Here is a 96,115-nt window from a genome sequence, read left to right as displayed (position 1 = left end):
CGCCACCGCCAGCTTTACCGCCGCCGCTGTCCTCGCCACGATCGGCGTTGCGACGCTGCGGCACGTGCGCGAACCGCGTGCCCTGTTGTTCGCCAGCGTGCCGTTGCTGTTCGCGTTTCACCAGTTTTCGGAAGGACTCGTGTGGCTGTCGCTGGAGGGGCGGCTCGGGCGCTATGCGGTCGATCACAGCGTGTTCCTGTTCACGTTTTATGCGATCGGGATCCTGCCGCTGCTGATGCCGACCGCGGTCGCGCTGATGGAGCCACGAGGGTGGCGGCGCCGCGTGATCGTCGGGTTGACCGGCGTCGGCGCATTGGTGTTCGTATGGGACATGGCGGGGCTGGTGATCGCACCGACTTGCGCCGTCATCGACCAGCATTCGATCGCCTATAGCAACCCGGTGACGAGCCGGCTGTGGGTGTCGCTGCTGTATATCCTGGCAACGTGCGGCGCGCTGCTGCTGTCGACCCACCGCGTGGTGCGGGGATATGGCGTGCTCAACGTGATCGGGCTGACGGTGGTACATCTGGTGAAGGGCTATGCCTTCGCCTCGGTGTGGTGCTTTTACGCCGCGGTGCTGAGCGTGGTGCTGTATCGGCAGTTCCATCGGCAGGACATCCATGTCGCAGCGCCGAATGGGGCCGGCGCGCCCGGGCGGCCGTTCGTCCTGTCCTGGCTGCGGTAAACTTGGGCGGGGGGATACGATCCAGCGATTGATTGCAGGATCGCTTTGTAAGTCTTTATAATACAATGTCTCTGAGTGATATTGTACGTAACCCTACAGTGACTGGGATGAGTCATTGTGTTGTTTCTTGAAAATGCAAACTATGCTATCAAGATTGAGTAAGTAAGCCTCCAGTATCCTGGTATAAAAAGGAGATCTGAATCTCCTGCAGGAGAGGTTGGAATCGGATCGGTCATCGTCACGGAATCCCGTGACTTGGCCGGATTGATCAGACCAGCTGCCTGGGGGGGTGTTGAATGAAGCCGCTTGTCGTCGTGAACGTATCCGAATTGAATTCGGTTGATGACCCCTTCATCGACTTGTCGGCCCTGGAGGATCGTACGGTTCTGTGGCGACGGTTCTCGGGGCTTCCGCGTAATATGCTGGAACACAAGATCCAGCGTCCGCGGATCTCCCGATATCGCGCGGCTTTCGAGGCCGTATATGCCGCACGAGGTTCTGCCGCGATTATCTCGCACATGCCGCGCATGACCAATGCAGTCGCCGCGCACGGCGGGAAGAAACTGCCGCCGCATCTGGCCTTCGCGTTCAATTTCACCGACCTGCCCGCACAGGCGGAGCGGAGCAAGATGGCGGAGCGCTTCGCGCGGGTCGATCAATTCTGCGTCTATACGCAGTTCGAAGCGGATATGTATGCGAGCGCCTTCGGGATCGATCGCGCGCGCTTTCAGCCCGTGACCTGGACACAGGACCGGCCGGTGCTCGCCGCCGATGCGGTCTTGCCGGAGCGTCCCTATGTGGTCGCGATCGGCGGGGAAGGGCGTGATTTCAGGACGCTCGTCGCGACGGCACGCGCCTTGCCAGAGGTCGCCTTCCTCGTCATCGCCCGCCCCCATCCCGCGCTGGTCGATGTCCCGTCCAACATGACCGTGCGCTACAACGTGCCGCTCTCGGAATGCTGGGCGCTGGCGGCGGGGGCGGAGATGCTGCTGGTGCCGCTGCTCGGGCCGGAAACCTGCTGCGGGCATATCACGATCGTCAGCGCCCGCCTGCTTGGCCTGCCGATCATCACGAGCGTGTCGCGCGGAACCGCGGAATATACGGAGGATTTCGCGGGGACCGTGCTTGTTCCCGCCGGGGACACGGAGCGGCTCCAGGAAGCGATCCTGGCGATCCACGAGGATCCTGACGCGGCGCATGCGCTGGCTTCGGTCGATGCGGTTCGCGCCGGTGGGGAATATAGCCGGGCGCAGTGGACGCGCTATGTTTCAGATTTTTTGGAGCGCGTGGCGTGAGGGGGCTGCTGGGGCGATCGCGGCGCTGAAGGGGGGCATGTCTTCGCCCCGGTTTGCGGCTTTGATGCAATGAAACTTGCCGCAACGGGCAGCGTGTCATTTGGGAGCGTCAAGCAGCCCAGTTTTTGGGAACATTGCCCGGTCGCCCCTGCCGGCGAGCAGGCCGGCGATGGCAATGTCTTCGTCGAGCGTTTCCCAATGCAGGCCGTGCTGGCTGATCTGGACCGTGCCGAGATCGGCCGGGCTGGCACCGAACAGCTGCGGAAACCAGGCGAGCGGCATGCCGAGCGTGCGGTCGTCATCGAGCTCGAACCACATCTAATCTGCGTCGAAGCCGACTTCGGTCCCCTTCGGGGAAATAGTCATGCCATGCGCTTGCTACCTCGGCGCAGCGATCGGCAGCGACGCGGCTGAGCATCGCTAGCGTCTGCCTGGAGGCGGGGATTAGCTTGCGCTAATCCCGCGCCCGGCGCGACTTACTCCGCCGCAACTCCAGCCCGCGAGAACATGTCCACCGCGTCCGAGTCCTCGTTCGCGAACACCATGCCCGATGGGCCGGCCTTGGCCTTCTGGCGCTTGTCGAACCCGTCCCACACCTCGTTCCAGTTGCCGCGCGTCGCTGCCTTCGAATATTCCGTCGCGCGCTGTTCGAAGAAGTTGGCGTGCTCGACCCCGTTGAGCATCGGTGCGAGCCACGGCAGCGGATGTTCGTCGATCATGTAGATCGGCTTCATGCCCAACTGCCCCAGCCGCCAGTCGGCAATGTAGCGGATGTACTTCTTGATTTCCTTGGGCGTCATGCCGTTGACCGGGCCCATTTCGAACGCGAGGTCGATGAAATTGTCCTCGAGCCGGACGGTGTGCTGACACATGTCGGCAATGTCGTCGCGCACCGACTTGGTGAGGCAGTTCCGCTCCGCGCAGAAGGCGTGGAACAGCTTGATGATGCCCTCGCAATGCAGCGATTCGTCGCGGATCGACCAGGTGACGATCTGCCCCATGCCCTTCATCTTGTTGAAGCGCGGGAAGTTCATCAGCATCGCGAACGACGCGAACAGCTGCAACCCTTCGGTGAAGCCGCCGAACATCGCGAGCGTCTTGGCGATGTCCTCGTCCGAATCGACGCCGAACGTCTGCAGGTAATCGTGCTTGTCCTTCATCTCGCTATATTCGAGGAAGGCGCCATACTCGCTCTCGGGCATGCCGATCGTGTCGAGCAGATGGCTGTAGGCGGCGATATGCACCGTCTCCATGTTGCTGAACGCCGCCAGCATCATCTTGATCTCGGTCGGCTTGAAGATGCGGCCGTACTTCTCGTGATAGCAATCCTGCACCTCGACGTCCGCCTGGGTGAAGAAGCGGAAGATCTGCGTGAGCAGGTTGCGCTCATGGTCGCTGAGCTTCTGCGCCCAGTCGCGGCAATCCTCGCCCAACGGCACTTCCTCGGGCATCCAGTGGATCTGCTGCTGGCGCTTCCAGAAATCGAACGCCCAGGGGTATTCGAACGGCTTATACTGCTTGCGGGCTTCGGTGAGGGACATGGGGGCTACTCCGGAACGCTGTATTTGAAAGGAAAAACGGCACGGGACAGCGGCATCAGCCGCCCGCCCGCTGAATGAGAAATCCGCCGGTCAAGCCAATCGCGAGCAAGGCATAGGCGGTTGCGCCCAGCCATTGGCCGCGCTGGCGCGTGTACCAACCATTGCGATACGTCATCACTTGCCGGTCGATCAGGAACCAGGCGACGATCGCGATCGGGATGGCCGCAAGATAGTCGAGCGCGTGCAGGATGCCAACCGAAGGGGTGCCGACTCGGTGCGCAATCGCGTTGACCACGTAAACCCCCATCCAGTGATTGAGGTAGAGCGGATAGGAGATCGCCCCGACGAACACGCCGAGCGGCGGGCGTTTGCCCGGAACCGCGGCCGCGAGAACCACGGCCACCGCCAGGAGCGCCCGGACCTGATGCACCGGGAAATACGCCGCGGCGATGAAGAGAATGACAGCCGCGATCGCCGCAATCATTGGACCCCGATAGGTCGCGTTCCATGCCACACCTGCTGCGTTCGTACCATAATCACGATTAACGACTGCCGCGAGGACGCCGAGCGCGATTGGCGCGAATACCGATTGCACGGCGAGCAGCAACGCAGCGACGATCACCCACGTCCAAAGCTGCTTGCCCCATTGCCACACGAGCATCAGCAGCGGCGCAAACAGGTAGAACTGCTCTTCGACCGAGATGCTCCAGAAGTGATTTCCGGTGCCCTTGAGCGGCATCTCCCCCAGCGCGCGCGGGAAGACCGTCCAAGTGATATGGGTGAACGTCGCGTCGTAGAACAGATACTTGAGCCAGTTGGTGTCGATTCCGTGCGCCGCCGCCGCCGTCGCGTAGAGCAGGATCATCGTCGCAAAATACGGGCACCAGATTCTGGTCGCGCGGTTGTAGAAGAAGCGCGGAAGCTCTGCCCATTCGGTCTGGAGCAGGATGCCGCCGATCAGCCATCCGCTGAGCGCGAGGAAAACGCCGACCGCGAGACTGCCGTCGATCGGCCCCGGAAACCGGAAGCCCGCATGGACCAGCACAACGATCGACGCGAGGATGAAACGCAACCAGTCGAATACAGGATAGGCTGCGATCTTGCGGTGTTCGGGATTGGCGGCAGTGGCCGCAAGCCCTGGCGTTTGCGGCTGAATAAGCGTGTCGGTCAAGGGGTTACACTCCAGCGCAGCATGGCAGTCGCCGACATCAGTAGCACTACGCCCAAGGACATCGCCATAATTCCCATCATTCGAAACGCGTAAACGCGGGCCTCGCTCGCTGGCCGCAGCAGGGCAAGGAGAAGCCCCGCGCCAATTAGCGTGAACAGCGCCGCAACCGCGAACATGATGCCGATCGACAGGGTCACTGCAGCACCCGCCGTGCATCGATTCCCGCAGGCATGCGTTGGAGACCCGCAATCACACCACAGGAGCTACCATCATGGTCGACGCATCGCAGATTCAAGAACATGCCGAAGTCATCGGCGCAGACGGCGTCCATGTCGGCACGGTCGACCATGTCGAGGGCGGCCGGATCAAGCTGACCAAGAAGGACTCGGGTGCGCAGGTCAAGGAAGGCACGACCAGCCACGAAGGGCATCACCATTACATCTCGCTCGGCCTGGTCGCGGACATCGAGGACGGCAAGGTCCGCCTCAGCGCGAACGCCGACGTCGCGGTGACGTTCGAAGAAGAAAAGTAATCCGGCATCCGGAGCGCCCTGCGCGCCGTGACCGATACAGGAGAGGGCGTCGCTCATGCGGCGCCCTCTTTTTTGCGAAGGACCACGGTGAGGTTGGGGCCGAGCGGCGCGCGAAAGCCGTACAACCGGCACAACAGTGCCTCGAACCCACGACGTAGCAGGCTGCGTGCTTTCCAGGCGAGGCCGCGATCGGGGATCGCGCTGCTGTCGGCACGGACGATGTCTAGGACTGTGCCGTGGACGAATTGCGTCATGATGGACGCCGACAGCGTCGAGACATGCGTATAATCCCCCGCCTGGTACAGCCCGGACAAAAGGCCTTGCCCATTGGGAAAGCGGACCACGCAATGACCGCCGGGGCGAAGCAACGCGCCGATCTGATCGAGCATCGTGCGGATCGCGTCGAACGAGAGATGTTCGAACACGTCGAACGCCGCGATCACGCCGAAGCGCGCGCGATGTGTCGCTACTGACTGCGCAAGGTCGACCGGCAGGACCTCAACGCCACGGTTCGCGGCGGAGGCCTGGCCCTGCTCCGACAATTCTGTTCCGCACAGCAAGGCGCCCTGCGCCTTCGCCCAGGCAAGGAAGCTGCCGTTGCCGAACCCGATTTCGAGGACGTGCTCGCCGGTCACCGGAACGCCGCGCATCTCGAGGTCGAAATACGCGCGGTCCGTCTGGTCGAGGGTCATGAACTGATCCTCGCTCCAGCCTTTCCAGGCCTCATAGCCATCATAAGCGGTCGTAGCGGACATGGTGGGCCCCCTCGGTCTCGCCGGCACGAGGGCCGTCGTGAACGGACCGGGCAACGGGCGTATGGTTGGTGTCGTGCCGACAACAGGATACGCGCGTCGTTGCAGACCCGACCGCGAGGGGCCGGTACAGTGCAAAAGTAGAGCCGCCGTACGGGACGCGTCGCGCGCACCGCAAGCGGAGGATCGGTATGTCCATCGCGGCCCAACCGATCGTTGTCGACGCGTAACGGATCGCGCGAGATCGCGCCACCCGTCTTGCATCGTGAGGATCTGAACGTCGGGCACGGCGGCTTTTACCTATTCGAGACTGTAGGTTGTCGGGGGCGCGACCGATCCGGTCCGGGAAAGGTGCCACCCGACACCCCCGCTATCGCATCACTGGCAGGCGAGACACTCGTCGTAATCGGTGGTCTCGAATTCGTATTGCGGCTTCTCGATCGTGTTGTCGTTCTCGACCCCGCCCGCGAAACCGGCGCGCTGCACCGACTTGGAGCGCAGGTAATAAAGCGACTTGATTCCCAATTCCCACGCGCGGAAGTGGAGCATCAGCAAGTCCCACTTCTCGACGTCGGCCGGGATGAACAGGTTGAGCGAGGTCGACTGGTCGATATAGGGCGTGCGGTCCGCCTGGAGCTCGAGCAGCCAGCGCTGGTCGATCTCGAAGCTGGTCTTGAAGCAATCCTTTTCCTCGACGTCGAGGAACTCGAGATGCTGGACCGACCCGCCCTGTTCGAGGATCGAGTTCCAGATCGCATCCGAATTCTTCGACTTGGCGACCAGCAGCTTTTCGAGATACGGATTCTTGATCGAGAACGAGCCGCTGAGCGTCTTGTGGGTGTAGATGTTCGCGGGGATCGGCTCGATGCACGCCGAGGTGCCGCCGCAGATGATGCTGATCGACGCGGTCGGCGCGATCGCCATCTTGCAGCTGAACCGCTCCATCACGCCACGATCCGCCGCGTCGGGGCAGGGCCCACGCTCGACCGCGAGGTGCATCGACGCTTCGTCGACCTGCGCCTTGATGTGCTTGAACATACGGAGGTTCCACGACTTCGCCATCGCGCCCTCGAACGCCAGACCGCGCGCCTGGAGGAACGAGTGATAGCCCATCACGCCGAGACCGACCGACCGCTCGCGCATCGCCGAATAAGCGGCGCGCTCCATGCCGGGTTCGGCGCGGTCGATGAAGTCCTGCAGGACGTTGTCGAGGAAGCGCATGACGTCCTCGATGAAGCCCTTGTCGTCCTTCCACTGGTCCCACGTCTCGAGGTTGAGCGACGACAGACAGCACACCGCGGTGCGCTCGTTGCCGAGATGGTCGGTGCCGGTCGGCAGCGTGATCTCGCTGCACAGGTTGGACGTCGACACCTTGAGCCCGAGCTCGCGGTGGTGGCGCGGCATGCCCTTGTTCACGTGATCCGCGAAGACGATGTACGGCTCGCCGGTGGCAAGCCGCGTCTCGACCAGCTTCTGGAACAGCGAGCGCGCATCGACGGTAGCGCGGGCAGAGCCGTCCTTGGGGCTCACCAGCGTCCATTCGCTGCCCTCGCGGACCGCTTCCATGAACGCGTCGGTGATCAGCACGCCGTGGTGGAGGTTGAGCGCCTTGCGGTTGAAATCGCCCGAGGGTTTGCGGATCTCGAGGAATTCCTCGATCTCGGGATGCGACACGTCGAGATAGCAGGCCGCCGAGCCACGCCGCAGCGAGCCCTGGCTGATCGCAAGCGTCAGCGAATCCATCACGCGGACGAACGGGATGATCCCCGAGGTCTTGCCGTTGAGGCCGACCGGCTCGCCGATCCCGCGGACGTTGCCCCAATAGGTGCCGATCCCGCCGCCGCGCGACGCGAGCCAGACATTCTCGTTCCACGTATCCACGATCCCGCCGAGGCTGTCGGGGACCGAGTTGAGGAAGCACGAGATCGGCAGGCCGCGCCCGGTACCGCCGTTCGACAACACCGGCGTCGCGGGCATGAACCACAGGCGCGAAATATAGCCGTAGAGCCGCTGCGCATGCGCTTCGTTGTCGGCATAGGCCGAGGCCACGCGGACGAACAGGTCCTGGAACGTCTCGCCCGGGAGCAGGTAGCGGTCGCGCAGCGTTTCCTTGCCGAAATCGGTCAGCAGCGCATCTCGCGAATGGTCGACTTCGACCGGGTACAGCTGCACGTGGACTTCCTTGGAATCGCCGCGCGCCGCGAGCTTGCGATCTGCGCCGTTGCGATCAGTGTCCTGGGCAGCTGCCTGTGGCGCCTGAACGCTTGCTGCGAGCGCCTCGATCATGTCGGTTGCCATATCCGTCTTCACTTCCTCGGTATCCCGAAAATCCATTGTCTCGCCCCTGATGACATCTCGAAGTACCGGAATCGGACACGATATTCGTTCCCGATCCGTTCGATCTTCGTTCGACTCGGGGGACGAGCCCCCTCGTTAGCATTTCAGGGGCGATCGGTGAGAACAAAAACTGACCACTGCCGCATCCGCGATGCCGGTCGGGTCTCCTGTACGATATAAGGTCGTACGCTTCGTTCTACCAGTTGTTGGGTTCGCCCCCGAACCTTACCCCTACAGATTGTGCCGATCCCGTCCATCACGCAAGACGGTAAATGACATTTCGGGGACTCGGCTCGTCGCTAAAACTCGTCCGTTGGCGACTCTTTGCGATGCCGTGGGAGGAGCGACGCGCGGTCAAAGCTGGCGTTGCAGAAAGGCAAGAGACCGAACCGGGAACGTGACATTTATTTCACGCCGCGCGGTCAACCGGCGCCGTCGGCCGCCACGGGAAGCGTGATGCGCACCGCTAGCCCGCCGATCGTCGCCGTGTCGAGTGTCAGCGTGCCGCCATACAGGGTTGCGAGCTCGGCTGCGATCGACAGGCCGAAGCCGTGGCCGTCGCCGCGTTCGTCGAGCCTCTGCCCCGCGGACAACGCCGCGGCGCGGGTCGTTTCGGGGATGCCGGGGCCGTCGTCCGCGATCGTCAGCGTGGCGAATCGGTCACCTTGCGACCGGTTTGCTGTCACCACGATGCGATTCGTTGCCCAGCGCCATGCGTTGTCGAGTAGATTGCCGACCAGCTCGTCGAGATCCTGCCGGTCGACCGCCACCGCGAGCGCGGGGTCGATCGCGACTTCGGCGGTGATTGCGCGTTCGGCATGGATCCGCGCAAGCGCCGCCGCCAGATCCGCGACGACCGGGGCGAGCGGGGTCGCAACCCGCGCGGCCGCACCCGGGGTCGCGGCGCGGGCGCGGCCGAGGTGGTGCCGCACCGCCTGATCGATCCGGGCGATCTGTGCCGCGAGCGACCCGTCCGAATCGAGCGGGCGGACCGTGAGCGCGAGCGTCGCGAGCGGGGTCTTGAGCCCGTGCGCGAGATTGGCGACATGCCCGCGCGCATTGGCGAGCGCGGCGGCATTCTCCTCCAGCAGCGCGTTGATCTCGGCGGCGAGCGGGGAGAGCTCGCGCGGTTGGTCCGCGGGAATCGTGGTTGCCCGCCCACCGCGCACCGCCGCGAGGGCGGTCCGCATCCGACCAAGCGGAGCAAGCCCGACGCGCAACTGCACCAGCGTCGCGATGCCGAGCGCTACGCCAAGCAGCAGCAACGACCCGAGCAGTGGCGCCATCGCGGCGCGCAGCGGTCGTTCGACGATCGCGCGCGGCGCAGAGGCCGTGATGCGGACCTGACCGGCGGGCGTGGCGAGCAGCAGGCTGCGCGCGTGCCGCGACCCGTGCTGGTCGCGCCAGTCGAGCGCACGGGTATGATCGTTAGGGCGACCGTGCCGGCGTGGCGCGTCCGGGCCGTCTCCCGGTGGCGGTTCGGGGAGGGACGGGGGAAGCGCTGTCCACGGCGCGCGCATCGCATCGACGTTCGGGGCGGCGGGAGAGGCGATCGTCTTCCCCGCCGCATCGATCCGCCAGCCCCAGCCGCTTGCCGGGTCGGCATAAGGCGCGGCGAGGATCAGGCGATCGCGGTCGATGCTGCCGTCCGGGCGCACCGCCTGTTCAAGGATGGCGATCTGCGAATCGAGCCGGTCGTCCAGCCCTTGCATCACGAACCGGTCGAGCACCGCGCCGATCGTCAGCGCGGCAAAGGCGAGCGCCGCGAGTGTTGCGACAAGCGCGGTGACGAGCAGGCGCCCGTAGAGTGAGCGGGGCAGGAGGGTCATGCTTGCCACCGGGCGGCGGCGACATGACGGCAGTCGGGGGAACTAAACGTCGCGCTCACGCCGCCACGATCCGATAGCCGCGCCCGCGGACCGTCTCGATCAGGTCCGCGCCGATCTTCTTGCGCAGCCGTCCGACGATCACCTCGAGCGAGTTCGAATCGGGGTCCGCGTCGCCTTCGTAGATATGCTCCATCAGGTCGAGCCGTTCGACCACCACACCCTTGCGCAGCATCAGCGTCGAGAGCACACGCCATTCGAGTGCGGTGAGGCGGAGCGGGAGCCCGTCACGCTCGACCTGCCCGGTCTGCGCGTCGAACGCGATCGGACCACACACGATCCGCGCCGCGGCATGCCCCGCCGAGCGTCGCACCAACGCGCGCAGCCGCATGACGAGTTCCTCGATTCGGAACGGCTTGGTCAGGTAATCGTCCGCGCCCGCGCGAAACCCCGCGACCTTTTCGGACCAGCCATCGCGCGCGGTGAGGATCAGCACCGGCAGCGCGCGCCCGGCGGCACGCCATTCCTCGAGCACGGTAATCCCCGATTTGCGCGGCAGCCCCAGATCGAGCACCGCCGCGTCATAGGTTTCGGTATCGCCGAGATGCGCGCCGTCCTCGCCATTCTCCGCGATATCGACCGCGAAATGCTCCGCGCGGAGCGCCTTGGCGGTGGCCTCTGCCAGCGCGGCGTCGTCCTCGACCAGCAGGATACGCATAAGGCGGCTCTTTCGTAGGCGGTGGCGCGACAGGATGCCGCGACAAGATCTGGCTAGCTTCGGGGATCCGGCTAGCTTGCGGGTCTAAACCCAAACTGAACCGCAAGGTTCAGTGGGCCGGTGGGACGACTCGGTAGAAGGCTGGACACCAACCCAAGGAGTTTACCGATGATTGAAGACACCACCACCACATCGCGCCGCAAGATCTCGCCGCGGGGTGCCCTGATCGCAGCGGCTTTGCTGGCCGTCGGCGTCGGCGGCGGTGCGACCGTCGCGCAGATGACGACGCCCTCTGTCGAAATGGCACCGATCAAGCCCGTCGCGATCCGGTCGCTGACCGATACCGGCAGCGTCGTCACGGTGCGCGGCAAGGTCGCTGAAGTCTATGGACCGATGTTCATCCTGGCCGATGGCAGCGGGCGTACGCTGGTAGAAGGCGGACGGCAGGTCGATGGGACCAGCCTGATCGGCGTTGGCCAGACGGTCAGCGTTCAAGGGCGTTTCGACCGCAACATGCTTCACGCGTCGTTTTTGGTCGGCGCAGACGGCAAGGTGACCGCACTTCGCCCGATGCCGCCGCGCGGCGGCCCCGGTGGTCCCGGCGGCCCGCGTGGCCCGCACGGACGCGGGGGACCGGATGGTCCCGGTGGACCGGAGGGTCCCGATGGTCCTGACGGGCAGAATGGCGCCCCGCCGCCGCCGCCGGTTGTAGCGCCCGCCGCAACGACCGCTGGCGGAACGACCCCGACCGCGCCTGCCGTCGCGCCGACGACCGCAACCGCAGCCAAGTGACCGAACGGGCCGCGCGATTCCATCGCGCGGCCTTTGGTCGTATCGGTTGCGGAAATGGCCTGCGGCGCGGAATTACCCCGCCTTGCGCGCTGCCTGGGGCACGCCAGGCGGCGTGAGTCGTTCGAGATTGAACGTCTCGGCGAATTCCAGTCCGGCTCGCCCGTCCGAAGCCCAGCGCAATTTGGCAGGGAACATCTGGTCCTCGATCAACTCGATCAGCACGTCCAGATCGATCGACGCTTCATCGACTTCGATCCCTTCGATCATCACGCCGGTCGACGAGATGTTGCGGATCCGCACGTCCCCGCTCGCCGCGCCCGCCTCAATGCGGGCGTTGCGCAGCATTGCGGTGCGCGGGTTGCGCGTGATCTGGTAGCCGCTTGCGGTCGCCATTCCGCCACCGACCTCGAGTTGCAGCAAGACGTCCGCCGCGCGGGTCGGCTTGCCGTAGACGTAGCCCTGGATATGGCTGCACCCCAGATCGCGGATCAGCGTGATCTCGTCGTGGTTCTCGACCCCTTCCGCAGTCGTATCCATGCCCAGCGCATCCGCCAGCGAGACGATCGCGCGGATGATCGCGGCGTTGCGATTGCCTGCGATGGTCGCGCCCTTGACGAAACTCTGGTCGATCTTGATCTTGTCGAACGGCGCTTTCTTCAGATAGCCGAGCGACGAATAGCCCGTCCCGAAATCATCGAGCGCGAGCCGCACTCCGCACCCTTTAAGCGTCTTGAACATCTGTTCCGACGCGGCGCTTTCGTCGAGGAAGACACCTTCGGTGATCTCCAGCTCGAGCCGATGCGGCGCGATTCCCGATTTTGCGAGCGCCGAGGTGACCAGTGAGGGCAGGACCGGATTGGCGAACTGGATCGGCGAGACGTTGACCGCGACGCGCACGTCGCCGGGCCAGCCCGCCGCCTCGCTGCACGCGGTCCGCAGTACCCATTCGCCGATGCTTTCGATCAGGCCGCAATCCTCCGCCACCGGGATGAATTCGGCCGGACTGACGAGCCCGCGGGTCGGATGCTCCCAGCGCAGCAGCGCCTCATACCCGACGATCCGTTCGGAGCGCGTATCGACCACCGGCTGATAGGCGAGATAGAATTGGTTGCCGACCAGCGCCCGGCGCAGATCGTCCTCCAGCTGCTTCTTGCTTTGCGCGCCGATCAGCAATTCGTCGCGGAAGAAGCGATGGATCCCGCGGCCATCGCCCTTTGCGGCATACAGCGCGAGATCGGCATTGCGGATCAGCGTCTCCGAATCGGCGCCGTCCTGCGGCGCGACCGCGACTCCGATCGAGCAGCCGATGCTGATCGCCGAGCCCTCGATCGAATAGGGTTGCGACAGGTCGAAGATCACCCGGCGTGCGAGCTCGCCGAGTTTGTCGCGGTCGGCATGGCCGGGCATGATCACCTGGAATTCGTCACCGCCGAGCCGCCCGACCAGTCCCGCATCGCCGATCGCGCGTTGCAACCGCTGCGCGACCTGCTTGAGCAACGCATCGCCCATCTGGTGGCCGAGCGTGTCGTTGACCGACTTGAAGCGATCGAGGTCGAGCAGGAACAGGCTGATCATCCGCTGCGACATCGCTGGCTGCGCCAGCATCTGGTCGAGCGCGAGGCGCAACCGTTGGCGGTTGGCGAGGCCGGTCAGCCCGTCGAACAAGGCGAGCCGCGTGATCTCGGCGTCCGCACGGCGGCGTTCGGTCAAGTCGGTGCCGCTGCCGACGAAACCGAGAAAGATGCCGTCCTCGTCGAAGATCGGTCGGCCCGACATCGACCACCAGCGTTCGAGCTTGGCGCGACTGACCGGGCGGACCGAATAGTTAGAAAACGCTGTGCGCGACGAGAGGTGGAACGCGATCGTCCGCTCTGTCTCGGTCAGCGCGCCGTCCATCCGGAACAGCTGCGACAGCGGCTCGCCGATCGCGGGGGTATCGGGCAGGTCGAGTTCGAGCGCGACCTTGCTGGTCAGATAGGTGACCTCACCTTCGGCATTGGTCTGCCAGAACCATCCGCTCGAATGTGTTTCGAATTCCGCGACGAGCCGCGTCGCCATCCGGCCCTGCGCATTGTCGAGATCGCGCTGCGCGACCGTGCTGCGTTCGAACAGGACAAGCCGGTAGGCGACGGTGGTCAGCATCAACAGCACGCCGACGCCAATCCACCATCCCATTCCGAACCGGTCCTGCACGCCGAGCGTCGCCAGCAAACCAGCGCCAAACCCGATCGACGCCGCGCGCACGGGATACAATGCGACGATCATCACGATCATGGTGGCGAACGTCATGACGTAATTCGCCATCCGCGCCGGCCCCGGCGGGAGCAGGCTGGTCGCGAACAGCAGCGCCAGTACCGAAGCGCCGCCGAGCGCGGCGGATAGGGTCGCCAGGCGAATCTTGACATGCGGTTGCCAGCGTCGCGACGTCGTATGTCGCAGCGTCGCGATCAGCAGCATTCCCGAAATCGCGAGGACCAGCCCGGCGACGATCGCCGCGATCATCACCCCGGTCGCATGCAGGGTCGACGCGGTCCAGGCCAGCAGCGACGACGCCACGATCGTCGTCACCAACGCGAAGGGCCAAGTCGCGGAGAGCAGCCGCAACTGGCGACGCAGCGCATCGCGATGCGCTTCCGACGCGAGCGCGCTGGGGGACAGATCGATCCACAGCGCGACGAACGCGACGCGGAGCGCGCGAAGAGGGGTTGTACGGATACGCATCGCACCGATTCGTAGCCCACGACCCTTACACTTTGCCTTGAAGGAGGTGGTTAACGAACCCGTCGTTCGAAGTCCGCGACTTGGCGCGGCCGCTCGCGCGGCATAAGGCAGGGCAAACGCCAGTACGGGAAGCGCTCATGACCACGATTATCCGTGAAGCCGATCTGATCGAAAGCGTCGCCGACGCGCTGCAGTTCATCAGTTTCTATCATCCGATGGACTATATCCGCGCACTGGGCGCGGCGTATGAGGCCGAGCAGGGCCCCGCTGCCAAGGACGCGATCGCGCAGATTCTGACCAACTCGCGGATGTGCGCGGAGGGTCATCGCCCGATCTGCCAGGATACCGGGATCGTCAACGTCTTCGTCAAATGGGGGATGGACTGCCGGCTCGACGATACCAGCCGCTCGCTCCAGCAGGTCGTCGACGAAGGCGTCCGGCTTGCGTATCTCAACCCCGAGAACAAGCTGCGCGCGTCGATCCTCGCCGACCCCGCCTTCACGCGGCGCAACACCAAGGACAATACGCCGTCGGTGCTCCACGTCGAGCTGGTGCCGGGATCGCGCGTCTCGGTCGATGTCGCGGCGAAGGGCGGCGGGAGCGAGAACAAGTCCAAGTTCAAGATGATGAACCCGAGCGACTCGATCGTCGACTGGGTGCTCGAGATGCTCCCGCAGATGGGGGCTGGCTGGTGCCCGCCGGGGATGCTCGGGATCGGGATCGGCGGGACCGCGGAGCATTGCATGCTGCTCGCCAAGCAGGCGCTGATGGAACCGATCGACATGGGGCCGTTGAAGGTGCGCGGGCCGAAGACCGACATCGAGGCGTTGCGGATCGAGATTTTCGACAAGGTCAACGCGCTCGGCATCGGCGCGCAGGGGCTGGGCGGGCTGTCGACCATCCTCGACGTCAAGATTATGGACGCCCCGTGCCACGCCGCGGGCAAGCCGGTCGCGATGATCCCCAATTGCGCCGCGACGCGCCACGCGCATTTCGTGCTCGACGGCAGCGGGCCGGCGTATCTCGAAGCGCCCAAGCTCGATGAGTGGCCCGACGTGCACTGGGTGCCCGACCAGGCCGCGATCCGCGTAAATCTCGACACGCTGACCCCGGCCGACGTGCAGGGTTGGAAGCAGGGCGACCGGCTGTTGCTCAACGGCAAGATGCTGACCGGCCGCGATGCCGCGCACAAGCGGATCAAGGACATGCTCGACAAGGGCGAGCCGCTGCCGGTCGCGTTCGCGGGCCGAGTGATTTATTATGTCGGGCCGGTCGATCCGGTCGGCGACGAGGTGGTTGGCCCGGCTGGTCCTACGACCGCGACGCGGATGGATTCGTTCACGCGGATGATGCTGGGGCAGGGCCTGCTCGCGATGGTCGGCAAGGCCGAGCGCGGGCCCGATGCGACCAAGGCGATCGCCGAGGGCAAGAGCGCGTATCTGATGGCGGTCGGTGGCGCGGCGTATCTCGTCGCGCGCGCGATCAAGGGCTCGAAGGTCGTCGGGTTCGAGGATCTCGGGATGGAGGCGATCTACGAGTTCGAGGTGGTCGATTTCCCGGTGACGGTCGCGGTGGATTCGTCGGGCGCGAACGTCCACCAGCTCGCACCACTGGTGTGGAAGGACAAGATCGCGCGGGAAGGGCTGCTGGTCGGCGCCTGAGGGGCGCTTCCGTAACCCGTTCGGGCTGAGCGTAGTCGAAGCCCTCGCATCACAGGCTTAAGCCAATGGTGTGAGGAGCCCTTCGACTGCGCTCAGGGCGAACGGGTTGGAAGGGATCGGGTCCAACCAGGCCCTAGGCGCTAGTCGGCGGCCTTCTTGGCAGCCGGCTTCTTCGCGGCGGGTTTTTTGGCCGCGGGTTTCTTGGCGGGCGCCTTCTTGGCCGGGGCTTCGGCATCGACGGTTGCCTTAGCCGCGACCTTCTTCGCCGGAGCCTTCTTGGCCGCCGGTTTCTTCGCCGCCGCCTTCTTCTTGCCCTTGGTCGGCGGTGCCGCCGCCGCACGCGCGTCGATCAGCTGCGCGGCTTCCTCGAGCGTCAGCGCATCCTTCTCGATCGACTTGGGCAGCGTCGCATTGGTCGTGCCGTCGGTGACGTACGCGCCGTAGCGGCCCTCCATCAGCTTGATCTCGGCCTCGCTGCGCGGATGCAGGCCGAGCACCTTGAGCGGTGCCTGCGCGCCGCGCTGCGGACGCCCGCCGCCCGCCGCGGCTTCGGCGAGTTTCACCACCGCTGCGTTCATCCCCGTCTCGAACACGTCGTCGGTCGAGGTCAGCCGCGCATATTTGCCCGCGTGCTTGAGATACGGGCCATAACGGCCGATCGCCGCCGTGATCGGTTCGCCGGTTTCGGGATGCGTGCCGATGGTCCGCGGCAGCGACAGCAATTTGAGCGCCCATTGCAGATCGAGCTCGCCGATATCCTTCGGGATCGACGCCATCTTGCGCGTCTCGCCCTCGCCGATCTGGATATACGGTCCGAACCGCCCCGATTTGCGCTCGACCGGCAGGCCGGTCTCAGGATCGTTGCCGAGCGTTTCCGGCCCCGTGTCGACACCCTCGCCGTCCGCACCCGGCTGGCCGAAGCGGCGGGTGTATTTGCACTCGGGGTAATTGGAGCACGCCACGAACGCGCCGAACTTGCCGCCGCGCAGCGCAAGCTGCCCCTGGCCGCAATTCGGGCACAGCCGCGGGTCGCTGCCATCCGCCATCGGCGGGAAGAGATAGGGCGCGAGGAACTTGTCGAGCTCGGCGGTCACCTCGGACGGCTTCTGCTCCATCACCTCGGTCGTCCGCGGCTTGAAGTCCTTCCAGAACGCCTCGAGCACCGCCTGCCATTCGGCACGCCCGCCCGAGACTTCGTCGAGCTCGTCCTCTAGCCCCGAGGTGAAGTCGTAGCTCACGTATTTCTCGAAGAAGCGCTCGAGGAACGCCGTCACCAGACGCCCCGATTCCTCCGCGAAGAAGCGGTTCTTTTCGACCCGGACGTACTCGCGGTCCTTGAGCGTCTTGATGATCGACGCATAGGTCGACGGACGCCCGATCCCGAGCTCCTCCAGACGCTTGACCAGCGACGCTTCCGAAAAGCGCGGCGGCGGCTGGGTGAAATGCTGTTCGGCGGTGACGCCCTTCTTGGCGGGCGCATCGCCTTCGCGCAGGCGGGGCAGGCGCTTGGCGTCTTCGTCCTGCGTGTCGTCCGAGCCTTCCTCGTACAAGGCGAGATAGCCCGGGAACAGCATCACCTGACCGGTCGCGCGGAGCGCGGTGTGGCCGGTACCATCCGCCATCTCGACCGTGGTGCGCTCCATCCGCGCGGACGCCATCTGGCTCGCGAGCGCACGCTTCCAGATCAGGTCGTACAGCCGCGCGTGATCCCCACCGCCGGCCTTGTCCTTGCCGAAATCGGTCGGGCGGATCGCTTCGTGCGCTTCCTGCGCGTTCTTCGCCTTGGTCTGGTAGACGCGTGGCTTGTCGGGGACATAGCTCGCATCGTAGCGGTTCGCGACCGCATGGCGCGCGGCCGAGATCGCGCTCGAATCCATCTGCACGCCGTCGGTCCGCATGTAGGTGATCGCGCCGTCCTCATAGAGGCCCTGCGCGATCCGCATCGTGTGATCCGCCGAGAAGCCGAGCTTGCGCGACGCTTCCTGCTGGAGCGTCGACGTGGTGAAGGGCGGCGGCGGATTGCGCGTTGCGGGCTTCACCTCGACCGACTGGACCGTGAAATGTCCGCTTTCGACCGCGGCCTTGGCGCGGTTGGCCATGCCTTCCTCACCGATCGACAGGCGATCGAGTTTCTTGCCCTCGAAGGTGACGAGCCGCGCCTGGAACGGCGTGCCGTCCTGCTCCATGTCGGCGATGACCGACCAATATTCCTGCGGCCGGAACGCTTCGATCTCGCGCTCGCGGCTGACGATGAGGCGCAGCGCGACCGACTGCACGCGCCCCGCCGACTTGGCGCCGGGCAGTTTGCGCCACAGCACCGGCGAAAGCGTGAAGCCAACCAGGTAATCGAGCGCACGGCGCGCACGATAGGCGTCGATCAGATCGGTATCGAGCTCGCGCGGATGCTTCATCGCATCGGTGACGGTCGCCTTGGTGATCGCGTTGAAGGTGACGCGCTGGACGTCCTTGGGCAGCGCCTTGCGGTTCCGCAGGACTTCCTGAACGTGCCACGAAATCGCCTCTCCCTCGCGATCCGGATCGGTCGCGAGGATCAGGCGGTCGGCGGTCTTGGCGAGATCGGTGATCGCCTTGAGCTGCTTGGTCTTGTCCGCGTAATTCTCCCACTCCATCGCGAACCCCTCGTCCGGGTTCACCGATCCGTCCTTGGGCGGCAGGTCGCGGACGTGGCCGTAGCTCGCGAGCACGCGGTAATCCGAACCGAGGTATTTCTCGATGGTCTTCGCCTTGGCGGGCGATTCGACGATGACAAGCTGCATGGGGGTCTATTGCGTCCTTACGTGTACGCGCGAGGATGGAGAGGCGGATCGGTGGCCGTCAAGCAACCTGTAACCGGGACGTATGACCGCGTCGGCGACTTGCCAAGTGTCGGGACGGTCAAAGCAGCGCCACTCGCCCGCCCGCATGCCGTTCCAACCGCCCGGCGAGTTCGAGTTCGAGCAGTACGGTCTGGACGATCGCGGGCGATGCGCCCGATTGCCGAATCAGCTCGTCGATCGCGACAGGCACCGGGCCGAGGAGGCCGATGATCGCGCGGCGGTCCGCATCGCTGGCGTCCTCCGGGGGCGGTGCGCGGAAGGCGCTGTTCGGGCTTTCTACCATGCGCCCGTCGATCGGCCGGATCGTTTCCAGCACGTCCGCGGCCGATTGTATCAGAGTCGCGCCGTCTCGGATCAGCCCGTTGCACCCCTGCGCGCGCGGATCGAGCGGGCTTCCGGGGACCGCCATCACCTCGCGCCCGAACTCTCCGGCAAGCCGTGCGGTGATCAACGAGCCGGATCGGGGCGCGGCTTCGACCACTACCGTCCCGAGCGCCAGCCCGGCGATGATGCGGTTGCGGTACGGGAAGTGCCGTGCGCGGGGTTCGGTGCCCGGGGGTTGCTCGGCGATCAGCAGGCCTTCGGTTGCGATCTGCTCCTGCAACGCTGCATTTTCGGGCGGATAAACCACGTCGATCCCGCCTGCGATCACCGCGATCGTCCCCGTCGCGATCGACCCGACATGCGCCGCGGTATCGACCCCGCGCGCCAGTCCCGACACGACGACGACCTGCTCGCGGCCGAGCTCCGCCGCCAGCTGGCGCGCGAACCGGCACGCTGCAGCCGAGGCGTTGCGCGCGCCGACCATCGCGACCGGCGTCCGCGCGACCAACCCGGTGTCGCCGCGGACGATCAGCGCGGGCGGGGCATCGTCGAGTTCCGCCAGCAATGCCGGATAGTCGGGCTGGCCGAGAAAGAGATGGCGCGCGCCGAGGCGTCGCACCGTTGCCAGTTCGCGTTCGGCGAGCGCCACCGGGGCAACCGCGGGCGGCTTCCCCCCGCCGCGCGCGGCGAGCTGCGGAAGCGCGGCGATCGCGGCATCGGCCGAACCGAAGCGCGCGATCAACTGAGCGTAGGTGACGGGGCCGACCTGTGCGGTCCGGATCAGACGGAGCCGCGCGATGGCGTCGCCGCTGCTCCGGTCCGGATCAGCCACTTTTCTGGCCGACGCGGGGTTCGGTGCCGCTGATCAGCCGATCGATATTGCTGCGATGCTTCCACAACACGAGCAAGGCGAGCGCGAGCAGCAGCAATACGATGTCGAACTTGGAGAAATAAGCCGCCGACAACGGCGCGCTGACCGCCGCGCACATCCCCGCCAGCGAGGAGATGCGCACCAGGGCAAGTAGCGCGATCCACACGGCGGCGAACACCACGCCGACCGGCCAATGCAACGCGAGCACGATGCCGAGCAGCGTCGCCACGCCCTTGCCCCCGCGAAAGCCGAGCCACACCGGATAAAGGTGCCCGAGGAAGACCGCCGCCGCAGCGACCACGCCGTTCCCGCCGAGATACGCATCAGCCAGCCAGACCGCGAAGAAGCCCTTGGCGGCATCAAGGAACAGCGTCGCCGCCGCCAGCCCCTTGCGCCCCGTGCGCAGCACGTTGGTGGCGCCGATGTTGCCCGATCCGACCTGTCGCAAGTCGCCCGCACCCGCCATCCGCGTCAGCAGGACACCGAACGGGATCGAACCAAGCAGGTACCCGATCACCAGTGCCGCCAGCGGGGCCATCCACAGATATTCCGTCCGCACTCTTGGTTCGCCCCCTCGTTTGAAGCACCCCTATCAGGATGCGGCCCAGGACCCAACCCAGGCGCGCGCACCATGGTTTTGTAATTTCCGGTCCCGCGGCTAGGAACGGCGTGATGGATGCACGACCTGTTCTGTTCTTCGATTCCGGTGTCGGCGGATTGTCGGTGCTGGGGGCCGCCCGCGCGCTGCTGCCGGCGATGCCGGCGGTCTATGTCGCGGACTCGGCGGGGTTTCCGTACGGCACCAAGAGCGAGCAGGAAATTGGCGCGCGGGTTCCGGCGTTGCTCGGGCGGCTGGCGGAGCGGTACCGCCCGCGCTTGATCGTGATCGCGTGCAACACCGCGTCGACGATCGCGCTGGCGGCGGTGCGCAGCGCGCTCGACTTGCCGGTGGTGGGGACGGTCCCCGCGATCAAGGTCGCCGCGCTGCACAGCGCGACTCGCGTGATCGGCGTGCTGGGTACCGATGCGACCGTGCGCCAGCCTTATGTCGACGATCTCGCCGCGCGGTTTGCAAGCGACTGCCACGTGCTGCGGCACGGATCGGCGGACCTCGTCTCGCTGGCCGAAGCCAAGCTCCGCGGCGAGGCGACCGATCCCGCGCGCTATGCCGCGATCCTCGACGGGTTGTTCCGCCAACCGGAAGGCGCGCGAATCGACACGATCGTCAACGCCTGCACGCACTTCCCGCTAGTCGAACGCGAGTTGCAGGCCGCAGCCCCACATCCGGTGCGCTTTGTCGACGGTTCGGACGGGATCGCGCGGCGGATCGCGTTTCTAACGCGAGGGCAGCTCTGGCCCGACGCGCCACGCCCCGGCCTTGCCGTCTTTACCGGCGGGGCGCCGCAATCGCCAAGTCTCGTCGCTACACTGGCGCGTTACGGTCTGGGGACAGTCGAGACTTTGTAGGTTGTGGCGACGATCAGCGCGTCGATCAGACTGATCGCGCGAAGGCGCTGGAAATTGGCGGGCACGCGGTCTATTTGGGCCGCATGGACATGGAAACATCCGCGCGCGGAGTCGATTATTCGCGCATTTTCGCGCAAGCCATCGATCGCCTCCATGTCGAAGGCCGCTACCGCGTCTTCATCGACATCCTGCGCAACAAGGGTGCTTTCCCCAACGCGCGCTGCTTTGCCGGGCATAACGGGCCCAAGCCGATCACGGTGTGGTGCTCGAACGACTATCTCGCGATGGGGCAGCATCCCGCGGTCATCGGCGCGATGGAAGAGGCGTTGCACGACGTCGGTGCGGGTTCCGGCGGAACGCGCAACATCGGCGGCAACACGCATTATCACGTCGATCTCGAATATGAGCTTGCCGACTTGCACGGCAAGCAGGGCGCTTTGCTGTTCACCAGCGGCTATGTCTCGAACGAGGCGACGCTGGCGACGCTCGCCAAGATCCTGCCGGGCTGCATCATTTTCTCGGACGAACTCAACCACGCCTCGATGATCGCAGGGATCCGAAATTCGGGGTGCGAGAAGCACGTCTTCCGCCACAACGACCTGGCACATCTCGAGGAACTGCTCGCGTCGGTCGACCCGACCACGCCCAAGCTGATCGCGTTCGAGAGCGTCTATTCGATGGAAGGCGACGTCGCCCCGATCGCCGAAATCTGTGATCTGGCGGACAAGTATAGCGCGCTGACGTATCTGGACGAAGTCCATGCCGTCGGCATGTACGGCCCGCGCGGCGGCGGCATTTCGGACCGGGAGGGCATCGCCGACCGGCTGACGATCATCGAGGGCACGCTCGGCAAGGCGTTCGGCGTGATGGGCGGTTATATCGCGGCGGATCAGACGATCGTTGACGTGATCCGCTCCTATGCGCCGGGGTTCATCTTCACCACGTCGCTGTCGCCGGTCCTCGTTGCGGGAGCGCTGGCGAGCGTGCGGCATCTCAAGGCGTCGAGCGTCGAGCGTGATGGTCAGCAGCGTGCTGCGGCGGCGCTGAAGGCGATGTTCGCGGAAGCCGGGTTGCCGGTGATGAACTCGACCACGCATATCGTGCCGCTGATGGTCGGAGACCCGGTCAAGGCCAAGAAGATCAGCGATATCCTGCTTGCCGAATACGGCGTGTACGTCCAGCCGATCAACTACCCGACCGTCCCGCGTGGCAGCGAGCGGCTGCGCTTCACACCCGGCCCGGCACATGACGCAGGCATGATGCGCGACCTGACCGATGCTCTGGTGGAGATCTGGAGCCGGCTGGAGTTGCGCAAGGCTGCGTGATTGGCGGGAAGCTACCGTCTCTTACTCGTTCGTCATCTCCGCGGAGGCGGAAATCCATACTGGCGAGCGGCTGTAACGGCCCGGCGCTGCCCCAATGGATTCCCGCCTTCGCGGGAATGACGATTGTGGGGGGCGGGTCCCGCTGCCCCGGACGTCGCTGGACTTCGTCCCGGCAGGCGGAACCGCTTTTTGATCAACCCGTTACGTTTCCGTCATTAGAGAGGACGCGTAATGGGTAAAGGCTGTATTCTGTGGCTGATCGGGGTGCCGATCCCGGTGATCATCGTGCTGTGGTTGCTCTTCGGCCATTGAGCCCGATCCCACCCTCGTCGGCGAAGCCGGGACGACGCGGGAGTGACGTCAGCCCAACGCCAGCAGCAATGTGAGCCCGCCCAGCCCGAGCGACAGCGGCAGGCGCAGGCTCATCCACCACGCAGGCACCAAACCCTGCCGTGAAAGCGTCAGATCGACCCCGAGCGCGCTGATCAGCGCGACGCCGAGCACCACCAGAGATGGCCCGGGCCACGGCGTGCCGATCGCCCAGGGGATCGCGCTCGCAAGCGCGATCAGCGACGGGACCACCGCCGCCACCCAAATCCACTCGGGCTGCTTGGGTGCAGCTGCCGCGATCCCCCACCACAATCCGCCAAGGAAACTCAGGATCAGCGCGGCATAGGCATAGCCGAGCGCGATCGCCGAAAAGTGCAGGGACGTGTCGCCACCGAACACCACCGCCACCGCCGCGAGTTGTGGCAGCAGCCCGGCGAGGCCGAGCCAGCGGGGCAAGACGGGCGGGGTTGCGTTTGGCGTCATCGTCGGCCCCTCATACTCTGCCCCTCATACTCTGCTAAGCGAAGCACTCCACGCGTACCCGCGGCGCAGCGACGCAAACCGCCCGATCAGTCCATGTTCGCGCGCGGTCGCGCGGACCGCGTCGGGGAGGGCTGCGCGCGGCGTGACGTCGAACTTGGCCAGCCAGGCAAACAGCATCACCTGGAACGGGCGCGGCAACCCCTCCTGCTGGCCGAAATCGACGATGTCGAGCCGCCCACCCGGCGCAAGCTTGCCTGCCGCTTCGCGCAAAGCGCCCTGCCAATCGGGAATCATCGACAGCGTATAGCTCTGGAACACGCGGTCGAATGCCTGCACCCCGAACAGCGCGGTCGAGTCGAACGCAGTCGCGTCGCCTTGTGCGAGCTCGATCCGGTGCGACAACCCAGCCGCAGCGATCTTTGCGCGTGCGGTCTCCAGCATCGCGGATGAGATATCGATCCCGAAATAGCGCGCGTTGGGATAGGCACGCGCGGCTGCGATCAGGTTGCGACCGGTGCCGCACCCGACTTCCAGCACCAGCCCGCTTGGTGGCGGCGCGATCCCGGCGATCAGCGCGTCGCGCCCCAGCAGGTAATATTTGCGCGTCAGGTCATAGATATGGCGCTGCGACCGGTAGATCGCATCCATATGCCCCGCGTGGCCGGTCGGCTGGGTCACGCCAGGACGTAGAGGTGAACGCCGCCATAGATCGAGGAGCGATCGCGTTTGGTATAATCCAGCGAGTCCTCGGTGCGATAATCCCACTTCGCCAGAATCGCGTCCGGCACGCGGCCGGGCAGGATCGTCGCAATGCCGGCGGTGCGGAACAGCACGCGCGACCCCGGCTTCGCGGTCCGCGTGATCTGCGTCCACAAATCGGTGAGCTGCTCGTCGGTCATCCAGTCCTGGGCATCGAGCAGGATGTAACGATCCTGCGAGGCATCGTCCTGCGCGCGGAGATGTTCGGTGAAGTTGACGTGGCGGACCTCGATCCGCTCGGCGCGATCGACGATCTCGGCATAATGGTCGCGCTGCAGATAGGGCGGAAGAGGCGCGGACTCGCCTTTGCCATAGCCACGCCCGAACGCCTGCCAGGCAAAATAATTGTCCTTGATGTCGAAATCGCAGGCGAGCTTCTCGAGCCGAGCGCGTAGAACCACCGCCATCTTTTCGTCACCGGCCAGCGCTTCATACTGCGCAGGTGGAATGCCAAGGCCGAACAGCGACGCGGGATGGTCGGTGATCCACTTGACCACCGCCTTGTCGAAGAACGGCGCCAACTCGCGGTCAAAGATCTCGCGCTGTTCCTCGATCGACTTGGCTTCGAGCAGCACCTTGGGGTTCACGCCGTTCAACCGCGCGAGCAGATGCGCCACACCGATGAAATTACCGAGCAACCCGCGCTTGTAGACGTTCTTCGAAAACCCGCCGATCCGGCGGCGTCCGATCATGTCGCGGCCTTCCCAGTAAGCGAGCGTCGTCTCGTCGAGATGCGGGCGGATATAGGTGCGATACGCCATCACGTTCGCGCGAGAATTGGCGGTGGCGAAGAAGCGGTGGAACGCCTCGTAGCTCGGCAAATGCCGCGCTGCGACAAGCTTGAGCTTGTTGAGCGCGATGTGCGCGGTGTTGAGGTCGACCGCGGTGATCGCCTGCGGGTTGGCGGTCAGGTACGACAGCACGTTGCATCCGCCCGACGCGATCGTGACGATGCGGCAGTCCGGCGTGATCGCGAGCGCTTCCATGTCGACCGCGGGATCTTCCCAGATCTGCGCATACACCAAGCCGCGAAACGCGAAAGTGAACGCACGTTCGAGCAAGCCCTGCTTGGACAGATGGTCATGCCGATGCACCGCGTTGCGCACGGCGGTATTCTTGGAAGCGGACGTCTTGGGGGATCGAAGCGCGATGGCCATTTCAACACTCTCCTGCCGGATCGCGCGGCATAATGGCGCACCGGGCGGCGCCAACGCCGTTACGACGATCGGGTGACGCTTCCATGACGATATTGCGGGGGATTGGGAAGGACCTGCCGACAAAAGGAGGTCGGCAGGTCCCTTACAATCAACCATTCGCCGCAAAGGAGGGGATCCAGCGAACGGGTACACGCATCGGCTCGTCGCCTAGCACATCAATATACGAACGATTCCGGCTGCGGATGCGTCCGAACCATGCTTTTTTTAGGGAAGCATAACGGTGTCGATCACATGAATCACACCGTTCGACTGCATCACGTTGGCGATGGTGACTCTTCCGCTGTGACCCTTGGCATCGGCAATCGTGTAGCTCTTGCCCGATTTTGCGAAGGTCAACGTTCCACCTTCCACCGTGGTGTAGGTCGCCTTGCCCATGTTCGCCTTGATTTTGGACGCGATGTCCGCCGCGGTGATCTTGCCGGGAACGACATGGTAGGTCAGCACCGACGTCAGCATCGCCTTGTTCTCGGGCTTGAGCAGCGTATCGACGGTGCCGGCGGGAAGTTTGGCGAAGGCCGCGTTGGTCGGCGCGAATACCGTGAAGGGGCCGGGGCCCGACAGCGTGTCGACCAGGCCGGCGGCTTTGACTGCAGCGACCAGCGTGGTGTGGTCCTTGGAATTGACGGCATTCTCGACGATATTCTTGTTGGCGTACATTGCTGCACCGCCAACCATCGGGTTGGTCGCCGCGCTCGCGAACGATGCTCCGCTGATGGCGACGGCGGCCGCGACGAGGGCGCTTGGAATGATGCGGTTCATGACTGCTCTCCTGTTTTCGCGTCCTTGGCTGGACACGCAGGAGATACGGCGATCGTTACGGGGCGGATGCGCAATTAAATCTCGCGCGACGTTACACCGGCGCGAGTGCACCCGTTGCGACGACCGGTCCGGTCGGCAGTCCGGTCTTGGAGCCGCCCAGCGGTTCGATCGAGACGGCCAGCGTCGCACCTGCCGCCAGATGACGGCGCAGTATCGGACTGAGCGTCAACGCGGTGCCGCCACGGTCCTGCAACAGACCCAGCGAGCGCGGCGTGCCATCTGCCGGGATCACCCACAGTTGCGCACTGCGATCGGCGCGGGCCAGCGTCGACTGGGTCAGGCGGATCGTACCGCTGCCCTGGTCGTAGACTACCGTCATCGGCAGCGCCTTGGTATCTGGCTCGAGCGACGCGACGAGCGTCGGCTGCGGCGCGGTGACGGGCACGTTCTGGCGCGGCTCCGGAACGGTCGGGAGTGGAATCGGCCGGAGCAGCAGGATCATCAGCAACCCGACCGCCGCGATGCTCGACAGCGCCGCCAGCGATGGCCACAGGCGACTGCCGCGCGGTTGGGCGTGAACCACGGTTGTTGCCCCGGACAGCCGGTCGATCGAGCGTTCGATGCGCGGGAAGATGTCCGGTGCCGCCAGTGCCGGCCAGAGATCGAACAACTGCGAAAGATATCCGCGCCATTGCTCGACCGCGCGGGCAAAACCCGGTTCCGACAGGACACGGCGCATCGCATGCGCACGCTCGTCGCCGTCCAGCACGCCCAGCGCGAGCTCGGCGGCCGTCATGTCGGGACCTTCGTCGCCCGGAATTTCGAGGTGTCGCGAGTCGGTCATCGCTCGAGACACTCGCGCAACCGGGCGAGCCCACGACGTACCCAGCTCTTCATCGTGCCAAGCGGGATATTCTGGCGTTCGGCCAATTCGGCATAGGTCACACCGTCGAAGAAGGCAGTGTGGATCGCGCTACGCTGCCGCTGTTCTAGCAGGTCGAGGCATTCCTGAAGCAGGTGGCTTTGCTCGTCGTGGAGCATCGTCTCGCTGACGAGAGGGGCCTTGTCGAGGATCTCCGGCGCGTCCTCGATCGGGGTCGAGCGGCGGACGGTCTGCGCGCGCTGCCAGTCGATCGCGCGGTTGCGCGCGATCGTGGCGAGCCACGTGATCGGGCTGGCGCGCGAGGGTTCGTACGCCCCGGCCCGCTTCCAGATCGTGAGATATACGTCGTGCAACACGTCTTCCGCTGCCTGCCTTTCGCCGCAGATACGGTAGCAAATCCCGAAAAGCTTCGCAGACGTCAGGGAATACAAATCCCGGAATGCGACACGGTCTTCTTCACCGGTCCGTACCAGCGCCTCGACCAGCCGCGCCCGCGCCATCGCCTCGGGCGATTCGCTGCCCGGCCGTGGTGCCGGGGCGGAGGCTGCTGCAGCATCGGGCGGGAAATCCGTCACGTCCAACGGCGTAGCCCGGCAACACGCGCGCGGCAATCGCCTGTCCCGTCGATTTGGGCGAATTGTTTCAGGAATCGTGGTTCGCTGTGGCAATTCGACGGTCGCGGCGGTATGGGCGCGGTCATCCAACCTGCCCCTATGGGCTCTTTCTTGGGAGCGCGTGCCGCTTTGCGCATCGCCATCGCATCCGATCATGCCGCCTTTGCGCTCAAGCAGGGGCTGGCCGGCTGGCTTGCCGACTTGGGCCATGACGTGCTCGACCTGGGCCCCGACAGCGATGCGCGCGTCGATTATCCCGATTACGGTTTTGCCCTCGCCGCCGCGGTTGCGGACGGGCGTGCCGAACGCGGGATCGCGCTGTGTGGTTCGGGGATCGGGATTTCGATCGCGGTCAACCGCAACCCGGCGGTGCGCTGTGCGCTCGTGTCCGAGCCGTTGTCCGCCGCGTTGGCACGCGAACACAATGATGCCACCGTCATCGCGATGGGCGCCCGCCTCGTCGGCGAGGATATGGCCCGCGCTTGCATCTCCGCTTTTCTTGCCACCGCGTTTGCCGGTGGCCGTCATCAACCCCGCGTCGAGAAACTCGGCGCCCCCGTTTTCGTGAAAGAACCGGCATGAGCACCAACCCCAACCAGCTTCACGACGTCCAGCCCGACGGCTTCTTTACGCAGGGCCTGACCGATGCCGACGCCGCCGTCTTCGGCGCGATCGCGCAGGAACTGACGCGCGAACAGACGCAGATCGAGTTGATCGCGAGCGAGAACATCGTCTCCAAGGCGGTGTTGCAGGCGCAGGGATCAGTGTTCACCAACAAATATGCCGAGGGCTATCCGGGTAAGCGCTACTATCAGGGCTGCGCGCCCTCCGACGTGGTCGAGCAGCTCGCGATCGACCGCGCCAAGGCACTGTTCGGCTGCGCCTATGTCAACGTTCAGCCGCACTCCGGCGCGCAGGCGAACGGCGCGGTGATGCTCGCGTTGGTCAAGCCGGGCGAGACGATTCTTGGCATGAGCCTCGATGCAGGCGGGCACCTGACGCACGGGGCGCGCGCTGCAATGTCGGGCAAGTGGTTCAATGCGGTGCAATATGGCGTCGATCCGGTCAGCCACCTGATCGACTTCGACGAGGTCGCGGCGCTGGCGCGCGAGCACAAGCCTAAGCTGATCATTGCGGGCGGCTCGGCCTATCCGCGCCAGATCGATTTCGCCAAGTTCCGCGCGATCGCGGATGAGGTCGGCGCGTATTTTCTCGTCGATATGGCGCATTTCTCGGGGCTGGTCGCGGCCGGGCTGCATCCGTCGCCGCTGCCGCACGCGCATGTCGTCACCACGACCACGCACAAGACGCTGCGCGGTCCGCGCGGCGGGATGATCCTCAGCAATGACGAGGCGCTCGGCAAAAAGTTCAACTCGGCGGTGTTCCCTGGGCTGCAGGGTGGCCCGCTGATGCACGTCATTGCCGCCAAGGCAGTTGCGTTCGGCGAGGCGCTCCAGCCCGGCTACAAGAGCTACATCGCCGCGGTGATCGAGAACGCCAAGGTCCTCGCCGCCACGCTCAAGGAGCGCGGTGCGGAGGTCGTCTCGGGCGGCACCGACACGCATCTCGCGCTGATCGATCTCACCCCGCTGGGCGTGACCGGCAAGGACGCCGACGAGGCGCTCGAGCGCGCGGGCATCACCTGCAACAAGAACGGCATCCCCAACGATCCGCTTCCGCCGACCAAGACCAGCGGAATCCGCGTCGGCTCGCCTGCCGGCACGACGCGCGGGTTCGGCCCCGCGGAGTTCCGCGAGATCGGCAACATGATCGCCGACGTGCTTGGTGGCTTGCGCGAGCATGGCGAGCAGGGCGACCCGAAGGTCGAGGCCAATGTCCGCGAGCGTGTCCGCACCTTGTGCGCCCGCTTCCCGATCTATCCCGAGGGTCTGTGATTGCGCTGTCCCTTCTGCGGCCATGAAGACAGTCAGGTAAAGGATTCGCGTCCGACCGAGGATGCAGGCGCGATCCGGCGGCGGCGGCAATGCGAGGGCTGCGGCGCGCGCTTCACCACGTTCGAGCGAATACAGTTGCGCGAGCTGACCGTGGTGAAGAGCGAGGGCGCCGGTTTGAAGCGCGAGCCGTTCGACCGCGAGAAGCTGCTGCGCTCGGTCTCGATCGCGGCGCGCAAGCGCCCGATCGAGGCGGTGCAGCTGGAGAAGCTGGTGTCCGGGATCCAGCGCCAACTGGAGACGCTGGGTGAGAACGAAGTGCGCTCGGGCCGGATCGGGGAGATGGTGATGGAGGGGCTGAAGGGGCTCGATTCGGTCGCCTACATCCGGTTTGCGAGCGTCTACAAGGACTTCCGTGAGGCTCGCGACTTCGAGGAGTTTGCGGGGACTGTGAGCGAGGTGGGGAAGGGGTAGGAGCGGAGCGTTTGCCTCTGGTTCCCCCCCCCCTCGTTTCACACACCTCCGTTCGTCCCGAGTAGCCATCGAGCTTGTCGAGATGGCGTATCGAGGGATAGGGCTGCGCAATGAGCTTCTGGGTCTACATACTGCGCTGCGCCGATGGCAGCTACTACACCGGTCATACCGACAATCTCGAGCAGCGCATCGGGCAACACAATGCGGGCGCGATAGAGGGCTATACGCATGACCGGCGACCCGTAACACTAGCGTGGTCACAGGATTGCCCGTCGCGGATCGAGGCGCTTGAAGCGGAGCGCCAGATCAAGGGCTGGACCCGCGCCAAGAAGGAAGCTCTGATGCGTTCGGACTGGCAGGCGCTGCACGAGGCCGCGATACCGCCCACGGAGAGGGCCCTTCGACTTCGCTCAGGGCGAACGGAAGAAGTGGAGAGCGTAACGAAAACGGATGAACAGGTGGACGCCGTTCCGTTGGACACTCCTCCATCCGTTCGTGCTGAGCGAAGTCGAAGCACCGCCCCAGGCGGAACGCCCAAAACCGCGCTCGCCCCACCCCCCGTCCTTGTCCTCGTTCGCCCCCAACTCGGCGAGAACATCGGCAAGGCGGCACGCGCGATGCTCAATTTCGGGCTGACCGAGATGCGGCTCGTGTCCCCACGCGACGGCTGGCCCAACCCGAGCGCAGGCCCCGCCGCGTCGGGCGCGGATATCGTGCTCGAACAGGCGAAGGTGTTCGAGACGGTCGCCGACGCGATTGCGGATTGCGCGCACGTGTATGCGACCACCGTGCGCAAACGCGGCGTGACCAAGCCTGTCGTTACCCCCGAAGCCGCCGCGCAGGCGATCCACGCCACTGCAGGGCGCTCCGCGATCCTGTTCGGGCCTGAGCGGTCCGGGCTCGAGACCGACGATGTCGCGGTCGCGCGGAGCATCATTACCGTGCCGATCAATCCCGAGTTCGGCTCGCTCAACCTCGCGCAGGCGGTGATCCTGGTCGCCTACGAATGGTCCAAGGGCGTCGCGCTCGCGAGCCCGCCCGAAGTCGACATGCCGCTCCCGGCACCGCAGGAGGAGCTCGACGGGATGATCGCGCAGCTCGATGCGATGCTCGAGGAAAGCGACTTCTTCTTCCCGCCGGCGCGCACGCCGGTGACGCGGCGGACCTTGCGGACGTTGCTCACCAAGCCCGGCTGGTCGACGCAGGAAGTGCGGACGATGCGGGGGGTGCTCAGTTCGCTCGCCGGGAAAAAGCCGCGGACGTAAGCGAAGGCCGTCGTCCCGGGCTCGTCCCGGCAAAGAGACTTCTTCTTAGCGCCTTTGCGCCTTTGCGAGAGTATCTCTTCTCGGGCGTTCGAGAAGAAGAGTTTGATCTCGCAAAGGCGCAAAGGCGCAAAGGCGCTAAGCAAGGGTGGAAGGGTGTTTTGCGCTGCGCGCGGATGTCTATTGCCGCGCTCAGCGCCGATCGAAGGCCGCCAGTTCGTACGCGATCGACGCTTCCACCAGCCGCTCCCACAAATCCGCTACGACCGCCTCGGGCACGCCTGCCGCACGCGCTTCGGCGCAGGCGTTGGCAATGACCTGCGCCTTGCGCGCCTCGTCGCGCACCGCGCCGCGTTCGGGTTTGATGCGGGCGGCGGCGTCCATATAAGCGAAGCGCCGCGCAAGCAGCGCCACGAGCTCGCGGTCGAGCGAGTCGACGCCTGCACGCACCTCGATCATCGTCGTGCAGTCGGGGCCGGGGAGGATCGGATCGGTCATACCAAGCCCTTGGCGCGGTCCGCGCAACGTGTCCAGCGACTCGGGCCACCTTGACTCCTGCGCGATCCCCGGCTAACCGCCCGACCTCGCAAAAGGCCCCGCACCCCGGTGAAGCGGTGGCCCCGACCAGACCCTCGGGTCAGGCGGAGCGATGACCGGGTATCGATCAGCAAAGCGTACCCCGCGGCGTTGGTCTTGTTATTGGCACTTGCAAGGAATTCATCATGTCGAAGCGTAGCAGCGCAAAGTACAAGCTCGATCGCCGGATGGGCGAGAACATCTGGGGTCGTCCCAAGTCGCCCGTCAACAAGCGCGAATACGGCCCCGGCCAGCACGGCCAGCGCCGCAAGGGCAAGGTCTCCGACTTCGGTATCCAGCTCCGCGCCAAGCAGAAGCTCAAGGGCTATTATGGCGACGTGACCGAGAAGCAGTTCCGCGCCTGCTACACCGAAGCAGCCCGCATGAAGGGCGACACCGGCCAGAACCTGATCGGCCTGCTCGAGCAGCGTCTCGACATGATCGTGTATCGCGCGAAGTTCGCACCGACCGTCTGGGCGGCACGTCAGCTCGTTTCTCACGGCCACGTCCGCGTCAACGGCGTGAAGTGCAACATCGCATCGCGTCGCTGCTTCGTGGGTGACGAGATCACGCTGGGCGACAAGGCCAAGGAAATGGCGCTGGTGCTCGAAGCGCAGCAGCTCGCCGAGCGCGACATCCCCGATTACGTCGCACCGGACGGCGCGGCCAAGGTCACCTTCACGCGCGTTCCGTCGCTCGACGAAGTGCCATACCCGGTGAAGATGGAACCGAACCTGGTGGTCGAATTCTACTCGCGCTGATCTTCTGATCTGTGGCGACGGAAAGGGCGGTCCCGCTGGGGCCGCCCTTTTTCGTTGCGCTTCCTTTCCCCCTCCCCGTTCGCCCAGAGCGCAGTCGAAGGGTCGCCCGCAAGACAGGCTAAGGTTCGTGGAGAGGAGGCTTCGACTGCGCTCAGCCCGAACGGAGTGGGGGTGGGGGTAGCTAGGACAAGACCCGCTACTGGATCCCCATCGTTGCGCGCAGGAACATGTCGCTGCGGTCGAGCAGCGTCGTCCGGGCTTCGCTATCGTCGAGCGAATGCGCGAGCCCCTTGAATTCCACCAGTTCGACTTTCTTCCCCGCCGCGCGCAACCGGTTCGCCATCAGGCGGGATTCACCGATGCCGACATTCTGGTCGAGGTCGCCGTGGAACATGAGCACGGGCACGGTGATCTTGTCGGCGTTCTGCGCGGGCGACCCCTGGCGGACATGCGGCCCCTTGCCAATGAAGGCGTCGACCAGATTATAGTCCATGTACGTGTCATGCTCGTGCCGCAACGTGTCGAGATCGGTCACCGGCGCGATCGCGACGATCGCCTTGAACAGCGTCGGGTCGAGCACCGCCGACTGCAACGCGGCATAGCCTCCGTAGGACCAGCCGACGATCGCGAGCGTCGACGGGGCGGCGACCCCTTCCTTGACCAGCCAGCGCCCACCGTCGTTGACGTCGCCGATCGCGGTCCGCCACGCTTTGAAGCCGTTCTCGCTGAACCAGCTGTCGCCATACCCCGCCGACCCCCGGTAATTGGGTTGGAGCACCGCGTAGCCACGCGCGGCGAAGAATTGTGCGAGCCAGTCGAACCCCCATTCGTCGCGCGCGCTCGGACCGCCGTGCGGCATGACGATCGCGGGGATGTTCTTCCCGGTGCTGCCGACCGGCAGTGTGAGATAGGCGGGGATCGGCGTGCCGTCCGCTGCAGGGAAGGTGATCGCCTTGACCGGCGCGAGCGTGACGCCGTCAAGCGGCGGACGCGAGCGGAGCAGCCCGTCCAGACGCCGCGTCTTCTTGTCGAACAGGGCATAGCCGCCGGAGTCGATATCGCTGCCGGTCCACAGCAGCAGCTTCGATTCGTCCGCGCTTGCATCGACGAAGCGGACGAGCGGCGTCTTGGGGAGCGCCTTGGCGAGACTTGCGCCGAGCTTCTTCAATTCCGGATCAAAGAATTCGACCTGCCGCTTATCGGTGGCATAGGTAGCGCCAACGACGCGGTGCTGCCGTCCGACCTGAATCAGCCCGTCGACATCGACGTCGGGTCGCGCGAACACCAGATCGCGTTTGAGGCTGCCATCCAGTGCGATCTTGAACAGCGCCCTGCGTCCGTCCTGCACATCAAAACCGTACGTGACGTTGAGCGCCGGATCGACCGCATAGGGATCGAACCCTCGCCCACTTTGTGAGTCGCGCGTGACGGTGCTGAGCGGAAGCCAGGTGCTGACGCCGGGCTTGCGATATTGGTAGAGCGTCCTTGTGCCGCTGTACCCTTCTCCTGTGGTCGGCTGCAGGCCCATGATGCGGACGTGCCCCTGGCCATCGGCGATGTATTCGCGCGCGGTGGATCGTGGTTTCTCGACCGTCTGCCGTCGGAGTGTGACAGGGTCGACCTGTTCGACGCCCATGCCCGGGTTTTCCACTGCAAGGAGCGCTCCGGTGCTGGTTGTCGCAAGGAACTGACGCGTCATCAACACGGTGCTGCCCTCCGCATTGCCCTGCCAGTCGATGATGCGGCCGCCATTCTGCATGGGGCCGGACGCATCCATACTCGTCCGCGCGCTCAGCAGCTTGAGATCCTTGCCGTCCGCGCCGAGCGTCACGATGCGGTTGAAGCCGAGCATGTCCCGCACGCCTCCCGTGATGACGCTGAATCCGCAGATCAGCCGGCTGTTATCGGACCATTGGCAGTAATCGAGATGTTCCTTGTCCCCGTTTGACGCGAGCACGGTGACTGGCGGCGTCTCTGCTACGATCGTGAACACCATCGCGCGATAGCCGCGCCCGGCGTCCGCTACGACCGCGACGAAGCGCTTCCCATCGGGCGACAGGCTGATTTGCTGGATTTCGTCGCGCGCCCCAAATTTCTTTGCCGCCTCGCTCGCGGCCTGCAGCGGCGTTGTGGCAGACGCCAGCAACGTTGCCGCGATAAAGTATTTATGCATCCCTACATCTCCCCCGCGGCGGACAATAGCAGGCAATTTCGGTCCGCCAACCCGCCTGCCGGTCGTGTTGCGCCCGGCACGGGAGGCTGTCAGAACGGCGATCAAGCAACAGGGGGTGACGTGCCGGTGAAGAGCTTCGAAACACTTGGATTTGGCGTTATGTTGGTGTTGCTGCCGCAACAGCTTGCCGCCCAGACGACCAAGCCCGCACCCGCGATTTCGGTCGAGACGCTCAAGGACGTGACCAAGACGCTGTCCTCCGACGCGTTCGAGGGCCGCAAGCCGACCACGCCGGGCGAGACCAAGGCGACTGACTATATCGTCGAACGCTTCAAGGCGGCTGGGCTCAAGCCCGGCAACAACGGCAAGTGGTTCCAGGACGTGCCGCTGGTCGAGCTGACCGCGACCAACGTCACGCCGATGACGTTCAAGGGCGGCAAGACCCCGGTCAGCGTCGCCTATCGCAGCGACATGGTGCTCGCGACCTACCGCGTCACGCCGAAGATCGTCCTGAAGGACAGCCCGGTCGTGTTCGTCGGCTACGGCATCACCGCGCCAGAGCGCGGGTGGGACGATTATGCGGGCGTCGACGTGCGCGGCAAGACCGTCGTCATCCTCGTCAACGATCCCGACTGGCAGACCCCGACCAACACCGGACCGTTCGAAGGCCGCGCAATGACCTATTACGGGCGCTGGACCTACAAGTTCGAGGAAGCCGCGCGGCATGGTGCTGCGGGCGCGCTGATCGTCCACGAGACCGCGCCTGCGGCCTATGGCTGGGGCGTCGTCCAGTCGAGCTGGACCGGGCCGCAGCTCGAGCTCGACGAGAAGGGCGACCATGCCGACCAGAGCCAAGCGATCGGCTGGATCCAGCTCGACAAGGCGCGCGCGTTGTTCGCGAGCGCGGGGCAGGATTTTGATGCGCTCAACAAAGCGGCCAAGGTTAAGGGGTTCAAGGCGGTGCCGCTGGGCGTGACCGCGTCGGCGTCGTTCGACAACACGATCAAGCGGCAGGCGTCCAGGAACGTCGTCGGCATCCTGCCCGGCAAGCCCAAGGGGCAAGGCGGCGCGCCGAGCGAATATGTCTTCTACACCGCGCATTGGGACCATCTCGGGCGGTGCGATCCGGTCGATGGCGACGATATCTGCAATGGCGCGCTGGATAACGCCAGCGGGGTCGCCGGGCTGGTCGCGTTGGCCGAAGCAAACATCAAGGCAGGCCCCGCACGGCGGTCCGAAGTGTTCCTTGCGGTGACGTGCGAGGAATGCGGGCTACTCGGCGCGCGTTATTATGCCGAACATCCGATCTACCCGATGGCGCAGACCGTCGGGGGCGTGAACATGGATGGATTGAACGTCGTCGGTCGCGCGAAGGACTTCGTCGTGACGGGCGCGGGCAAGTCCGAGCTCGAGGACATGATGAAGACGCTCGTCACTGCGCAGGACCGGGTCGTGAAGCCTGAGCCCAACCCCGAGCGCGGCAGCTATTTCCGCTCGGACCATTTCGCGTTCGCGCGGGCCGGCGTGCCGATGTTCTACGGCGAATCGGGCGAGGATTTGCGCGTTGGCGGGACCGCGGCTGGTCATGCGGCGACCGAGGACTATATCGTGCATCGCTATCACAAGCCGCAGGACGAATATAATGCGGCGTGGGACTGGTCGGGGGCGGTCGAGGATCTGACGCTGTATTACGGTTTGGGCCGTGCATTGGCGGATGGGACGCGCTGGCCGAACTGGTACAGCACCGCCGAATTCCGTGCGATTCGCGACAAGAGCCGCGCGGGCAAGTAAACACAGGATCGAGCACGCATGACACGCCTAGTCCCGCCCGCCGAATGGGCCCCGCACGCCGCCGTGTGGATCGGCTTCCCGAGCCACCCCGAGCTGTGGGTTGAAGACCTCGAGCCCGCGCGGACTGAAGTGGTCGCATTCGCGCGCGCGGTTCATGCCGAGGGGCGGGGCGAGCGCGTGCTGCTCGTTGCCGCGGACGACGAAGCCGCGACCGCCGCGCAGGCGATGGCGGGCGATTTCGCGGAGATCGTGGTCGAATCGTTCGGCGACATCTGGCTGCGCGATACCGCGCCGATCCTGCTGTCGGACGGTAGCGCGCGCGACTTCGGCTTCAACGGCTGGGGCGGTAAGTATGACCTGCCGGGCGACAGCGACATCGGCATGCGGCTTGCGACGGATCGCAAGCTTGCGGTCGAGCGCTGCGACTGGATCCTCGAGGGGGGTGCGATCGACGGAGACGGCACCGGCCTCGTCGTCACGACCGAGCAATGCCTGCTCAACCCCAACCGCAATCCTGCCCTGAGCAAGACGCAGATCGAACAGCGGCTGTGCAACGACCTCGGGTTCGCGCACATCCTGTGGCTGGGCGACGGACTTATGCACGATCATACCGACGGCCATGTCGACAATCTGGCGCGCTTCGTCGCGCCGGGCATCCTCGCCATCCCGGAGGCGGCGGAGAACGACCCCAACTGGCAGGTATATCAACAGGCGGCAGCGGCGGCGGCTGCAATGCCGGGGATCTCGGTCGTGCGCATTCCGTCGCCCGGACGGGTGCTGCGCGACGATGAGATCGTGCCGGCAAGCTACATGAACTTCTACATCGGCAATGCCGCGGTGGTGGTGCCGCTGTACGGTGCGCCGAACGATGCGGCGGCGGTGGCGGCGCTTCAGGCACTGTTCCCGGGGCGCGAGGTTGTCGGCTTGCGCGCGGATGCGATCCTGACCGGGGGCGGCAGCTTCCACTGCATCTCGCAGCAGATCCCGGGGTAGGGGGGGCGCCTTCTTTCCGGTCTCGGCATCCATCCGTTGGGACGATGTCGTCGACGCTCCCCGACGAATCTTCAATGCGCAGGCTCTAATCGCCAGAAGGAACACCTGATCTTCCACCTGCTCTTCAGCCTGCCATGGCTGTTCGTCACGTTGCGCTTCATCCTGCCGCTCCCGTGGCACCCGGGAGGGAAGGTGATCCTCGCGGGCGCGTTGCTGATCGGTTCGCAATTTCTGCTGTGGAGCCGGCTTTCCTCGGGGTCGCCGTTTGCGCCCGAGATGCCGCGCTTCGTCGTGCTCGCCTTCAACGTGGCGTATGGTGCGATCCTGTTGCTGGCGGTGTTCCAGCTGGTCGTCGATCTCGCGCGACTTCCTGCGCTGCTGATCGGGCAGGGTGGCTTCGCGGTGCCGGTGGCGGTGCGGTACGGCATGGGGCTGTCGGCGCTGTTTCTCGCCGGCCTGGGCGTGGCGCAGGCGCAGCGGGTGCCGCCGGTGCGCGACATCGACGTCGTCATCCCCGGGCTGCCCAAGGCGTTCGATGGCTATACGCTGGTCCAGTTGACCGACCTTCACATCAGCCGCCTGTTCCCGGCGCGCTGGACCCAGGCGGTGGTCGATCGCACCAACGCGCTCCACCCCGACCTCATCGTCGTGACCGGCGACTTCATTGACGGCTCGATTGCAATGCGCCGCGCCGATGTCGAACCGCTGCGCGGGCTTCGCGCCGTCGACGGGATTTACGCGATCCCCGGCAATCACGAATATTTCTTCGAGTATGACGGGTGGATGGCGCATTTTGCGGGGATGGGGATGCACCTGCTCCCCAACGCGCATGCGGTGCTGACGCGCGGCGAGGGGCGGATTGTGCTCGCAGGCGTCACTGACCTGTCTGCGCGTGCGACCGGCCACCCCGGTCCCGATCTCGCCAGAGCGCTGGCGGGGGCACCGGCGGGCGCGCCGATCATCCTGCTCGACCATCAGCCGCGGTTGGCGCGGGCGGCGGCGGCGCGGGGCGTGGCGTTGCAACTGTCGGGGCATACGCACGGCGGGATGATCGTCGGGCTCGACCGGCTAGTCGCGCGCGCCAATGCGGGTTTCGTTTCGGGACGCTACGCCGTCGACGGGATGACGCTGTACGTCAATAACGGCACGGGGCTGTGGCCGGGCTTCGCGCTGCGACTGGGCGTGCCGTCGGAGCTGACGCGGATCACGTTGCGTGCGGGGGCGCGGTAGGCGCGTTTTCGGCACCGAACCTACACCGTTTGCCCTGAGCGTAGTCGAAGGGTCGCTTGCCAAACCGAGTGAGGCTTGTGACCGGAGCGGGGATTCGACGTCGTTCAGCCTGAACGGATTGAGGGGGGCAGTCAGACCGGACGCCGCGTTCGTGACTCTGGGCTAATGCCTGCGCAGGAGTACGAAGCGGCGGAACGCTAAAGCCGCCCCAAAAGCCGCTCGATCGATTCGTGATGCGTCGTGTCGTCGCCGCACTCTCGCTCCAGCACGCGCTTGATCCGTTCGAGCTCGTCCTGCGTCATATGTTCGATCCCGATGAACTCGTTGCGCGCTTCCGTCGTCGCGCGGATGATCTCGTCGAGCTTGGCCTGGATCGCAGAGGCGTCGCGGTTCTGCGCGTTCTGGATCAGGAACACCATCAGGAAGGTGACGATCGTCGTCGAGGTGTTGATGACGAGCTGCCATGTGTCCGAATAGTGGAACACTGGCCCGGTCAGTCCCCAGAGCAGCACCACCGTGAACGCGGAAATAAACGCGATCGGGCGTCCCGCCCAATTGGCCACCCGTTGGGCAATCGTCTCGAACACTCGTTCCATTCGCGATATCCCGTTTGAATCTGCGCCACGAACCACGATATGGCGGCGCATGACCGAAATCACCGTCGCCGCACTTCAGCTCGCTTTCTCAAACGATATGGACGCGAATATCGAGCATGTCTCGGAACTCGTGCGCGAGGCCGCGAGCCGTGGCGCGCAAGTGATTCTGCCGCCCGAACTGTTCGAGGGCGAATATTTTTGCCGGGTCGAGGACGAGGGGCTGTTCTCCAACGCCAAGCCGGTGGGCGAGCACAAGGCGGTGCTCGCGATGCAGGCGCTCGCCGAGGCGCTCAAGGTGACGATCCCGACGAGCTTCTTCGAGGCGGACGGGCCGCATCATTACAACAGCCTCGCGATGATCGGCCCCGACGGCGAAGTTCAGGGCGTCTACCGCAAGAGCCATATCCCGGATGGGCCGGGCTACGAGGAGAAATTCTATTTCCGCCCCGGCAACACCGGCTTCAAGGTGTGGCCCGGTCCGGAGAAGACGACGCTCGGTGTCGGCGTGTGCTGGGACCAATGGTATCCCGAGACCGCGCGCGCGATGATGCTGATGGGCGCGGAAGTACTGTTCTACCCCACTGCGATCGGCAGCGAGCCGCACGACACGTCGCTGGATACAGCGCGGCTTTGGCGGCGCGCGATGGTCGGCCATGCGGTGTCGAACGTCGTGCCGATCGTCGCGGCGAATCGCGTCGGCGTCGAGCACGACCAGACTTTCTACGGCACGAGCTTCATCGCGGACGAGCGCGGAGACATTCTGGCGGAACTGGGGCGGGCGGACGAAGGCGTTATCACCGCTACGATCGATCTGGATCGGGTCAAGCGCCACCGTGCCGCGTTCGGATTTTTCCGCGATCGTCGGCCCGACCTATATGGCCGGCTGGTGCAGGATATCTGATCGGGTCAGGGATGACCCGCGAGGGCGATCGGACTGGGGGGTGGCGGGACTACCGCCAGACTGTCTCGATCGTCCTCGCGCATCGGTACGCTACGCTTCTCGGCTGCAGCCCTACTCCGCAACAACCGATTCGGGTATAACCCCGGACTCGTTAAATATCTCTCATCCATAAGTTCAGCGCGGCAAGTGTTAGGCAGCGGAACTGTCCCGAAGTTGTGCTGCGCGTGCGAACACGGCCTCGAACATCTCGGTGGTAAGCCTCCCGGTATTCTGGTTGTAGCGCGAACAATGGTAGCTATCGATCAGGATCCGGCCATCGGGCATGCGATGTTCGGCGAGATGGCCGAACTTGCACTTGGGTAACCGCCCGCCCAGTGCCTTGACCGCGGACTGATGTGCGATCTGGCCCAGCGCGACGAACACGCGCGCCCGTGGCAGAGCGGCGATCTGTCCTTCAAGGAATGGGCGGCACGTGCGGATCTCTTCGGGGGTGGGCTTGTTCTGCGGCGGCAGGCATTTGACGGCGTTGATGATCATCGCATCCTGCAATTGGAGCGTATCGTCTGGCTTGGCTTCGAAGGTGCCCGTCGCAAACCCGTATTTGGTGAGCGTGTCGTACAGCAAAACCCCCGCAAAATCGCCCGTGAAGGGGCGACCGGTGCGGTTCGCGCCATGCTTGCCGGGAGCCAGTCCGATGATGCCGAGCCACGCCCCCGGGTCGCCGAACGCGTTGACGGGGGCATTCCACCACGTCGGGAATTCCTCGCGCAATTCCTCCCGGAACGCGACGAGGCGCGGGCAAAGGGGGCAATCGTGTGGCGGTTCGGAGTCCGCGAGCGGGCTGGGTGCGAAGTTCATCAAAAGGCGATAGGCATGTTTGGGTGTCGATCTCAACCACCTACCCGCTTTATGCCATCGCGATCGGATCGAACCGACGCGGACGTCATGGCCATCCACGAGCCGAAGTCCGGGCAGCGATCGCTGCCTTGCCCAATGTGCTGGCGGTGTCTCGCTTGATCGAGACTGCGCCGGTCGGGCCGTCCCTGCGGCGTTTCACCAATGCCGCTGTCCTGCTTCACAGTTCCGAGACACCGCCGATGATGTTGGCCCGGCTCAAGCGGATCGAGCGCGATTTCGGACGCCGCCGGGGACAACGTTGGTCGGCGCGGGTAATCGATCTCGATATTGTGCTGTGGTCGGGGGGCGCATGGCGGGACGCCACGCTCTGCATCCCGCACATCGCCTTCCGAACGCGGAATTTCGTGCTGCATCCGCTCGTGCAAATCGCCCCGCGATGGCGCGATCCGCAGACCGGACGGACGATCCGGCAACTTGCGATGCGCTTGGACATGGTTGACCGGACGCGCATCCGCTCCTAACGCGCATCGGCGTGTGTGGGCTCGTAGCTCAGTCGGTAGAGCAACGGACTTTTAATCTGTAGGTCCCGGGTTCGAATCCCGGCGAGCCCACCACGTGATGCTTGCGTGCGCTGCGGCATGGCGCACCGGTTTCAGGTCGATAGCACCGCCGTCGCTGAACGCTGATGCTGCGACGATACGGCGGACGGCGGAAGCAACGGGCTCGCAGCCTCGATCTTCGCAATGATTCCGCTTGTCAGTTTCTCGAGTGCCTCTTCCGAGAAGAAACCGCCCGGGACGAGACAACGCTCGATCAGCACGCGCCGAAACGCGTCGAACGTTGCAGTGTCGGGTTTCCCCGGAGTCGCCCAAAAATCGTTGAGGCGCCCCTGAAACGTGATGTCCTCGATATCGTAAACGGCCTGCCCGAGCGCGATCACCGGAATTCCCTGGGCCAGCGCGAGTGTTCCGCTGGTGCTGTTGATCGTCACCATGCCCTGCGATTTTAACGAAATCGGGACGATGTCGCCGCCCTCGAGATAGTCGATCCGGTCGGTTACGCCGTGCAATGCTGCGAGCGTCTTCGTTTCGAGCCGCCAGTCGCGCACGCCGTTGTCGAGCGGATGTTCCTTGATCACGAGTCGCAATTCGGGCGGCGCATGGCTGGCGAACGACGTGATCACCATGCGCAGCGCATCCGCGATTCCTGCAAACGACGAATGCAGCCGGATCTGCGCATCCGAATCGAGCTGCAACGGGAACAGGACGTACGGTGCGTTGCGGTGTGCCAACGCCGCCTGGACGCTTTGCGCACGTTGCGCTGCCGCCTTGCGCCGTGTCAGGCGTCGGACCCACCCCATGCCCTCAACCAGAGGATGCCACGGGCGATGGTTTTCCCAATGGGGATAGTGCGATCGGCTCAGCACGTCCGCGGTATTGTAGATCAACGCCTCGGTCGCACGGCGGCGGAAAGACGAGGGGACGGGCGCGTGCTGGGGAACGGGCGGCAGCAACGCTGCCTGCGCGCGATACCAGGACGGGTCGCGCGGCAGCGTGGAGTGGCCGTTGACCCCGCCGAGTTCAAGCGTGACCCAGTCGGGCCGGATATAGCCTTCCTCGAACACGTGGACCGGGACGTGCAGGTCGCGACAAACCGCGATCGCCGCCATGTGGATCGGACGGCAATCACCGAACAGCAATACGTCGGTGATCTTGCGGTCCGCGATGATCCGGCTGAGTTCCGCGGGCCAGTCCTCGAACCGCCCGCGATAGTCGATCCCGTTGGGAAGGCGCCAGAACAGACGGTCACCGCCGTTGAAGTTGACCTTGTGAACCCCGTACCCATCGCGCCGCAGCACCTGCCCCAACCGTCGGAACAGCGGACCCATGAGGCCTTGCAGCAACAGGATGTTGCGCTCCGCGAGCGGCTGTACGATCGCTGCTTTTGCCGTGCGCGGCTGTGTGACGGATTCATCGGAAAGCATGTCCGGCATCCGTAATTCCTCTTGTTTTCAATACTGCGACGCTTGGGTCACAGTGGCTTGGTCTCTCCATAGAACTGGCCACGGCATTTTCCAAGGTGCGGCGCGGCGTCTCCAAGGTCGTGACAGTGTTGTGTTCGCTGGGTATAGGCGGGCGCGTTTCTCTGACGCCGGACCGACCGTGGCGCTTTGTCGCGGCGGGGACGCAACCCATTCTGTGGCGAACGGTGTGATCCCTTTCCTGACAATGCTGGTCTTTTCGGTGCTGTTCGACTCAGCCGCACGGCCACGCGCTGGCGCGTTGCGGGACTGGCGTGGCGTAGCGCTTCATGGGCTCGTCATGACGAGCGTATTTGGGTTGATCTTGGCGGCCACCGGAAACGCGGTGATTGCCGCGCTGGTCGGGGCCGCGCTTGCCGGGCTGTTCATGGTCGCGTCGAATGCGAAACGCCAAATGCTGGGTGAGCCGCTGGTGTTTTCGGATCTTGCGCTGCTGGGGGGTGTCGTGCGGCACCCGCGCTTCTATTTCTCGGCGCTTTCGCCGACGCAGCGGTGGATGCTCGCGATCGGCGCTGGGGCGGCGGTGATCGCGATGGTCCTGCTATCCTCCTTGGCGGTGCAGCCGCATCTGGCCGGAGCCGCGCTTGTGCTGGGCAGCGGACTGGCGCTTGCCGGCGTATTGCGCAGCCGCGCGCTCGATCGCCTTGCGCAGATCCCCGATCTCGAAGGCGATTTCAGGCGATTGGGCATGGTCGCCACACTGCTGCTCTACTGGTGGCGCTGGCGTGAGTCGCCGGATCCGCAACCGTGCGAGGGCGAACGTCGACGCGATGGCGCCGCTATGCCCGAGCTGGTCGTGATCGTGCAGTGCGAATCCTTCTGTGACCCGCTCGACATCACGCACGATCCGCGCGATTCGCTTCCCGGGTTGGACGCGGCACGGGCGGCGGCGTGGCAATGGGGGACGCTCGATGTCAGCGGTTTCGGTGCCTATACGATGCGGACCGAATATGGCGTGCTGTTCGGTCGCAGCGAGGAAGCGCTCGGTTTCCGACGGTACGACCCCTTCCTGACCGCGTCAGGCGAAGCGTCTTACGCCTTGTCGGCGCGGCTGCGTGGCGCGGGCTATCGGAGTGTGTTCGTCCATCCGCACGATTTGCGCTTCTACAGCCGCGACCGGTTGATGCCGCAGGTTGGCTTCGCCGCCATGATCGGCGAAGAGGGTATCGCAGCGCGCGACGAAGGCGCGGGGCGTTATGTCGACGATCGCACGCTCGGATCATCGGTGATCGCAATGCTCGAGGCGGCGACCGGGCCGACGATGATCTACACCGTCACGATGGAAAACCACGGCCCGTGGGACAGCGACACCGCGCGCGACGCGGCCGGCCGGCGTGATGCGTATCTCCGCCACGCCCGCAGCAGCGATGCGATGCTGCGCGACCTGACGGCATATCTCGCCCAAGCCGGGCGGTCCGGTCTGCTCGCGTTCTTCGGGGATCACCGACCCAGCATTCCAGGCGTTACGGCACCCGGCGGCGCGCGGCATACGCCGTATGTCATGCTGCGCTTCCGCGAAGATGGATCTTTCGTTTCGGGGGGCGGGGATCCGGTCGATCTCACCCCGGCGGAATTGCATCACCGAATCCTGCACTGCGTCGCAACGCCCCAGGCGGTCAGTCCTCGCGCGGGGTGAGTGCCTGCAGCAGCCGGTCTCGCCAAGCGGTCGGCAACACCCGGTCGACCGTGCGCAGCACCCGAAACGGCCATGGAAAGATCGCGTGACCGGCGCCGCGCTCCGCCGCCGCGGCGATTCGTGCTGCGGCATCGGCCGGTTCGATCTGAAACGGGCGCGGGCCCGCGTTGCCACGTCCTGCGGCAGTGTTGATGAACCCGGGGGACACGACGGTGACGCGGACGCCGTGCTTGCGGACGCTCAATCGCAAGGCGTCGCCAAAGCGGAGCAGCCCGGCCTTCGACCCGGCATAGCCCGCGGCAAACGGCAGGGCATGGAACGCCGCGGCGGATCCGACCAGTACGATTCCTCCTTTCCCTCGCAGCGTCATGCGCCGCGCCAGCGCCGCCGCCATCGCAGCGGGTGCTACGTAATTGACGAGGCCCAGACGCGCGACTTGCGCCGCGTCCTCCACCCTGTCGCCGGCTGCGCGGACGTCGCCTGCTCCCGCGACCAGGAGGGCGAGGGTGATCGCGCCGATATCGTCCTCGTCCTCGGCCGCGGCGATTGCAGCGAGACTGTCCGTCAGGTCGAGCTGCCGCAAGCGGACTTCGGCACCAGCGGCCCGACACAGCGTCGCGACGGTTTCCAGCCGTGGACGATCCCGCCCCCACAGAAGGAGCGTCCGCCCAGGTGCGGCATAGTATTGCGCCAGTGTCGCCCCGAGGCCGCCCGACGCGCCGCTAATGAGGATGCGATCCAGTGACGATTTGTTCATTCCTGGCTTCTATCGCCATGCGTGACACAAGGAACACACTTCCTGTCTTGATCGATGCATTGCAGCACCTTGCCGCTTTGCGGGTTGACAGAAGGGGGCTCGGTCTGACCATAGCTCTCTCCAAATGTGCGTACTGGACTGGGACTTTGCGAGGCCTGCCGATGATGAATTACAGGTCCGATGTTCCCCGCATTCGGCTTTTCAAGAACGATTTCCTGGAGCGTTTCACCGTGATCTCGCCGGCGGCGTTCGCGGTGACATGGACAATCTTCCTCGGCGTCGCGGTCTACGCGAGCTGGGGCGTGGCGAGCGTGGGTGTGTCGCTCGCGCTCGTCGCGGCGGGCGTGCTGATCTGGACGCTGTTCGAATATGTCATGCACCGCTTCATATTTCACCTGAAGTTCAAGTCGGAATGGGGACAGAAGCTGATCTTCATCGCGCATGGCAATCATCATTCCATGCCCGGGGATCCCTATCGCAACATCATGCCGCCGCTCGTCAGCGTGGTGATTTCATGCGCGGTCTGGCTGCTGTTCGTCGAACTGATCGGCAAACCGGGGTCGGTGCTCTTTCTGGGCTTCGGGATCGGCTATGTGGTCTATGACGTGACGCACTATGCGTGCCATCAGCTGCCGATGCGCGGGAAGATCCTGGGCGCCTTGCGCAAGCATCACATCCGGCATCATCATGCCAAGGAAGAAGGCAATTTCGCGATCACCGCGATCGTGTGGGACCGCATGTTCGGGACATATATCCAAAAGAAGACGCGCGCCTAGCCGACCGGGACCGGCGGTCCCGGTCCACGGCCGTCGGATCAGCGCTGCAGACCGTCGATCGCGGCGTTGACGATCGCGATATGCTGCTCCCAATTCGGCGCACGATACGTGGGTAGGCGTTCCATTTGCGCAGCGCGCATCGGTCCGCAGTGGAAATGATCTAGGATCGTGGCGCGCCACGCCGGACCATCAAGCGGATCGAGAAAGTCGGGCACGGTATCGCCGGCTTCGCGCAATGCCGGCAAGTCGCTGCAAATGACCGGCGTTCCCACGGCGAGCGCTTCCGCGACCGGCATGCCATACCCTTCCGCAAAGGACGGCAGCACCAGCGCACGCGCGCCGCGCAGCAGCGCATCGAGGTGTTGGTCCGAACAGCCGTTGCGCTCCTCGACATGGCCACGCAGCGCCGGACAGCGTTCGAGCATGTCGATGACCTGCTCGTTTTCCCATCCCCGCCGACCGACGATGACGAGCCGTGGGATCGCCGCCTGCGGCAACGTCTCGGCGAAGGTCCGCCACAGGTTGAGCAGCAGGAGATGGTTCTTGCGCGGCTCGATCGTGCCGACGCACAGGAAATAGGGAACCTCCGGGACCGGTAACGGCGTGGTCGGCGTCGGCATGATCTGGGTGCCAAGCAACGCGACGTGGATCGCGACATCGCGTCCGCTCCGCTCGATCCAGGGGCGCATCGAGACACCGGTCGCAGCCGAATTGACGATCACGCCATCGGCATGCGCGGCGATCGTCTCGATCCGGCGCTGATGCAGGCGTGCGCCGTCAGGGCGCGCATATTCGGGATATTCGATCGGAATAAGATCATGCACCAGGCACAGGAACCGCGCCTGTTCGCGCGCGAGGATCCGCTGGACCAGCGCGGGGCGCGTGAGGTGGTGCGGCGAGGCTTGGACATAAACGCTGCCGGGCGTCGGGCGCCCCGGCTTGGGCAGCAGCGTCATCAGCAGCGGCACGGTCTCGCGCAGCGAGCGCTGCTCGACCCCGCCGCCTTCCGAATCCCATCGCCGTTCAAGCAAGTCGAGATAGCGCAGCGCGGTCTGCGTCGACAGCCGCCCGTAGCCGGCGAGCGGATGCACCGCGGCGAAATCGAGCCGGTCTCCGAGCGATGCGGACAAGCCTTGCGCATAAGCCATCTCCACACGATCCACCCCCGAGGGGGTGTGGTGACGTGCGCGAGAGATCAGGCGCGAGAGATCGAGAATCACGCGATTCGTCACGACGTCTTGGCTCCCATCAGGCGACCTTGCGCCTGGCGCAACCGGCTGACCCAGCCGAGCCGGTTGTGCGTGGCGCCTTGTCCCATCCGCCCGATCAGGACTTCAGGCGAACAGGGCAAGCTCGTCGCCGGATCGAGGTAGCGTGGATAGGCGATCAGCACCGCAGCGATCAGGTCGAGCACGCTCAGCGGTCGCCCCCGGCGATCGGGGACATGGCCGAGGTCGCGGGTGACACCCCAGCCGGCGTAGAAGGGCGTTCCGTGGCAGGTGACGTCGCGACCGCGCAGCAACGCCTCGAACCCGGTCAGCGAGGTGAGCACATGGACGCCGTCGACGAGATCGAGCAGCGGTGCCATCCCCCCGCCCACGACGACGCGGTCGGCATAACGCAGCGCATCTGCTTCCGAGACCGCGCCGACGCGGTGGCCGGCGGTGACGTCGGGATGCGGGCGGAACCAGATTTCGGCGTCGGGCTCGCGCTCGCGCGTGCGGCGGAGCAATTCGAGGTTGCTGGCGAGGCCATCCCCGCCGAGCCGCACCGACATGTCGTCCTCGACCTGGCCGGGGACGAGGACCAAGCGGCGTCCGGGTTGGCGGGACGGGAAGCAATGCACTGTATCGCTGCCATATTTGCTGATGCCCGCCGCCAGGATCGTGTCGCGTAAGCGCGCTGCGCGGGCGAGCATCTCGGGGGGGAAGTCGGCGGTGGCGAGCAGGGTTTCGAGATCGCTCGCGCGGCTCGGGTCGTAGTGAATCCCGCGCCAGTCGACCGCAACCGACGAGGGTGGAACGAGATTACTGCCGAGCCCGACCGAGCGGACGAACCCGTCCTCGACCCGGACGAGCGGAATCGCATCCGCCGCGGCCTGCGCCACCATTGCGGCGGACACCCGCGAGGGCCATATCGCAACTGCCCCGCCGACGCGCGCAGCATAGGCAAGTGCTCGCCGTTCGGACCGGAAAAAGCGCAGATCGTGTTCAGGTGTGTACAGGAATCGCGCAATTTCATGCCGTTTCCACCACGAAAAACCGCATCCTGCGACGATATTTCGGTTCCCCGCGAACGTCAGCCGCCAATCGCGAAGCGTCGCGACGGTCGCGGTCAGATCGCTCGGCTCGCCCGTGAACGGATCGCGGTAGCGGGTCTGCACCAAATGCCGGGCGACGGTCCGGCGCAGCGTGTCGGCATCGTCGCCAGGCGCGCCGAATCGTCCCGCCGACAGGAGATGCACCCGCACGCCGGCAACGGCAGCCAGCGCGACCCAGTCGTCGTCGCCATGCGCGACCAGTGCGGTCATGCCAGTCAAGAGCGACCAGGGATCGATCGGCACCGTGCCGCGACGCGCGGTCGGCGCGACCCGTTGCGCGGTCGCGCGGTCGGCGGCGGGGAGCAGCGCCCGGGCCGCTGCGTCTTCGCGCGGTTCGCGGGTCCGCAGGACGACCGCGATCGGGGCCGGCGCTGGCGTACCCCAGAAACATCCGCCGACCCGCGCGGCGCGGATCTCCGCGAACAGGCGGTCGGTCGTATCGGCGTCGAGGTCCGGGGACGGCGCCGTGCCCTCCTGCGTGACCGTCACGGTATCGCCGGGGAAGGGCGGCGCCCGCAGCAATGGGGGCAATGCGGGAGTGGTCATGGACGCACGTCCCAAGCGGCCAGCCGAAGGCCGTCCGTGTCGCGTTCGATCACGCCGTACGCGCCGGTCCGCAGCTTGAGCGACGGCAGCGAAGCCGCCTGGTGCTGAAGCGCCGGATCAGCCAGCAGCGCGAACCGCGCCGCGCCATTGCTCGTCACGATCAGAACATGGCCCTCAGCGGTGGCGAACAGGTCTCGCCATCCCGCGATCCGGCGTTCCGCATCGACGATCCAGCCGTCGGGCGCCTCCGCCGCATGGTCCCAGCGCGCCAGTGCAGGTTCGCCGATCCGGTCGATCACCTCGGACTCGAGCCTGGCTTCGTCCGGCCCGTGGTCGATTTCGGTCAGCCAGTCCGCCGGCTCCACCAGCAGCGCAGCGGGCTGTTGCGCCAGGATTCCGCCGATCGTCGATCGTGTCCGCAGCAGCGGCGCGGCCAGCGCGCGATCAAACCCGATTCCTCCCCGCGCGAACGCAAGACCCAGCGCTTCGGCCTGCACGACGCCGCTGTCCACGAGCGCAAGATCGGTCGCCGCACCGATCCGGCGCGCGGGTTCTCCGGCTGCAAAGGTGTTGCCATGCCGGACGATGAAGACGCTCAGACCCATGAAAGTTGCGGCTCGCCGTGGTCCGCGATCAACCGCTCGGCCATCGCGAGGTCGGCGGGCGTGTCGATCCCCGACATGGTGTGCGGCATCGCCTCCGCCGCCACGGTCAGGATCGCCTCGCCCGTCTCGAGGAAGCGGAGTTGCTCGAGCCCTTCGATTTGCTCGTATTGCGTCGGCGGCGTCGCCTCGAACCGACGCAGCGCGTCGAATCGATAGGCGTACAGCCCGATGTGGCGGAACACCGGTGACAGCGGGGCGGTGTCGCGCAATCGCTGTTCGTCGCGGATCGCGGGGATGACCGCCTTCGAGAACCACAAGGCGCGTCCGTCGGCGCCACGCGCGCAGGTGGTGCCGCTGAACGGCGACGCTGCCTTGTGCTGGCGCATCGCATCGAGCGCTGGCCAGGGAAGCTGGACCACCGGGGTGGCGACCGAACAGGACGATCCGCGCAGGGCCGCGATCAGCGCCTCGATCAGCGCAGGCTGGACGAATGGTGCGTCCCCCTGGAGGTTGACGATGATCGGCGGGGCGACGACGCGGTCGCGCGCGACCGCCCAGGCCCGGCCCGAGCCCGAGGAAATCGCCGGATCGGTCATCACTGCCGCGCAGCCGAGGCTTTGCGCGTGGTCGAGGATCCGCGAATCGTCGGTCGCGACGACGACGTCGACGTTCCCCGCGCGCGCCGCGCCTTCCCGCGCGATCGCGACGACGCGCGACAACAGCGTGCGCCCGGCGATGTCGATCAAGGGTTTGCCCGGAAGGCGGCTCGACCCGAACCGGGCCGGAACGACGATCAGGTCGGCAGCCAGGTCGGCGGGGGGCTCAGACAACGCCTGCCCGCAGGATGTCGTGGAGGTGAATCACGCCGACCAGCCGCGAATCCTCACAGACGAACAGCACCGAAACGGCATTGTCGTTGAGGATTCGCAGGGCATCCGACGTCAGCGTATCGGGGGTGACGGTGATCGGCGTCGGCGTCATGTGTTCGCCGATATTGTCGCCGAGCCGCTCGCTCGCGAAAGACCGTCGAAGATCGCCGTCGGTGAAGACGCCGACCAGATGGTCGTGATTGTCGACCACCGCGGTGCAGCCGTAGCGCTTGCGGCTCATTTCCATCGTCGCGTCCAGCAGCGTCGCGGTCAGGCGGACCATGGGGACCTCGCTGGTTTCGGCCATCAATTGCGCGACGGTGGTCAGTTGCGCGCCGAGCCGCCCGCCCGGGTGGAACACGAAAAAGTCCGACCGCGAGAAGCCGCGCTGCTCGGTCAGCGCGACCGCGAGCGCATCGCCCAGCACCGACTGGACGACGGTCGACGAGGTCGGCGCGAGTTCGTTCGGGCACGCCTCGCGCACTTTCGGGAGCGCGAGGCAGATATCGGCGGCGCGCCCGGCGGTGCTCTCCGGGTGTGCGGTCGCGACGATCAGCTTGACGCCGAATCGACGGCAGTAGGTGATGATCGCGCCGAGTTCGGCGGTTTCGCCCGACCAGCTCAGCGCCATCACGACGTCACCGACGCTGATCATCCCGAGGTCGCCGTGGCTCGCCTCGCTGGAATGCAGGAACAGTGCCGGGGTCCCGGTGGACGCCATCGTCGCGGCGATCTTGCGACCGACCAGCCCGCTCTTGCCGACGCCGGTAACGATCAGGCGACCGGAAAGCCTGGTAAGCGCTGCGACGGCTTCCAGGAAACTGTCGCGGAGGGGGGCCACCCGCAGCGCTTCGGAAAGCGATTGGAGCGCATCCATCTCGATCCGCGTCGTGCGAAGCGCGGACAACAGCCCCGAATCGTCCAAGACCTTAGCGGCGGTTGCGTGCATATGTTCCTCGCAGTTCCAGGCGACACGGTAAGAGTCGGCCTACAACTAAAGTGTTATCGCGTTGACTTCCAGCCAAACGACGGCACAGATCGCCGCACTGCGGCAAGGTGCCGTGGTAGAGAGATAGGCTCCCCACATGGCAAGGGAAAAAGCGTAATGCGTCTGTGTGGACGGGAAATCGGTCCGACCGAGCCGCTCTTCTTCATCGTCGGCCCGTGCGTCATCGAAAGCGAATCGTTTGCGCTCTCTACCGCAACGCAGCTTCGCGCGATCGCGGACCGGCTGGGGGTCCTGCTGATCTACAAAAGCTCGTTCGACAAGGCGAACCGCAGTTCGGGCGCGTCGTTCCGCGGCCCCGGGATCGAGGAAGGTCTCCGCATCCTGGAGAAGGTCCGCGCCGAAACCGGCCTGCCGATCCTGACCGACGTCCATAGCGAAGATCAGGTCAAGATGGTCGCGGACGTGGTCGACGTGTTGCAGACCCCCGCGTTCCTCGCGCGGCAGACCGATTTCATCGCGGCGGTCGCGGCGTGCGGCAAGCCGGTCAACATCAAGAAGGGGCAGTTCCTCGCCCCCGGCGACATGCGGCACGTTGCGGACAAGGCGCGCGCGGCGGCGGCGGCGGCCGGTGTGCCGACCGACAATTTCATGATGTGCGAACGCGGCGCGAGCTTCGGCTACAACAATCTCGTCTCCGACATGCGCAGCCTTGCGATCATGCGCGATACCGGGTGCCCGGTGGTGTTCGACGCGACGCATTCGGTGCAATTGCCGGGCGGGCAGGGCGATCGGTCCGGCGGCCAGCGCGAATTCGTACCGGTGCTGGCACGCGCGGCGGTGGCGGCGGGGATTTCGGGGCTGTTCGTCGAATCGCATCCCGATCCCGACCAGGCGCTGTCCGATGGCCCCAATAGCTGGCCTTTGGACAAGCTCGAGGCGTTGCTCGAGCAGCTCGTCGGGATCGATGCGCTGGTCAAGCAGGCCGGGCTCGAGCCCCGGTCCTGAAGCAACAGCGCGATCCCGGCAGGCGTTGACCCGGCATGTTTGCGCATGTTCCCGTCGCGATCGGCATCCAGCTCGCGTGTTGGGGGATCGGCCGTGCGCTCGGGGCACCGTCGCGCGCGTCGGTGTGGATTGGCTGTTTCGCAGGCAGCGCGGTGTGCGTGATGCGCGAGATCACCCAGCGCGAATATCAGTGGATCGAACAGTTCGGCGGCGGTCGCCGGGCGAACATGCCGGGCTATGCCGGGCTGGAGCTGTGGGCGTGGAACAGCCACTCGATCAGCGAGACCATCGTCGCGATCGCGGCGTCGGTTGCGCTTGCCGCGATCGTGACGTGGCGCGGGACGCGCTGATCCACGCACCGTAACATCCGGTCATCACGGGGTCCGTTCATCACGGGGCAAGGATACTGGCGGCAGCATCCCGGAAGGCCCGTGACAAAGGGTCAGGACCAAATCGTTCCGGGAGACGATGTGCTGGTCTTGATACTTTATCTCATCACATGTACGGGTCGCCACTGCACAGGACCAAGTGCTTAGAAAAGGCCGTCTCCCCAATGCTCCGAAATCTCCTGTTGAGCAGCGTCGCTGCGTCCCTGGTTTTTCCCGTTGCCGCCTTCGCCGCCGAGCCCGCCCCCACGGTGACGCCGGCGACCGCCGAGTCTGCCGGCGACGTTTCCGGGCAAACCGGCGCGACCAAGTCCGCGGGTCCCGACATCATCGTGACCGGGCGCCTCGATGCGGCGCGCGCGTCGATCCAGCCGAGCCTGGGCGCGACGACCTATTCGATCACCAGCGCGCAGATCAAGGCGCTGCCCGGCGGCGACAATTTGCCGCTCAACCAGATCCTGCTGCAATTGCCCGGCGTCGTGCAGGATGGCGGCGGCCAGTTCCACGTCCGCGACGACCACAACAACCTGCAATATCGCATCAACGGCACGATCCTGCCCGAAGGCGTCTCGGTGTTTGGCCAGACGCTTTCCCCGCGCATCGTCGAGCGGTTCGACCTGCGCACCGGCGCGCTGCCCGCGCAATACGGCCTGCGCACCGCCGGCATCATCGACATCACGACCAAGAACCATTTCGACAATAGCGGCGTCGCGCAAATCTATGGCGGGACCAACGACACGATCCAGCCGAGCATCGAATATGGCGGATCGACCGGGCAGACGAATTACTTCGTCACCGGCAGCTACAAGCACAGCAACAACGGGATCGACCCGGTCGATTCGGGGCGGACCCCGCTCCACGACAAGACCGATCAATATCAGGGCTTCGTCTATCTCGATCACACGCTGGATGCGAACAACCGCGTCTCGCTGATCGGCGGCTATGCCGACCAGAGCTACCAGATTCCCAACCCGCGCGGGCTGCGCCCCGACAAGGGCTACAGCGTCGGCGGCGTCAGCGATTTCCTGAGCGACGACCTCGACGAGCGCCAGCACGAGCAGACCGCGTTCGCGCTCGCCAGCCTGTTGCACGATGCGGGTCCGCTGACGCTGCAGGCGTCGCTGTTCGCGCGGTACTCGGCGCTGCGCTACACGCCCGACGTGGTCGGCGAGCTGTTGTTCAACGGCTTGGCGCAGCGCGCGTTCAAGCGCGATTTCACCTTCGGCGGGCAAGTCGAGGGCGCGTATCGGCTGAGTCCGGCGCATACGCTGCGCGGCGGCGTCATCATCTCGCGCGATCGCAGCAACAGCCGCACGTCGACGGCGCTGTTCCGGCTCGATCCGACCGGCGCGCAGCTTGGTGAGCCCGACACGGTGATCGACAACGGCGCCGCGACCGAGATGACCTACAGCGCGTATCTGCAGGACGAATGGAAGATCGCCGATCCGCTGGTCGTCAACTTCGGCGGCCGGTTCGATGCCTATAACGGCTATCGGTCCGAAAGCGCCTTCTCGCCGCGCGTCAACGCGGTGTTGACCCCGCTCGCGGGGCTGGCGCTCCACGCCGGCTATTCGCGCTATTTCTCGCCGCCGCCGTTCACCAACGTCGCGACCACCAGCGTTCTGCTGTACCGCGGCACGAGCGCGCAGGCGCCCGGCGACGATGGCGTCAATCCGCCGCTCGCGACGACGCCTTATGCCGAGAAGCAGGACTATTTTGACGTCGGCGGCCAGTGGAAGCTGACCCCCGCCGTCACGGTCGGTCTCGACGCATACTATCGCAAATCGCACAATCTGCTCGACGAGGGGCAGTTCGGCGCGCCGATCATCCTGACGCCGTTCAACTACGCGCGGGGCACGATCAAGGGCGTCGAGGGGAACGTCAGCTACTCAGCGCACGGTCTCTCGCTGTACGGCAACATCGCTTATGCCAAGGCGCAGGGCCGCAATATCGTCTCGTCGCAGTTCAACATCGACCCGGCCGACCTGGCGTATATCACGACCAACTCGATCTATCTCGATCATGACCAGACGTGGACCGGATCGGCGGGCGCGTCCTACCGGGTCGAGCAGGGCTTCCTGCGCGATTCGCGCTTTGGCGGGTCGATGATCTACGGCTCGGGGCTGCGCCGCGACGGCGACGTTCCGAACGGCGGCAAGCTTCCCGCCTATGCGGTGTTCAACCTGACCGCGAGCCACAATTTCGCCGGGCCGGGGATCGAGATCCGCGCGGACATCATCAACGTCGGCGACCATGTCTATCAGATCCGCGACGGGTCCGGGGTCGGGGTCGGGGCGCCGCAATTCGGCGCGCGCCGCGGGTTCCTGTTCGGGATCAGCAAGACGATCTGATGGTCTGCCCTCCCCCCTGATAGGGAGGGGACTGAAGGGTAAGTTGGCGAATGGCGGGTGTTACGACCGATTACGGGCCGACCCACCCCCAGCCCCTCCCTCGGAGGGGAGAAGGTGGCGCTACTTACTCCTCCCCTCCCTGAAAGGGAGGGGTGGGGGGTGGGTCGGCCTACAGCGAAGCGCAACCACCTTCAAAATCGCCTCCGCCACCCCGTCAGGATTGGCGACGACCTGCGAACTTCAAAACCGCATCACCTGTCAGCCAGCCCTTTCCAAGAACGCCGTGCGATCCGCATCATAAGACGACTAGAAATGCTGGCTTCCATCGAACTCCACCGCCAGCCGCGCCGTGCGCAGCCGCAACCACACCGACCGCTCTGCCTCGGTCGCATTGGTGCCCAACGCGGGCGCGGCGAGTCATTTCGGGCGGGACGCGCGGCATTGCGAGAAACTGCCGTGCCAAGATACGGAGAGCAACCCACCCCCAACCCCTCCCTTCCAGGGAGGGGAGGCGCTGTTGCCTCATCCCCTCGCGTGCCAGCCGGAGGTCAGGCGCGGTCGCTCAGCTTGCGCTCCCACGCCAGTGCATCGCGCACGATCAGGTCGAGGTCGGCGCGCTTGGGGGTCCAGTCGAGCGTCGCCAGGATCGCGCGATTGTCCGCGACCAACTCCCCCGCATCGCCCGCGCGGCGTCCTTCGATCACGCGGTCGAGCTTGCGGTTGGTCACGCGGTCGACCGCGTTCAACACTTCGAGCACGGAAAACCCCTTGCCATAGCCCGCGTTGAGCGTGTGGCTGCGGGTCGGCTCGGCGATCAGCACGTCGAGCGCCGCAACGTGCGCCGCCGCGAGATCGCTGACATGGATATAGTCGCGCACCCCGGTGCCGTCGGGCGTCGCATAGTCGGTGCCATAGACGCCGACCGTCGCGCGCTTGCCGAGCGCCGCCTCGACCGCGATCTTGATGAGGTGGGTCGCGCCGACCGTGGATTGCCCGCTCCGTCCCGCGGGGTCCGCGCCCGCGACGTTGAAATAGCGCAGCGCCGCGTAATTGATCGGATGCGCCGCCGCGACGTCGCGCAGCATCGCCTCGGTCATCAGCTTGGACGTGCCGTACGGGTTGATCGGCACGGTCGGATCGTTTTCCGCGACCGGCACACGCTCGGGCGTGCCATAGGTCGCGGCGGTCGACGAGAAGATGAAGTGCTTCACCCCCGAGACGACCGCACTCTCGATCAGCGCGCGGCTGGCGACCGTGTTGTTGCGGTAATATTTGAGCGGGTCGCTGACCGATTCGGGCACGATGATCGACCCGGCGAAGTGCATCACCGCGCGCACGCCGTGGTCGCGCATCGTCGCGCGGACCAGCATATCATCCTCGATCTCGCCGCGCACGAGCGTTGCGCGCGGGTCGACCAGCCAGTCGAACCCGGTCGTCAGATTGTCGTAGACCACGACGCGATGCCCGGCGTCGAGCAGGGCCAGGACGGCGTGGCTACCGATATAGCCGGCGCCCCCCGTAACGAGCACTGATCCGTCGAGCATCGCCATTCCCCTTTTGTCTTTCCCGGCCGTACCTATCTTAAAGCCCTAAACAAGGAGCGAATGATGACAAGCGAAGTCGCAACGCTGGCGGGCGGATGTTTTTGGTGCACCGAGGCGGTGTTCAAGGACGTGATCGGCGTCGAGAGCGTCGAGAGCGGGTATATCGGCGGGCGCGTCCCCAACCCGACCTACAAGCAGGTGTGCGGCGGCGATACCGGCCATGCCGAGGCGATCCGCGTCACCTTCGACAGCGATCAGGTTCGCTATGGCGACATTCTCGACATGTTCTTCGCGACGCATGATCCGACGACGCTCAACCGCCAGGGCAATGACGTCGGCACGCAATATCGCTCGGCGATCTTCCCGCATTCGGACGAGCAGGCCGACGAAGCCCGCGCGGCGATGGAGCGCGCTGCGAAGGACTGGCCCGCGCCGATCGTCACGACGATCGAACCGCTGACGCAATGGTATGACGCCGAGGATTACCATCAGGATTATTGGGACAGCGAAGGCCAGCGCAATCCGTACTGCATGGCGGTGATCCCGCCCAAGCTGGCGAAGCTGCGCAAGAGCTTCGCCGCGCGGTCGAAGACGGTCGCGGCCTAGTCCCGGTGGGCGGCGCGGCGCAGGCGATCGTTGATCGCCGCGCCGATGCCGGTTTGCGGGATCGGCGCGATCGCGATTCGGGACCGGTCTGAAGCGTCGGCCTGGTGCAATGCATCGAACAGCCTGGCTGCGGCTTCTGTCAGATCTCCCTGCGTCGACAGGGTCGCGTCCCCCGCGACGGCACCGAACCCGATGAGATACTCGTCTTCCGCCGCTTCGGTGGCGTTCAACCGTAGCGGCTTGCGCGGCGCATAATGGCTGGCAAGCTGCCCCGGCGCGGTAACGATCGCTGCCGCTCCGTCCTCTTCCCGCTTGCCGAGCGGAGGGGCGGCGAGGGTCCCGAACCGCGCCAGATCCTCTGCCGTCACCGGCCCGGGTCGCAAGACTTCTAATCCGGCGACGATGGTCGACTCGACGCCAGCCGCGGTCGCGCCATCGTCGACCACCAGCGCAATCCGCCCGCCGAGCGATGCCACCACATGCGCCGCGCGCGTCGGGCTGATCGCCCCACTCGCGTTGGCCGAGGGTGCGGCAAGCGGCACGCCGGCGGCGGCGATCAGCGCACGCATCGCACGGTGCGCAGGCACGCGGATCGCGATCGTGTCCAATCCTGCCGTCACCAGCGACGCTATCCCCACGTCGGGGCGTAGCGGCAGCACCAAGGTCAGCGGCCCCGGCCAGAATGCCGCCGCCAGCGCGCGCGCGGTCGCATCGAACACCGCGATCCGCTCCGCCGCCGCAAGATCGAGCACATGGACGATCAGCGGGTTGAAACTCGGCCGCCCCTTGGCCGCATAGATCCGCGCGACCGCCCCCGAGTCGGTCGCGTCGGCGGCGAGTCCGTAGACCGTCTCGGTCGGGATCGCGACGGGTTGCCCGGCACGAATCAACGCGGCGGCCTCCGCGATCGCTACGGCACCGTAGGGTAAGGTTCGCGTCTGCATCGGCGGGTTTGGCGCGGTCATCATGCGGCGCTATAGCCCGCACAAACCTGCGCGATAAGAGGATGCCGCCCGTGTTCACTCCAGCCACCGCCGACCAGCGTTTCGTGCTCGACCATATTGTCGGCATCGCCGATCTCGCCGCGACCGAACGCTTCGCCGCCGCCAGCGACGACGTCGTCGACGCGGTGCTCGAAGGCGTTGGGCAATTGGCGGTGGGCGAATGGGCGCCGCTGCTGCGCACCGGCGACACGGTCGGCGCGAAATGGACCCCGGAAGGCGTCGTCATGCCCGACGGCTTCATCAAGGCGTATCACGATTACGTCGAAGGCGGCTGGGGCACGATCGGCGTGCCCGAGGAATTCGGCGGGCAGGGGCTTCCCTTCGCGATCCAGACCGCAGTGCTCGACACGCTGGGGGCGGCGAACATGGGCTTCGCGCTCGCGCCGACGCTGACGGTCGGCGCGATCGAGGCGCTTGCGCACCACGGCTCGCCTGAACAGCAGGCGCTGTACCTCCCGCATCTCGCGACCGGCGAGTGGACCGGGACGATGAACCTCACCGAGCCGCAGGCCGGGTCGGACGTCGGCGCTTTGCGCACCACCGCCACCCCGCGCGGTGACGGCACGTTCCTGATCAAGGGCACCAAGATCTACATCTCGTTCGGCGATCACGACATGGCGCCCAACATCGTCCACCTCGTCCTCGCGCGCACCCCGGGAGCACCCGCCGGGACCAAGGGGATCTCGCTGTTCCTAGTGCCCAAATACCGCCTCGATGCGGATGGAAACCCCGGCGATTTCAACGACGTCCGCGTCGTGTCGATCGAGCACAAGATGGGCCTCCACGCCTCCCCGACCTGCGTGCTGAGCTTCGGCGATCAGGACGATTGCATCGGCGAGCTGATCGGTGCGGAGTTCGGTGGTATCCGCGCGATGTTCACGATGATGAACAATGCGCGCCTCAATGTCGGACTTCAGGGCGTTCAGGTCGCCGAGGCGGCGACTCAAGCGGCGGTCGGCTATGCGCTCGACCGCGTCCAGTCGGCGCGCGCGGGCTCGGGCAATGCCGAACCCGTCCGCATCGTCGAGCATCCCGACGTCCGCCGCATGCTGCTCCGGATGAAGGCGCAGACTCAGGCGGCGCGTGCTTTGGTCTATTACGCCGCGGCGCAGGTCGATCGCGCGACGCTGGGCGAAGCGGGCGGGCAGGAACGGCTCGATATCCTGACTCCGCTTGCGAAGGCGCACGGCACCGATCTCGGCAACGAAGTCGCGAGCCTCGGCATCCAGATCCACGGCGGGATGGGCTATGTCGAGGAAACCGGCGCGGCGCAGTTCTTCCGCGATGCACGCATCACCCCGATCTACGAGGGCACCAACGGGATCCAGGCCGCCGATCTGGTCGGGCGCAAGCTGTCGATGGACAATGGCGGCGTGTTCGCCCGCCTGATCGCCGACATGCGCGCCGAGGCGCAGGACAGCGGGCTGGTCGCGCTGATCGACGCGTGCGACGAGGTCGGGCGGCGGCTGGCCACGCTCGACGCCGACGACAAGCTCGCGGCGAGCTATCCGTTCCTGACGATGCTGTCGGTCGCGGTGTGCGGCTGGCTGATGGAGCGGCAGGGGCGGATCGCGGCGGACGCCGAGGGCGACCGGGATTTCCTCGGCATGAAGGTTGCCGCCGCGCGCTTCTACGTCGCGCAGATCGTTCCCGAGGCGATGGGATTGAAGGCCGCCGCGATGGCGGATGCGAGCGTGCTCTATTCGATCGCGCCCGAGGCGTTTGCGGCATGAGCGACGCTGTGTTCGACCTCGACGCCTATTTCGCGCGCGTTCACCTCCCAGCAGGGCCCTCGGTCGACCATCTTGGCCTTGGCGTGTTGCAACGCGCGCATCGGCTGGCGATTCCGTTCGAGAATCTCGACATACTGCTCGGCCGCGGGATCGCGATCGACAGCGCGAGCGTGTTCGCCAAGCTCGTCACCGCGGGACGGGGCGGCTATTGCTTCGAGCATAACCGGCTGTTTCTCGATGCGCTGCTGACGCTCGGGTTCGACGCGCGACCGCTGCTGGCGCGGGTCTGGATCGGCGCGAACGACGTGCCGCCGCTGACCCACACGTTCAGCTTGGTAACGCTTGGGGAAGAGCAGTGGATCGCCGACACGGGCTTCGGCGGCAGCTATACCCCGCCGATGCCGCTGATCGATGGCGCGCAAGTGACCGCGCCCGATGGCGCGCTGTTCCGGCTCGATCGCGCGGGCGAGCATGGCTGGATGCTGCTGCGCGACGGCGATCTGACGACCACTGACGGGCGCGGGACGGGGACCGGGTTCCAGCCGCAGTACAGTTTCGACACGCGGTTGGTGTTCGATGCCGATCTTGCGCTCAGCAATCACTGGACCTCGACCGCACCGGCCAGCCGGTTTCTGCACGCAGGGATCGTCAGCATCGTTCTGCCCAACGGCTTCGCCTCGCTGACCGATACGACGTACAAGCGGCGCGCGGGCGGGGATGAGACGAGCGCGGTGATCACCGATCCACGCGTGTACCGGTTGCGGCTGAGCATGATGTTCGGGATCACGCTGTCGGCGGAGGAAGTTGCGGCGCTGGGAGTGGTGGCGGGGTAGGGGAGCCTGTCCGCGCAGACCGTCCCGTTACGCCTGCTCGCGTTCCAGCAGGTCTGCGACGTCGAGCCCGAGCAGATCGATATGCGCGGCGATCCGCGGCCAGCTCGTCTCGAGGAAATGCGTACGTTCGGCGGCGCGCAGCTTCTCTGCAGCACCCGGCAGCACGAACATCCCGACCCCGCGGCGAACCTCGACATAGCCGTCGTCCTGGAAGCTCTGATACGCCTTGGCGACGGTCAGCGGGTTGGCGCCATGTTCGGCAGCCAGCGCGCGGACCGAGGGAAGCTGGTCCCCCGCGCGAAACTGTCCGCGCAGGATCGCCGCGGAAATCGTGCCGCGCAGCTTGATGTAGACGGGCGAGTCTTCGCTGTTCAGGGCTGTCATGCTGATATAATACAGCGCATTGCTGTGCTATGTCCAGTCTTTTATGGCTTCCACTTTGTAACAATGTTTTTCAAAATGGGACGTGGGCGTTCGTCTAGTTGCCGTGACGGCGTTCCGAGGAACATGAACCCGGCGATCCGTTCCGGATCCGCGCCGAACGCATCGCGGACCGCGCTCGAATAGCTCGGCCAACCGGTCAGCCATCCGCCGGCATAGCCAAGCGCATGCGCGGCGTGCAGCAAATTCATGCAAGCGGCGCCCGCCGACATTTCCTGCTCCCACAACGGAATGTGGCTTTCGGTCTTGGGTGAGGACAGCACGACCACCAACGTCGGGGCCTGTTCGGCGAATTGCACCAGCGAAGCGATCTCGGTCGCGCCAGCCTGCGGGCGTTCCGCGCGATAGGCGGTTGTGATGACGTCCGCCAAGGCCGCGCGGTGCTCGGAGCCCACCACCACGAACCGCCATGGCGCGAGTTTTCCGTGATCGGGGGTGCGTGCGGCGATCGTCAGGATCGTCTCGAGTTCGGCGGCATCGGGCCCTGGCGCGACCAGATCGCGCGGCTTGCCCGAGCGGCGGGTGGCGAGGAGCGAGAGCGGGGTTGTGCGATCATTGAACATGCTTTGCCCTTAACGCGGTACGCCGCATATTTACACACCTGCGATTGACGTTAGTCTCGCCCGCAACCAAACGCGCCTCAATCGCCGGCGCCACGACATTTTCAGGAGTTTGTACATGGTGGACACCCCGACCGCGGATACTCCGCGCGAGCCGGATATTTCCCATGTCAATCCGGCAGCGGGCGAGACGTGGTTCGGGCATCCGCGCCAGCTCGCGCGGATGTTCACCACCGAAATGTGGGAGCGCTTCGGCTATTACGGCATGCGCGCGTTGCTCACGCTGTATCTCACCAAGCATTTCATCTTCGGGGACCGCGCCGCGACCGGGCTCTACGGCGGGTTCACCGCTTTGGTGTATCTGACCCCGCTCGTCGGCGGCTATCTCGCGGACCAGTATCTCGGCTCGAAGCGCTCGGTGAAGTTCGGCGCGATCATGATGGCAGTCGGCTATTTCACGCTCTGCTTCGGCGGGCAGACCGCAGTGCCGTTCGCGACGATCGACGGGCAACGCTACAACGTCACGGTCGAAACCAAGGCCGGGACCGAACAGCGCTTCATCACTGACCAGGGCCAGCGCCTGCAGGTGAAGGGCAATGACGACGGCACCGTCTCGCTGCTGAGCGCCGACGGCAGCACCGCACGGACGATCGTCAAGGACGGTTTCAAGTCGGATGCCGAGCGCAGCCCGCTGTTCGTCACGATCATGCTGATCGCGCTCAGCCTCGTCTCGGTCGGCAACGGCTTCTTCAAGCCCAACATCTCGACCATGGTCGGCGAACTCTACGCGCAGGGCGACCGACGACGTGATTCCGGGTTCACGATCTTCTACATGGGGATCAACGTCGGGTCGCTCGGGTCGCAGATCCTGTGCCCGATCCTCGCGGCGACGTTCGGCTGGTGGGCGGGCTTCGGGCTCGCCGCGATCGGCATGTTGATTTCGTTCACGCTGATCCAGTTCGATGGTGGCAAGCTCAACGGCTATGGCGAACCCCCGGTCCGCACCGGTCCCGACCGGACGATCCCGATCTTCATCGGCGCGCTGATCGCGGTGCCCGTGCTGTATTTCCTGTTCGTCAACCTGATGAACGCCGAGCCGCCGGTACCGGGGTCCGGCTTCGTCGGCTATCTCGCGTCGTTGTCGCTGATGGGCAAATTGCTGTTCGGCACCTTCCTGATCGGGATTCCCGCGATCCTGATCTGGTCGTTCGTGATCGGGGACCGGCGCGAGTTCCAGATGATGCTCGCTGCGATGGTGCTGATCGTCTTCAACGTCGTCTTCTGGACGTTGTTCGAACAGGCAGGCTCGTCGCTGACGCTGTTCGCCGATCGCAACACCGATTTGCGGCTGTTCGGCAACTTTGCAATTTCCGCGCCGCAGACGCAGTTCTTCAACGCCTTCTTCATCGTCACCTTCGCGCCGATCATGAGCATCCTGTGGACCGCGCTTGCCAAGCGCGGGATCGAGCCGTCGATCCCGGTCAAGTTCGGGATCGCGCTGATCGGCGTCGGGCTGGGGTTCCTGTTCCTGGTGCTGGGGGCTGGTTACGCCGGGCCGGGGTTCCAGGTCGGTGTCTGGTGGCTCGCGGGTCTGTATCTGATCCACTCGCTCGCTGAACTGTGCATCTCGCCGGTCGGGCTGTCGATGATCACCAAGCTGTCGATCGCGCGGATCGTCGGGCTGATGATGGGCGTGTGGTTCCTGTCGATCAGTTGCGCGCAATATGTCGCCGGGATCGTCGCGCAGTTCGCCAGCGTCGACACGGTCGGCGGGCAGGTCACCAACCTCAAGGTCAGCCTCGATACTTATACCGGCACGTTCACGACGATTGCACAGGTCGCAATCGTGCTGGGCGTGGTATTGCTGGCGCTGTCGTGGCCGCTCAAGAAGTGGATGCACGGAGTCAAATAACCGGGGGGTAACGCGATGGACGGCACGGAAATGGTTCTCGTGAGCGCGGTCGCGTTCGTCGGCTCGCACTTCCTGCTGTCGCATCCGCTGCGCGCGCCGATCGTCAAGGCGGTCGGCGCGAACGGGTTTCTCGGGATCTACTCGCTGGTCGCCTTCGCCACGCTTGGGTGGCTCGCGCATAGTTACCAGACCGCGCCCGCCACCGCGCCGTTATGGGCGGTGGGCGAGGGGATCTGGGGACCGGTGACGCTGGTGATGCTGGTGGCGAGCATCCTGTTGATGGGATCGCTGCTCGGCAATCCGGCGTTGCCCGGCAACCCGTCCACCGCTGCGCCCGCCGCGGCGCGCGGCGTGTTCAGCATCACGCGGCACCCGATGATGTGGGCGTTCGCTTTGTGGGGGCTGTGCCACATTGCGGTCTATCCGATCGCGGCGAACATCATCGTTGCGGTCGCGATCATCATTCTGTCGCTGGTCGGTGCGGCACTCCAGGATCGCAAGAAGGAGGCGCTCCAGCCCGAGCTGTGGCGCGACTGGGAGCGGAAGACGAGTTACTGGCCGTTCGTCGCAATCACACAGCGTCGCGCGAAATTGGGCGGGTTCCGTCCGCACGACATCGCTGGCGGCGTGGTGATCTGGCTCGTCGCGACCTGGGCGCATTTGCCGCTTGCCGGGATCGCGGCGGGGGTGTGGCACTGGATCTATCGCTAGGGTTGGCGCGTCTGTGGGGTTCGGGCTACCGCGCCACCTTACGCCACCCCACGAAAGACGTCCTCATGCGTTTGTTGATTTTCGGACTGGGTTACACCGCGCAGGCGCTTGCCGATCGGCTGCGCGGCGACGGCTGGCGCGTCGTCGGCACCAGCCGGGACGGGCGCTCTGGGACGATCCGGTTCGACGATACCGACGCGGTTCGGCGCGAGATCGCGGTGGCGACCCACATCCTGTCGTCGGTTCCCCCGGCGGACGAGGCCGACCCAGTCCTGACGACCTATGGCGCGGACCTGCTCCGCGCGGATGCGTGGCGCGGCTATCTATCCTCGACCGGCGTCTATGGCGACGTCGGCGGCGCCTGGGTCGATGAGACCGCGCCGACCGGCACCGGTCGCCGCAGCGCGCGGGCGGAGGCGGATGCGGCATGGCTGGCGTCGGGCGCGCATGTGTTCCGCTTGCCGGGCATCTACGGGCCGGGGCGATCCCCGCTCGACCGCGTGGCGCGCGGGAGCTCGCACCGCGTCGATGTGCCCGGACAAGTGTTCAGCCGCTGCCATGTCGAGGATATCGTATCGGGCGTGATCGCCGGAATGAACGGCCCCGCGGGCGCGTATAATCTGGCGGACGAACTCCCCGCCAGCCCCAACGACGTCGTCGCCTTCGCCGCGCGGTTGCTCGGGATGGAACCACCGCCGTTCGTCGCGCTCGAAAGCCTGTCGCCGATGGCGCAGGGGTTTTATGCCGAGAACCGCCGGATCTCGAACTTCAAGGCGAAGCGCGTGCTTTACTGGACGCCGCGCTACCCGGATTATCGCGCGGGTCTGCGCGCCTTGAGCGCGATGACGAGCCCGCCGATGACCAGCGCCGCGCCAGCCCCCGCGAGCGCCGACCAGCGATAGCCCTCGAACAGCGTCGAGAGGCACATCGCGATCACCGGCACCAGCACCCCCGAATAGGCCGCCTTGGCCGGGCCGATCACGCGCAGCACGCCGAAGTAGAGCGGGAACGCCACCGCCGAGGCGAACACGCCGAGGTACAGCGTCGCCGCGACATAGGCGAGCGTCGGCTCGAACACCGGCGGGCCGGTCGTAATCCACGCGAACGCGCCGTCGAACAGCGCGCCGAGCAGCATCGCGACCGCGAGCATCGGGATCATCGGATAGGCGCGCGCGGTCTGCGTCCCCTGCATCACGTTGGCGCTCGACGCCGAGAAGATCGCGAGCACGGTGAAGCCGATCCCGGTCAGCACCTGCGTCGGCCCGTGCGGATCGACCCGCATCTCGCGCAGGAACAGCAGCGCCACCCCCGCCATCGCGACGCCCATTCCGACGACGAGCTGCCGCCCGAGCTTCTGGCCGAGGAAGATCCGCCCGAACACCGCATTGGGGAGCAGCATCAGCGCAAACACCACCGCCACCAGCCCAGAGGTGATATACATCTCCGCGCGGTAGACGAAGTTGAAGTTGAGGGTGAATTGCGCGAGCCCGAGCAGGATCGCGAAGCGCCAGCCGCGCGCATCCAGCTTGAGCCGCTCGCCGCGCGCGGCCGCATAGCCCGCCATGACGATGCCCGCGACGAGGAAGCGATACGTTACCGACCAGCTCGCCGGCACGACGCCGAGCTGCCCGCGGATGACGAGCCAGGTCGATCCCCAGATCAGCGTGACGATCCCGAACGGGATCAGGATCGCGAGCTGGCTCGACCTGGGTGGCCAGGCACCGGGGGGCGCGGAACTCAAAGCGCCGCGATCGCGTCGGCGAGCGGGCGGATGTCCTCCGGCTGCTGGTCCCACGAAACGACCAGTCGCGCTTCGCCGGGGCCCCAGTCGTAGAAATCGAACCCGAGGCCGCGCAGTTTCGCGGCTTCTTCCGCGGTGACGCGGATGAACACCTCGTTCGCTTCGGTCGGGTGAATCAGCCGGTCGCCAGCGCCCTGTGCGAGCAACGCCGCGCCCGCATTGGCGTTGCGCGCGAGATCGAGCCACAAATCGCCCTCGAGCATCGCGAGCAACTGCGCGGCGAGATAGCGGCCTTTGCACAGCAGCATCCCCGCGCGCTTGCGGCGGTACAGCGTCGCGTCGGCGAGGTCGGTGTCGAAGAACACCAAAGCCTCGGCGTTCATTCCGCCGTTCTTGATGAACCCGAAGCTCAAGGCGGTGACGCCCGCGCGCCACGTCATGTCGGCGAGCGAGCAATCGGACGAGGCGACGGCGTTCGCAAAGCGCGCGCCGTCCATGTGCAGCCCGAGCTTGCGCGACTTCGCCAGGTCACCGATCGCGGCGACGTCGGCGGGCGAATAGACCCGGCCATATTCGGTCGCATTGGTGATCGAGATCGCGTGCGGTTGAGTCTGGTGGACGTCGTAGCGGGTCGCGTCGAGCACCGCGCTGATCGTCTCCGGGGTCAGCTTCGCGCCGTCGCCCTCGGCGAGGAACAGCTTTGCGCCGTGCGTGTAGAATTCGGGCGCGCCGCATTCGTCGTTCTGGATATGCGCGTCGCGGTGGCAGATGATGCTGCCATGCGGCGGGCACATCGCCGCGAGCGCGAGGCAGTTCGCCGCAGTGCCCGAGGGGACCCATAGCGCTCGCACCTGGGTTTCGAACACTTCGGAGAAGCGTGCATCGAGCTGTTTGCTCCAGCGGTCGCCGTCATAGGCGGTGTCGAGCGTGTTGGCGTCGGCCATCGCGGCGAACAGGGCCGGATGCACCGGCGCGGCATTGTCTGAAAAGAAACGCATGCGGCGTGCCTACGCGTGCGGTCGCGGGGGCGTCAACCAAAGGGAGGAGGGGGCGGTGGGCGCTGGCGGATCTCCACACCTCCGTTCGGGCTGAGCGCAGTCGAAGCCTCGCTCTCACCGCACGCGGCGCCAAGTTTTGCGCGCTGCCCTCTGACGGCGCTCGGGGCGAACGGAAGCTTTTGGCCTTTACGCCCGCAGCTTATCCAGCAACGCGGTCGCCGCGGCGGTCTCCGCTTCCTGCTTCGAACTCCCTTCCGCCTCGGCTTCCGCGAACGTCCCCAGCGCCACCTTCACCCGGAAGCGCGGCGCATGATGCGGGCCGGAGCGTTCCAGCACTTCATAGGTCGGGGCCTTGCGGTTGTGCGACGCCGCCCATTCCTGCAACCCCGATTTCGGATGCTGCGGCGCCGCCAGTTGCCGGCTCGCGCGATCCTGCCAGCAACTCCGCACCGCCTGTCGCGCGCCGTCCAGCCCGGCTTCCAGATAGACCGCGCCGATCAGCGCTTCCATCACGTCGCCGAGCACGTTGGCGCTGTCCGCCGCGCCATCGTCGCGCGCCTGCTTGCCGAGCTTGAGATACGGCACCACCCCGATCGAGCGTGCGACGTCGGCGCAGATCGCGCCCGTCACCAGCGCATTCAACCGCTTCGACAAGGCGCCTTCGGGCTCTTTCGGGAACAGCTCGAACAGCCATTCCGCCATCACCAGCCCCAGCACCCGGTCGCCGAGGAATTCGAGCCGCTCGTAATTCGCGGCGGCCTGGCTGCCATGTGTCAGCGCGCGCTCGAACGGGACGATATCGACCGGTCGGTGGCCGAAATGCTCGGCGACCCAGTCCTGCAATGGCTTAGTCATTGGGACGGCTCAAAACCCCGCGCCGATCCGCGACCAGCGCGCCGCGCTGAACCACGTCCACGGCAGCAGCCAGTTCGCAGAACCATCGGTCGAGAAGAACGAGACGACCGCCTTGCCCTCGATCCGCTCCATCGGGACGAATCCCATGCCCTGCGGCGGATCGAACCGGCTGTCACCGCTGTCGTCACGGTTGTCGCCCATCACAAAGACGTGGCCCGCAGGCACCTTGTAGACCGCGGTGTCGTCTGCGCTGGGCATCTCGCCGCGGTCAAGCACGGCGTAGCTCTTGCCGTTCGGGAGCGTTTCCTGGAACTGGCGATAGCGGCAGATCGGCGAGCCGGCGGCGTCGGCGTCCATGAATTCGGCAGGGCATTCCGTGCCGCCGGGATAATTGGGCGACAGCGGGATGGTGAAGTCGGGCATCCGCACCTTGGGGATTGCCTTGTCGTTGAGGAACACCTGGCCGTCGCGCATCTGGACCGTGTCGCCGGGCAGGCCGATCACGCGCTTGATCACGTCATGATCCTCGCCCGGAGGACCGCGGAACACGACGACGTCGCCACGCGAAGGATCGCGCGGCAGGATCCGACCGGGGATCAGCGGCACGCCCCACGGCAGCGACCAGCGCGAATAGCCGTAGTTCCACTTGGACACGAACAGGTAATCGCCGATGTACAACCGCGGCAGCATCGATTGCGACGGGATGCTGAACGGCGCGAAGATGAAACTGCGGAACACGAACACGACGATCGCGAGCTTGAGGAAGAAGCTCAGCGTTTCGCGCGTCTCGGATTTCGCCGTGCGGGGACGCGTTTTGCCGATCGGGGCGGGGGTCTGTTCGGTGTCGGCCATGCGGCGCGGTTTGCGGGGGACGGAGCGTGTCGTCAAGCTGGCGGTTGTAACTGGGTGACGCTAGGGCGATCTACACCGGGAATCGAACCACCCTAACACGCAGACGAGGTACTCATGGCAGCCGACTGGACCGCGATCGAAGGGCTTCCCAGCCCCCGGCTTGAAACCCTGTTCGCCGAGGACGCCGATCGGCTCGCGCGGTTCAGCGTCGACGTCGCCGGGCTGCACTTCGATTTCTCCAAGACGCACCTGACCGAACAGGCGGTTGCCGCGTTCGAGGCACTCGCCAAGGCGCAGGATCTCAGCGGTAAGCGCGAAGCGTTGTTCGCGGGCGAGATCGTCAACACCACCGAAGGCCGCGCTGCGACGCATGTCGCCGAGCGGGGCGAGGGGTCGGAGGACGACGTCGCGGCCGCGCGGGTGCTCCATGCCCGGATGCGCGCGCTGATCGACGCGATCGAGGGCGGCGCGCTCGGCGAGATCCGCCATGTGCTCCACGTCGGGATCGGCGGCTCGGCGCTCGGGCCGGACCTGCTGGTCGATGCGCTGGGCCGCGAATCGGGGCGCTACGACGTCGCGATCGTCTCCAACGTCGATGGCTGCGCGCTCGAGGAAGCGTTCGCCCGATTCGATCCGACCGCGACGCTGCTGGTCGTTGCGTCCAAGACCTTCACCACCAAGGAAACCATGCTCAACGCCGAATCGGTGTTGCAGTGGATGGGCGAAGGCGGCGTCGACGACGTCTATGGCCGCGTGATCGCGCTGACCGCGGACCCCGACAAGGCGGTCGAATGGGGTGTCGATGAAACCCGCGTGCTGCCGTTCGCCGACAGCGTCGGCGGGCGCTATTCGCTGTGGTCGTCGATCGGTTTCCCCGCCGCGCTTGCGCTTGGCTGGGACTGTTTCGCGGACATGCTCGAGGGGGCCGGCGAGATGGATCGCCATTTCCGCCAGACCTCGCTCGCGCACAATGCGCCCGTCCTCGCGGCGTTCGCCGACCTGTATTACACGCACAACCGCCACGCCGAGACGCGCGCGACCTTCGCCTATGACGAGCGGTTGCGGCTGCTCCCGTCCTACCTCCAGCAGCTCGAGATGGAGTCGAACGGCAAGGGCGTGACGATCGACGGCGCGCCGCTCACGGGCCCGTCGGCGGCGATCACCTGGGGCGGCGTCGGCACCGATGCGCAGCATGCGGTGTTCCAGCTGCTCCACCAGGGCACGCATCTCGTGCCGGTCGAGTTCGTCGCGGTGATCGAGCCGGGTGACACGCTCGCCGAGGATCACCATCGCCAGCTTCTGCTCAATGCGTTCGCGCAAGGGGCCGCGCTGATGAAGGGCCGTCCGAACGACGATGCCGCGCGCAGCTATTCGGGTGACCGGCCGTCGTCGACGATCCTGCTCGACGATCTCGACGCGCGGACGCTCGGCGCGCTGATCGCGTTCTACGAACAGCGCGTGTTCGTGAATGCCACGCTGATCGGGATCAACCCGTTCGACCAGTTCGGGGTCGAGCTCGGCAAGGAAATGGCCAAAGCGGCGGATGCGGGCGGACAAGAGTTCGACGTGTCGACCACCGACCTGATGAAGCGCGCGTTCGGATGATCGTGCTGGCGGCGATGATAGCTTCGATGACGGTGGCGGAGATGCGCCACCAGCGCCGGGTGCTGATCGTCGCCGCCCCAAGCGCAGCCGATCCGCGCAAGATGGCGCAGGATGCGGCGCTGGCGGGAATGCCCAAGGCGCTTGCCGATCGCGACGTCACGGTCGTCGAGCTTACGGGGGATACCGTAAAAGGCGCGGCGGATACCGCGGCTGTGCTGCGCGAACGGTGGCGGTTGCCCCGGGCGGCGTTCGGCGTGGTGCTGGTCGGCAAGGACGGCCACGCCGCGCTGCGCCGGTCCGAGCCGATCGACGCCGCCACGCTGGTCGCGACGATCGATGCGATGCCGATGCGCCGGGCGGGGCAGCGGTAGCGAGACGCAATACTGCCCCGATCCGTTCGTTTCGAGCGAAGTCGAGAAACCCGGCACAGCGCAAGTTTCTCGACCTCGCTCGAAACGAACGGTGGGGGTGGTGGCTTACAGAGATTTAAAGGCTGCGTGTTTGGCGGCTGCAGAAGGACAAGACATGGCTGACTATGACTACGACCTCTTCGTCATCGGTGCGGGCTCGGGCGGCACGCGCGCCTCGCGGGTCGCGGCGGCGCATGGCGCGAAGGTCGCGGTGGCGGAGGAATATCGCGTCGGCGGCACCTGCGTCATCCGCGGCTGCGTGCCGAAGAAGCTGCTCGTCTATGGTGCGCATTTCGCCGAGGACCTGAAGGACGCACGTCGCTTCGGCTGGGACGTGCCCGAGAACCTCGGGTTCGACTGGATCCGGCTGCGCGACAATGTGCTGGAGGAAGTCGACCGGATCAACGGCGCCTATACCGACACGCTGACCAACAACGGCGTCGACATCATCCTCGACCGCGCGACCGTCACCGGTCCGCATTCGGTCAAGCTCGGCGACGGACGCGAAGTGACCGCGGGCAAGATCCTGATCGCGGTCGGTGCGACGCCGATCGTCCCCGAATGCCCGGGACACGAGCTCGGGATCACTTCGAACGAGGCATTTCACCTCGACGCGGTGCCCAAGCGCATCCTGATCGCTGGTGCTGGCTATATCGCCAACGAATTCGGCGGGATCTTCAACGAATTCGGCGCGAAGGTCACGCTCATCAACCGCACCGACCAGATTCTGCGCGGCTATGATGAATCGATCCGCGATCGACTGCTCCAGATCTCGATCATGAAGGGGCTCGATTTCCGCTTCAACGCCGAGTTCCGCGGGATCGAGAAGCAGCCCGACGGGTGCCTGCGCGTTTCGATGACCGGGCATGAGCCGATCGACGTGGATTGCGTGATGTTCGCAACCGGGCGCGCGCCCAACACCGGCGGTCTCGGGCTCGAAAGCGCAGGCGTCGAGCTAGACGAGAAGGGCGCGATCGTGGTCGACGAGGACAACAAGTCGACCTGCGACAGCATCTATGCGGTCGGCGACGTCACCAACCGCGTCCAGCTTACCCCCGTCGCAATCCGCGAGGGGCAGGCGTTCGCCGACACGCTGTACGGCAACAAGCCGCACCGGGTGGATTACGAGAACATTCCGTCCGCGGTGTTCAGCCATCCCCCGATGGCGGGCGTCGGGCTGACCGAGGCGCAGGCGAAGAACAAGTTCGGCTCGGTGAAGGTCTACATGTCCGATTTCCGCCCGATGAAGAACGTTCTTGCGGGGCGTAACGAGCGGGCGCTGTACAAGATGGTGTGCAATGCCGAGACCGGGCAGGTGCTCGGGCTCCACATGATCGGCCCGGATTCGCCCGAGATTCTGCAGGCGGCGGCGGTCGCGGTGAAGGCCGGGCTGACCAAGGACGATTTCGACCAGACCGTCGCGCTGCATCCGTCGATGGCGGAGGAGCTGGTGCTGCTGCGGTAAGGCGATCTGACGGGCGTCCTGGTGATGGGCCCACAGCTGTTCGTCTGACACCGCATCCTTCCCGTTCACCCTGAGCGCAGTCGAAGGGCCCAACAAGGACACCATGACCAATGGTGCGAAAGGGGCTTCGACTTCGCTCAGCCCGAACGGGGGGGCAAGCGATCCGACAAAGCCCTATCGCTGCGAACTAGGCGCCGCCCAATCGCTAGTCAGGGCGCATTGCCTGAGGCAATACGCGACGGATCGTCACCATGGCGTCGTCACACGTGCAGAAGATGCGGTGGCTGCCCGCGCGAAGACAGCGCATGTTCGGCGTGATCCCTGCCACGATCGGGCCGGAGCGCGGGTACGGCCGCAACTGCATCATGGCGTGTTCCAGCATGTCGAATTAGCGCGCTGCCGTTTCGTTGCCGAACCGCGATGCTGAACTGCACAATGTCCTCAAGACCGCGCGACGCTTCGGCGGCGATCTCGAGGTCATGCATGGAGCGAAAGGTGCTTTGCCCTGATGTCGGCGAAAATCTTTTCGGCAGGCCGTGGGTCGATCCCGGATGCAAAACCCTTGTCGATTTCACTTTGCAACCATGCCAGCTCGTCGGCAGCCGCGCGGTCCCGTGCCATCAACGAAAGCAGGTAATCCCCCGGTCCGCTGAAGCTCCCATCAACGACCCGCTGCTCGACCCATTGTTCTAGGTCGTCCGGCATGGAAATCATCATCTGGGCCATGGGCTGAACGTACGACTTGGCCGCAAACCTGTCCAGCCCATCCCCTCCCGCCTACCAGATATGCACGCGCTCGGCGGGCGCGAGATACAGCTTGTCCCCCGGCTTGACGCCGAACGCCGCATACCAGGCATCGACGTTCCGGACGATGCCGTTGACCCGGTAATAAGGCGGCGAATGCGGGTCGGTCAGCAACCGCGACCGCGCCGCGCCCTCGCGCACCTTGGCTTGCCACGCCTGCGCGTAGGACAGGAAGAAGCGCTGGTCGCCGGTCAGCCCGTCGATCACCGGGGCTTTGCCGTGGCTCGCCTGATACTTCTGATAGGCGGCATACGCCGTCTCCACCCCGCCGAGATCGCCGATATTCTCGCCGAGCGTCAGCGCACCCTTCACGTGTACGCCGGGGATCGGCTCATACGCATCATATTGCTTGCTCAGCGCCGCGGTGCGCGCCTTGAACGCGGTGTGCGCTTCGGGCGTCCACCAGTTCTCGACCTTGCCGGTCGGCCCGAACAGGCTCCCCTGATCGTCGAAGCCATGCCCCATCTCATGCCCGATGATCGCACCGATCGCCCCGTAATTGACCGCGGCATCCGCCTTGGGGTCGAAATACGGCGCTTGCAGGATCGCAGCGGGGAAGGTGATCTGGTTCGCCAGCGGGTTGTAATACGCGTTCACCGTCTGCGGGGTCATTTCCCACAAGGTCCGGTCGACCGGGGCCTTCAGCCGCGAGAGATCAAGCTGATGCTGGAACTCGCCCGCGCGGATCGCATTGCCGAGCGGGTCGCCCCGCACCATCTGGAGCGACGCATAGTCGATATACTTGACCGGATGCCCGACGCGCGGGTCGAACGCGGCGAGCTTGGCGAGCGCCGCGGTCTTGGTCTTCGCGTCCATCCAGCCGTTGGCGGTGATCCGGTCCTTGTACGCCGCGCGCAGATTGCTGATCAACTCGCCCATCTTGGCTTCGCTCTCGGGCGGATAGTGGCGCTTGACGTAGATTTCGCCGATCGCTTCGCCCATCGTCCCGTTGACCATCGCGATCCCGCGCTTCCACCGCGCGCGTTGCGACGGCTGGTCGTTGAGCGTCTTGCCGTAGAAGGCGAAGGTCGCATCGTCGAACGTCTTGGGCAGCATCGGCGCGGCCGCCGTGGCGAAGCGGAACTTCATCCAGTCCTGCCAAGTCGATACCGGGGTCTCGGCGAAGATCTTGCCGAGCCCGGTCAGCGCGGTCGAGTTGCTCATGATCACCACCGGGAAATTGCCATAGCCCGAGGTCTGGAGCAGCAACGGCCAGTCGAACTCGGGCGCGAGCGCAGTCCGCTGCGCCGCGGTCATCGGTTTGAGCATCGCCATCAGGTCGCGCGACTGGACCGGCGACCATTGCACCTTCGCCATCGCGGTTTCGAGCGCGACGATCCGGTCCGCGCGGGCGCCCGCGTCAGGAAGCCCCGCCAGTGTCAGCATCTGCGCGACATAGGCGCGGTAGGCGGTGCGGTATGCGTCGTACTTCGGCCCAGCCTCCAGATAGTAATCGCGCCCGCCCATGCCGAGCGACCCCTGGCCGGTGCCGACCGTATAGCGTGTCGGATCGCTCGGATCGGGGAGCTGGCCGATCTCGACCGGGCTTGCGTAGCCCGGCGTCGCGAACAGCATTTGCAGCTTGGCGCGGTCGTTTGCCGCGTCGATCTTCGCGAAATACTGCGCGAGCGGTGCCGCCCCCGCCTTGTCGATCGCGGACTCGTCCATGAAGCTCGCGTAGAGATCACCGAATTGCTTCGCGCCCGCGCCGACTGCGGCGGGGTTGGCCGCGGCATCGTCCAGGATCTTGCGGACGTTGGTTTCGGCCTCGTCGGTCAACACCACGCCGTAGCCGGCGGACGTGCGATCTGGCGCGATCTGCGTGCGCTTGTCCCAGCCGCCGTTGGCGAAGGTCCAGAAATCGTCGCCGGGCTTTACCGCCTTTTCCTGCGTCGTGAGGTCGATCCCGAAGGTGCCATAACGGGCGCCGGTTGCGGCGGGCACCGGGTCGGTCTTCGCGAGGCCGGGGGACGTCAACGCCCCCAGCGCGACGGCGGTCGATAGACGAAGCAAGAGCATGGTACGCATCGATTTCCTCTCTGTGTATTGCCCGAGTATAGCGCTGTCGCTGGCGGTCGCAATCGGCATCGGGCATCGCTGGCGTGAATGGCACGGTGTTGCGTTCTGCCCTGAAAACGCGAAAAGAACCCGCAACCGGGTGTTCAAGCCGATCCTTAGGAGTTGCCATGTCCTCGACCCTCGCCGAACTGGAACGCAAGCGCGCCGCGGCGCGGCTGGGCGGGGGTGAGAAGCGCATCGCCGCACAGCACGCCAAGGGAAAGCTGACCGCGCGCGAACGACTCGACGTGCTGCTCGACGAAGGCTCGTTCGAGGAGCTCGACATGTATGTCGAGCACAATTGCGTCGACTTCGGGATGCAGGACCAGATCGTTCCGGGTGACGGCGTCGTTACCGGATCGGGGACGATCAACGGGCGACTGGTGTTCGTCTTCAGCCAGGATTTTACCGTGTTCGGCGGGTCGCTGTCCGAACGCCACGCGCAGAAGATCTGCAAGATCATGGACATGGCGATGAAGGTCGGCGCGCCCGTGATCGGCCTCAACGACAGCGGCGGTGCGCGCATCCAGGAGGGCGTCGCCTCGCTCGGCGGCTATGCCGAAGTGTTCCAGCGCAACGTGCTCGCCAGCGGCGTCGTGCCGCAGATCAGCCTGATCATGGGGCCGTGCGCGGGCGGCGCGGTCTATTCGCCGGCGATGACCGACTTCATCTTCATGGTGAAGGACTCGTCGTACATGTTCGTGACCGGCCCGGACGTCGTGAAGACCGTCACCAACGAGATCGTCACGCAGGAGGAACTGGGCGGCGCTGTCACGCACACCACCAAGTCGGGCGTCGCCGACGTCGCGTTCGAGAACGACATCGAGGCGCTGCTCGCCGCGCGTGACTTCGTCGATTTCCTGCCCGCGTCGAACCGCGAGGGATCGCCCGAGCGGCCGTCGTCGGACCCGTGGGACCGGCTCGAGGAGTCGCTCGACACGCTGGTGCCGGCGTCCGCCAACCAGCCGTACGACATGCACGAGCTGATCCGGAAGACCGTTGACGAAGGCGATTTCTTCGAGGTTCAGCCGACGCACGCCGCCAACATCATCACCGGTTTCGGGCGGATCGAGGGGCGTACCGTTGGGTTCGTCGCGAACCAGCCGATGGTGCTGGCGGGGTGCCTCGACATCAATTCGTCCAAGAAGGCGGCGCGGTTCGTGCGCTTCTGCGATGCGTTCGAAATTCCGATCGTCACCTTCGTCGACGTGCCGGGCTTCCTGCCGGGGACCGCGCAGGAACTGAACGGGATCATCAAGCACGGCGCCAAGCTGCTGTTCGCCTATGCCGAGGCAACCGTGCCCAAGATCACCGTCATCACGCGGAAAGCCTATGGCGGCGCGTATGACGTGATGGCGTCCAAGCACCTGCGCGGCGACCTCAATTACGCCTGGCCGACCGCCGAGATCGCGGTGATGGGCGCGAAGGGCGCGGTCGAGATCATCTTCCGCGGCCGCACGACCGAAGAAATCGCCGAGCAGACCGCGCAATATGAAGCGCGCTTCGCCAACCCGTTCGTCGCCGCGAGCAAGGGCTTCATCGACGAGGTGATCCAGCCGCACTCGACTCGCCGCCGAATCGCGCTGGGCTTACGCAAGCTGCGCGGCAAGCAACTCGAAAATCCGTGGAAGAAGCACGACAACATTCCGTTGTGAGTCCCTCCCGGCGCGTATTGCCGTAGCGCGGCGAAAACCGCATAATTGCGGAAAGAGGAGCGCCGGGATGCAGACCGAACGGGTGACTTTCCTGACTACGCCAGAGCAGAAGGCGAAACTCGACGCATATGCAGCGCGACATGGTCGCTCGGTCGGTAATGTCCTGCGCGAGGCGTCGATCCGCTACATGGTAGAGGAGCAGACGGAGGACAGCGAACTCACGGCGCTGATACAGGAGCTCGAAGCTGCGCTACCGCAGATGCAGGCAGCGTTCGAGTCGATCGAACAGTCGATCGCCGGGTCGCGCGCGGCGCTGCACGAGGCAAGCGCGTATTTTTCGAACAAGCCGCAGTGACCGCCACCGAGAAGGCGATGAGCGTCGTCAAGAATGTTCTGCTGTTCCGGGAAACGCTCGAACGGATCAACAAGGAGATGGCCGCGCTGCGTGGCGACATCGCCTCGCTGACGCACAACGTGATCGATATCGACAAGCGACTGGTTGGTATCGAAACCATGGTCGAAATGGCGGGTCGCGGCGGAGGACCGCCGCGCATCGAAGGCTGACCAAGGTCCGCGTCTTCTGTCGTGCATTCTGTTAGCAATTTCGGCATGCCTTTCCGCTCGAACCTTTCCGGCAGCGTTGTTGCTGGGAAGCTGACCCACAATCCCACCGCCCCGGTTGCGACGATCCACCCGAATCCCGATCTCGCACCTGGGCACATTGCCGTGCCGGAGTTGAACCGTGGCCACTGATACCCCTCTCGATCGTTTCAAGGCCGTGCTTGGCGGAACCGCGCGCGCGCTGGCGGACGAACCCGAGATCGAGCTGGCCTATACCGCGGACGCCCCGACGCAATCGGGCAAGCACATCAAGGTGCCGATGCCCGCGCGCACGCTCCCGCCCGAACAGGTCGCCGAGGCGCGCGGTTTCGCCGACGGATTTGCGCTGCGGCTGCGGCACCACAATGCCGCGATCCACAATCGCCACGCCCCAGGCGAGGCGGTCGCGCGCGCGGTATTTGATTCTGCCGAGAATGCGCGGGTCGAGGCGCTCGGGAGTCGTGGCTATGCCGGCATTACCGCCAATCTCGACACCGCGATGGAAGCCCGGCTGCGTGCCGACCCGATCACGCGCGCCCGCACGCGTGACGAAGTTCCGCTGTCGACCGCGCTCGGGTTGCTGGTACGCGAACGGCTGACCGGGGTCGCCCCGCCCGCCGCGACGCTGCAGGGGCTCGATCTCGTACGCGAGTGGATCGAGCAGAAGGCCGGTGGCGATCTCGATGCGATGGCGCTGGCGATCGACGATCAGCGCGCCTTTGCCGGGCTGATTACGCGGCTGCTCGAGGACCTCGAGCTGGTCGAGGGTGACATGACCCCCGAGGATTCGGACGAGGGCGGGAACGAGGACGAAGGCACCGAGGAACAGCAGGAGGAAAACGAGAGCGAGGACGGCGACGATCAGGGCGACGAGGGCCAGGGCGAGATCGAGGCGCGCGGGTCCGAGCAGGATTCCGAGTCCGAGGACGGCGAGGGGCAGGAACAGGGCGACGATTCGCTCGACGACATGGACGGCGAGCCTGGCGACGACGGTGAGGAGGGCATGCTCCCGGTCCGCCCCAATCGCCCGCCTGCCGATTTCTCCCCGCAGTTCGAATATAAGGCGTGGACCAACGCCTATGACGAAGTGATCGCCGCGACCGACCTGTGCGACGCGGACGAACTCGTGCGGTTGCGCTCGTACCTCGACCAACAGCTCGTCCATCTGCAGGGCGCGGTGACCAAGCTCGCCAACCGGCTCCAGCGGCGGTTGATGGCGCAACAGAACCGCAGCTGGGATTTCGATCAGGAGGAAGGCATCCTCGACGCGGCGCGGCTCGCGCGGATCGTCGTCAACCCGACGCTGTCGCTCAGCTACAAGATCGAGCGCGAGACCGATTTCCGCGACACAGTGGTGACGCTGCTGATCGACAATTCAGGCTCGATGCGCGGTCGTCCGATCTCGATCGCGGCGATTAGCGCGGATATCCTCGCGCGCACGCTCGAACGCTGCGGGGTCAAGACCGAGATCCTCGGCTTCACCACGCGTGCCTGGAAGGGCGGGCAATCGCGCGAGACATGGTTGGCGGCGGGGCGTCCGCCCCAGCCCGGCCGGCTCAACGACGTCCGCCACATCGTCTACAAGAAGGCGGACGAGCCGTGGCGCCGCGCGCGCAATTCGCTCGGGCTGATGATGCGTGAGGGGCTGCTCAAGGAGAATATCGACGGCGAGGCGCTGCTGTGGGCGCATTCGCGGCTGATCGCGCGGCCCGAGGAGCGCAAGATCCTGATGGTCATCTCGGACGGCGCGCCGGTCGACGATTCGACGCTCTCGGTCAATTCGGGGAGCTATCTCGAACGCCATTTGCGGCAGGTGATCGGCTGGATCGAGGCGAAGTCCCCGGTCGAGCTGGCGGCGATCGGGATCGGACATGACGTGACGCGCTATTATGCGCGCGCGGTGACGATCATGGATGCGGAACAGCTTGGCGGGACGCTGATCGAACAGCTCGCGGCGTTGTTCGACACGCCGTGACCGTGCCCGGGATCGTCGCGCCGCCGGGCGGGTTCATCGGGCCCGTTAAACGGTCGGTGACGATCGCCGGCCACCCCACGTCGATCAGTCTCGAACCCATCTTCTGGCGCGCGCTGGATGACGCCGCCCGCGTTCGCGGGTTGCCGCTCAACGCCTTGATCGCGCAGGTGGACGCGCTCCGGATCACCGCGGAGGACCCGCCGAACCTGGCAAGCGCACTGCGGAGCTGGGTTGTTTCGCAGCGCGGTTGAGGTCGAGTGGCTGAGGCGGAGCAGGGCGGCCCCGCCCCACACCGGCGTCATGCTGAACTTGTTTTAGCATCCCCCGCGCAGCAGGCGCGGACCAGACTTGCGGCACGGTGGACCCTGAAACGAGTTCAGGGTGACGGCGGTGGTAGGGTGCGCACGGAATTACGACATTGGTAGTTTGTAAGCGTTTGTATTCGTTGGCGGCCCCCTCCGTAAAGCAAATGCCGACGCGCGAGCAGATGAGACTAATTCGCAATAGCGTTGACAGTGCGACTGACTCGCAATAGCTCCGTTCTAACGAATGGGGGAAATTCATGTCACGTCTCGCTAGCAATAAGCCTGCCTACCTCGCTTTGTCCTGCGTGGGCGCGTTCGCGAGCATGCCCGCCTTCGCCAACGACGCGCCCCCGCCGCCGCCCGCCAACGACGGAGATCCCGACCAGCGGCTCGACATCGTCGTCCACGGCCACCGCGAGCCACGCCGCGACCCCAAGCAGGTCGCGCCGCTGGTCGATACGCCCAAGTCGATCGTCGTCCTCGACAAATCGGTGATCCAGCAGACCGGATCGACATCGCTGCAGGATGCACTCCGCACGGTTCCCGGCATCACCTTCGGCGCAGCGGAGGGCGGCAACCCGATCGGTGACCGCCCGTTCATCCGCGGGTTCGACAGCCAGGGCAGCGTCTATGTCGACGGCGTGCGCGATCTGTCGTCCCAGACGCGCGAAGTGTTCGCGATCGAATCCGTCCAGATCGTACGCGGGTCGGATTCGACGCTTGGTGGGCGCGGCAATGCGGGCGGATCGATCAACATCCTGTCGCGGCTGCCCCAGCTCGACACGTTTGGCTCGGCGAGCGCGAGCTACGGCAATGGCGACTTCAAGCGTGTTACCGGCGACGTCAACATCAAGCTGAGCGATACCGCCGCGTTCCGGCTCCAGGGATTGTGGCACGACCAGAAGTTCGCCGGGCGCGATTCGGTCTACGCCAAGCGCTGGGGCTTCGCGCCGAGCGTCACGCTGGGGCTGGGAACGCCGACCCGCCTGACCGCAAGCTATTATTATCTCGAGAATCACGAACTGCCCGACAGCGGCATTCCCTACCAATATGTCTGCTCCGCGACGAATTGCGCGCTTCCGGCGGGGAACGTCTTCACTACGCCCGCGCTCGGTACGATCACCACGCGCGGGGGGCAGACCGGGACGGTCAAGCGGTCGGCGTTCTACGGTCTCGAAAATCGCGATTTCCGCGACGCCACCGTCAATCAGGCAATGCTGCGGGTCGAGCATGACTTTGGCGGGATCACGTTGCGCAACACCGCACGCTATTCGCACAGCGATCAGGCCTATATCTTCACGCTCCCCGACGACAGCCAGGGCAACGTTCGCGGCACTGCCGCGACCAACCCCACCACCGGCGCGGCGGGCACGCGCGGTGACGTGCTGACCGGCGGCTATGTCTGGCGGCGCGGCAATACGCGTTATGGGTATAGCGAAAGCCTGATCGACCAGACCGACCTCAGCGGAACGTTCGACACCGGGGGGATCAAGCACAGCTTCGCGGTCGGTGCGGAAGTCGCGTGGGAGAAAACCCGACGCGGAACGCTCGTCTCGGCGAACGGCTCGACCGTCAACCCGCGCTGCAACACCGCGACGATCGCACGGTATTATTGCGCGAGCCTGTTCAACCCCAACCCATCCGACCCGTGGGTCAATTACACCAGCGACACCTCCAGCGTCGCGACACCGATCGTGCGCGGGGCTTCCAACACCGAGACGCAGAACGACGCGACGACGATCGGGCTGTACGGGTTCGACTCGATCACGCTGCTCCCGCAGCTGATCCTCAACCTCGGGGCGCGCTATGACCGGTTCAAGTCCAGCGTCACGCTGCCGTTCGCGGCGGGGGGCACTGCGACCAAGCTGTCGCGCAAGGACGAGCTGTTCAACTGGCAGGCGGGGCTGGTGTTCAAGCCGACCAGCGAGACCAGCCTCTACGCAAGCTACGCCACCGCCGCGACGCCGCCCAACGCGCTGATCGGCGAGGGCCGCGAGGACAATGCGCTCCCGACCACCGCGACCCCGGTCAATCTCGTAATCCTCGATGCGTTGAAGGTGCAGAAGACCAAGTCCTACGAGGTCGGCGCGAAGGGCAGCCTGTTCCACGAACAGCTCCAGCTAGGACTTGCGGTATTCCAGACCGATATCAGCAACGCGCGGGTGCAAATCGACGCCAATACGGTCGGTTTCCTCGGTAAAACGCGCATCCGTGGCGTCGAATTGACGGCAAGTGGGACGATCTTGCCGGGCTGGACCGTGTTCGGCGGCTATACCTATCTCGACCCCAAGGTCATCGACGGCGGCAACAGCGCGCTCACCGCCGCTGCCAATGGTCGTGCCGCCGCGCAGACGGTGTACGTTCCTTCGGTCAATACCGGCAAGCAAGTCCCGCAGACTGCACAACATAGCTTTACCGCGACGACCAACTACGAACTGGTGAAAGGCCTGCAGATCGGTGGAAGCGCGATCTACATGGGGCGGCAATATGGCGGCTATGCCGACAATCGCACCGCGACGCAGACGACCGCCGGGGTCGTCACGATCACGCCTGCGACCACGATCCTGTCGCGCGGCATTCCCGATTACTGGCGCTTCGATGCGCGCGCCAGCTACGCGGTCACGCCCAATCTGGAGCTGAGCGTCAACGCGCAGAACTTGACCGACAAGGTCTATTTCACACAGACCTACGCGTCACACTTCGCCAATATCGCGGCGGGGCGGACGGTGTTCGGCACGATCACGGCCAAGTTCTGATGCTATCGGCGGATCGACTGGCGGCGCTCACCCCGGACGAGATCGCCACGCATCTCTCCGGCCCACCCGAGACCCGCGCGGCCTTCGTCCGCGCGGCGGCAGATGCAGGACATGCCGAGGCGCAGGCGGTGTACGGCCAAATGCTGCTCGACGGGGTAGGTGTGCCGCGCGATACCCCCGCCGCGCTCCGCTGGTTCAAGCGCGCGGCGGCGCAGCATCATGTGATGGGGATCAACATGGTCGGGCGTTGTTACGATCTCGGCTGGGGCACGGCACCCGACAAGACTCGCGCCGCCGACTGCTACCGCATCGCCGCCGAGCGTGGCCTTGATTGGGGCATGTACAATTACGCGACGCTGCTCGCGCTCGGGCACGGCGTGACGGAGGACAAGGCCGCGGCGCTCGACTGGTTCCGCAAAGCCGCTGCGCTGGGAAATGCCAAGGCGATCAACTTCGTCGGCAGTTTCCACGAGGACGGCTGGGTCGTCCCGCGCGATCTCGCCGCGGCGGCGCAGTGCTATGCGCGCGCGGCACACGGCGGCGACTTTCGGGGCGCGTTCAACCATGCCCGGATGCTCGGCAGGAAGGGACAGATCGAGGAAGCGATCGGTTGGCTCCGGCGGGCGGGCGCGAGCGCGACCCCGGCGTTTGTCGACAAGGCCGCGGCATGGCTCGCAGCTTCCGACATCGCTGCGTTCCGCATCCGGGGCGTGCAGGCGATCCGGGCGGCGGCATGCTGACGATCATCCCCGATCTGCTGACGGCTGCGCAGGTTGCCGACCTGCGGGCGACGCTTGATGCCGCCGACTGGATCGACGGCAACGCCACCTCGGGTGCGCAATCCGCGCTCGCCAAGCGCAACACGCAATTGCCCGAGGATAGCGCGGCGGCACGGGCAGGGGGCAGCGCCGTTCTCGACGCGCTCGGGGCATGCCCCCTGTTCGTCGCGGCGGCGCTGCCGCTGAAGGTGTTTCCACCGCTGTTCAATCGCTACGGTGCGGGCGATGGTTTCGGCGCGCATGTCGACACTGCAATCCGCATCCGCCGCGGAAGCGATTTCCGGATCCGCAGCGACTTGTCCGCAACGCTCTTCCTGTGCGATCCGGACAGTTACGAAGGCGGTGAACTCGTCATCGCGACGCAATTTGGCGAACAGCGGGTCAAGCTGCCCGCCGGCCAACTGGTGGTCTACCCGGCATCGAGTGTCCACCACGTCACCCCCGTCACGCGCGGGACGCGGGTCGCCTCGTTCTTCTGGATTCAGTCGATGGTCCGCGACGATGGCGCGCGCGCGATGCTGTTCGAACTCGACACCGCGATCCAGTCGATCGCTACCCGGCTTGGCAGTGACGATCCCGAAATCGTCCGGTTGACGGGCGTCTATCACAATCTGTTGCGCCGCTGGGCGGAGGTCTGATGTCGAAGATTGCGTTGCGGCGCGCCTGGTTTCAGGCGCACAAATGGATCGGGCTGCTGCTCGCGGTGCTCATCATCCCCTTGTCGCTGAGCGGCGCGGCGTTGGTGTGGGATGAGGCGGTCGACCACGTCCTCAACCCGGCGCGTTATGCGGCCAGCGGCAACACTACGCTCGATCCCGCACGCTATGTCGCAGCGGCGCGGACCACCCTCAAGCCAGCCGAACGGATTGCCAGCATCGCGTTTCCGGAAGGCGAAGGACCGGTCCAGGTAATCGCGATCACGCCGCCCGATCCTGCAAGACGCGGCCCGCCGCAACGGACCACCGTCTATCTCGATCCGCCGACGGCGAAGATCCTCGCGACGGCGAGTAGCGGCAGCGGTGTGCTGCGCGTTCTCCACAATCTCCACGGCAATCTGCTCGTCCCCGGCGTCGGTCGGCAGATCGTCGGCTGGATCGGCGTGGCGATGCTGGTGTCGTGTGTCTCCGGGTTGTGGCTGTGGTGGCCGACGGTCGGGCGCTGGACGCGTGGGCTACGCTGGCGGCGGCATCGCAACACCGACACCAATGTGCACCATCTGTTCGGCTTCTGGATTGCGCTGCCGTTGTTCGTGTTGTCGCTGACGGGCGTTTGGATCTCCTTCCCGCAGGTCTTCGCGGGGGGTGGTGCGCCGCGTGGTCCGGGTGGACCGGGCGGTCGACCTGTCGCGCTGGAACGTCCGATCCTGGCACTGGATGCCGTGCTCGCCCGCGCTGCAACGGTGACCCCCGGGGCGGTGTCACGGGTAGAATGGCCCACCGATCGGAAGCCCGAATGGAAGGTGCAGCTTCGCAAGGCGCGCGGGGTGACCGTCGATGACGTCACGGGCCGAGCAATGCCTGCACGGCCTGAATCCGAGACGCTCGCGCGGACCATGCGGCGGTTGCACGACGGCACGCGGATGGGGTTTGTGTGGCAATTGCTGGTCTTTCTCGGTGGGATTCTACCAGCGGTGCTTGCGGTGACGGGCATCATCATGTGGTGGCGCGCGCGACGTTGGAAGGCGGCGTTCAAGGCCAAGCAGCGCGTACGGGCCGCAGCCTGACGGGTCTTCAAGCGCGATCTGTACCCTCTGCTTTCGGCAGCTTACCGCCTCACCCAAAGGGTAATTTCGCCAACCCGTGTTGCGGGGCGGTACGGCAGCATTGCGCGGTGAACGGCCGGGTGTGCGATGATCCATGCCATTCCCGGTTCGGCATCCACCAAAACGATATCGGGTGCGTTGCGCGTGATGTCTGCGGCAAGCATTGCCGCTTCCTCGGCGGCTGCCTGCGCGACGGCGGCGCGCTGCGTCGGGGCGAGCGCCGGATCGGCCAGTTGCTGTCGACTACTCCCGGTCACCCATAGGCTGCCGCGTCGCCCGACCCAGCGCCCTGCCACCCAGCGCGTCAGGGGATGGCCAAGCCCGAAGTCGAAGGAGACGCCGATCATTTTCGGACGTGGTGGACCCAGCCGCACCACCGCGTCCCGCAGCGCATAGGGCTTCGCGACCTGCGCGTAGCCGTACGTGGCGGTAAGGGCCAGGACGGCAAGACAGGCCGTACCAAAACGTCGCACAGGGCTGGGACGGATGAGTTCCAGCGCAATTGCCAACAAACCTAACGCAACTGCCGGATAGCCGTGGTTGAGATAGCCCTTGCCCTGCACCAGCCCCGCGGCCACGAAGCCGACCGACGCGAGCAGGGCCGCCGTGGCCGGGATCGTGGCGCGACCGCGTGCGATCCAGACGGTCAGCGCCACGGCGACGGCCGGGATCAGCACCATATATCCCATCAGGAGATGCGGCCAGCTATCCCGATTTGGCAGATACACGCGCCGCAGCAGCGGTAGCATGTGATCGAGATACAGCGGAAAGACTGTCCACACGACAAAAGCGTAGCCGACGCATAGCAGCGCAAGCGCGACCCATTCGACACCCAGCGCGGGTCTTGCCGATCGCTGCCGGAGGATTGCCCAGCCTGCGACGGGGAGAAGCGCCAGCAGCAGGTGCGGCTTAATCGCCACCATGATCCCACCGCCGAGTCCCGCCATCCAGGCATCGCGTCGGCGGAACGCGCGACCCGCGACCCGCGCGACCAGCACCGCCAGCATCGGCAGCGCTGCAATCAGTGCAATGTGTTCGCGTTGGGCAAACAGGTCGGCTGGAAGCACCAACAGCACAAACGCCGCGGCACCCGCCAACTGGGGCTGCGTTTCAGGGGGCGGATCGAGAAGCCGCCCTGAGGTGATAATCGAAACGGCTGCCATTACCGTGACCAGGACCACCGTCACCGCTTCCGGGGGTAAGGCGATTACGCGCGCCAACGCCACGAACGGCATATAGATCAGGATCGACGCTGGCGGGTTCACCTCTTCGACGTCGCGGTACAGCACTGCCCCGTCGATGACCCGTTCGGCGGTGGTTATCAGCCAGGATACGTCGCAGTTGAGCGACGACAGCGCCTGCTGCGCGAGCGCGAGCACCACCACAACTCCCACCCACACAGCCAAAGGCCACCGGCCAACGGGTCTGGAGACCGAGGATCCAGCAGAAGCCATCTGCATCCGCTATCGCGGAACAGTTGCGGTCACCTTAAGCACGCGGGCAACGGAGATGTTCACGCAACGCCGATCGGTTGCTCCGACGCTGCCCTTGCCCAGTGGCAAGGGCAGCAACCGGATTCACCGCCCCAGCAACACCCGCGCTTGGCCCGCAATCTGTGCCAACATCGCGGCATTCGGGGCAGGGGCCAGCCGCGCCCGGTCGACCACTGCCTTGAACTGCGCGACGCGCGCGGCATTGTCGGCCAGCCATGCGTCGACCAGCGCCTGTGGATCGAGCTTGCCACCCGCCGCCCGCGCCAGGAATTCCAGCCGCAACTGCTGGAAATCGCGCGCCAGGCCGGCAATCAGCAACCGCTCCCATGGGTCGCTCGATTCGATCCGTGCCGCATTCGCCTGCGCCCAGTCGAGCCCGAGTGCCTGGCCCAGCCGCGTGAAGGCCCGCGTCAGTTCGGTCTCGTCGATCCCGAGTCGATCACCGAGATCGGCAAGGCCAACGGCACCGTCCATCTCGAACAACCGGACGACCTTTTGCACCAGTGCGGTCGGCGCGCCTGCCACTTCCAGGGCGGCGGCGATGCGCGCGCTGTGCGCGCTGGCTTCCTCGAGCAGCAACGCCTTGGTCTGCCGGTCGAGATCCGCGATCCCCTTGCCGAGCCGCTTTAGCGTCTCGCCCGGTCCGGTGCCGGTCCGGGTCGCGCGGAGCAGGTCCGCGATCTGCGAGCGGGTCGCGACCGCGGTCTCGTCAAACAGCGCGATCCGTGCCGCTTCAGGCATGTCGGTCGTCTCGATCTCGCGCCACAACGTCGGCAGGTCGAACAGCCGCTCGGCCACCACGAACATCCCGGCGATATCCGCGATCGCGGCGCCTTCCTCCTCGGCCAGCTCGAACGGATACAGCACGCCCATCCGGTTGATGATGCGATTGGCAAGCTTGGTCGCGACGATTTCACCGCGGAGGCGATGCTCATCGATCGCCTTGCCGAACCGTTCCTGCATCGCCGCTGGGAAGGCCGCGTGCAGGTCGGGGAGCAACTCATCCGCCATGCCCAGGCCCGACCGTTCGATCGCCGCCTGCAACGCCAGCTTGGCGGTCGCGAGCAGGACCGCGAGCTCGGGGCGCGTCAGGCCGCGGCCCTCGACCGAACGCCGCAGCAGATCGTCGTTGCCGGCAAGCCCCTCGACCGCGCGATCGAGCGAGCCCGATGCCTCGAAGATCTCGATCAGGCGAACATAGCTCGGCACGGTTTGCGCACCGCCCGCTTCTGCGATCGACAAGGCGAGCGTCTGGAGTCGGTTATCCTCGAGCACCAGATGCGCCACATCGTCGGTCATGCTCGCGAGGAAGCTGTTGCGGTCCTCGAAGCCCAGGCGCCCTTCGATCATCTCGCGGTTGAGCGCGATCTTGATGTTGACCTCATTGTCCGAGCAATCGACGCCCGCCGAATTGTCGATGAAGTCGGTGTTGATCCGGCCGCCCCCCAAAACACCACTGCGCGCCGAGAAGGCAATGCGGGCCGCCTGCGTCACGCCAAGGTTCGCACCTTCGCCAATGGCCGTCGCGCGCAGATCCTCGGCATCGACGCGCAAGCGATCGTTGGCGGGGTCGCCGACCGCGATGTTGTTCTCGGCACGGGCCTTCACATAGGTGCCGATCCCGCCGAACCAGATCAGGTCGACCGGGCTCTTAAGGATCGCCGAAATAAGCGCACCCGGCTCGATCTCGCGTTCCGCGATGTCGAGCGCGGCGCGGACTTCGTCGGTCAGCGCGATCACCTTGGCGGTGCGGGGGAATACCCCGCCGCCTGCCGAAATGAGCGACTCGTCATAGTCCGCCCAGCTCGAGCGCGGCAGCGCGAACATCCGGGCGCGTTCGGCGAAGGAGGCGGCGGGCTCGGGGTCCGGATCGAGGAAGATATGACGGTGGTCGAACGCGGCGACGATCTTGAGCTCGTGGCTGAGCAACATGCCGTTGCCGAACACGTCGCCCGACATGTCACCGCATCCGACGACGCGGATCGGCTGCGTCTGGACGTCGGTCCCGCGCTCTGCGAAGTGGCGCTGGACGCTGACCCAAGCGCCCTTTGCGGTGATCCCCATCGCCTTGTGGTCATAGCCGACCGACCCGCCGCTCGCGAACGCATCGCCGAGCCAGAAGCCGTGCTCGAGCGCGATCGCATTGGCGACGTCGGAGAAGGTTGCGGTGCCCTTGTCGGCGGCGACGACGAAATAGGGGTCCTCGCCGTCGTGGACGACCACCCCTTGCGGGTGGACGACCTTGCCCTCGACGATGTTGTCGGTGATCGACAGCAACGTGCGGATGAACACGCGGTAGCTTTCGGTGCCTTCCGCAAGCCATGCGTCGCGGTTGGATGCGGGCGGAAGCTGCTTGGCATAGAAGCCGCCCTTCGCGCCGGTCGGAACGATCACCGCATTCTTGACGCGCTGTGCCTTCATCAGCCCGAGGATCTCGGTGCGGAAGTCGTCACGCCGGTCGGACCAGCGCAGGCCACCGCGCGCGACCGGGCCGGCGCGCAGGTGGATGCCCTCGATCCGCGGGCTGTACACCCAGATCTCGCGCCATGGCACGGGGGCGGGGAGGCCGGGAATGCGGTGGCTATCGAGCTTGAACGCGAGTGCCTCTGAACCTGCGGGCGTGAACGCGTTGGTCCGGAGCGTCGCCGCGATCATGGAATAGAACGCGCGCAGGATGCGATCATCGTCGATCGCGGTCACCGCATCGAGGCCTGCTTCGATCGCCGCGTCCGTCTCCGCGGGATCACGGTTTTGCGCAGGATCATGCACCGCGGCAAAGCGGGCGATCAGCGCTTCGGCCACGCGGGGTGCCCGACGCAACGCATCCACCACGGTGGTCAGCCCATAGGTAAGCCCCGCCTGGCGCAGGTAGCGGAACCACGCGCGGAACAGCACGACGGCCTGCGGACTGACCCCGACTTCGATGATCAGCCGGTTGAACGCGTCATTCTCCGCAGCGCCTTCCAGCACGGCTGCGATCGCGCCTTCCAGCACCGCAGTGTCGACCTGCGAAGCGGCGTCGTTCGATTCGACGATAAATTCATGGACGAAGGCATCGCTTTCGTCCTGCAGCCGCGTCGGCAACTCGCCGATGACACGGAAGCCAAAATTCTCGAGCACGGGTACCGCATCGGACAGCGGCAGCGCATTGCCGAGCTTGTAGATCTTGAGGTGGCGATCCTCTCCCGGAGCGGTCGGGATAAGGCGCACGCCCCGTGCGCTCTCATCTTCGAGCGCAGCGAGCCGCTGGATGTCTTCGCCAGCTTCGGCGGGGGTACTGACGTTACGGTAGTTCTGCGGGAACCCCGCCGCCCAGCGCAATGCGAGCCGAGCCGCACGTGGTGCATCGGTCTGCTCGACCAGCGCGGCTTCGACCGCGGGGACCCAGCCGCGCACCATCCGCGCGATCCGGGTGTCGAGCGCGTCAGTGTCGGGCAGCACGCCGCCTTCGCGCAAATCGAGCGTGTAGCGGATCAGCGCGATCGTATCGTCAACCGCGATCGACCAGTTGAGGATATTGGCATTGGCTGCTTCTGCCAGCATATCGCCGATTGCAAGGCGACGCGCGGTGGTGAGGTCGTCACGTGGCAGCCATGCGAAGGCGAACAGGTGTCTTCCGAGCGTGCTGCGGACGAGCGCCAGCTTCGGTCGTGGCCGATCCGCCAGCGACATGGCGGTGAGCGCAACATTCTCGAGCGATTCGGGCGTGAACCCGGCAACGAGATCGTGCGGCAGCGCGACCAGCGCATGCGTCAGCGCCTTGCCCGTGTGCCCCTTGGGATCGAACCCGAACTTCTTTTCCAGCGCAGCCAGCCGCGCGCGCAGCACCGGAACATCCTCGGGCGCCGCGAGCAATGCCGCGCTCGTCCAAAGGCCGGCGTGGATCGACAATCCCGTTACGCGTGCGCCGTCGCGCAGTGGGACCAGTGCAAGATCAAGCGGAACATGGCGGTGAACGCCCGAGATCAGATTGGACTTGAGCAGCAACGGGGCTTCGCCGCCGTCTTCGAACCACGACATCGCGAGGCGCCGCGAAGCTTCCGCAAGGATTGGCACGGGTTGCTGATTGCGGGCGATACCCAAGGCCTGCGGGCTGCCCGAGCCTTCCGACACCCATGTTTCGTGGCCCAGCAGCGTCATCTTGCGATCTAGCAGCCAGGTGAGCAGGGCACGGCCTTCCCCCTCGGGCAAGGTCGCGATGTCGGATGCCATCGCATCCTCCAGCTCTTGCCAGTCCCCGACCGCCGCACGCACGTCCTTAAGGTTCTTGGTCAGTTCGATCACGAGGTCGCGTCGCTCGCGGGCGTCGACGCGTTCGAGCTCGATGTAGATCATCGACTCGGCGGCGCCTTCGTCGACTTGGGTCAGTGCGCCATCCGAATCGCGTGTGACACGCAACACGGGGTGAATGATCCGGTCGATCGAAATATCGTGCGCGCCGATCGTGGCAGCGATCGAATCGACCAGGAAGGGCATGTCGTCGTTGACGATGGCGAGTCGCATCAGCCGTCGCGGATCGGTCGCGGGCAAGGGCTCGAGCGCGATCGTTACGGTCGCGGGCGAGCGCTGTTCGGCGGTGGCAGCGACGAAGCTTGCGGCGGCGCCGCGCTCGGCCTCCCCGAACCCCTGCAATTCACCCGGAAGGGCGCCTTTGGTGAGCCGGACGGCAAGTGCATCCGACAGCGATTTGAGCGTGGTCTTAGGCATGGGCGGTCCTATGCGCCGGTCCGATGGCGACCTCAAGACTTGTGGCGGTGCAACATTTTCAACGAGTCGCCTGGCGCATCACGCGCTCTGTAAGCGCGGAGTCATCCGTAACCGTTGCAACGATATCGAGCGTACCCACGACGGAGGTGCGGGCGAGGAGCAGCACATACTCTCCCTCGATCGATCCGGTTTGCAGTTTGACCTGGGCAAGCGCGGGGCGCTCGGCAAGCATCATGGACGGGCTGATTCGCTGCCCGACCGCGGGCGCTCGAGCCAGTCGCTCGGCAGATACCACGCCCTTTATCCCGCCGTCGAACCCTTCGAGAAAACTCTGAAGGGCGCCCGCCGGCACACCGATCCGCCGCGCATGTGCCAGGACGGCAGCATATTCGGTCAACCGGGTCTTTTCATAATCAACGCCGAAAACGAGCTTCACCACCGGGGTCATGGGCGCACGAAGCTGGACGATGATGTTCGCCCGATCGAGCAGCGTCGCATATCCAAGCGGATCGGCATCGGCCGCGATCGCGAAATCATGCGCGCGAGCAAGGGCACGGTACAGCGTTGCGCGGCTGCGGAGGTCCGCGGTCGCGGCGGCGGCCGCAGTTTGCCGCGCGAGCAGGAGCCGATCGGACAGGCTGTCGTTCTCTTCGCCGTCCTCGGCAACCATGTCGGCATCGAGGGTGGATTCGCCCGTTTCGTCCTCTTCGGTATCGTCCTCCAGGTCGATCAGGGACGCTAGGGCGTGGTTTGGCCCGTCGGCCCAGACCGGTGCGGTGGCGGCGCGTGCCGGAACGGCGCGCGCCGCGGCGATTTCCGCATACAGTCCCGCCGCGGTATCGGCGTCGACGAGTTCCTTCCAGTTGATGACGCCATAAATGAAGTCGATCGTGTCCGCGTCGGAGGAAAAGGGCATCAGGATGCCGCGATACAGCGTATTGTGGCCGCGCATGCTGACGAATTCGGCTTCGAAACCGATCGGCGAGCGGCTGGCAATGATTTGCAGATAATGGTCGGTCAGCCGCGACAGGAGCGACCCGGCGGGCACCTGTGCGATATGCGTCGTTCCGGTATCGAGCGAACATTCGTCGCGAAGCGCCCGCCCGAGATACGCGATCGCAGGGTTCTCGATTCCCTGCGTGAAATCGAGCAGGACGCTGTTGCTCCCGAAATCGGCGATCGTCGCCGGGTCGAGGTCCTGGATCGAGGGATAGCCTCGCCCACCGAGCAGCGAGACCCAATAGTTGTAGGCGCGAACATGCATGCGACGTTCATCGGTACCGACCGCGATCTGCGGTTCGGCCAATCCGTCGCCGGTTGCATCCGGCCCGCCGCGACCGGGGGTGCCGGCGCCGAACCGGTCGTCCTCGAAGTCGTGAACACTATCCATTGCGCAAACGCCCTATCTGGCCCGGGGGCCGCTATCGATCTGCTAATGCACCATGTGTGGTAAACGTCCGGTAAAGGAGCGGTCGATCGCCAAAAATCGGAACGACTTTGCCGCATTGGCTTGCCAGCGCCAAATCCATTTGATAAGCGCCCGCCTCCACGGTCGTCGATCAGGCGCCGTGTGTGCCGCTTTAGCTCAGTTGGTAGAGCATCGCATTCGTAATGCGGGGGTCACAGGTTCGAGTCCTGTAAGCGGCACCATTTTCATATATGAAAACTGGAGGCGGTCCGTAAGGGTTCGGGCAGTTGAGCATGCCATGGGGCTGCCTGACGTCTGCACGCGCTCTACCCGGCAACGGGTAGTGACGACGATGTCCCCCCACAGCGTCGCCGGGAATGGCATCCGGTTCGGTCCATGACGTTTTGGCCGGCGTTGGCGTGCTAAATTGTGCCGTGGCCGGCGCTGCGACCATACGCGTGGTCAACGCGAGCACCGATAAAGCGTTCGGCGTCGATGATGAAATTGCTGCCATGATGCCCGCGCTTGTAAGCCCTTACGTGCCGCTTTGCCCTCTATCTCAATATCCTGTGATGGAATTAGGATTGTGGACAGAGCTTCTATTGGCTGCGGCATAGTCGCGCTTGGTCGACCATCCCCCGGTCACTTGTTACTGGTCGGGGTGTCGGCGGATAGCGTTGGACATGACTCGCGGAAATAGATCCTATGGTGCCCAAGTTGCGCATGATCTGGCGCAGCGGTCGATCTTGGGGTGATGTTAGCGTCGAACGGTCCCGTAAAACTTGGAGCGCTTCTCGTGCGGGGCGAGTTGGCTACAAGCCAAGTCATGTCATCTTTGATCCTCTACATCGGTGCGGCGCTTGCGGAGATCGCGGGCTGTTTCGCGTTTTGGGCTTGGTTGCGCTTGGGCAGGTCGGCGCTGTGGGTCGTACCCGGAACCTTGTCGCTTGCGACGTTCGCGTTTCTTCTTGCCAAGGTTGATTCGACCGCTGCCGGCCGTGGCTATGCGGCATATGGCGGGGTTTACGTAACTGCGGCGGTGGTGTGGTTGTGGCTTGCGGAAGGAGTTCGACCGGATCGCTGGGACCTTGGCGGTGCTGCGCTATGCCTTCTTGGCACGGCCGTGATATTCTTTGGACCGCATCGCGGCTGATCCCTTCCAGGACGACGGAGGGCAATTTCGGTTTGCGGCCAGCCGAATGTCGATGTTGCGCCAGACAATGGATGCTCCTTTGCATTTGCACGGTGCCGAGTGGCGATCAGTATGGTGCCGAAAGCATTCATCGACTTCCGCTCCGCAGCCCGATACGTCTGCGCGGGCTATCCTGTTTCGATGCCACGCTAACGCTGTCGCGTATTGGCAGCGGCAACGGCGGATCGCCGCGTAACCTCTTCGCCAGGACTGCACAGGTTCGTGATAGCCGTTTCCCGCCATGTCGCGATCATCGCGCCGCCTACACCCGGCCACCTGAATCCGCTGCAGGCGCTCGGTGCCGCCCTTGGAGAGTATGGTTACCGCGTCACGGTCGTTCATTTAGCTGAGGTCGCACGGTTCGTGACCACGCCGGGAATTGGTTTCGCCGGGCTCGACACGGCCGGCTCCACCACATTGTCGCTTGATTCCTATCTTGCCACGCTTGCGGATCCCACGGGATTCCTGGGCCTGACACGGATGATCCGCAGCACTGCCGCGATGACGGCGACGTTGCTCGACCAGGCGCCGGAAGTCCTGCGGCGAATCGGTGTAGATGCCGTGATCGCTGACTCGGCGGAGCCGGCCGGGCCGCTGATCGCCCAAAGGCTCGGCATTCCGTACGTCGTGAGCATCACAGGACTGCCGCTGCTGCGCGAGCCAAACATCCCGCCGCCGTTTCTCGGTTGGCGGTATCGCGCAGATCGATGGGGCCGAGTCCGCAATCAGGTGGGGTATTTCGTGTCGGACCTGCTCCTGCGCCCGATCACGCATGTCCTGGACGAACGCCGGCGTGCTTGGGGTGTCGGGGAGGACATGGCCCCGTCCGCGCCGCTGTCGATCGCGCAATGTCCGGAGTCGCTGGATTATCCGCGCTCGGAATCGGTCGTCTATGGCGGGCCTTGGCGTACGGTAGAGAGCAAGATGCTCGATTTGCCGGTCGATGCGCGGCCGCTGGTCTTCTGTTCGCTCGGGACGCTGCAGGGTGGGCGGCGCGCGCTGTTCTCGACGATGGCGCAAGCGTGTGCGGCGATCGGCGCACGTGCGGTGATCGGCCATGGCGGAGGCTTGAGTGCGGCGGAGGTGGCCGCGTTACCGGGGGACCCGCTGGTCCGGGCGTTCTGGCCGCAGCAGGCGGTGTTGCGGCACTGTTCGGCGGCGGTTCTGCACGGTGGGTTCAACTCGGTAATCGATGCGCTCTCTGCGGGGGTGCCGATCATTGCGCTCCCGATCGCGTTCGAACAACCCGGAACCGCCGCGCGTCTGGTCCGGATCGGGGCGGGACGAACCTTGTCCCCGCGCGGGCTGACGGTGGAGCGGCTTGCACGTGCACTAAAGGATGTGATGCAGGATCCGCGCTATCGTATCGCCGCGCGGGGGCTTGCTGCGCAAATCGACACTGCAGGCGGCGTCGTTCAGGCCGCTGCCCGCGTCGATGCGGCGTTGTCGGCCCCAGCCTGAGCATCGCCCGATGTAAACTTGGGTAACCTCCACCACGGCGTGTGCGGGCTCAGGTGATGCTGATGGTGATAGGTTCCGAAATGGAAGCAGGTCACCAGCGAGACCAACGGCGAAAGCGCGTTGCCGCGCGCATTGTGGGCGTCGGCGAAGGGCGTGTCTTCGTGGCGGTGGGGCAGGTAGGTGCCGAACAGGAACAACTGGACGAGCGCGAGCAGCGCCGGAATCGCCCAGAACACCACGAT

Annotated in this window: 85 protein-coding genes and 2 tRNA genes (1 of these 87 running past the window's edge); 44 read left to right on the top strand and 43 right to left on the bottom strand. The window is 65.6% G+C overall.

Going from position 1 to position 96,115, the window contains the following annotated elements; translation table 11 throughout:
• Together QBJ92_RS06660 and QBJ92_RS06655 are read left to right on the top strand one after the other, a co-directional pair.
• Positions 1-685: DUF6629 family protein (locus QBJ92_RS06660; RefSeq protein WP_277968905.1), on the top strand; the 685-nt coding region annotated here is incomplete at its 5' end.
• 296 nt (positions 686-981) lie between these two features.
• Positions 982-1,980 (top strand): hypothetical protein, encoded by a 999-nt coding sequence (locus QBJ92_RS06655; RefSeq protein ID WP_277968904.1) that lies wholly within the window; start codon positions 982-984, stop codon positions 1,978-1,980.
• A gap of 96 nt (positions 1,981-2,076) precedes the next feature.
• Here QBJ92_RS06655 and QBJ92_RS06650 read toward each other — a convergent pair whose 3' ends face one another.
• The 4 genes from QBJ92_RS06650 to QBJ92_RS06635 all read right to left on the bottom strand — a co-directional run bounded on the left by QBJ92_RS06650 (position 2,077) and on the right by QBJ92_RS06635 (position 4,889).
• Positions 2,077-2,298, bottom strand: a complete 222-nt coding sequence (locus tag QBJ92_RS06650) for a DUF2442 domain-containing protein (protein WP_277968903.1) — start codon at positions 2,296-2,298, stop codon at positions 2,077-2,079.
• Between the two features lie 158 nt (positions 2,299-2,456).
• Entirely contained in the window at positions 2,457-3,521 is a 1,065-nt protein-coding gene (locus QBJ92_RS06645; protein WP_277968902.1) for a ribonucleotide-diphosphate reductase subunit beta, read from the bottom strand.
• Between the two features lie 55 nt (positions 3,522-3,576).
• A complete protein-coding gene (locus tag QBJ92_RS06640) occupies positions 3,577-4,692 on the bottom strand; it encodes an acyltransferase family protein (RefSeq protein ID WP_277968901.1) in 1,116 nt (371 codons plus the stop codon).
• Complete coding sequence (locus QBJ92_RS06635; RefSeq protein WP_277968900.1) at positions 4,689-4,889, bottom strand: hypothetical protein; 201 nt, start codon at positions 4,887-4,889, stop codon at positions 4,689-4,691. Before QBJ92_RS06635 ends, QBJ92_RS06640 begins: the two co-directional genes overlap by 4 nt.
• A 74-nt stretch (positions 4,890-4,963) precedes the next feature.
• On the opposite strand from QBJ92_RS06635, the gene QBJ92_RS06630 reads away from it, so the two are divergent.
• Positions 4,964-5,224 (top strand): DUF2171 domain-containing protein, encoded by a 261-nt coding sequence (locus QBJ92_RS06630; RefSeq protein ID WP_277968899.1) that lies wholly within the window; start codon positions 4,964-4,966, stop codon positions 5,222-5,224.
• 53 nt (positions 5,225-5,277) lie between these two features.
• Here QBJ92_RS06630 and QBJ92_RS06625 read toward each other — a convergent pair whose 3' ends face one another.
• From QBJ92_RS06625 to QBJ92_RS06610, 4 genes are all read right to left on the bottom strand, one after another.
• Positions 5,278-5,979 carry a class I SAM-dependent methyltransferase gene (locus QBJ92_RS06625; protein WP_277968898.1) on the bottom strand — a complete coding sequence of 234 codons (702 nt, stop codon included), beginning with the start codon at positions 5,977-5,979 and terminating at the stop codon, positions 5,278-5,280.
• Positions 5,980-6,354: 375 nt separating this feature from the next.
• Positions 6,355-8,310, bottom strand: coding sequence for a ribonucleoside-diphosphate reductase subunit alpha (locus QBJ92_RS06620; RefSeq protein ID WP_277968897.1), 1,956 nt, complete (start codon positions 8,308-8,310; stop codon positions 6,355-6,357).
• Positions 8,311-8,735: 425 nt separating this feature from the next.
• Positions 8,736-10,142 (bottom strand): sensor histidine kinase, encoded by a 1,407-nt coding sequence (locus QBJ92_RS06615; protein ID WP_277968896.1) that lies wholly within the window; start codon positions 10,140-10,142, stop codon positions 8,736-8,738.
• A gap of 55 nt (positions 10,143-10,197) precedes the next feature.
• Positions 10,198-10,857, bottom strand: a complete 660-nt coding sequence (locus tag QBJ92_RS06610) for a response regulator (RefSeq protein WP_277968895.1) — start codon at positions 10,855-10,857, stop codon at positions 10,198-10,200.
• Between the two features lie 168 nt (positions 10,858-11,025).
• Here QBJ92_RS06610 and QBJ92_RS06605 point away from each other — a divergent pair, with 168 nt between their 5' ends.
• On the top strand, positions 11,026-11,649 hold the full coding sequence (locus QBJ92_RS06605; protein ID WP_277968894.1) for a hypothetical protein: 624 nt from the start codon (positions 11,026-11,028) through the stop codon (positions 11,647-11,649).
• A 72-nt stretch (positions 11,650-11,721) separates the two neighbouring features.
• On the opposite strand, the gene QBJ92_RS06600 is transcribed toward QBJ92_RS06605, so the two are convergent.
• Positions 11,722-14,370, bottom strand: a complete 2,649-nt coding sequence (locus QBJ92_RS06600) for a putative bifunctional diguanylate cyclase/phosphodiesterase (protein ID WP_277968893.1) — start codon at positions 14,368-14,370, stop codon at positions 11,722-11,724.
• 137 nt (positions 14,371-14,507) lie between these two features.
• On the opposite strand from QBJ92_RS06600, the gene QBJ92_RS06595 reads away from it, so the two are divergent.
• The gene (locus QBJ92_RS06595) at positions 14,508-16,031 is read left to right on the top strand and encodes a fumarate hydratase (protein ID WP_277968892.1); all 1,524 of its coding nucleotides are present in this window, start codon (positions 14,508-14,510) and stop codon (positions 16,029-16,031) included.
• Positions 16,032-16,171: 140 nt separating this feature from the next.
• On the opposite strand, the gene topA is transcribed toward QBJ92_RS06595, so the two are convergent.
• The 3 genes from topA to plsY form a co-directional block, all read right to left on the bottom strand.
• Positions 16,172-18,808 (bottom strand): type I DNA topoisomerase, encoded by a 2,637-nt coding sequence (topA, locus tag QBJ92_RS06590; protein WP_277968891.1) that lies wholly within the window; start codon positions 18,806-18,808, stop codon positions 16,172-16,174.
• 118 nt (positions 18,809-18,926) lie between these two features.
• Positions 18,927-20,024, bottom strand: a complete 1,098-nt coding sequence (gene dprA / locus QBJ92_RS06585; protein ID WP_277968890.1) for a DNA-processing protein DprA — start codon at positions 20,022-20,024, stop codon at positions 18,927-18,929.
• Positions 20,017-20,601 carry a glycerol-3-phosphate 1-O-acyltransferase PlsY gene (plsY, locus tag QBJ92_RS06580; RefSeq protein ID WP_431358374.1) on the bottom strand — a complete coding sequence of 195 codons (585 nt, stop codon included), beginning with the start codon at positions 20,599-20,601 and terminating at the stop codon, positions 20,017-20,019. The genes dprA and plsY overlap by 8 nt, the downstream gene beginning before the upstream one ends.
• A gap of 134 nt (positions 20,602-20,735) precedes the next feature.
• On the opposite strand from plsY, the gene murI reads away from it, so the two are divergent.
• Together murI and hemA are read left to right on the top strand one after the other, a co-directional pair.
• Positions 20,736-21,530 (top strand): glutamate racemase, encoded by a 795-nt coding sequence (gene murI, locus QBJ92_RS06575; RefSeq protein WP_277968888.1) that lies wholly within the window; start codon positions 20,736-20,738, stop codon positions 21,528-21,530.
• An 83-nt stretch (positions 21,531-21,613) separates the two neighbouring features.
• A complete protein-coding gene (hemA, locus tag QBJ92_RS06570) occupies positions 21,614-22,855 on the top strand; it encodes a 5-aminolevulinate synthase (protein ID WP_277968887.1) in 1,242 nt (413 codons plus the stop codon).
• A gap of 360 nt (positions 22,856-23,215) precedes the next feature.
• Here hemA and QBJ92_RS06565 read toward each other — a convergent pair whose 3' ends face one another.
• The 6 genes from QBJ92_RS06565 to QBJ92_RS06540 all read right to left on the bottom strand — a co-directional run bounded on the left by QBJ92_RS06565 (position 23,216) and on the right by QBJ92_RS06540 (position 27,786).
• Positions 23,216-23,668 (bottom strand): DUF3429 domain-containing protein, encoded by a 453-nt coding sequence (locus QBJ92_RS06565; RefSeq protein WP_277968886.1) that lies wholly within the window; start codon positions 23,666-23,668, stop codon positions 23,216-23,218.
• 24 nt (positions 23,669-23,692) lie between these two features.
• Positions 23,693-24,316, bottom strand: coding sequence for a class I SAM-dependent methyltransferase (locus QBJ92_RS06560; RefSeq protein ID WP_277968910.1), 624 nt, complete (start codon positions 24,314-24,316; stop codon positions 23,693-23,695).
• A gap of 26 nt (positions 24,317-24,342) precedes the next feature.
• The gene (locus QBJ92_RS06555) at positions 24,343-25,584 is read right to left on the bottom strand and encodes a DUF3419 family protein (protein ID WP_277968885.1); all 1,242 of its coding nucleotides are present in this window, start codon (positions 25,582-25,584) and stop codon (positions 24,343-24,345) included.
• Positions 25,585-25,848: 264 nt separating this feature from the next.
• On the bottom strand, positions 25,849-26,403 hold the full coding sequence (locus QBJ92_RS06550; protein ID WP_277968884.1) for a fasciclin domain-containing protein: 555 nt from the start codon (positions 26,401-26,403) through the stop codon (positions 25,849-25,851).
• 91 nt (positions 26,404-26,494) lie between these two features.
• Entirely contained in the window at positions 26,495-27,247 is a 753-nt protein-coding gene (locus tag QBJ92_RS06545) for an anti-sigma factor (protein ID WP_277968883.1), read from the bottom strand.
• On the bottom strand, positions 27,244-27,786 hold the full coding sequence (locus tag QBJ92_RS06540; protein WP_277968909.1) for a sigma-70 family RNA polymerase sigma factor: 543 nt from the start codon (positions 27,784-27,786) through the stop codon (positions 27,244-27,246). The genes QBJ92_RS06545 and QBJ92_RS06540 overlap by 4 nt, the downstream gene beginning before the upstream one ends.
• A gap of 243 nt (positions 27,787-28,029) precedes the next feature.
• Here QBJ92_RS06540 and rpiB point away from each other — a divergent pair, with 243 nt between their 5' ends.
• The 4 genes from rpiB to QBJ92_RS06520 all read left to right on the top strand — a co-directional run bounded on the left by rpiB (position 28,030) and on the right by QBJ92_RS06520 (position 31,531).
• Positions 28,030-28,482, top strand: a complete 453-nt coding sequence (rpiB, locus tag QBJ92_RS06535) for a ribose 5-phosphate isomerase B (protein ID WP_277968882.1) — start codon at positions 28,030-28,032, stop codon at positions 28,480-28,482.
• Entirely contained in the window at positions 28,479-29,795 is a 1,317-nt protein-coding gene (gene glyA, locus QBJ92_RS06530; RefSeq protein WP_277968881.1) for a serine hydroxymethyltransferase, read from the top strand. Before rpiB ends, glyA begins: the two co-directional genes overlap by 4 nt.
• Positions 29,796-30,266: a transcriptional regulator NrdR gene (gene nrdR / locus QBJ92_RS06525; protein WP_277968880.1), complete on the top strand. Its 471-nt coding sequence runs from the start codon at positions 29,796-29,798 to the stop codon at positions 30,264-30,266.
• A 110-nt stretch (positions 30,267-30,376) separates the two neighbouring features.
• Positions 30,377-31,531 carry a TrmH family RNA methyltransferase gene (locus QBJ92_RS06520; RefSeq protein ID WP_277968879.1) on the top strand — a complete coding sequence of 385 codons (1,155 nt, stop codon included), beginning with the start codon at positions 30,377-30,379 and terminating at the stop codon, positions 31,529-31,531.
• Between the two features lie 189 nt (positions 31,532-31,720).
• On the opposite strand, the gene QBJ92_RS06515 is transcribed toward QBJ92_RS06520, so the two are convergent.
• Positions 31,721-32,026: a chorismate mutase gene (locus QBJ92_RS06515; RefSeq protein ID WP_277968878.1), complete on the bottom strand. Its 306-nt coding sequence runs from the start codon at positions 32,024-32,026 to the stop codon at positions 31,721-31,723.
• Positions 32,027-32,250: 224 nt separating this feature from the next.
• Between QBJ92_RS06515 and rpsD the strand changes: the two genes are divergently transcribed.
• Positions 32,251-32,865 (top strand): 30S ribosomal protein S4, encoded by a 615-nt coding sequence (gene rpsD / locus QBJ92_RS06510; protein WP_010161826.1) that lies wholly within the window; start codon positions 32,251-32,253, stop codon positions 32,863-32,865.
• Between the two features lie 196 nt (positions 32,866-33,061).
• On the opposite strand, the gene QBJ92_RS06505 is transcribed toward rpsD, so the two are convergent.
• Entirely contained in the window at positions 33,062-35,038 is a 1,977-nt protein-coding gene (locus QBJ92_RS06505) for an alpha/beta hydrolase family protein (RefSeq protein WP_277968877.1), read from the bottom strand.
• A 159-nt stretch (positions 35,039-35,197) separates the two neighbouring features.
• Here QBJ92_RS06505 and QBJ92_RS06500 point away from each other — a divergent pair, with 159 nt between their 5' ends.
• From QBJ92_RS06500 to QBJ92_RS06490, 3 genes are all read left to right on the top strand, one after another.
• Positions 35,198-36,829 carry a M28 family metallopeptidase gene (locus QBJ92_RS06500; protein ID WP_277968876.1) on the top strand — a complete coding sequence of 544 codons (1,632 nt, stop codon included), beginning with the start codon at positions 35,198-35,200 and terminating at the stop codon, positions 36,827-36,829.
• Positions 36,830-36,847: 18 nt separating this feature from the next.
• Positions 36,848-37,822, top strand: a complete 975-nt coding sequence (locus QBJ92_RS06495) for an agmatine deiminase family protein (RefSeq protein ID WP_277968875.1) — start codon at positions 36,848-36,850, stop codon at positions 37,820-37,822.
• 192 nt (positions 37,823-38,014) lie between these two features.
• Positions 38,015-39,052: a metallophosphoesterase gene (locus QBJ92_RS06490; protein ID WP_277968874.1), complete on the top strand. Its 1,038-nt coding sequence runs from the start codon at positions 38,015-38,017 to the stop codon at positions 39,050-39,052.
• A gap of 197 nt (positions 39,053-39,249) precedes the next feature.
• Here QBJ92_RS06490 and QBJ92_RS06485 read toward each other — a convergent pair whose 3' ends face one another.
• On the bottom strand, positions 39,250-39,648 hold the full coding sequence (locus QBJ92_RS06485; protein WP_277968873.1) for a low affinity iron permease family protein: 399 nt from the start codon (positions 39,646-39,648) through the stop codon (positions 39,250-39,252).
• Positions 39,649-39,697: 49 nt separating this feature from the next.
• On the opposite strand from QBJ92_RS06485, the gene aguB reads away from it, so the two are divergent.
• Positions 39,698-40,549: an N-carbamoylputrescine amidase gene (gene aguB, locus QBJ92_RS06480; RefSeq protein WP_277968872.1), complete on the top strand. Its 852-nt coding sequence runs from the start codon at positions 39,698-39,700 to the stop codon at positions 40,547-40,549.
• Between the two features lie 189 nt (positions 40,550-40,738).
• Here the strand turns inward: aguB and QBJ92_RS06475 are convergent, their stop codons facing one another.
• The gene (locus QBJ92_RS06475) at positions 40,739-41,407 is read right to left on the bottom strand and encodes a uracil-DNA glycosylase (protein ID WP_277968871.1); all 669 of its coding nucleotides are present in this window, start codon (positions 41,405-41,407) and stop codon (positions 40,739-40,741) included.
• A 23-nt stretch (positions 41,408-41,430) separates the two neighbouring features.
• Between QBJ92_RS06475 and folK the strand changes: the two genes are divergently transcribed.
• Together folK and QBJ92_RS06465 are read left to right on the top strand one after the other, a co-directional pair.
• Positions 41,431-41,928 (top strand): 2-amino-4-hydroxy-6-hydroxymethyldihydropteridine diphosphokinase, encoded by a 498-nt coding sequence (gene folK, locus QBJ92_RS06470; protein WP_277968870.1) that lies wholly within the window; start codon positions 41,431-41,433, stop codon positions 41,926-41,928.
• Between the two features lie 17 nt (positions 41,929-41,945).
• Positions 41,946-42,021 (top strand) — tRNA-Lys (locus QBJ92_RS06465).
• A 38-nt stretch (positions 42,022-42,059) separates the two neighbouring features.
• Here QBJ92_RS06465 and QBJ92_RS06460 read toward each other — a convergent pair.
• Positions 42,060-43,391: a capsule biosynthesis protein gene (locus tag QBJ92_RS06460; protein WP_277968908.1), complete on the bottom strand. Its 1,332-nt coding sequence runs from the start codon at positions 43,389-43,391 to the stop codon at positions 42,060-42,062.
• Between the two features lie 226 nt (positions 43,392-43,617).
• On the opposite strand from QBJ92_RS06460, the gene QBJ92_RS06455 reads away from it, so the two are divergent.
• Positions 43,618-45,084 (top strand): LTA synthase family protein, encoded by a 1,467-nt coding sequence (locus QBJ92_RS06455; RefSeq protein ID WP_277968869.1) that lies wholly within the window; start codon positions 43,618-43,620, stop codon positions 45,082-45,084.
• On the opposite strand, the gene QBJ92_RS06450 is transcribed toward QBJ92_RS06455, so the two are convergent.
• A complete protein-coding gene (locus QBJ92_RS06450; RefSeq protein ID WP_277968868.1) occupies positions 45,065-45,841 on the bottom strand; it encodes an SDR family NAD(P)-dependent oxidoreductase in 777 nt (258 codons plus the stop codon). The genes QBJ92_RS06455 and QBJ92_RS06450 overlap by 20 nt on opposite strands.
• Before the next feature lie 161 nt (positions 45,842-46,002).
• Here QBJ92_RS06450 and QBJ92_RS06445 point away from each other — a divergent pair, with 161 nt between their 5' ends.
• Positions 46,003-46,617 carry a sterol desaturase family protein gene (locus tag QBJ92_RS06445; RefSeq protein WP_277968867.1) on the top strand — a complete coding sequence of 205 codons (615 nt, stop codon included), beginning with the start codon at positions 46,003-46,005 and terminating at the stop codon, positions 46,615-46,617.
• Between the two features lie 38 nt (positions 46,618-46,655).
• Here QBJ92_RS06445 and QBJ92_RS06440 read toward each other — a convergent pair whose 3' ends face one another.
• From QBJ92_RS06440 to QBJ92_RS06420, 5 genes are read right to left on the bottom strand one after another with little or no spacing between them, the layout of a single operon-like run.
• Positions 46,656-47,849: a glycosyltransferase family 4 protein gene (locus tag QBJ92_RS06440; RefSeq protein ID WP_277968866.1), complete on the bottom strand. Its 1,194-nt coding sequence runs from the start codon at positions 47,847-47,849 to the stop codon at positions 46,656-46,658.
• Positions 47,846-49,483, bottom strand: coding sequence for a beta-3-deoxy-D-manno-oct-2-ulosonic acid transferase (locus QBJ92_RS06435; RefSeq protein WP_277968865.1), 1,638 nt, complete (start codon positions 49,481-49,483; stop codon positions 47,846-47,848). The genes QBJ92_RS06440 and QBJ92_RS06435 overlap by 4 nt, the downstream gene beginning before the upstream one ends.
• Positions 49,480-50,088, bottom strand: a complete 609-nt coding sequence (locus tag QBJ92_RS06430) for a histidine phosphatase family protein (RefSeq protein WP_277968864.1) — start codon at positions 50,086-50,088, stop codon at positions 49,480-49,482. Before QBJ92_RS06430 ends, QBJ92_RS06435 begins: the two co-directional genes overlap by 4 nt.
• Positions 50,079-50,918 carry a 3-deoxy-manno-octulosonate cytidylyltransferase gene (locus QBJ92_RS06425; protein ID WP_277968863.1) on the bottom strand — a complete coding sequence of 280 codons (840 nt, stop codon included), beginning with the start codon at positions 50,916-50,918 and terminating at the stop codon, positions 50,079-50,081. The genes QBJ92_RS06430 and QBJ92_RS06425 overlap by 10 nt, the downstream gene beginning before the upstream one ends.
• Positions 50,911-51,906 carry a KpsF/GutQ family sugar-phosphate isomerase gene (locus QBJ92_RS06420; protein WP_277968862.1) on the bottom strand — a complete coding sequence of 332 codons (996 nt, stop codon included), beginning with the start codon at positions 51,904-51,906 and terminating at the stop codon, positions 50,911-50,913. The genes QBJ92_RS06425 and QBJ92_RS06420 overlap by 8 nt, the downstream gene beginning before the upstream one ends.
• Positions 51,907-52,062: 156 nt before the next feature.
• Here QBJ92_RS06420 and kdsA point away from each other — a divergent pair, with 156 nt between their 5' ends.
• From kdsA to QBJ92_RS06405, 3 genes are all read left to right on the top strand, one after another.
• Complete coding sequence (kdsA, locus tag QBJ92_RS06415; protein WP_277968861.1) at positions 52,063-52,911, top strand: 3-deoxy-8-phosphooctulonate synthase; 849 nt, start codon at positions 52,063-52,065, stop codon at positions 52,909-52,911.
• Positions 52,912-52,946: 35 nt separating this feature from the next.
• On the top strand, positions 52,947-53,261 hold the full coding sequence (locus tag QBJ92_RS06410; RefSeq protein ID WP_277968860.1) for a hypothetical protein: 315 nt from the start codon (positions 52,947-52,949) through the stop codon (positions 53,259-53,261).
• Positions 53,262-53,464: 203 nt separating this feature from the next.
• Positions 53,465-55,648 carry a TonB-dependent receptor gene (locus tag QBJ92_RS06405; protein ID WP_277968859.1) on the top strand — a complete coding sequence of 728 codons (2,184 nt, stop codon included), beginning with the start codon at positions 53,465-53,467 and terminating at the stop codon, positions 55,646-55,648.
• Positions 55,649-56,196: 548 nt separating this feature from the next.
• Here QBJ92_RS06405 and galE read toward each other — a convergent pair.
• A complete protein-coding gene (galE, locus tag QBJ92_RS06400; RefSeq protein ID WP_277968858.1) occupies positions 56,197-57,192 on the bottom strand; it encodes a UDP-glucose 4-epimerase GalE in 996 nt (331 codons plus the stop codon).
• A 63-nt stretch (positions 57,193-57,255) separates the two neighbouring features.
• Here galE and msrA point away from each other — a divergent pair, with 63 nt between their 5' ends.
• A complete protein-coding gene (gene msrA, locus QBJ92_RS06395) occupies positions 57,256-57,798 on the top strand; it encodes a peptide-methionine (S)-S-oxide reductase MsrA (RefSeq protein ID WP_277968857.1) in 543 nt (180 codons plus the stop codon).
• On the opposite strand, the gene QBJ92_RS06390 is transcribed toward msrA, so the two are convergent.
• Positions 57,795-58,766: an L-threonylcarbamoyladenylate synthase gene (locus tag QBJ92_RS06390; RefSeq protein WP_277968856.1), complete on the bottom strand. Its 972-nt coding sequence runs from the start codon at positions 58,764-58,766 to the stop codon at positions 57,795-57,797. The two genes, msrA and QBJ92_RS06390, sit on opposite strands and share 4 nt — an antisense overlap.
• Before the next feature lie 38 nt (positions 58,767-58,804).
• Here QBJ92_RS06390 and QBJ92_RS06385 point away from each other — a divergent pair, with 38 nt between their 5' ends.
• Positions 58,805-60,535 carry an acyl-CoA dehydrogenase gene (locus QBJ92_RS06385; protein ID WP_277968855.1) on the top strand — a complete coding sequence of 577 codons (1,731 nt, stop codon included), beginning with the start codon at positions 58,805-58,807 and terminating at the stop codon, positions 60,533-60,535.
• Positions 60,532-61,368: an arylamine N-acetyltransferase family protein gene (locus tag QBJ92_RS06380; RefSeq protein ID WP_277968854.1), complete on the top strand. Its 837-nt coding sequence runs from the start codon at positions 60,532-60,534 to the stop codon at positions 61,366-61,368. The genes QBJ92_RS06385 and QBJ92_RS06380 overlap by 4 nt, the downstream gene beginning before the upstream one ends.
• Before the next feature lie 27 nt (positions 61,369-61,395).
• On the opposite strand, the gene QBJ92_RS06375 is transcribed toward QBJ92_RS06380, so the two are convergent.
• Positions 61,396-61,752 carry a GntR family transcriptional regulator gene (locus QBJ92_RS06375; RefSeq protein WP_277968853.1) on the bottom strand — a complete coding sequence of 119 codons (357 nt, stop codon included), beginning with the start codon at positions 61,750-61,752 and terminating at the stop codon, positions 61,396-61,398.
• A gap of 41 nt (positions 61,753-61,793) precedes the next feature.
• Positions 61,794-62,372, bottom strand: a complete 579-nt coding sequence (locus QBJ92_RS06370; RefSeq protein WP_277968852.1) for a nitroreductase family protein — start codon at positions 62,370-62,372, stop codon at positions 61,794-61,796.
• A gap of 115 nt (positions 62,373-62,487) precedes the next feature.
• On the opposite strand from QBJ92_RS06370, the gene QBJ92_RS06365 reads away from it, so the two are divergent.
• The 3 genes from QBJ92_RS06365 (at position 62,488) to QBJ92_RS06355 (ending at position 65,894) form a co-directional block, all read left to right on the top strand.
• The gene (locus tag QBJ92_RS06365) at positions 62,488-64,281 is read left to right on the top strand and encodes a peptide MFS transporter (RefSeq protein WP_277968851.1); all 1,794 of its coding nucleotides are present in this window, start codon (positions 62,488-62,490) and stop codon (positions 64,279-64,281) included.
• Positions 64,282-64,296: 15 nt separating this feature from the next.
• Complete coding sequence (locus tag QBJ92_RS06360; protein ID WP_277968850.1) at positions 64,297-64,992, top strand: NnrU family protein; 696 nt, start codon at positions 64,297-64,299, stop codon at positions 64,990-64,992.
• Positions 64,993-65,057: 65 nt separating this feature from the next.
• Complete coding sequence (locus tag QBJ92_RS06355; RefSeq protein ID WP_277968849.1) at positions 65,058-65,894, top strand: NAD(P)-dependent oxidoreductase; 837 nt, start codon at positions 65,058-65,060, stop codon at positions 65,892-65,894.
• On the opposite strand, the gene QBJ92_RS06350 is transcribed toward QBJ92_RS06355, so the two are convergent.
• The 4 genes from QBJ92_RS06350 to lepB all read right to left on the bottom strand — a co-directional run bounded on the left by QBJ92_RS06350 (position 65,804) and on the right by lepB (position 69,438).
• A complete protein-coding gene (locus QBJ92_RS06350) occupies positions 65,804-66,733 on the bottom strand; it encodes a DMT family transporter (RefSeq protein WP_277968848.1) in 930 nt (309 codons plus the stop codon). The genes QBJ92_RS06355 and QBJ92_RS06350 overlap by 91 nt on opposite strands.
• A complete protein-coding gene (locus tag QBJ92_RS06345; RefSeq protein WP_277968847.1) occupies positions 66,730-67,731 on the bottom strand; it encodes a threonine aldolase family protein in 1,002 nt (333 codons plus the stop codon). The genes QBJ92_RS06350 and QBJ92_RS06345 overlap by 4 nt, the downstream gene beginning before the upstream one ends.
• 186 nt (positions 67,732-67,917) lie before the next feature.
• A complete protein-coding gene (rnc, locus tag QBJ92_RS06340) occupies positions 67,918-68,586 on the bottom strand; it encodes a ribonuclease III (RefSeq protein ID WP_277968846.1) in 669 nt (222 codons plus the stop codon).
• Positions 68,587-68,595: 9 nt separating this feature from the next.
• On the bottom strand, positions 68,596-69,438 hold the full coding sequence (lepB, locus tag QBJ92_RS06335) for a signal peptidase I (RefSeq protein WP_277968845.1): 843 nt from the start codon (positions 69,436-69,438) through the stop codon (positions 68,596-68,598).
• Positions 69,439-69,552: 114 nt separating this feature from the next.
• On the opposite strand from lepB, the gene pgi reads away from it, so the two are divergent.
• The 3 genes from pgi (at position 69,553) to gorA (ending at position 72,918) form a co-directional block, all read left to right on the top strand.
• Positions 69,553-71,043 carry a glucose-6-phosphate isomerase gene (pgi, locus tag QBJ92_RS06330; protein WP_277968844.1) on the top strand — a complete coding sequence of 497 codons (1,491 nt, stop codon included), beginning with the start codon at positions 69,553-69,555 and terminating at the stop codon, positions 71,041-71,043.
• Positions 71,040-71,414: a DUF4174 domain-containing protein gene (locus QBJ92_RS06325; RefSeq protein WP_277968843.1), complete on the top strand. Its 375-nt coding sequence runs from the start codon at positions 71,040-71,042 to the stop codon at positions 71,412-71,414. Before pgi ends, QBJ92_RS06325 begins: the two co-directional genes overlap by 4 nt.
• Positions 71,415-71,568: 154 nt before the next feature.
• Positions 71,569-72,918 (top strand): glutathione-disulfide reductase, encoded by a 1,350-nt coding sequence (gorA, locus tag QBJ92_RS06320; protein WP_277968842.1) that lies wholly within the window; start codon positions 71,569-71,571, stop codon positions 72,916-72,918.
• A gap of 477 nt (positions 72,919-73,395) precedes the next feature.
• On the opposite strand, the gene QBJ92_RS06315 is transcribed toward gorA, so the two are convergent.
• Together QBJ92_RS06315 and QBJ92_RS06310 are read right to left on the bottom strand one after the other, a co-directional pair.
• Positions 73,396-73,644 (bottom strand): type II toxin-antitoxin system ParD family antitoxin, encoded by a 249-nt coding sequence (locus QBJ92_RS06315; protein ID WP_277968841.1) that lies wholly within the window; start codon positions 73,642-73,644, stop codon positions 73,396-73,398.
• A 51-nt stretch (positions 73,645-73,695) separates the two neighbouring features.
• Positions 73,696-75,750, bottom strand: coding sequence for a M13 family metallopeptidase (locus tag QBJ92_RS06310; protein ID WP_277968840.1), 2,055 nt, complete (start codon positions 75,748-75,750; stop codon positions 73,696-73,698).
• Between the two features lie 158 nt (positions 75,751-75,908).
• On the opposite strand from QBJ92_RS06310, the gene QBJ92_RS06305 reads away from it, so the two are divergent.
• The 9 genes from QBJ92_RS06305 (at position 75,909) to QBJ92_RS06265 (ending at position 85,573) form a co-directional block, all read left to right on the top strand.
• On the top strand, positions 75,909-77,435 hold the full coding sequence (locus tag QBJ92_RS06305) for an acyl-CoA carboxylase subunit beta (RefSeq protein WP_277968839.1): 1,527 nt from the start codon (positions 75,909-75,911) through the stop codon (positions 77,433-77,435).
• A gap of 67 nt (positions 77,436-77,502) precedes the next feature.
• Positions 77,503-77,790 carry a hypothetical protein gene (locus QBJ92_RS06300; RefSeq protein ID WP_277968838.1) on the top strand — a complete coding sequence of 96 codons (288 nt, stop codon included), beginning with the start codon at positions 77,503-77,505 and terminating at the stop codon, positions 77,788-77,790.
• Positions 77,787-77,999 carry a hypothetical protein gene (locus QBJ92_RS06295; RefSeq protein ID WP_277968837.1) on the top strand — a complete coding sequence of 71 codons (213 nt, stop codon included), beginning with the start codon at positions 77,787-77,789 and terminating at the stop codon, positions 77,997-77,999. Before QBJ92_RS06300 ends, QBJ92_RS06295 begins: the two co-directional genes overlap by 4 nt.
• Positions 78,000-78,177: 178 nt before the next feature.
• Positions 78,178-80,010, top strand: coding sequence for a cobaltochelatase subunit CobT (gene cobT, locus QBJ92_RS06290; RefSeq protein WP_277968836.1), 1,833 nt, complete (start codon positions 78,178-78,180; stop codon positions 80,008-80,010).
• Positions 80,007-80,261: a ribbon-helix-helix domain-containing protein gene (locus QBJ92_RS06285; protein WP_277968835.1), complete on the top strand. Its 255-nt coding sequence runs from the start codon at positions 80,007-80,009 to the stop codon at positions 80,259-80,261. Before cobT ends, QBJ92_RS06285 begins: the two co-directional genes overlap by 4 nt.
• Positions 80,262-80,572: 311 nt before the next feature.
• A complete protein-coding gene (locus QBJ92_RS06280; protein WP_277968834.1) occupies positions 80,573-83,071 on the top strand; it encodes a TonB-dependent receptor in 2,499 nt (832 codons plus the stop codon).
• Entirely contained in the window at positions 83,071-83,811 is a 741-nt protein-coding gene (locus tag QBJ92_RS06275; RefSeq protein ID WP_277968833.1) for a tetratricopeptide repeat protein, read from the top strand. Before QBJ92_RS06280 ends, QBJ92_RS06275 begins: the two co-directional genes overlap by 1 nt.
• Entirely contained in the window at positions 83,805-84,488 is a 684-nt protein-coding gene (locus tag QBJ92_RS06270) for a Fe2+-dependent dioxygenase (protein WP_277968832.1), read from the top strand. Before QBJ92_RS06275 ends, QBJ92_RS06270 begins: the two co-directional genes overlap by 7 nt.
• On the top strand, positions 84,488-85,573 hold the full coding sequence (locus QBJ92_RS06265) for a PepSY-associated TM helix domain-containing protein (protein WP_277968831.1): 1,086 nt from the start codon (positions 84,488-84,490) through the stop codon (positions 85,571-85,573). Before QBJ92_RS06270 ends, QBJ92_RS06265 begins: the two co-directional genes overlap by 1 nt.
• A 41-nt stretch (positions 85,574-85,614) precedes the next feature.
• Here the strand turns inward: QBJ92_RS06265 and QBJ92_RS06260 are convergent, their stop codons facing one another.
• The 3 genes from QBJ92_RS06260 to QBJ92_RS06250 form a co-directional block, all read right to left on the bottom strand.
• On the bottom strand, positions 85,615-87,012 hold the full coding sequence (locus QBJ92_RS06260; protein ID WP_277968830.1) for a hypothetical protein: 1,398 nt from the start codon (positions 87,010-87,012) through the stop codon (positions 85,615-85,617).
• 177 nt (positions 87,013-87,189) lie between these two features.
• Entirely contained in the window at positions 87,190-91,812 is a 4,623-nt protein-coding gene (locus QBJ92_RS06255; RefSeq protein ID WP_277968829.1) for an NAD-glutamate dehydrogenase, read from the bottom strand.
• A gap of 58 nt (positions 91,813-91,870) precedes the next feature.
• Entirely contained in the window at positions 91,871-93,202 is a 1,332-nt protein-coding gene (locus QBJ92_RS06250) for a PAS domain-containing protein (protein WP_277968828.1), read from the bottom strand.
• A 184-nt stretch (positions 93,203-93,386) separates the two neighbouring features.
• On the opposite strand from QBJ92_RS06250, the gene QBJ92_RS06245 reads away from it, so the two are divergent.
• The 3 genes from QBJ92_RS06245 to QBJ92_RS06235 all read left to right on the top strand — a co-directional run bounded on the left by QBJ92_RS06245 (position 93,387) and on the right by QBJ92_RS06235 (position 95,873).
• A tRNA-Thr gene (locus QBJ92_RS06245) sits at positions 93,387-93,462 on the top strand.
• Between the two features lie 584 nt (positions 93,463-94,046).
• Positions 94,047-94,373 (top strand): YnfA family protein, encoded by a 327-nt coding sequence (locus tag QBJ92_RS06240; RefSeq protein ID WP_277968827.1) that lies wholly within the window; start codon positions 94,047-94,049, stop codon positions 94,371-94,373.
• Between the two features lie 261 nt (positions 94,374-94,634).
• A complete protein-coding gene (locus QBJ92_RS06235) occupies positions 94,635-95,873 on the top strand; it encodes a glycosyltransferase (RefSeq protein WP_277968826.1) in 1,239 nt (412 codons plus the stop codon).
• Here the strand turns inward: QBJ92_RS06235 and QBJ92_RS06230 are convergent.
• Positions 95,828-96,115, bottom strand: the end of a protein-coding gene (locus QBJ92_RS06230; RefSeq protein ID WP_277968825.1) for a fatty acid desaturase. The gene runs 507 nt beyond the window's last position; the window shows 288 of its 795 coding nt (coding positions 508-795); the start codon falls outside the window, past its right edge; it ends in the stop codon at positions 95,828-95,830. The genes QBJ92_RS06235 and QBJ92_RS06230 overlap by 46 nt on opposite strands.

Source organism: Sphingomonas echinoides, assembly GCF_029623395.1.
Lineage (GTDB): Bacteria > Pseudomonadota > Alphaproteobacteria > Sphingomonadales > Sphingomonadaceae > Sphingomonas > Sphingomonas echinoides_A.
The sequence above is the reverse complement of the archived record's forward strand: the minus strand, read 5'-3'. Positions and strand labels throughout refer to the sequence as shown.

Excerpts from the sequence above, each read along its gene's own strand:
- QBJ92_RS06655 (WP_277968904.1), top strand. The coding sequence starts at position 982 with ATGAAGCCGCTTGTCGTCGTGAACGTATCCGAATTGAATTCGGTTGAT.
- QBJ92_RS06650 (WP_277968903.1), bottom strand. The coding sequence starts at position 2,298 with ATGTGGTTCGAGCTCGATGACGACCGCACGCTCGGCATGCCGCTCGCC.
- QBJ92_RS06645 (WP_277968902.1), bottom strand. The coding sequence starts at position 3,521 with ATGTCCCTCACCGAAGCCCGCAAGCAGTATAAGCCGTTCGAATACCCC.
- QBJ92_RS06630 (WP_277968899.1), top strand. The coding sequence starts at position 4,964 with ATGGTCGACGCATCGCAGATTCAAGAACATGCCGAAGTCATCGGCGCA.
- QBJ92_RS06625 (WP_277968898.1), bottom strand. The coding sequence starts at position 5,979 with ATGTCCGCTACGACCGCTTATGATGGCTATGAGGCCTGGAAAGGCTGG.
- QBJ92_RS06620 (WP_277968897.1), bottom strand. The coding sequence starts at position 8,310 with ATGGATTTTCGGGATACCGAGGAAGTGAAGACGGATATGGCAACCGAC.
- QBJ92_RS06615 (WP_277968896.1), bottom strand. The coding sequence starts at position 10,142 with ATGACCCTCCTGCCCCGCTCACTCTACGGGCGCCTGCTCGTCACCGCG.
- QBJ92_RS06610 (WP_277968895.1), bottom strand. The coding sequence starts at position 10,857 with ATGCGTATCCTGCTGGTCGAGGACGACGCCGCGCTGGCAGAGGCCACC.
- QBJ92_RS06605 (WP_277968894.1), top strand. The coding sequence starts at position 11,026 with ATGATTGAAGACACCACCACCACATCGCGCCGCAAGATCTCGCCGCGG.
- QBJ92_RS06600 (WP_277968893.1), bottom strand. The coding sequence starts at position 14,370 with ATGCGTATCCGTACAACCCCTCTTCGCGCGCTCCGCGTCGCGTTCGTC.
- QBJ92_RS06595 (WP_277968892.1), top strand. The coding sequence starts at position 14,508 with ATGACCACGATTATCCGTGAAGCCGATCTGATCGAAAGCGTCGCCGAC.
- topA (WP_277968891.1), bottom strand. The coding sequence starts at position 18,808 with ATGCAGCTTGTCATCGTCGAATCGCCCGCCAAGGCGAAGACCATCGAG.
- plsY (WP_431358374.1), bottom strand. The coding sequence starts at position 20,601 with ATGGCCCCGCTGGCGGCACTGGTGATCGGGTACCTGCTTGGTTCGATC.
- murI (WP_277968888.1), top strand. The coding sequence starts at position 20,736 with ATGGATGCACGACCTGTTCTGTTCTTCGATTCCGGTGTCGGCGGATTG.
- hemA (WP_277968887.1), top strand. The coding sequence starts at position 21,614 with ATGGACATGGAAACATCCGCGCGCGGAGTCGATTATTCGCGCATTTTC.
- QBJ92_RS06565 (WP_277968886.1), bottom strand. The coding sequence starts at position 23,668 with ATGACGCCAAACGCAACCCCGCCCGTCTTGCCCCGCTGGCTCGGCCTC.
- QBJ92_RS06560 (WP_277968910.1), bottom strand. The coding sequence starts at position 24,316 with ATGGATGCGATCTACCGGTCGCAGCGCCATATCTATGACCTGACGCGC.
- QBJ92_RS06555 (WP_277968885.1), bottom strand. The coding sequence starts at position 25,584 with ATGGCCATCGCGCTTCGATCCCCCAAGACGTCCGCTTCCAAGAATACC.
- QBJ92_RS06550 (WP_277968884.1), bottom strand. The coding sequence starts at position 26,403 with ATGAACCGCATCATTCCAAGCGCCCTCGTCGCGGCCGCCGTCGCCATC.
- QBJ92_RS06545 (WP_277968883.1), bottom strand. The coding sequence starts at position 27,247 with ATGACCGACTCGCGACACCTCGAAATTCCGGGCGACGAAGGTCCCGAC.
- QBJ92_RS06540 (WP_277968909.1), bottom strand. The coding sequence starts at position 27,786 with ATGGCGCGGGCGCGGCTGGTCGAGGCGCTGGTACGGACCGGTGAAGAA.
- glyA (WP_277968881.1), top strand. The coding sequence starts at position 28,479 with ATGAGCACCAACCCCAACCAGCTTCACGACGTCCAGCCCGACGGCTTC.
- QBJ92_RS06520 (WP_277968879.1), top strand. The coding sequence starts at position 30,377 with ATGAGCTTCTGGGTCTACATACTGCGCTGCGCCGATGGCAGCTACTAC.
- QBJ92_RS06515 (WP_277968878.1), bottom strand. The coding sequence starts at position 32,026 with ATGACCGATCCGATCCTCCCCGGCCCCGACTGCACGACGATGATCGAG.
- rpsD (WP_010161826.1), top strand. The coding sequence starts at position 32,251 with ATGTCGAAGCGTAGCAGCGCAAAGTACAAGCTCGATCGCCGGATGGGC.
- QBJ92_RS06505 (WP_277968877.1), bottom strand. The coding sequence starts at position 35,038 with ATGCATAAATACTTTATCGCGGCAACGTTGCTGGCGTCTGCCACAACG.
- QBJ92_RS06500 (WP_277968876.1), top strand. The coding sequence starts at position 35,198 with ATGTTGGTGTTGCTGCCGCAACAGCTTGCCGCCCAGACGACCAAGCCC.
- QBJ92_RS06495 (WP_277968875.1), top strand. The coding sequence starts at position 36,848 with ATGACACGCCTAGTCCCGCCCGCCGAATGGGCCCCGCACGCCGCCGTG.
- QBJ92_RS06485 (WP_277968873.1), bottom strand. The coding sequence starts at position 39,648 with ATGGAACGAGTGTTCGAGACGATTGCCCAACGGGTGGCCAATTGGGCG.
- aguB (WP_277968872.1), top strand. The coding sequence starts at position 39,698 with ATGACCGAAATCACCGTCGCCGCACTTCAGCTCGCTTTCTCAAACGAT.
- QBJ92_RS06475 (WP_277968871.1), bottom strand. The coding sequence starts at position 41,407 with ATGAACTTCGCACCCAGCCCGCTCGCGGACTCCGAACCGCCACACGAT.
- QBJ92_RS06460 (WP_277968908.1), bottom strand. The coding sequence starts at position 43,391 with ATGCTTTCCGATGAATCCGTCACACAGCCGCGCACGGCAAAAGCAGCG.
- QBJ92_RS06450 (WP_277968868.1), bottom strand. The coding sequence starts at position 45,841 with ATGAACAAATCGTCACTGGATCGCATCCTCATTAGCGGCGCGTCGGGC.
- QBJ92_RS06445 (WP_277968867.1), top strand. The coding sequence starts at position 46,003 with ATGATGAATTACAGGTCCGATGTTCCCCGCATTCGGCTTTTCAAGAAC.
- QBJ92_RS06435 (WP_277968865.1), bottom strand. The coding sequence starts at position 49,483 with ATGACCACTCCCGCATTGCCCCCATTGCTGCGGGCGCCGCCCTTCCCC.
- QBJ92_RS06430 (WP_277968864.1), bottom strand. The coding sequence starts at position 50,088 with ATGGGTCTGAGCGTCTTCATCGTCCGGCATGGCAACACCTTTGCAGCC.
- QBJ92_RS06420 (WP_277968862.1), bottom strand. The coding sequence starts at position 51,906 with ATGCACGCAACCGCCGCTAAGGTCTTGGACGATTCGGGGCTGTTGTCC.
- kdsA (WP_277968861.1), top strand. The coding sequence starts at position 52,063 with ATGCGTCTGTGTGGACGGGAAATCGGTCCGACCGAGCCGCTCTTCTTC.
- QBJ92_RS06410 (WP_277968860.1), top strand. The coding sequence starts at position 52,947 with ATGTTTGCGCATGTTCCCGTCGCGATCGGCATCCAGCTCGCGTGTTGG.
- QBJ92_RS06405 (WP_277968859.1), top strand. The coding sequence starts at position 53,465 with ATGCTCCGAAATCTCCTGTTGAGCAGCGTCGCTGCGTCCCTGGTTTTT.
- galE (WP_277968858.1), bottom strand. The coding sequence starts at position 57,192 with ATGCTCGACGGATCAGTGCTCGTTACGGGGGGCGCCGGCTATATCGGT.
- msrA (WP_277968857.1), top strand. The coding sequence starts at position 57,256 with ATGACAAGCGAAGTCGCAACGCTGGCGGGCGGATGTTTTTGGTGCACC.
- QBJ92_RS06390 (WP_277968856.1), bottom strand. The coding sequence starts at position 58,766 with ATGATGACCGCGCCAAACCCGCCGATGCAGACGCGAACCTTACCCTAC.
- QBJ92_RS06385 (WP_277968855.1), top strand. The coding sequence starts at position 58,805 with ATGCCGCCCGTGTTCACTCCAGCCACCGCCGACCAGCGTTTCGTGCTC.
- QBJ92_RS06380 (WP_277968854.1), top strand. The coding sequence starts at position 60,532 with ATGAGCGACGCTGTGTTCGACCTCGACGCCTATTTCGCGCGCGTTCAC.
- QBJ92_RS06375 (WP_277968853.1), bottom strand. The coding sequence starts at position 61,752 with ATGACAGCCCTGAACAGCGAAGACTCGCCCGTCTACATCAAGCTGCGC.
- QBJ92_RS06370 (WP_277968852.1), bottom strand. The coding sequence starts at position 62,372 with ATGTTCAATGATCGCACAACCCCGCTCTCGCTCCTCGCCACCCGCCGC.
- QBJ92_RS06365 (WP_277968851.1), top strand. The coding sequence starts at position 62,488 with ATGGTGGACACCCCGACCGCGGATACTCCGCGCGAGCCGGATATTTCC.
- QBJ92_RS06360 (WP_277968850.1), top strand. The coding sequence starts at position 64,297 with ATGGACGGCACGGAAATGGTTCTCGTGAGCGCGGTCGCGTTCGTCGGC.
- QBJ92_RS06355 (WP_277968849.1), top strand. The coding sequence starts at position 65,058 with ATGCGTTTGTTGATTTTCGGACTGGGTTACACCGCGCAGGCGCTTGCC.
- QBJ92_RS06345 (WP_277968847.1), bottom strand. The coding sequence starts at position 67,731 with ATGCGTTTCTTTTCAGACAATGCCGCGCCGGTGCATCCGGCCCTGTTC.
- rnc (WP_277968846.1), bottom strand. The coding sequence starts at position 68,586 with ATGACTAAGCCATTGCAGGACTGGGTCGCCGAGCATTTCGGCCACCGA.
- lepB (WP_277968845.1), bottom strand. The coding sequence starts at position 69,438 with ATGGCCGACACCGAACAGACCCCCGCCCCGATCGGCAAAACGCGTCCC.
- pgi (WP_277968844.1), top strand. The coding sequence starts at position 69,553 with ATGGCAGCCGACTGGACCGCGATCGAAGGGCTTCCCAGCCCCCGGCTT.
- QBJ92_RS06325 (WP_277968843.1), top strand. The coding sequence starts at position 71,040 with ATGATCGTGCTGGCGGCGATGATAGCTTCGATGACGGTGGCGGAGATG.
- gorA (WP_277968842.1), top strand. The coding sequence starts at position 71,569 with ATGGCTGACTATGACTACGACCTCTTCGTCATCGGTGCGGGCTCGGGC.
- QBJ92_RS06315 (WP_277968841.1), bottom strand. The coding sequence starts at position 73,644 with ATGGCCCAGATGATGATTTCCATGCCGGACGACCTAGAACAATGGGTC.
- QBJ92_RS06310 (WP_277968840.1), bottom strand. The coding sequence starts at position 75,750 with ATGCGTACCATGCTCTTGCTTCGTCTATCGACCGCCGTCGCGCTGGGG.
- QBJ92_RS06305 (WP_277968839.1), top strand. The coding sequence starts at position 75,909 with ATGTCCTCGACCCTCGCCGAACTGGAACGCAAGCGCGCCGCGGCGCGG.
- QBJ92_RS06300 (WP_277968838.1), top strand. The coding sequence starts at position 77,503 with ATGCAGACCGAACGGGTGACTTTCCTGACTACGCCAGAGCAGAAGGCG.
- QBJ92_RS06280 (WP_277968834.1), top strand. The coding sequence starts at position 80,573 with ATGTCACGTCTCGCTAGCAATAAGCCTGCCTACCTCGCTTTGTCCTGC.
- QBJ92_RS06275 (WP_277968833.1), top strand. The coding sequence starts at position 83,071 with ATGCTATCGGCGGATCGACTGGCGGCGCTCACCCCGGACGAGATCGCC.
- QBJ92_RS06270 (WP_277968832.1), top strand. The coding sequence starts at position 83,805 with ATGCTGACGATCATCCCCGATCTGCTGACGGCTGCGCAGGTTGCCGAC.
- QBJ92_RS06265 (WP_277968831.1), top strand. The coding sequence starts at position 84,488 with ATGTCGAAGATTGCGTTGCGGCGCGCCTGGTTTCAGGCGCACAAATGG.
- QBJ92_RS06255 (WP_277968829.1), bottom strand. The coding sequence starts at position 91,812 with ATGCCTAAGACCACGCTCAAATCGCTGTCGGATGCACTTGCCGTCCGG.
- QBJ92_RS06250 (WP_277968828.1), bottom strand. The coding sequence starts at position 93,202 with ATGGATAGTGTTCACGACTTCGAGGACGACCGGTTCGGCGCCGGCACC.
- QBJ92_RS06240 (WP_277968827.1), top strand. The coding sequence starts at position 94,047 with ATGTCATCTTTGATCCTCTACATCGGTGCGGCGCTTGCGGAGATCGCG.